This is a genomic window from Kluyvera chengduensis (genome assembly GCF_044197065.1).
Lineage (GTDB): Bacteria > Pseudomonadota > Gammaproteobacteria > Enterobacterales > Enterobacteriaceae > Kluyvera > Kluyvera ascorbata_C.
This window is the reverse complement of the sequence record NZ_JBIQOI010000002.1, coordinates 1-111955: the sequence shown is the minus strand read 5'-3', so window position 1 is coordinate 111955 and position 111955 is coordinate 1. Positions and strand designations below refer to the sequence as shown.

General features: G+C 53.5%; 112 protein-coding genes and 2 pseudogenes (1 of these 114 cut by a window edge). 49 read left to right on the top strand and 65 right to left on the bottom strand.

What is annotated here, in order from left to right; translation table 11 throughout:
- A protein-coding gene (gene sodB, locus ACH1XZ_RS06135) for a superoxide dismutase [Fe] (RefSeq protein ID WP_035896301.1) crosses the window boundary here: on the bottom strand, positions 1-519 show its 5' portion. It extends 63 nt beyond the left edge of the window; the window shows 519 of its 582 coding nt (coding positions 1-519); the start codon lies at positions 517-519; the stop codon falls past the left edge of the window.
- Positions 520-641: 122 nt separating this feature from the next.
- Positions 642-1463, bottom strand: coding sequence for a C40 family peptidase (locus tag ACH1XZ_RS06130; RefSeq protein ID WP_395594807.1), 822 nt, complete (start codon positions 1461-1463; stop codon positions 642-644).
- Between the two features lie 343 nt (positions 1464-1806).
- On the opposite strand from ACH1XZ_RS06130, the gene ACH1XZ_RS06125 reads away from it, so the two are divergent.
- Positions 1807-2151, top strand: coding sequence for a Grx4 family monothiol glutaredoxin (locus tag ACH1XZ_RS06125; RefSeq protein WP_035896299.1), 345 nt, complete (start codon positions 1807-1809; stop codon positions 2149-2151).
- A 66-nt stretch (positions 2152-2217) separates the two neighbouring features.
- Here ACH1XZ_RS06125 and rnt read toward each other — a convergent pair whose 3' ends face one another.
- The 4 genes from rnt to ACH1XZ_RS06105 form a co-directional block, all read right to left on the bottom strand.
- Positions 2218-2865 carry a ribonuclease T gene (rnt, locus tag ACH1XZ_RS06120; protein WP_395594806.1) on the bottom strand — a complete coding sequence of 216 codons (648 nt, stop codon included), beginning with the start codon at positions 2863-2865 and terminating at the stop codon, positions 2218-2220.
- A gap of 103 nt (positions 2866-2968) precedes the next feature.
- Positions 2969-3376, bottom strand: coding sequence for a lactoylglutathione lyase (gene gloA / locus ACH1XZ_RS06115; RefSeq protein WP_333496474.1), 408 nt, complete (start codon positions 3374-3376; stop codon positions 2969-2971).
- Positions 3377-3452: 76 nt separating this feature from the next.
- Positions 3453-4550, bottom strand: coding sequence for an alkene reductase (gene nemA, locus ACH1XZ_RS06110; protein ID WP_395594805.1), 1098 nt, complete (start codon positions 4548-4550; stop codon positions 3453-3455).
- A 55-nt stretch (positions 4551-4605) separates the two neighbouring features.
- Positions 4606-5202: a TetR/AcrR family transcriptional regulator gene (locus ACH1XZ_RS06105; protein WP_395594804.1), complete on the bottom strand. Its 597-nt coding sequence runs from the start codon at positions 5200-5202 to the stop codon at positions 4606-4608.
- Between the two features lie 142 nt (positions 5203-5344).
- Here ACH1XZ_RS06105 and ACH1XZ_RS06100 point away from each other — a divergent pair, with 142 nt between their 5' ends.
- Both ACH1XZ_RS06100 and ACH1XZ_RS06095 read left to right on the top strand, forming a co-directional pair.
- Positions 5345-5584 carry a DUF1289 domain-containing protein gene (locus ACH1XZ_RS06100; RefSeq protein ID WP_395594803.1) on the top strand — a complete coding sequence of 80 codons (240 nt, stop codon included), beginning with the start codon at positions 5345-5347 and terminating at the stop codon, positions 5582-5584.
- 49 nt (positions 5585-5633) lie between these two features.
- Positions 5634-6530, top strand: a complete 897-nt coding sequence (locus tag ACH1XZ_RS06095; RefSeq protein ID WP_395594802.1) for an aldo/keto reductase — start codon at positions 5634-5636, stop codon at positions 6528-6530.
- 41 nt (positions 6531-6571) lie between these two features.
- On the opposite strand, the gene ACH1XZ_RS06090 is transcribed toward ACH1XZ_RS06095, so the two are convergent.
- The 3 genes from ACH1XZ_RS06090 to ACH1XZ_RS06080 are packed head-to-tail and all read right to left on the bottom strand — an operon-like array spanning position 6572 to position 9654.
- Entirely contained in the window at positions 6572-8596 is a 2025-nt protein-coding gene (locus tag ACH1XZ_RS06090; RefSeq protein ID WP_395594801.1) for an FUSC family protein, read from the bottom strand.
- Positions 8593-9453: an efflux RND transporter periplasmic adaptor subunit gene (locus ACH1XZ_RS06085; RefSeq protein ID WP_395594800.1), complete on the bottom strand. Its 861-nt coding sequence runs from the start codon at positions 9451-9453 to the stop codon at positions 8593-8595. Before ACH1XZ_RS06085 ends, ACH1XZ_RS06090 begins: the two co-directional genes overlap by 4 nt.
- A 9-nt stretch (positions 9454-9462) precedes the next feature.
- Positions 9463-9654, bottom strand: coding sequence for a DUF1656 domain-containing protein (locus ACH1XZ_RS06080; RefSeq protein WP_395595558.1), 192 nt, complete (start codon positions 9652-9654; stop codon positions 9463-9465).
- A gap of 240 nt (positions 9655-9894) precedes the next feature.
- On the opposite strand from ACH1XZ_RS06080, the gene slyA reads away from it, so the two are divergent.
- A complete protein-coding gene (gene slyA / locus ACH1XZ_RS06075) occupies positions 9895-10335 on the top strand; it encodes a transcriptional regulator SlyA (RefSeq protein ID WP_395594799.1) in 441 nt (146 codons plus the stop codon).
- Positions 10336-10380: 45 nt separating this feature from the next.
- Here slyA and ACH1XZ_RS06070 read toward each other — a convergent pair whose 3' ends face one another.
- A complete protein-coding gene (locus ACH1XZ_RS06070) occupies positions 10381-11739 on the bottom strand; it encodes an MASE4 domain-containing protein (protein WP_395594798.1) in 1359 nt (452 codons plus the stop codon).
- 227 nt (positions 11740-11966) lie between these two features.
- Positions 11967-12434, bottom strand: coding sequence for an outer membrane lipoprotein SlyB (gene slyB / locus ACH1XZ_RS06065; RefSeq protein WP_035896287.1), 468 nt, complete (start codon positions 12432-12434; stop codon positions 11967-11969).
- Positions 12435-12705: 271 nt separating this feature from the next.
- On the opposite strand from slyB, the gene anmK reads away from it, so the two are divergent.
- The 5 genes from anmK to pdxY all read left to right on the top strand — a co-directional run bounded on the left by anmK (position 12706) and on the right by pdxY (position 17286).
- On the top strand, positions 12706-13830 hold the full coding sequence (gene anmK, locus ACH1XZ_RS06060) for an anhydro-N-acetylmuramic acid kinase (RefSeq protein WP_395594797.1): 1125 nt from the start codon (positions 12706-12708) through the stop codon (positions 13828-13830).
- A 93-nt stretch (positions 13831-13923) separates the two neighbouring features.
- Positions 13924-14247, top strand: a complete 324-nt coding sequence (mliC, locus tag ACH1XZ_RS06055) for a C-type lysozyme inhibitor (RefSeq protein ID WP_395594796.1) — start codon at positions 13924-13926, stop codon at positions 14245-14247.
- 57 nt (positions 14248-14304) lie between these two features.
- The gene (gene pdxH / locus ACH1XZ_RS06050) at positions 14305-14961 is read left to right on the top strand and encodes a pyridoxamine 5'-phosphate oxidase (RefSeq protein ID WP_035897054.1); all 657 of its coding nucleotides are present in this window, start codon (positions 14305-14307) and stop codon (positions 14959-14961) included.
- Between the two features lie 125 nt (positions 14962-15086).
- Complete coding sequence (tyrS, locus tag ACH1XZ_RS06045) at positions 15087-16361, top strand: tyrosine--tRNA ligase (RefSeq protein ID WP_395594795.1); 1275 nt, start codon at positions 15087-15089, stop codon at positions 16359-16361.
- A 64-nt stretch (positions 16362-16425) separates the two neighbouring features.
- On the top strand, positions 16426-17286 hold the full coding sequence (gene pdxY, locus ACH1XZ_RS06040) for a pyridoxal kinase PdxY (RefSeq protein ID WP_123650422.1): 861 nt from the start codon (positions 16426-16428) through the stop codon (positions 17284-17286).
- Positions 17287-17396: 110 nt separating this feature from the next.
- Here pdxY and gstA read toward each other — a convergent pair whose 3' ends face one another.
- From gstA to blr, 13 genes are all read right to left on the bottom strand, one after another.
- Positions 17397-18002: a glutathione transferase GstA gene (gene gstA, locus ACH1XZ_RS06035; RefSeq protein WP_395594794.1), complete on the bottom strand. Its 606-nt coding sequence runs from the start codon at positions 18000-18002 to the stop codon at positions 17397-17399.
- Between the two features lie 148 nt (positions 18003-18150).
- Positions 18151-19656 carry a dipeptide/tripeptide permease DtpA gene (gene dtpA, locus ACH1XZ_RS06030; RefSeq protein ID WP_395594793.1) on the bottom strand — a complete coding sequence of 502 codons (1506 nt, stop codon included), beginning with the start codon at positions 19654-19656 and terminating at the stop codon, positions 18151-18153.
- Positions 19657-20248: 592 nt separating this feature from the next.
- Positions 20249-20884 carry an endonuclease III gene (nth, locus tag ACH1XZ_RS06025; protein ID WP_395594792.1) on the bottom strand — a complete coding sequence of 212 codons (636 nt, stop codon included), beginning with the start codon at positions 20882-20884 and terminating at the stop codon, positions 20249-20251.
- Complete coding sequence (locus tag ACH1XZ_RS06020) at positions 20884-21582, bottom strand: electron transport complex subunit E (protein WP_395594791.1); 699 nt, start codon at positions 21580-21582, stop codon at positions 20884-20886. Before ACH1XZ_RS06020 ends, nth begins: the two co-directional genes overlap by 1 nt.
- Before the next feature lie 3 nt (positions 21583-21585).
- Positions 21586-22206, bottom strand: a complete 621-nt coding sequence (gene rsxG, locus ACH1XZ_RS06015) for an electron transport complex subunit RsxG (protein WP_395594790.1) — start codon at positions 22204-22206, stop codon at positions 21586-21588.
- 8 nt (positions 22207-22214) lie between these two features.
- On the bottom strand, positions 22215-23267 hold the full coding sequence (gene rsxD / locus ACH1XZ_RS06010) for an electron transport complex subunit RsxD (protein WP_395594789.1): 1053 nt from the start codon (positions 23265-23267) through the stop codon (positions 22215-22217).
- Positions 23268-25355, bottom strand: a complete 2088-nt coding sequence (gene rsxC, locus ACH1XZ_RS06005; RefSeq protein WP_395594788.1) for an electron transport complex subunit RsxC — start codon at positions 25353-25355, stop codon at positions 23268-23270.
- A complete protein-coding gene (rsxB, locus tag ACH1XZ_RS06000; protein ID WP_395594787.1) occupies positions 25348-25923 on the bottom strand; it encodes an electron transport complex subunit RsxB in 576 nt (191 codons plus the stop codon). The genes rsxC and rsxB overlap by 8 nt, the downstream gene beginning before the upstream one ends.
- Positions 25923-26504, bottom strand: a complete 582-nt coding sequence (gene rsxA, locus ACH1XZ_RS05995) for an electron transport complex subunit RsxA (protein WP_035896786.1) — start codon at positions 26502-26504, stop codon at positions 25923-25925. Before rsxA ends, rsxB begins: the two co-directional genes overlap by 1 nt.
- Before the next feature lie 76 nt (positions 26505-26580).
- A complete protein-coding gene (locus ACH1XZ_RS05990; RefSeq protein ID WP_395594786.1) occupies positions 26581-27021 on the bottom strand; it encodes a DUF2569 domain-containing protein in 441 nt (146 codons plus the stop codon).
- 83 nt (positions 27022-27104) lie between these two features.
- Positions 27105-27320 carry a transcription modulator YdgT gene (gene ydgT, locus ACH1XZ_RS05985; RefSeq protein ID WP_123650417.1) on the bottom strand — a complete coding sequence of 72 codons (216 nt, stop codon included), beginning with the start codon at positions 27318-27320 and terminating at the stop codon, positions 27105-27107.
- A 289-nt stretch (positions 27321-27609) separates the two neighbouring features.
- The gene (locus ACH1XZ_RS05980; protein ID WP_395594785.1) at positions 27610-28980 is read right to left on the bottom strand and encodes a GH1 family beta-glucosidase; all 1371 of its coding nucleotides are present in this window, start codon (positions 28978-28980) and stop codon (positions 27610-27612) included.
- A 103-nt stretch (positions 28981-29083) separates the two neighbouring features.
- Positions 29084-29239, bottom strand: coding sequence for a division septum protein Blr (blr, locus tag ACH1XZ_RS05975; protein ID WP_395594784.1), 156 nt, complete (start codon positions 29237-29239; stop codon positions 29084-29086).
- Between the two features lie 236 nt (positions 29240-29475).
- Between blr and ACH1XZ_RS05970 the strand changes: the two genes are divergently transcribed.
- A complete protein-coding gene (locus tag ACH1XZ_RS05970) occupies positions 29476-30516 on the top strand; it encodes an oxidoreductase (protein ID WP_395594783.1) in 1041 nt (346 codons plus the stop codon).
- A 45-nt stretch (positions 30517-30561) separates the two neighbouring features.
- On the opposite strand, the gene add is transcribed toward ACH1XZ_RS05970, so the two are convergent.
- Positions 30562-31563, bottom strand: a complete 1002-nt coding sequence (add, locus tag ACH1XZ_RS05965) for an adenosine deaminase (RefSeq protein ID WP_395594782.1) — start codon at positions 31561-31563, stop codon at positions 30562-30564.
- A gap of 284 nt (positions 31564-31847) precedes the next feature.
- Between add and ACH1XZ_RS05960 the strand changes: the two genes are divergently transcribed.
- Complete coding sequence (locus tag ACH1XZ_RS05960; RefSeq protein WP_395595557.1) at positions 31848-32225, top strand: VOC family protein; 378 nt, start codon at positions 31848-31850, stop codon at positions 32223-32225.
- 52 nt (positions 32226-32277) lie between these two features.
- Here the strand turns inward: ACH1XZ_RS05960 and ACH1XZ_RS05955 are convergent, their stop codons facing one another.
- Positions 32278-32748 (bottom strand): nuclear transport factor 2 family protein, encoded by a 471-nt coding sequence (locus ACH1XZ_RS05955; protein ID WP_395594781.1) that lies wholly within the window; start codon positions 32746-32748, stop codon positions 32278-32280.
- Positions 32749-32836: 88 nt separating this feature from the next.
- Between ACH1XZ_RS05955 and ACH1XZ_RS05950 the strand changes: the two genes are divergently transcribed.
- Complete coding sequence (locus ACH1XZ_RS05950) at positions 32837-33421, top strand: TetR/AcrR family transcriptional regulator (protein WP_395594780.1); 585 nt, start codon at positions 32837-32839, stop codon at positions 33419-33421.
- Here ACH1XZ_RS05950 and ACH1XZ_RS05945 read toward each other — a convergent pair.
- The 6 genes from ACH1XZ_RS05945 to malX all read right to left on the bottom strand — a co-directional run bounded on the left by ACH1XZ_RS05945 (position 33405) and on the right by malX (position 40895).
- Positions 33405-34355, bottom strand: a complete 951-nt coding sequence (locus ACH1XZ_RS05945) for a spore coat protein U domain-containing protein (protein ID WP_395594779.1) — start codon at positions 34353-34355, stop codon at positions 33405-33407. The two genes, ACH1XZ_RS05950 and ACH1XZ_RS05945, sit on opposite strands and share 17 nt — an antisense overlap.
- Positions 34334-36688 carry a fimbria/pilus outer membrane usher protein gene (locus tag ACH1XZ_RS05940; protein ID WP_395594778.1) on the bottom strand — a complete coding sequence of 785 codons (2355 nt, stop codon included), beginning with the start codon at positions 36686-36688 and terminating at the stop codon, positions 34334-34336. Before ACH1XZ_RS05940 ends, ACH1XZ_RS05945 begins: the two co-directional genes overlap by 22 nt.
- On the bottom strand, positions 36654-37370 hold the full coding sequence (locus tag ACH1XZ_RS05935) for a fimbrial biogenesis chaperone (protein ID WP_395594777.1): 717 nt from the start codon (positions 37368-37370) through the stop codon (positions 36654-36656). Before ACH1XZ_RS05935 ends, ACH1XZ_RS05940 begins: the two co-directional genes overlap by 35 nt.
- A gap of 20 nt (positions 37371-37390) precedes the next feature.
- Positions 37391-37771: a Csu type fimbrial protein gene (locus ACH1XZ_RS05930; protein WP_395594776.1), complete on the bottom strand. Its 381-nt coding sequence runs from the start codon at positions 37769-37771 to the stop codon at positions 37391-37393.
- Between the two features lie 293 nt (positions 37772-38064).
- Positions 38065-39237, bottom strand: a complete 1173-nt coding sequence (locus tag ACH1XZ_RS05925; RefSeq protein ID WP_395594775.1) for a MalY/PatB family protein — start codon at positions 39235-39237, stop codon at positions 38065-38067.
- A gap of 65 nt (positions 39238-39302) precedes the next feature.
- A complete protein-coding gene (gene malX, locus ACH1XZ_RS05920; RefSeq protein WP_395594774.1) occupies positions 39303-40895 on the bottom strand; it encodes a maltose/glucose-specific PTS transporter subunit IIBC in 1593 nt (530 codons plus the stop codon).
- 177 nt (positions 40896-41072) lie between these two features.
- Here malX and ACH1XZ_RS05915 point away from each other — a divergent pair, with 177 nt between their 5' ends.
- A complete protein-coding gene (locus tag ACH1XZ_RS05915; RefSeq protein WP_395594773.1) occupies positions 41073-42101 on the top strand; it encodes a Mal regulon transcriptional regulator MalI in 1029 nt (342 codons plus the stop codon).
- Between the two features lie 103 nt (positions 42102-42204).
- On the opposite strand, the gene ACH1XZ_RS05910 is transcribed toward ACH1XZ_RS05915, so the two are convergent.
- Positions 42205-43716, bottom strand: coding sequence for a YdgA family protein (locus ACH1XZ_RS05910; protein WP_395594772.1), 1512 nt, complete (start codon positions 43714-43716; stop codon positions 42205-42207).
- A gap of 99 nt (positions 43717-43815) precedes the next feature.
- Positions 43816-44994, bottom strand: a complete 1179-nt coding sequence (gene manA, locus ACH1XZ_RS05905) for a mannose-6-phosphate isomerase (RefSeq protein ID WP_395594771.1) — start codon at positions 44992-44994, stop codon at positions 43816-43818.
- A gap of 199 nt (positions 44995-45193) precedes the next feature.
- Between manA and fumA the strand changes: the two genes are divergently transcribed.
- Positions 45194-46840, top strand: coding sequence for a class I fumarate hydratase FumA (gene fumA, locus ACH1XZ_RS05900; RefSeq protein WP_035897082.1), 1647 nt, complete (start codon positions 45194-45196; stop codon positions 46838-46840).
- Between the two features lie 105 nt (positions 46841-46945).
- On the top strand, positions 46946-48349 hold the full coding sequence (gene fumC, locus ACH1XZ_RS05895; protein ID WP_395594770.1) for a class II fumarate hydratase: 1404 nt from the start codon (positions 46946-46948) through the stop codon (positions 48347-48349).
- On the opposite strand, the gene tus is transcribed toward fumC, so the two are convergent.
- Together tus and rstB are read right to left on the bottom strand one after the other, a co-directional pair.
- A complete protein-coding gene (gene tus / locus ACH1XZ_RS05890) occupies positions 48346-49278 on the bottom strand; it encodes a DNA replication terminus site-binding protein (RefSeq protein ID WP_395594769.1) in 933 nt (310 codons plus the stop codon). The two genes, fumC and tus, sit on opposite strands and share 4 nt — an antisense overlap.
- Before the next feature lie 86 nt (positions 49279-49364).
- Positions 49365-50666 (bottom strand): two-component system sensor histidine kinase RstB, encoded by a 1302-nt coding sequence (gene rstB, locus ACH1XZ_RS05885; protein WP_395594768.1) that lies wholly within the window; start codon positions 50664-50666, stop codon positions 49365-49367.
- Between the two features lie 291 nt (positions 50667-50957).
- Between rstB and ACH1XZ_RS05880 the strand changes: the two genes are divergently transcribed.
- Positions 50958-51821 carry an arginase family protein gene (locus tag ACH1XZ_RS05880; protein WP_395594767.1) on the top strand — a complete coding sequence of 288 codons (864 nt, stop codon included), beginning with the start codon at positions 50958-50960 and terminating at the stop codon, positions 51819-51821.
- 95 nt (positions 51822-51916) lie between these two features.
- The gene (locus ACH1XZ_RS05875; RefSeq protein WP_395594766.1) at positions 51917-52489 is read left to right on the top strand and encodes a TetR/AcrR family transcriptional regulator; all 573 of its coding nucleotides are present in this window, start codon (positions 51917-51919) and stop codon (positions 52487-52489) included.
- Here the strand turns inward: ACH1XZ_RS05875 and ACH1XZ_RS05870 are convergent.
- Positions 52486-53103, bottom strand: a complete 618-nt coding sequence (locus ACH1XZ_RS05870) for an alpha/beta fold hydrolase (RefSeq protein WP_395594765.1) — start codon at positions 53101-53103, stop codon at positions 52486-52488. The genes ACH1XZ_RS05875 and ACH1XZ_RS05870 overlap by 4 nt on opposite strands.
- Before the next feature lie 273 nt (positions 53104-53376).
- On the opposite strand from ACH1XZ_RS05870, the gene ACH1XZ_RS05865 reads away from it, so the two are divergent.
- The gene (locus ACH1XZ_RS05865; RefSeq protein WP_395594764.1) at positions 53377-54168 is read left to right on the top strand and encodes a PhzF family phenazine biosynthesis protein; all 792 of its coding nucleotides are present in this window, start codon (positions 53377-53379) and stop codon (positions 54166-54168) included.
- A 158-nt stretch (positions 54169-54326) separates the two neighbouring features.
- Complete coding sequence (locus tag ACH1XZ_RS05860; protein WP_395594763.1) at positions 54327-54953, top strand: hypothetical protein; 627 nt, start codon at positions 54327-54329, stop codon at positions 54951-54953.
- 44 nt (positions 54954-54997) lie between these two features.
- Here the strand turns inward: ACH1XZ_RS05860 and ACH1XZ_RS05855 are convergent, their stop codons facing one another.
- A complete protein-coding gene (locus tag ACH1XZ_RS05855; protein WP_395594762.1) occupies positions 54998-56341 on the bottom strand; it encodes a cation:dicarboxylate symporter family transporter in 1344 nt (447 codons plus the stop codon).
- Positions 56342-56594: 253 nt separating this feature from the next.
- Between ACH1XZ_RS05855 and ACH1XZ_RS05850 the strand changes: the two genes are divergently transcribed.
- The gene (locus ACH1XZ_RS05850) at positions 56595-57137 is read left to right on the top strand and encodes an isochorismatase family protein (protein ID WP_395594761.1); all 543 of its coding nucleotides are present in this window, start codon (positions 56595-56597) and stop codon (positions 57135-57137) included.
- A gap of 134 nt (positions 57138-57271) precedes the next feature.
- Here ACH1XZ_RS05850 and rstA read toward each other — a convergent pair whose 3' ends face one another.
- Positions 57272-57991 (bottom strand): two-component system response regulator RstA, encoded by a 720-nt coding sequence (gene rstA, locus ACH1XZ_RS05845; RefSeq protein WP_395594760.1) that lies wholly within the window; start codon positions 57989-57991, stop codon positions 57272-57274.
- 154 nt (positions 57992-58145) lie between these two features.
- On the opposite strand from rstA, the gene ACH1XZ_RS05840 reads away from it, so the two are divergent.
- Positions 58146-58481 carry a GlpM family protein gene (locus ACH1XZ_RS05840; RefSeq protein ID WP_035895486.1) on the top strand — a complete coding sequence of 112 codons (336 nt, stop codon included), beginning with the start codon at positions 58146-58148 and terminating at the stop codon, positions 58479-58481.
- 3 nt (positions 58482-58484) lie between these two features.
- On the opposite strand, the gene folM is transcribed toward ACH1XZ_RS05840, so the two are convergent.
- The 3 genes from folM to ydgH form a co-directional block, all read right to left on the bottom strand.
- Positions 58485-59207, bottom strand: a complete 723-nt coding sequence (gene folM, locus ACH1XZ_RS05835) for a dihydromonapterin reductase (protein ID WP_395594759.1) — start codon at positions 59205-59207, stop codon at positions 58485-58487.
- 39 nt (positions 59208-59246) lie between these two features.
- The gene (locus tag ACH1XZ_RS05830; protein ID WP_395594758.1) at positions 59247-60629 is read right to left on the bottom strand and encodes an amino acid permease; all 1383 of its coding nucleotides are present in this window, start codon (positions 60627-60629) and stop codon (positions 59247-59249) included.
- Positions 60630-60890: 261 nt separating this feature from the next.
- A complete protein-coding gene (ydgH, locus tag ACH1XZ_RS05825) occupies positions 60891-61841 on the bottom strand; it encodes a DUF1471 family protein YdgH (protein WP_395594757.1) in 951 nt (316 codons plus the stop codon).
- 523 nt (positions 61842-62364) lie between these two features.
- On the opposite strand from ydgH, the gene pntA reads away from it, so the two are divergent.
- The 3 genes from pntA to ACH1XZ_RS05810 all read left to right on the top strand — a co-directional run bounded on the left by pntA (position 62365) and on the right by ACH1XZ_RS05810 (position 65619).
- Positions 62365-63894: a Re/Si-specific NAD(P)(+) transhydrogenase subunit alpha gene (gene pntA / locus ACH1XZ_RS05820; protein WP_395594756.1), complete on the top strand. Its 1530-nt coding sequence runs from the start codon at positions 62365-62367 to the stop codon at positions 63892-63894.
- 10 nt (positions 63895-63904) lie between these two features.
- Positions 63905-65293: a Re/Si-specific NAD(P)(+) transhydrogenase subunit beta gene (gene pntB, locus ACH1XZ_RS05815; protein WP_395594755.1), complete on the top strand. Its 1389-nt coding sequence runs from the start codon at positions 63905-63907 to the stop codon at positions 65291-65293.
- Between the two features lie 137 nt (positions 65294-65430).
- Positions 65431-65619 (top strand): YdiH family protein, encoded by a 189-nt coding sequence (locus ACH1XZ_RS05810; protein ID WP_035895467.1) that lies wholly within the window; start codon positions 65431-65433, stop codon positions 65617-65619.
- Positions 65620-65725: 106 nt separating this feature from the next.
- On the opposite strand, the gene uspE is transcribed toward ACH1XZ_RS05810, so the two are convergent.
- The 3 genes from uspE to ogt all read right to left on the bottom strand — a co-directional run bounded on the left by uspE (position 65726) and on the right by ogt (position 68370).
- Positions 65726-66676, bottom strand: a complete 951-nt coding sequence (gene uspE / locus ACH1XZ_RS05805) for a universal stress protein UspE (RefSeq protein WP_395594754.1) — start codon at positions 66674-66676, stop codon at positions 65726-65728.
- A 230-nt stretch (positions 66677-66906) separates the two neighbouring features.
- A complete protein-coding gene (gene fnr, locus ACH1XZ_RS05800) occupies positions 66907-67659 on the bottom strand; it encodes a fumarate/nitrate reduction transcriptional regulator Fnr (RefSeq protein ID WP_395594753.1) in 753 nt (250 codons plus the stop codon).
- A gap of 195 nt (positions 67660-67854) precedes the next feature.
- Positions 67855-68370: a methylated-DNA--[protein]-cysteine S-methyltransferase gene (gene ogt, locus ACH1XZ_RS05795; protein WP_395594752.1), complete on the bottom strand. Its 516-nt coding sequence runs from the start codon at positions 68368-68370 to the stop codon at positions 67855-67857.
- Between the two features lie 591 nt (positions 68371-68961).
- Here ogt and smrA point away from each other — a divergent pair.
- Positions 68962-69525 (top strand): DNA endonuclease SmrA, encoded by a 564-nt coding sequence (smrA, locus tag ACH1XZ_RS05790; RefSeq protein WP_395594751.1) that lies wholly within the window; start codon positions 68962-68964, stop codon positions 69523-69525.
- Positions 69526-69575: 50 nt separating this feature from the next.
- Here the strand turns inward: smrA and ACH1XZ_RS05785 are convergent, their stop codons facing one another.
- Positions 69576-70382: an IclR family transcriptional regulator domain-containing protein gene (locus ACH1XZ_RS05785; protein ID WP_395594750.1), complete on the bottom strand. Its 807-nt coding sequence runs from the start codon at positions 70380-70382 to the stop codon at positions 69576-69578.
- 167 nt (positions 70383-70549) lie between these two features.
- On the opposite strand from ACH1XZ_RS05785, the gene ACH1XZ_RS05780 reads away from it, so the two are divergent.
- The 7 genes from ACH1XZ_RS05780 to ACH1XZ_RS05750 all read left to right on the top strand — a co-directional run bounded on the left by ACH1XZ_RS05780 (position 70550) and on the right by ACH1XZ_RS05750 (position 76939).
- Positions 70550-71239, top strand: coding sequence for a 3-oxoacid CoA-transferase subunit A (locus ACH1XZ_RS05780; RefSeq protein ID WP_395594749.1), 690 nt, complete (start codon positions 70550-70552; stop codon positions 71237-71239).
- A gap of 10 nt (positions 71240-71249) precedes the next feature.
- Positions 71250-71906: a 3-oxoacid CoA-transferase subunit B gene (locus tag ACH1XZ_RS05775; protein WP_395594748.1), complete on the top strand. Its 657-nt coding sequence runs from the start codon at positions 71250-71252 to the stop codon at positions 71904-71906.
- A 9-nt stretch (positions 71907-71915) separates the two neighbouring features.
- Positions 71916-73118, top strand: a complete 1203-nt coding sequence (gene pcaF, locus ACH1XZ_RS05770; protein WP_395594747.1) for a 3-oxoadipyl-CoA thiolase — start codon at positions 71916-71918, stop codon at positions 73116-73118.
- A 9-nt stretch (positions 73119-73127) separates the two neighbouring features.
- Positions 73128-74474, top strand: coding sequence for a 3-carboxy-cis,cis-muconate cycloisomerase (locus ACH1XZ_RS05765; RefSeq protein ID WP_395594746.1), 1347 nt, complete (start codon positions 73128-73130; stop codon positions 74472-74474).
- Positions 74471-75235, top strand: a complete 765-nt coding sequence (gene pcaD / locus ACH1XZ_RS05760; RefSeq protein WP_395594745.1) for a 3-oxoadipate enol-lactonase — start codon at positions 74471-74473, stop codon at positions 75233-75235. Before ACH1XZ_RS05765 ends, pcaD begins: the two co-directional genes overlap by 4 nt.
- Positions 75225-75614 carry a 4-carboxymuconolactone decarboxylase gene (gene pcaC, locus ACH1XZ_RS05755; protein WP_395594744.1) on the top strand — a complete coding sequence of 130 codons (390 nt, stop codon included), beginning with the start codon at positions 75225-75227 and terminating at the stop codon, positions 75612-75614. The genes pcaD and pcaC overlap by 11 nt, the downstream gene beginning before the upstream one ends.
- A 77-nt stretch (positions 75615-75691) precedes the next feature.
- Positions 75692-76939, top strand: coding sequence for a putative acyl-CoA thioester hydrolase (locus ACH1XZ_RS05750; protein WP_395594743.1), 1248 nt, complete (start codon positions 75692-75694; stop codon positions 76937-76939).
- Between the two features lie 66 nt (positions 76940-77005).
- Here ACH1XZ_RS05750 and ACH1XZ_RS05745 read toward each other — a convergent pair whose 3' ends face one another.
- Positions 77006-77953, bottom strand: coding sequence for an L-lactate dehydrogenase (locus ACH1XZ_RS05745; RefSeq protein ID WP_395594742.1), 948 nt, complete (start codon positions 77951-77953; stop codon positions 77006-77008).
- 153 nt (positions 77954-78106) lie between these two features.
- Between ACH1XZ_RS05745 and ACH1XZ_RS05740 the strand changes: the two genes are divergently transcribed.
- Positions 78107-78577, top strand: a complete 471-nt coding sequence (locus ACH1XZ_RS05740; protein WP_395594741.1) for a GNAT family N-acetyltransferase — start codon at positions 78107-78109, stop codon at positions 78575-78577.
- Here the strand turns inward: ACH1XZ_RS05740 and ptrR are convergent.
- Entirely contained in the window at positions 78540-79409 is an 870-nt protein-coding gene (ptrR, locus tag ACH1XZ_RS05735; protein ID WP_395594740.1) for a putrescine utilization regulator PtrR, read from the bottom strand. The genes ACH1XZ_RS05740 and ptrR overlap by 38 nt on opposite strands.
- A gap of 105 nt (positions 79410-79514) precedes the next feature.
- On the opposite strand from ptrR, the gene sad reads away from it, so the two are divergent.
- From sad to ACH1XZ_RS05695, 8 genes are all read left to right on the top strand, one after another.
- Positions 79515-80900, top strand: coding sequence for a succinate-semialdehyde dehydrogenase (gene sad, locus ACH1XZ_RS05730; protein ID WP_395594739.1), 1386 nt, complete (start codon positions 79515-79517; stop codon positions 80898-80900).
- A gap of 70 nt (positions 80901-80970) precedes the next feature.
- The gene (gene glsB, locus ACH1XZ_RS05725; RefSeq protein ID WP_395594738.1) at positions 80971-81897 is read left to right on the top strand and encodes a glutaminase B; all 927 of its coding nucleotides are present in this window, start codon (positions 80971-80973) and stop codon (positions 81895-81897) included.
- Positions 81897-82262 (top strand): DUF4186 domain-containing protein, encoded by a 366-nt coding sequence (locus tag ACH1XZ_RS05720; protein WP_395594737.1) that lies wholly within the window; start codon positions 81897-81899, stop codon positions 82260-82262. The genes glsB and ACH1XZ_RS05720 overlap by 1 nt, the downstream gene beginning before the upstream one ends.
- A gap of 165 nt (positions 82263-82427) precedes the next feature.
- Complete coding sequence (locus ACH1XZ_RS05715) at positions 82428-83420, top strand: sensor domain-containing diguanylate cyclase (RefSeq protein ID WP_395595556.1); 993 nt, start codon at positions 82428-82430, stop codon at positions 83418-83420.
- A gap of 85 nt (positions 83421-83505) precedes the next feature.
- Positions 83506-84033, top strand: a complete 528-nt coding sequence (locus tag ACH1XZ_RS05710; RefSeq protein WP_395594736.1) for a GNAT family N-acetyltransferase — start codon at positions 83506-83508, stop codon at positions 84031-84033.
- 114 nt (positions 84034-84147) lie between these two features.
- Positions 84148-85599, top strand: coding sequence for a tagaturonate reductase (locus tag ACH1XZ_RS05705; protein WP_395594735.1), 1452 nt, complete (start codon positions 84148-84150; stop codon positions 85597-85599).
- A 285-nt stretch (positions 85600-85884) separates the two neighbouring features.
- The gene (locus tag ACH1XZ_RS05700) at positions 85885-86799 is read left to right on the top strand and encodes a bestrophin family protein (protein WP_395594734.1); all 915 of its coding nucleotides are present in this window, start codon (positions 85885-85887) and stop codon (positions 86797-86799) included.
- A gap of 11 nt (positions 86800-86810) precedes the next feature.
- Entirely contained in the window at positions 86811-87251 is a 441-nt protein-coding gene (locus tag ACH1XZ_RS05695; RefSeq protein WP_395594733.1) for a GNAT family N-acetyltransferase, read from the top strand.
- Positions 87252-87562: 311 nt separating this feature from the next.
- Here ACH1XZ_RS05695 and ACH1XZ_RS05690 read toward each other — a convergent pair whose 3' ends face one another.
- Together ACH1XZ_RS05690 and ACH1XZ_RS05685 are read right to left on the bottom strand one after the other, a co-directional pair.
- Positions 87563-88525, bottom strand: a complete 963-nt coding sequence (locus ACH1XZ_RS05690) for a GlxA family transcriptional regulator (protein WP_395594732.1) — start codon at positions 88523-88525, stop codon at positions 87563-87565.
- 14 nt (positions 88526-88539) lie between these two features.
- Entirely contained in the window at positions 88540-89316 is a 777-nt protein-coding gene (locus ACH1XZ_RS05685; RefSeq protein ID WP_395594731.1) for an MBL fold metallo-hydrolase, read from the bottom strand.
- Between the two features lie 259 nt (positions 89317-89575).
- Here ACH1XZ_RS05685 and ACH1XZ_RS05680 point away from each other — a divergent pair, with 259 nt between their 5' ends.
- Positions 89576-89926, top strand: coding sequence for a hypothetical protein (locus tag ACH1XZ_RS05680; RefSeq protein ID WP_395594730.1), 351 nt, complete (start codon positions 89576-89578; stop codon positions 89924-89926).
- Here the strand turns inward: ACH1XZ_RS05680 and ACH1XZ_RS05675 are convergent.
- Entirely contained in the window at positions 89923-90729 is an 807-nt protein-coding gene (locus ACH1XZ_RS05675; protein ID WP_395594729.1) for a helix-turn-helix transcriptional regulator, read from the bottom strand. The two genes, ACH1XZ_RS05680 and ACH1XZ_RS05675, sit on opposite strands and share 4 nt — an antisense overlap.
- Before the next feature lie 106 nt (positions 90730-90835).
- Between ACH1XZ_RS05675 and cfa the strand changes: the two genes are divergently transcribed.
- Complete coding sequence (gene cfa / locus ACH1XZ_RS05670) at positions 90836-91990, top strand: cyclopropane fatty acyl phospholipid synthase (RefSeq protein WP_395594728.1); 1155 nt, start codon at positions 90836-90838, stop codon at positions 91988-91990.
- A gap of 48 nt (positions 91991-92038) precedes the next feature.
- Here cfa and ACH1XZ_RS05665 read toward each other — a convergent pair whose 3' ends face one another.
- Together ACH1XZ_RS05665 and ACH1XZ_RS05660 are read right to left on the bottom strand one after the other, a co-directional pair.
- Positions 92039-93307 (bottom strand): amino acid permease, encoded by a 1269-nt coding sequence (locus ACH1XZ_RS05665; RefSeq protein ID WP_395594727.1) that lies wholly within the window; start codon positions 93305-93307, stop codon positions 92039-92041.
- 278 nt (positions 93308-93585) lie between these two features.
- Positions 93586-94872 carry a glycoside hydrolase family 10 protein gene (locus tag ACH1XZ_RS05660; RefSeq protein WP_395594726.1) on the bottom strand — a complete coding sequence of 429 codons (1287 nt, stop codon included), beginning with the start codon at positions 94870-94872 and terminating at the stop codon, positions 93586-93588.
- A gap of 214 nt (positions 94873-95086) precedes the next feature.
- Between ACH1XZ_RS05660 and ACH1XZ_RS05655 the strand changes: the two genes are divergently transcribed.
- A complete protein-coding gene (locus ACH1XZ_RS05655) occupies positions 95087-96091 on the top strand; it encodes a zinc-binding dehydrogenase (RefSeq protein WP_395594725.1) in 1005 nt (334 codons plus the stop codon).
- Here ACH1XZ_RS05655 and ACH1XZ_RS05650 read toward each other — a convergent pair.
- Positions 96081-96365: a VF530 family protein gene (locus ACH1XZ_RS05650; protein WP_395594724.1), complete on the bottom strand. Its 285-nt coding sequence runs from the start codon at positions 96363-96365 to the stop codon at positions 96081-96083. The two genes, ACH1XZ_RS05655 and ACH1XZ_RS05650, sit on opposite strands and share 11 nt — an antisense overlap.
- A gap of 353 nt (positions 96366-96718) precedes the next feature.
- Between ACH1XZ_RS05650 and ACH1XZ_RS05645 the strand changes: the two genes are divergently transcribed.
- Positions 96719-97288 carry a hypothetical protein gene (locus tag ACH1XZ_RS05645; RefSeq protein ID WP_395594723.1) on the top strand — a complete coding sequence of 190 codons (570 nt, stop codon included), beginning with the start codon at positions 96719-96721 and terminating at the stop codon, positions 97286-97288.
- A 2-nt stretch (positions 97289-97290) separates the two neighbouring features.
- Here ACH1XZ_RS05645 and ACH1XZ_RS05640 read toward each other — a convergent pair whose 3' ends face one another.
- The 5 genes from ACH1XZ_RS05640 to ACH1XZ_RS05620 form a co-directional block, all read right to left on the bottom strand.
- Complete coding sequence (locus ACH1XZ_RS05640; protein WP_395594722.1) at positions 97291-98538, bottom strand: MFS transporter; 1248 nt, start codon at positions 98536-98538, stop codon at positions 97291-97293.
- Between the two features lie 15 nt (positions 98539-98553).
- Positions 98554-99315: a siderophore ABC transporter ATP-binding protein EitC gene (eitC, locus tag ACH1XZ_RS05635; RefSeq protein WP_395594721.1), complete on the bottom strand. Its 762-nt coding sequence runs from the start codon at positions 99313-99315 to the stop codon at positions 98554-98556.
- Positions 99315-100352 carry a FecCD family ABC transporter permease gene (locus tag ACH1XZ_RS05630; protein WP_395594720.1) on the bottom strand — a complete coding sequence of 346 codons (1038 nt, stop codon included), beginning with the start codon at positions 100350-100352 and terminating at the stop codon, positions 99315-99317. The genes eitC and ACH1XZ_RS05630 overlap by 1 nt, the downstream gene beginning before the upstream one ends.
- Positions 100352-101350: a siderophore ABC transporter substrate-binding protein EitA gene (gene eitA, locus ACH1XZ_RS05625; protein ID WP_395594719.1), complete on the bottom strand. Its 999-nt coding sequence runs from the start codon at positions 101348-101350 to the stop codon at positions 100352-100354. Before eitA ends, ACH1XZ_RS05630 begins: the two co-directional genes overlap by 1 nt.
- A 256-nt stretch (positions 101351-101606) precedes the next feature.
- Positions 101607-102512 carry a LysR family transcriptional regulator gene (locus ACH1XZ_RS05620; RefSeq protein ID WP_395594718.1) on the bottom strand — a complete coding sequence of 302 codons (906 nt, stop codon included), beginning with the start codon at positions 102510-102512 and terminating at the stop codon, positions 101607-101609.
- Between the two features lie 182 nt (positions 102513-102694).
- Here ACH1XZ_RS05620 and ACH1XZ_RS05615 point away from each other — a divergent pair, with 182 nt between their 5' ends.
- Positions 102695-103444: an SDR family NAD(P)-dependent oxidoreductase gene (locus tag ACH1XZ_RS05615; protein WP_395594717.1), complete on the top strand. Its 750-nt coding sequence runs from the start codon at positions 102695-102697 to the stop codon at positions 103442-103444.
- 83 nt (positions 103445-103527) lie between these two features.
- On the opposite strand, the gene ACH1XZ_RS05610 is transcribed toward ACH1XZ_RS05615, so the two are convergent.
- On the bottom strand, positions 103528-103953 hold the full coding sequence (locus ACH1XZ_RS05610) for an NUDIX hydrolase (protein ID WP_395594716.1): 426 nt from the start codon (positions 103951-103953) through the stop codon (positions 103528-103530).
- 319 nt (positions 103954-104272) lie between these two features.
- Positions 104273-105151, bottom strand: a complete 879-nt coding sequence (locus ACH1XZ_RS05605) for a LysR family transcriptional regulator (RefSeq protein ID WP_395594715.1) — start codon at positions 105149-105151, stop codon at positions 104273-104275.
- Positions 105152-105323: 172 nt separating this feature from the next.
- On the opposite strand from ACH1XZ_RS05605, the gene ACH1XZ_RS05600 reads away from it, so the two are divergent.
- Positions 105324-106421 carry an oxidoreductase gene (locus ACH1XZ_RS05600; protein ID WP_395594714.1) on the top strand — a complete coding sequence of 366 codons (1098 nt, stop codon included), beginning with the start codon at positions 105324-105326 and terminating at the stop codon, positions 106419-106421.
- Between the two features lie 120 nt (positions 106422-106541).
- Here ACH1XZ_RS05600 and ACH1XZ_RS05595 read toward each other — a convergent pair whose 3' ends face one another.
- From ACH1XZ_RS05595 to ACH1XZ_RS05585, 3 genes are all read right to left on the bottom strand, one after another.
- Positions 106542-107714: a M24 family metallopeptidase gene (locus tag ACH1XZ_RS05595; protein ID WP_395594713.1), complete on the bottom strand. Its 1173-nt coding sequence runs from the start codon at positions 107712-107714 to the stop codon at positions 106542-106544.
- Positions 107715-107804: 90 nt separating this feature from the next.
- Complete coding sequence (locus ACH1XZ_RS05590; RefSeq protein WP_395594712.1) at positions 107805-108794, bottom strand: zinc-dependent alcohol dehydrogenase family protein; 990 nt, start codon at positions 108792-108794, stop codon at positions 107805-107807.
- Between the two features lie 59 nt (positions 108795-108853).
- The gene (locus ACH1XZ_RS05585; RefSeq protein WP_395594711.1) at positions 108854-109852 is read right to left on the bottom strand and encodes a zinc-dependent alcohol dehydrogenase family protein; all 999 of its coding nucleotides are present in this window, start codon (positions 109850-109852) and stop codon (positions 108854-108856) included.
- Positions 109853-109987: 135 nt separating this feature from the next.
- On the opposite strand from ACH1XZ_RS05585, the gene ACH1XZ_RS05580 reads away from it, so the two are divergent.
- Both ACH1XZ_RS05580 and ACH1XZ_RS23350 read left to right on the top strand, forming a co-directional pair.
- Complete coding sequence (locus ACH1XZ_RS05580) at positions 109988-110878, top strand: LysR family transcriptional regulator (RefSeq protein WP_395594710.1); 891 nt, start codon at positions 109988-109990, stop codon at positions 110876-110878.
- 131 nt (positions 110879-111009) lie between these two features.
- A pseudogene (locus ACH1XZ_RS23350) lies at positions 111010-111246 on the top strand (S24/S26 family peptidase); the annotation flags it as partial.
- 13 nt (positions 111247-111259) lie between these two features.
- Here ACH1XZ_RS23350 and ACH1XZ_RS05575 read toward each other — a convergent pair.
- Positions 111260-111955: pseudogene (locus tag ACH1XZ_RS05575) on the bottom strand (IS3-like element ISEc14 family transposase); the annotation flags it as partial.

Here is a 111955-nt window from a genome sequence, read left to right as displayed (position 1 = left end):
GTTTGGACGCGCGTTGCGGTAATCGATGTAGTAAGCGTGTTCCCACACGTCAACGGTCAGCAGCGGCGTCGCGTCGGTGGTCAGCGGGGTCGCTGCGTTAGACGTAGAGACGATAGCCAGGGAGCCGTCGGCTTTCTTCACAAGCCAGGTCCAGCCAGCGCCGAAGTTTTTAACCGCGGCATCGGTGAACTGCGCTTTGAATTCAGCGAAGCTGCCGAAGGATTTGGTAATGGCTTCAGCGACTGCACCGGTTGGTTCGCCACCGGCGTTTGGTGCCAGGCAGTTCCAGTAGAAGGTGTGGTTCCAGACCTGCGCGGCGTTGTTGAACACGCCGCCTTCAGAAGAACGCACGATCTCTTCCAGCGTCTTGCCTTCAAACGCGGTGCCTTTGATCAGGTTGTTCAGGTTAGTGACATAGGTCTGGTGGTGTTTGCCATAGTGATACTCAAGCGTTTCCACGGAAATGTGTGGGACCAGAGCGTCTTTGGCATACGGTAATGCAGGTAATTCGAACGACATTGCTTCTCTCCTTATTATATTTGTACACTCAATAACCATGTACTGAGTAGGGATAGAGTAGCAAATTAAAAGGTGAGATAAAAGATAAGCTTACCCCGTTTATTAACAAACGGGGTAAGTGATTAACGAATTGTCTTAGGGGTGACAACGCGGCGGGCACCGACGTAGTGACGTACCCAATAATCTTCGCTCAGCGAGGTTATCTGGATGTCCTGGCCGGTACGCGGAGACTGAATAAATTTGCCGTTACCGACATACACGCCAACGTGATCGGCGGTACCGCGACCCTGAGTGCGGAAGAAAACCAGATCGCCACTTTCTAGCTCGCCACGTTCAACCGGACGCGCATCGCGCAGGTGATACATTTCGTTGGCGGTGCGTGGGATACGAATATTGACCAGATCTTTATAAGCGTAATAGACCAGACCGCTGCAATCGAAACCGGTACGCGGGGAGTTGCCACCCCAGCGGTAAGGCTTACCTAACTGCCCCATCAGCTTATTCATCGCGGTTTTCTGTACTTTCTGCACGCGAATTTTGTGCGCAGCGGCGATGGTCGTTGGTTTGGACTCTACAGGAGTGGTGGTGCAGACCTTCTTATGACCCTTGCGAACCTTGCAGGTCGTGGTGACGCTGGCGGTTTTGACTGCGCTGCTTTTCGCGCGGGTTTTAGCGGAGGCGGTTTTCGATTTGCTGGAGACTGGCGCTGCTTTTTTCGCTACGGCTGGGGTGGTTTTCTTTTTAGCGGCAACCGGAGTCGATTTTTTCTTAGCGTTAGATTTATTGTCCGCGTTCTTTTTCTTACGTTCACTGCTTTTTGCAGGAAGCGACTTTTGCGCCGTTGGGGTTTTGGCATGCCCTGTAGCATGCGCCAACGGCGTGAAGGATAACGATGTAAACAGCAATGCACAGAGCGTGAACGACCATTTTTTTATCTGCGCCACTGAACAACCCTCTGAGTAAGATACAGGCTAAATGTCCTTGCCTAGGTATGGTTTACAAAACCCAACGATTCTAATCCATAAAAACACGAAATGTTAATAGTGTTTTTATGGATAAAACGTTGTTTCGTTAGCAACTGCAAAAAAAAACATCATTTGATACATAATGAGTCAAATAATGAGCAAGCTTTTCACCCACCTGCCGATAAACTCATATTTATAAAGCAACTTACCGCGTCAGACGATAAAATAGTAAAGCGTGAACAAAATGTTATTTTCTGTTCAGGGTCTGAAACGTTACAATGTCAGACTACTGCCGTAAAAAGAAGTTTGAGGAAGCAAGACAATGAGCGAGACAATTGAAAAAATTCAGCGCCAGATCGCTGAAAACCCAATCCTGCTGTACATGAAAGGTTCCCCGAAACTGCCAAGCTGCGGTTTCTCAGCCCAGGCTGTTCAGGCGTTGTCCGCCTGCGGCGAGCGCTTTGCTTACGTCGACATCCTGCAGAACCCAGACATCCGCGCCGAGCTGCCAAAGTATGCAAACTGGCCGACTTTCCCACAGCTGTGGGTTGATGGTGAGCTGGTTGGCGGCTGCGACATCATTATCGAAATGTACCAGCGCGGCGAACTGCAGCCTCTGATTAAAGAGACCGCTGCTAAGTACGCTGAAGAGCCGAAAGCAGAATAATCGGTTCGCCCCAATACCGGGCACAAAAACAAAAAAGCGACCTGAAGGTCGCTTTTTTTTATACTGCTATTCTTCGGACGCTATCGGCAGCGGCCAGCCGCCCAGGCGCTTCCAACGGTTGACGATTTCGCAGAACAGAATCGCGGTCTGTTCGGTGTCGTACAGCGCCGAGTGGGCCTGACTGCTGTCGAAATCCATGCCTGCTGCGGCGCAGGCTTTTGACAGCACGGTTTGCCCCAGCGCCAGCCCGCTAAGTGCGGCGGTGTCGAAGGTTACAAAGGGGTGGAACGGGTTACGTTTAAGCGAAGCGCGTTCAGCGGCGGCCATCATAAAGCTATGGTCGAAGGTCGCGTTGTGCGCCACCATAATGGCGCGGTTACAGTCACTGTCTTTAATGCCTTTACGGACCATTTTAAAGATGGCGTGCAGGGCATCGTACTCGCTAACCGCGCCGCGCAGGGGATTGTTTGGGTCGATACCATTGAACGCCAGCGCTTCCGGCTCGAGGTTCGCGCCCTCAAAAGGTTCAACGTGGAAATGTAACGTGTTGTCCGGCATCAGCCAGCCTTGCTCATCCATTTTCAACGTAATTGCCGCTATTTCGAGCAGGGCATCCGTTTTGGCATTGAATCCAGCAGTTTCTACATCGATAACCACGGGATAAAACCCACGAAAACGGTCGCATAGACCATTAAGTTGCACATTGTCGGACATCAGAATCTCATCACTTAGAAAAAGTAGCGCGCATTATGGCAAATTTTGCCGCGGCTTGGAAAGGCGGGTAAAAAAACGGGCGCATTATGCGCCCGTGGAGGAGTTAGTTGCCGAGACCTTTGCCGGCATCTTTCTCTTCGATCAGTTCGATTTTATAGCCGTCCGGATCTTCAACAAACGCGATCACCGTGGTGCCGCCTTTTACCGGACCGGCTTCGCGAGTCACGTTGCCACCGTTCTGGCGGATACGGTCGCAGGCTTCTGCCGCGTTATCCACACTCAGGGCGATGTGGCCGTAGGCGGTGCCTAGCTCGTATTTATCTACGCCCCAGTTGTAGGTCAGCTCGATCACCGCTTCGTCACTTTCTTCGCCGTAGCCGACGAAAGCCAGAGAGTATTTATATTCGGTGTTTTCGCTGGTACGGAGCAGCTTCATGCCCAGCACTTTGGTGTAGAAATCAATGGAGCGTTGCAGGTCGCCGACGCGCAGCATGGTATGCAGTAAACGCATGTTATCCCTCGTCCTTACTTATGAATAATCTGGCTAGTATAGCGGCGGAAGCCCGCCGCTATCAATCAATGCGGGATTAAAGCGAAGGGTAGTCGGTGTAACCTTCCGCGCCGCCGCCATAGAAGCTTTCCGGGCGCTGCGGGTTCAGCTCGGCTTTATGCTTCAGACGAGCGACCAGATCCGGGTTAGCGATGTAGTCGCGACCAAAGGCCACGGCATCAATTAACCCTTTCTCAATTAGCGCTTCTGCTTTTTCTGGCGTATAGGCGCCCGCACCGATGATTGGGCCGTGGAAACGCGCGCGGACTTTTTCGCGGAACGCGTCGCTGTATGGCTGACCGCCAGCCCAGTCTGGCTCTGACATGTGCAGGTAGGCAATGCCGCGTTTGCCCAGCTCTTCAATTAAGTAGAGCGCATCGGCTTCTTCGTTCGGACCGTTGTCGACGTTCTGGAAGGTGCCAATTGGCGATACGCGGATACCGATACGGTCAGCACCCCATTCTTTAATCCCGGCATCAACTACTTCCAGCACCAGACGCGCGCGGTTTTCTACGCTGCCGCCGTACTGGTCGGTACGATGGTTAGAGGAAGGTGACAGGAACTGGTGCAGCAGGTAACCGTGCGCAGAGTGCAGTTCAACCAGGTCAAAACCGGCTTCACGGGCGTTGGCGATAGCCTGACGGAAATCGTTAACGATGCCTGGGATCTCTTCGGTTTCCAGCGCACGTGGCATAGAAGTATCGACACGAATCGCATGACCGTTCTCATCGCGCAGAGAGGTACGGGTATTGGCGCTCAGCGCTGAAGGCGCAACCGGTGCTTCACCGTTTGGCTGCAGGCTGGAGTGGGAGATACGCCCGGTGTGCCACAGCTGAACGGCGATTCGACCATCTTCAGCGTGAACGCCTGCGGTGATTTTCTGCCACGCGGCAATCTGCTCAGGGCTGTGAAGACCTGGGGCACCCTGGTAGCCTTTTGCCTGGGCAGAAACCTGAGTAGCTTCGGAGATGATCAAACCGGAGCTTGCGCGTTGACGATAGTATTCGGCCATCAGCGGGGTTGGAATGTCACCCGGTACGATGCTGCGCAGACGCGTCAGCGGGGCCATAAATACACGGTTAGGGGCAGTTACCGCACCCACTTTCAGTGGGGTAAACAGTTTTTCTTGCGACATGATGACTCCTGAGTAGACCGGTCGTCTAGTAATTAGCAAAATAAAAACGCCGGGGTTAATCCGGCGCGGCAATCAGATTCCTGACGTGCGTCAGCGCGCTTTCAAGCGGGGTTGAGCTACGGGCCATTTTGGCCTGTAGGTTGGCCCCTAACCACAGTGAGTAGAGCACCTGAGCTGTGGTTTCGGCTTCGCCGTTGAAATTCAGGCAGCCTTCACGGCGGCCATTTTCCAGCGCTTGCGCCAGCAGAGCCATAATCTGGCTGGCACCTTTATTCATTTCCGTGCGCATATCCTCTGAAAGATCGCACACTTCAGCAGAGAGCTTTACAGTCAGACAACCGCTGATAAGACCCTGCTGGCAAAACTGGGTGAGCGTGTGCTGGTAATAATCCAGCAGGCGGTCACGGTAGTTGCCTGCGCCTTGGATAAAGTGCTGCACCAGGCGTTGGTGATAATCGGCAAAATGCCGTTCCAGCATGGCGACGCCAAACGCCTCTTTTGAACGGAAATAGTGATAAAACGATCCCTTCGGCACTTCCGCCGTCTTCAGGAGTTCGCTAAGTCCCATCCCGGTAAACCCCCGGTGCATGCAAAGACGCTCGCCGGTAGCCAGAATGTGTTCACGGGTATCATGTTCAATCGATTTGCTCATGGAATGCACTGTAATAGACCGATTGGTCTAATGCAAATGAATTTTTGAAAATGAAGGTTTGCCCGCACGATGTGGCAGAAAAGTTGCGCCGCAATGATTAAACGTCTTCAATGAGAGTATAGCGAGATAAAAGGGGGCTAACGTGGCGGAGCAACTGGAGTTTTTCCCGGTTCAAAGTCCGTGCCGGGGAATTTGTCAGTCTGATGAGCGCGGATTTTGCCGTGGCTGTTTCCGCAGCCGCGATGAGCGTTTTAACTGGCAAAACATGAACGATGCGCAAAAACAGGAGGTGCTGCGGCTTTGTCGTCAGCGTCTGCTGCGTAAATTCCGCGCGGGTAAAGCGACGAGTTCTGAAGATCCTCAGCAGCCCTCACTGTTTTAAGCGTAAAACCGGGTATACTCAATTCAAATTATTTGTTGAGGAAGTCGTTATGGTTCAACGTATTACCCTGGCACCGCAGGGGCCGGAATTTTCACGTTTCGTCATGGGCTATTGGCGCTTGATGGAGTGGAATATGACGCCACGCCAGCTGGTGAGCTTTATTGAAGAGCATCTGGATCTCGGGGTGACAACCGTTGACCACGCTGATATCTACGGCGGCTACGCGTGCGAAGCCGCGTTTGGTGAAGCGCTGAAGCTGGCACCGCATCTGCGTGAAAGAATGGAGATTGTCACCAAGTGCGGTATCGCCACCACGGCGAAACCAGAACACGCGATTGGGCATTATATTACCGATCGCCATCATATTATTCACAGTGCCGAGCAGTCGCTGCGCAACTTGTCGACCGACGTGCTGGATCTGTTGCTGATCCATCGCCCTGACCCGCTAATGGATGCCGATGAAGTTGCTGAAGCGTTTTCTATGCTGCATCAGAGCGGCAAAGTGCGCCATTTCGGTGTCTCTAACTTTACCCCTGCGCAGTTTACGTTGCTGCAATCACGTCTGCCGTTTACCCTTGCCACCAACCAGGTGGAAATCTCGCCGGTTCATCAGCCGACGATTCTTGACGGTACGCTGGATCAGCTTCAACAGCTACGCATTCGCCCGATGGCCTGGTCCTGCCTCGGCGGCGGTCGTCTGTTTAATGACGATGCGTTCCAGCCGCTGCGCGATGAACTGGCCAAGGTAGCGAACGAGCTGAATGCTGGAAGTATTGAACAGGTGGTCTATGCGTGGGTGATGCGCTTGCCGTCTCAACCGCTGCCGCTGATTGGTTCCGGAAAAATTGAGCGAGTTCGCTCGGCTATCGTCGCGCAGTCACTGGATATGACCCGCCAACAGTGGTTCCGTATTCGTAAAGCGGCGCTGGGTTACGACGTTCCGTAATGTCTCAAATGCAGGCGGATATTCCGCCTGCATCCTTTCACTCACGCCGTCTTTTCGGTCAGCGTACCGGGAGGCGGTGCCGTTTCCAGCTGCGAAAGCGAACAGTATAACCGCCACAGAATGGAGGCCAGCTCGCGTGCTGCCGGCTGATGATGGTGCGCCAGCGTGTCACAAATTCGCTGTAGCTCCTGAAGGGTAGCGGCCAGCGGTCGCTGCTGAACCCCTCGTTCGCTCATGACATCGCGTAGCAGGCTGATACACATATCGCGAACCTGGGAGAGAGGGTCAGAACGGGCTTCCCAGGCGCGTAGCTGCCACACAACATGAGAGCAGTTCAGTAGTACAACACCCCAGCGCAGCAGCCAGCGACGAGCGGGTTCATCCTGGCTGGAGCTAAGCTGACTAACATGATGATAAACCAGCGATTCAAACTCGTGTTCGCGGTTCTCTGGGTGGCGACTTAGCTGGTCAACAAAGTGACGCCGTAACGCACGAATATGACGCCGACTTTTTCGTGCATCTGACCCAGGCGTCAACACGGCAAACGCCAGCCAGGCAAGGCCTACGCCGATGATTTTGGCCAGGTTATCGTTAAGAAAATCACCAAAGTTGTAAACCGGCGGATTTGTTACCGCGATAAACGACCCCATAAAGACAATAAGCGAACCCCAAAGCCTGGCCTGTTTCGGCATTTGCAGCTTGAGTAGCTGCATGGTGAGCAGCAGCGGGAAGAGGAACAGCATGAACTGCCAGAGGTCGCTGATTTGCACCATCAGGCCAAATTTCACGCCAAAGCTGAAAATAGACAGCAAAATAAGCGTGCGCATCAGCAGCGTCAGTGAACTGAACGGTGACGGCACGTTTGAGTAGAGCACGCAGCAGATAGCCGCGAGGGTTAACGCCGCCGCGCCCGATTCCCATTGCGTACTGATGCTCAACGCACCGACGCTGACCAGGGCAAAAAAGGTGCGGATACCGCTCCATGCTGCTTCTGCGTGGTCGGTGTGGCGCATCAATGCCGGGGCGGCTGGCACGGAGAATTCGGTCACCGCCGTGGCGTTCTCCAGCCGTTGTAGCCAGTGGCTGGTGGTGAGATAGAGACGACAGAAATAGCGTAAACGGTGCCAGAACGCGTGGTGGCGATAGTCCTGCGGGTCGCTCGGCGCCAGCGGCGCGATAATTCGCGCCACGGTGTAGGCATCACAGTCGGGTTTTGCCAGCGCTAGCAATAACGCTTCCAGCACCGGGCGGATGGTTTGCGGCGCGTCTGGCCAGTTCAGCATCAGGCGACGGAGGCTTGAGATAACGCTGGTTAAACGCAACTGCTGGTGAAGCAAATAGTTAAGCAGCGTGTTTTGCCGACGCAGACGATAGTGGCTCCAGAATGCCTGAATACGCAGCAGGTTCATGGTCAGGATCTGGCTGATAACGCTTTGGTGTGCGGTGCGGATAGCGTCGGTTGTAACCGGTTGCCACAGCAAACTGGCGTGCTCCAGCAATCGCGCATGCATATTTTTGAGCGCTGTTAGCAGGGCGCTGCCGTCGGATGTGCTGGGCAGAATCATCATCATCAGACCACCGCACAGAATACCGACAATTACCTCACAGACGCGTGCCTGTGCTATCTCCCACAGTTTAGTGGCATCGACCACATTAATAATAGGAAAGGCAATGATGGCGCAGGTATAGCCGGCAAGCTGGAAAGCGTAGGCGACGTTGTTGGTATACATCGCACATGCCCAGGTACAGAACGCCAGCCAGCCTGACATGGCAAAGAGAAATAGCCAGGGGTCAGTCAGGGTGTGACCAGCAATCACCAGCGCAGCGCAGGCGCCGAGCATACTGCCGGCAATACGTCCCAGGCTTTTACTGATAACGCCACCGACAGTCGGGAAACTGACCACTGCGGCAGAAGTCATCGCCCAGTAGGGTTCATCCAGGTTTAACCAATAGGCGATGCTTAGCGCCAGGCACATGGCGATGGCGTTACGCATGGCATAGCGCCACTGCGGTACGGTGGCCTTAACCCAAGGCAGTGACTTCCATGTCAAGGCGGATAGGGTCATTGCTTCCCGCCCGTGATAGAGACGGTGCAGGTAGTACCCGCAACCAATACGATGTCCGTAGGCAGTGCGTCTAATTCAATACGAACCGGTACGCGCTGGGCGAGGCGTACCCATGGAATGGTGGGTTTGATGTCGGCAACCAGCTTGCCGTCCGTTGCCAGGCTTTGGTCATGGATGGCTCGACCGATGCTGGAAACGTGACCCTGTAACTTTTTGTCATCACTGTACAGCACAACATCCGCACGGTCTCCTTCGCGAATATGCCGCAGTTTCGTCTCTTCAAAATAACCAACAACATAGAAGGAGTGGCTATCGATCAGCGCAAAGACCGGATGCCCGACCGTAGCGTAGTTGCCAATACGAGTCGTCAGATTCGTTACCCAACCGTCTACCGGGGCCTTGACCGTCGTTTGCGCAAGCTGCCAGCGGGCATGTTCCAGCTCTGCTTTTGCCGCATCAAAATTAGCTTGCGCCGCTTTCAAGGCGATATTCACGGTGTCGAGGTCTTCGGCGGAGATAAAATTCTGTGATAACCCACGGCGGCGTTCAACTTCATGGCTCGCACGGGAGAGATCTGATTGGGCTTTAGCGAGTTTCGCTTCGACGTTCATCACGGCGATTTTCCACGGCGTTGGGTCTATCTGGAACAGTTCGTCACCCGCTTTGACGAACTGGTTGTCTTTCACGTTAAGCGTGAGGATGCTACCGGAGACCTGCGGTGTAATATCGACCTGTTCAGCACGAATTTTGCCATCGCGCGTCCATGGCGACTGCATGTAGTAGTTCCAGACCAGCCAGCAGGCGATGATAGCCAAGGCAGCAATGAGTAGCGTAGAGAAATATTTTAATTTTTTCATTGGATTACATCACCACCAAACCAGAACCATCAGCGCAGCACAGACCGCGAGGGCAAAGAGAGAAAGATCCATTAACAGTGGATGCCAGATGTCACCGGCATACATCCAGTCGCGCAATAAACGGTGAATAATGAGCCAAAACAGGAAGCCAAGCAGCACAGCTTTAAATACAGGAGGAAAATAAATAGAAGCACCGACCATAAGGTCTTGTAGTGGGACTCCGGGGATGTGGAAAATCGACTTCACAAGCAGAAATCCTTTGCAATTGAAGAGTTATGGCTCGATAGTGTGTCGTGTTTTGACATAAAATCACATTATTTGAAACAGTGTAACTCAAGGATCTGGTTCGCGTGCACGTGGCAATTCATTTGTTTTGCTAATTTAAATACTGCACACTATTCTAAAATCAGTATAATAACTTAGCAAGCTAATTATAAGGAGATGAAATTGGAATCGCCATTAGGTTCTGATCTGGCACGGTTGGTGCGCATTTGGCGTGCTTTGATTGACCATCGCCTCAAACCTCTGGAACTCACGCAGACTCACTGGGTCACGCTGCATAATATTCATCAGCTACCGCCTGAGCAGTCGCAAATCCAACTGGCCAAAGCGATCGGCATCGAGCAGCCATCTTTGGTTCGTACACTCGATCAACTGGAAGAGAAAGGACTTATTTCTCGCCAGACCTGTGCGAACGACCGTCGTGCTAAACGCATTAAGTTAACTGAGAAAGCGGAACCGCTGATCCAGGAGATGGAAGCGGTGATTAGCCACACGCGGGGTGATATCCTGGCCGGGATTTCTGCTGAAGAGCTGGAGATGTTGACCACGCTCATTCGTAAACTCGAGCAGAATATCAACGAGCTACAATCTCGCGATTGATACTCAAAAAACCCGCGAAATTCGCGGGTTTTTCAATTCTTCGACTTATTCCCAGACGACGACCCGGTTTCGTCCCGCGGCTTTTGCGCGATACATCGCTTCATCGGCTCGTCTTACGCACTCCTCAACCGGTACCGATAGATCCACGGCGGTAAAGACCCCCATACTGATAGTAATGGACTCCGGCAACTGAGCATTGCTGCTGTGGATATCATGCTGGCTGATAGCAATACGAATACGTTCCGCAATTGAGCGTGCGACTTCTGGCGTGGTGTTGACCAGCAGTAGGGCAAATTCCTCACCGCCGATACGCGCGGCAACGTCATTTTGCCGCACCGAATCCTGCAGAACTTTCGCCACGAACTGAATCACCTTATCGCCCTGCAGGTGGCCATATTTGTCGTTGATGCGCTTGAAGTAGTCCAGATCGCTGACAATGACCGATACCGGATGTCCGTTGGCAATGGTCGGTCGCAGTGCGGTAAAGGAGTCATAAAAGTAGCTACGGTTGTAAAGCCGGGTTAATGGATCGCGGATGGAGTTTTGGTACGAGTTCTGATACTTCACGTTGGACTGGCGGTAGAGGGTGAAGACATCGCAAAACAGCACAAAGATCAGGAACAGCGTTGAGATGGTCTCAAACAGTCGCGCCTGGTACCAACTGTAACTGGCCGTGTCTTGCCCGGTCATCAGCACAAACATGGTAAAAATATAGCAGGCACAGAAGAAGGCTCCGCTATACCAGAAAATATTGCGCAGCTGTGTAACCAGTAAAATAATTATTAGGGTAATAACCCAAATAACAATAAGTACCCAACTGATGACGTCTTTCCATATCGTGGTATATTTAAATGTTAAATTATCAATAAAATTAACGCTCAGTAATGGGTCGTTGCTGGAATATAACCAGGCAAGCTCCATGATGATAGCGCAAAATATAACAATCCCACTAAGAATGAAAGCGTGAGTTTTACGAGAGTGCATGTCTCGTAGTTTAAACATGTAAAGAATGACAGAACTCATAAAAAGCGCTGCCATTAAAACGTTGCGAAATACATAAAAAATAAGAGCGTCATTATAATTCGTGTCAGTGACGCCGCCGCAGAGAAACCAATCGGGATAGCTCTTCAGCGTCCCTAGCATCAGCAGTGCTGAGCTGGCGAACGCGCAGGCGATAGGCATGAGGTAAAGCCGGCGTTTATCACACAAGTACTTCATGATCATAAACACAGCGATCATCGTGTGGAAAACCATCAGGAACATGGTCAATGTCGGAAACAATATCGGCGCAATGGCTGGGGCGTAGTTAATAATACTGTTGGAGAAATGGTTCAGGACAAGTGTCCCAATCATGGTGATGGTCAGATAAATCAAAAAGCGCTGTAGCGGAAATTTTATCAGCATATATGCATCCTATGTACGCAACGCGTAGTGCGCGCCGGGCATCCGGCCCTTTATGCTAGAAGTGTAATGGATAAACTGTCAGGAAATATTGTCCGCGCGCAAATAATACATAAGCTAAATAGCTTTTATGTATTCATGTGGCGAATTAAATAGGTGGGTGTAATAATGTACAGAGAATCAGTGAATGAAAGGTACGCGGCCAGGTGGCCACGTACCCAGAGTGGGGTTTAGCGCGGAGAAACGGTAACCTGGCTGCCGTTGCTCGCCATCACGACACGCTGGCCTGCGGAGAAGCGGGTATCACCCTGTTTCTGCACAACCATGATCGTGTTACCGTCATCTTTACGAATTTCCAGTTCAACGCCCTGGGTTTTGTTCATCGCACCCTGAACGCCCTGGCCAGCTACGCCACCGGCAACTGCGCCCGCTGCGGTTGCCAGCGAACGACCGGTACCGCCACCAACGGTGTTACCCAGGAAGCCACCCAGAACTGCACCGCCGATCGCACCAATCACGTTGTTTTCGTCGCCGCCCTGAATTTGCACAGGACGTACGTGGACGATGGTACCGTAGGTCACGTTCTGGACCTGTTTCGCTTCGGATGCAGAGTAAACATCGCCTGACAGGCCACTGTTACTGACACATCCAGCCAGGGATAAACCAATCATTGAAACAGCCAATACGCGTAACATCATTTTTGAATCTCCAGTTCAATAAGAATTGCTCTTAAGAGCATCCGTACTAAGCAATTATATGGTATTTGATTCGAGCGGTCATATATTCTGCATTTAATAATAAAAAGAATAATCCATCATGGCTTAACCAAGGTTAAACGCAAGGGAAACTATGCTGTATGCCCAGAGAAGGAACGATGACGTATATTGTTAAAAAGTATTATTAGTTAATAGCATTAAGTGTCACTTTATGATGGAGTGTTGACTTTGCATAGATGACTAAGGATGTCATATGAAATCCGGGCGATATATTGGCGTGATGTCAGGAACCAGCCTTGATGGCGTAGATGTGGTTCTGGCGGCGATTGACGAAAGCAGGGTTGCCCAGCTTGCTAGCCTCACCTGGCCCATTCCTGTTGCACTTAAAGAGGCGGTTCTCGCTATCTGTCAGGGGCAGCCGTTGACGCTTTCACAACTGGGTCAGCTCGACAATCGGTTAGGGAATTTGTTTGCTGATGCTGTTATGGCGCTAATGAATCAGGAGCGGCTTGAGGGTCACGATATTGTTGCGATTGGTTGCCATGGGCAAACGGTGTGGCATGAACCAACGGGCGAAGTGCCGCATACCATGCAGATAGGCGACAACAATATTATCGCTGCGCGCACGGGCGTTAGCGTGGTTGGCGATTTTCGCCGCCGCGATATGGCGCTGGGGGGGCAGGGTGCTCCGCTGGTTCCGGCATTCCATCAGGCTCTGCTGGCGCACCCGGATGAACGTCGCATGATCCTCAATATTGGCGGTATTGCCAATCTCTCGCTACTGGTGCCCGGAATGCCGGTGCGCGGCTTTGATACGGGGCCGGGCAATATGCTGATGGATGCCTGGATCTGGCGCAACCTGGGTAAGCCGTACGATAAAGATGCCCTGTGGGCCAACGAAGGGAAAGTCATTTTGCCGCTGCTGCAGGATATGCTGAGCGACCCGTATTTTGCAGCGCCAGCGCCTAAAAGCACGGGCCGCGAATACTTCAATTATGGCTGGCTGGCGCAGTATCTGGCGCGCTACCCGGGTTTGCGCGCGCAGGATGTCCAGGCGACGCTGACTGAGCTTACCGCTGTCACCATCAGCGAACAGGTGATGTTAAGCGGCGGCTGCGAGCGGCTGCTGGTCTGCGGTGGCGGAAGCCGCAACCCTCTGATTATGGCTCGTCTGGCAGGGCTGCTGGCTGGCACAGAAGTGGCAACGACCGACGAATACGGCATCAGCGGCGACGACATGGAAGCGCTGGCGTTCGCCTGGCTTGCCTGGCGAACCGTTGCCGGGCTCCCGGGAAATTTACCCTCGGTGACCGGCGCATCGCAGGCGACCGTACTCGGGGCGATTTTTCCCGCAAATCCCCAGCATAATCAGAGTTAACTGACATCTTCTTTTACAGTGGGCCGGTAGACTTAAGCTGAACGGGAGTGTGACAATCGCTCCTTGACCAGGAATGTCGAAAGGCCCAAAACAATGAAAAAACTACTTATCGTTGCTCTCCCTTTTATGCTCGCTGGCTGCAGTGCGTACAATCAGTTTATGGAACGCATGCAGACCGACACGCTGGAATACCAGTGTGAGGAAAAACCGCTGACCGTGCAGCTCAACAATCAGCGCCAGCAGGTGAGCTTTATCTATGACAACCAGCAACTGAATCTCCAGCAGGGGATCTCCGCGTCGGGCGCTCGCTATACCGACGGGATCTACGTATTCTGGTCGAAAGGCAACGAAGCGACTGTCTACAAACGCGACCACATCGTGTTGAATAACTGCCAGTTACAAAACCCCAAGCGTTGAGATTTTCAGGCGGGCGGCGCACAATAACGCCACCCGTTGACTACTCTCTTAAACGCCATGTCTGATAACGACGATCTGCAACAAATCGCGCATCTGCGCCGTGAGTATACCCGTGGCGGCTTACGTCGCCACGACCTTCCTGCTGAACCGCTGCCCCTGTTCGAACGCTGGTTACGCCAGGCCTGTGATGCCAGACTTGCCGATCCTACGGCAATGGTGGTTGCCACGGTTGATGAAAACGGTCAGCCGTACCAGCGTATCGTTCTATTGAAGCACTATGACGAAAAAGGGCTGGTTTTCTACACTAACCTTGGAAGCCGTAAGGCGCATCAACTTGAGAACAATCCGCGCATCAGCCTGCTATTCCCGTGGCATATGCTGGAGCGTCAGGTGATGGTTATCGGCAAAGCTGAACGCCTGTCGACGCTGGAAGTGGTGAAATATTTCCATAGCCGCCCACGTGACAGCCAGATTGGCGCCTGGGTATCAAAGCAGTCCAGTCGCATCTCGGCGCGCGGTATCCTCGAAAGCAAGTTTATGGAACTGAAACAGAAATTCCAGCAGGGTGAAGTCCCGCTACCGAGTTTCTGGGGTGGTTTCCGTGTCTCCATTGAGCAGATGGAGTTCTGGCAGGGTGGCGAGCACCGTCTGCACGATCGTTTTTTGTACCAGCGCGACGCGGATGCCTGGAAAATCGACCGTTTGGCACCGTAAACCCCGAAATTTGTTGTTTTAAGCGCTAGCGCTGAATGCGTCAGCGCTTTATTCTATAGAGCTTTCGCGTCTGGCGAAAAGTCGTGTACCGGCAAAGGTGCAGTCGGATATAGATGGAGAATTTGATGGCAAGCAGTAACTTGATTAAACAACTGCAAGAGCGGGGGCTAGTCGCCCAGGTAACGGACGAGGTAGCGTTAGCAGAGCGACTGGCGCAAGGCCCGATCGCGCTCTATTGCGGCTTCGATCCTACCGCTGACAGCTTGCATTTGGGGCATCTTGTTCCTTTGTTATGCCTGAAACGCTTCCAGGAGGCAGGGCATAAGCCTGTTGCACTGGTCGGCGGCGCAACCGGTCTGATTGGCGACCCAAGCTTTAAAGCGGCCGAGCGTAAACTGAATACCGAAGATACCGTGCAGGAGTGGGTGGATAAAATCCGCAAACAGGTGGCACCGTTCCTCGATTTCGACTGCGGCGATAACTCGGCTATCGCGGCCAACAACTATGATTGGTTTGGCGGCATGAACGTGCTGACCTTCCTGCGTGACATCGGCAAACACTTCTCTGTTAACCAGATGATCAACAAAGAAGCGGTGAAACAGCGTCTTAATCGTGACGATCAGGGCATCTCCTTCACCGAGTTTTCCTACAACCTGCTGCAAGGCTATGACTTTGCCTGCCTGAACAAGCTGCACGGCGTGGCGCTGCAAATTGGCGGTTCCGACCAGTGGGGTAACATCACCTCCGGTATCGACCTGACCCGTCGTCTGCATCAGAATCAAGTGTTCGGTCTGACCGTTCCGCTGATCACTAAAGCTGACGGCACTAAGTTCGGTAAGACCGAGGGCGGCGCAGTCTGGCTGGATCCGAAGAAAACCAGCCCGTACAAATTCTACCAGTTCTGGATCAACACCGCGGATGCCGATGTTTATCGCTTCCTGAAGTTCTTCACCTTTATGGACATTGAAGAGATTAATGCCCTGGAAGAAGAAGACAAAAACAGCGGTAAAGCACCTCGCGCCCAGTATGTGCTGGCCGAGCAGGTGACTCGTCTGGTGCACGGCGAAGAAGGTCTGGTAGCTGCAAAACGCATCACCGACAGCCTGTTCAGTGGTTCACTGAGCGCGCTGAGCGAAGCAGACTTCGAACAGCTGGCGCAGGACGGCGTGCCGATGGTTGAGATGGATAAAGGTGCCGACCTGATGCAGGCGCTGGTGGACGCCGAACTGCAGCCGTCTCGCGGCCAGGCGCGTAAAACCATCGCCTCTAACGCGGTCACCATCAACGGTCAAAAACAGGCTGACCCGGAATATTTCTTCCAGGATAGCGATATTCTCTTCGGTCGTTACACCCTGTTACGCCGTGGTAAGAAAAATTACTGTTTGATCTGCTGGAAGTAATATTCCGAAACGAGGGGGCGTGGGAAACTACGCCCCCTTCTTTTTTGTCGTTTGAGTAGAGCTAATGAACAACATCCTCGCCATTCAATCTCACGTCGTTTTTGGGCATGCGGGCAATAGCGCCGCGGAGTTTCCTATGCGCCGCCTTGGTGCAAACGTCTGGCCGCTGAATACGGTACAGTTCTCCAACCATACCCAGTATGGTCAGTGGACGGGCTGTGTGATGCCGCCAGCGCATCTGACAGAGATTGTGCAGGGCATTGCGGCTATCGATCAGCTGAAACGCTGTGACGCGGTGCTGAGCGGCTATCTGGGCTCTGCGGAGCAGGGGGAGCATATTCTTGGCATCGTGCGCCAGGTTAAAGCGGCAAACCCACAGGCGAAGTTTTTCTGTGACCCGGTTATGGGGCACCCGGAAAAAGGCTGTATCGTGGCACCGGGCGTGGCGGAGTTCCATAAGCGCTATGCTATGCCAGCCAGCGATATTATTGCGCCAAACCTGATTGAGCTGGAAATTCTCGCCGGTCGCGACGTGAAGGATGTCGCTGATGCGGTGCTGGCCGCGCGTGAGCTGATTGCCCAGGGGCCGGAAATCGTGCTGGTGAAACATCTGGCGCGCGCAGGCTACAGTCAGGACCGTTTTGAGATGCTGTTGGTGACGGCGGATGAAGCCTGGCATATCAGCCGTCCACTGATCGACTTTGGCGCGCGTCACCCGGTGGGCGTTGGCGATGTGACCAGCGGTCTGCTGCTGGTTAAGCTGCTACAGGGGGCGACGCTTCGCGATGCGCTGGAGCACGTAACTGCGGCGGTGTATGAGATTATGGTGACGACGAAAGAGATGGGTGAGTATGAGTTGCAGGTAGTGGCGGCGCAGGATCGTATTGCGAAGCCAGTGCATTGTTTTAGCGCGACTCAGCTGTAAACTTTTCGTTCGGCGCCGTTCCCGGCGTCGCGAAGCTCGGCCGGGCTACCACTAATTTGTAGCCCGGCCGAGGTGCGAAGCGCCGACTCCGGGGAGCCAGCGCACCGATATTACTTCAGACCTTCAGCCGTCATGGCTGCCGCAACCGCTGGACGCGCCGCAACGCGTTCCATGTAGGCCGCAATATTTTTGTATCCCGCCATTTCCAGCTTCACAGCAAACGCCCAGCGCAGCACGGTAAACAGATAGGCATCGGCAATAGTAAAGCGTGAGCCGCTGATCCACTGTGCATGCGCCAGTGATTCATCGATATAAGCCAGCTTTTTATCCAGCAGTGCGCGCACCGTTGGTTTGTACTCTTCCGGAGTATCAGGACGGAACAGCGGCGTAAAGCCTTTGTGCAGCTCTGTCGCGATGTAGTTCAGCCATTCCAGCGTTCTGTAACGATTGATGCTGCCAACCGGTGCCAGCAGCTGGCGGTCCGCAACGCTATCGGCGATGTACTGCATGATAGCCACGCCTTCCGTCAGCAGAGTGTTATCGTCCAGTAGCAGGGCAGGAACCTGGCCTTTTGGGTTGACCTTCAGGAAATCGTCACCGTTTTCCATGCGTTTTTGCATCAGATCGACGCCGATAAGCGAGAAGTCCTTTCCGCTCTCCCGCAGGGTGATGTGCGATGCAAGGGAACAGGCGCCGGGTTTGTAGAACAATTTCATGGGTAACTCCTTCAGACTTGGTTATTTTTGTTTTCCCGCGGCGGAAGGGCAGCCGAGGGATATGGAGGTATGTTAGTGCCTGAAGCGATAAAAAAAAAGCCGCTAACAGAAGTTAGCGGCCTAAATATTTATCCGTTTCCCGATGACGTTATACGGAAGCGACTTTACCGTCAGCAGCAGGTTTTGCGTCGTCCTGAGTCATACGGTTCAGTTTCGGCGCGGTCAGCAGCATAAGCACGGCGATAACGGCCGTTGCCACACCAATCTGCAGGAATACGTGGCCATAAATGTCCAGGGACATCAGTGGGTCGGTCACGTTTTCTGGAACCGCCATCATGCCTGCAACATAACCACCGATGATGTTTGCACCGGCAGTTGTCAGGAACCAGCTACCCATGATGAAGCCCATCAGACGTTGTGGAACCAGCTGTGCCACCATCGCCAGACCCAGACCAGAAATCATCAGTTCACCGATGCTCTGCAGGCCGTAGCTGATGATCAGCCAGTTAACGGAAACGATACCCGCGTCGGAAGCGAACTTAGCGCCCAGCGGCAGTACCAGGAAGGCACCGGAGCACAGCACCATACCAATCGCGAACTTAGTTGGCATTGGCAGGTTGTCGCCCATCTTGTTATAGATAGCGGCCAGAATTGGGCTACCGATGATGATCCAGAATGGGTTCAGTGCCTGATACTGTTCCGGTTCGAACGCGATACCCAGAATGGAGTGCTCAACGTTACGAATCGCGAAGAAGTTCAGAGAGGTCGGCATCTGGCTGTACAACACGAAGAAGATAATCGCTTCCAGCATCAGAATGAACGCCACGATCATTTTACGACGCGGCGCACCGCTCATTGCGAAGGTTTCTTTACCAAAGATGAACACGATACCCAGTGCAATCACGCCCAGAACCATACGTGCGATGCCCTGGTTGTGCAGCAGCCAGGTCGCTACGGCTACCAGAACCACCACGCCGACAATGGTCAGCAGCAGGTTACGATAGTTAACCGGCTCAAAGTCTGGCTTGGAACCGTACTGTTTAACCCAACGTTGGCAGAATGCGAAGTTCACAACGGTAATCAGCATACCGACAACGCTCAGCGCGAACGCGGTGCTCCAGCCGTATTTAGCAGCCAGCCACGGGGTTGCCAGCATAGAGAAGAACGAACCGATGTTGACGGACATGTAGTACATGGTGAATGCACCGTCCAGACGCGGGTCGTCTTTTGCATAGCAGGTAGAGAGCAGGGAAGACGGGTTAGCTTTAAACAGGCCATTACCCACGGCGATTGCCGCCATACCCATATAAACGATGCCTGCATCGTGACCCGACCACGCGACCAGCGCATAGCCGATAGCCAGTACCACAGCACCCAGCATAATCACGCGTTTCGTACCCAGTACTTTGTCGCCCAGCCAGCCGCCGATAGCAACCAGACCGTAAACTAATGCACTAAAGGAAGAGAACAGAGTGATGGAATCTGCTTCTGACATACCCAGTTGTTTAACCAGGTAAACGGCCATAATGCCTTGCAGGCCGTAGAAACCGAAACGCTCCCATAACTCGATAGAGAAGATGAGATAGAACGCTTTAGGTTGTTTGAAAGCGTTCAAACTTACGCTTTCAGTTGGTTTATTGTTTGCAGTAGACACATATACCTCTTATTTACATCCCATTCTAATGGGGGGTGTACTGGGCGGAGTGCTCATTGGCATCCACCTTATAGTTATTCTGGAGGGAAACGGGAAGTAATGTTCACTATCCTGCGCTTTCAGACAAGGCCTTTGCAATACTCTGTTACAAATAAAAAGAGTGGAATAATTAACCAGACATATAAATGTTATTTAGCGTTAAATTTTACGCTTTAAATTTAAGCGGTTTTTTATTCTGAAGAAGAGGGGAGAAAACCGGAATTTAACGATATCTTCTGCTGATCGCGCTTTCATATAGTGATATAGGCTGGATTCTGAAAAATAACTGGATGATCATATTGTGCGTTACGGAGGATTCATCCTAATGATGTAAGCGAATTGCTGGTAAAGAAACATAAATGCAACATCATGTTGTGGTGATGATCTGGTCAGTTTTTGTATAGAAAATTTTAGCAGTGATGACCTGTTTAATCTGTAAAAGCATTATATAGGCGTGAGAAATGCCAAAAAATGAATAAATAGATAGGATTAAAAGCGGTTTAGTCATTCAGAGGGACGCGGCAGGCAGACTTGCCAAACCGCGAAATAGGGTCTACAGCTCGACTTTCTCTTTAAATTCACAGAGATCTTCAATAATACAAGATCCGCAACGTGGCTTGCGGGCGATGCAGGTGTAGCGTCCATGTAAGATGAGCCAGTGGTGACAGTCGACCTTAAATTCGGCGGGTACGACTTTCAGCAGCTTCTCTTCTACCTGTTCTACGTTCTTTCCTGGGGCAAACTGCGTGCGGTTGCAGACGCGGAAGATGTGGGTATCGACGGCAATGGTCGGCCAGCCAAATGCAGTGTTCAGCACCACGTTAGCGGTTTTACGCCCGACGCCAGGGAGAGCCTCAAGCGCTGCCCGGTCTTCAGGAACCTCACCGTCGTGCAGTTCCAGCAGCATGCGGCAGGTCTTGATAACGTTTTCCGCTTTGCTGTTGAACAGGCCAATCGTCTTGATGTACGCCTTCACGCCATCGACGCCCAAATCGAGCATCGCCTGCGGTGTATTCGCCACCGGGTAGAGTTTGGCGGTCGCTTTGTTCACGCTAACGTCCGTTGCCTGTGCGGAGAGCAAAACCGCAATCAGTAATTCGAACGGCGAAGTGAAGTTGAGTTCGGTGGTCGGGTGCGGGTTGTTGTCCCGAAGCCGGGTTAATATTTCCAGACGTTTGGTTTTGTTCATCAGGCCTTCTCTGCCCCATCCACGTTCACGCTTTCGGCAGTGGCGGCCTGCTGAGCATGACGTTTCTTAGTCCGTTCATCGATAAGATATTTGATAGCCAGTAGCATTCCCAGACCGATAAATGCGCCTGGCGGCAGCATCGCCAGCAAGAAAGGAGTATCGGTATGGAAGACTTCGATTCGTAGCACTTTTGCCCAGTTGCCGAGCAGCCCGTCAGCGCCGTCGAACAGCGTCCCGTTGCCGAGTAGCTCACGAATGGAGCCCAGCACGAACATCGTGCAGGTTGCGCCCATACCGATAGCAAAGCCATCCAGCGCGGAGAGCGCCGGGCCTTTCTTCGCGGCAAAGGCTTCCGCACGTCCTACCACGATACAGTTGGTGACGATAAGCGGAATAAAGATCCCGAGCGACTGATACAGACCAAATGCATAGGCGTTAATCAGCATCTGTACGGCGCTGACCACCGAGGCAATGATCATGACGTAAATAGGAATACGAATTTCCGCTGGCGTCCAGCGACGCAGGCTGGAGATAGCCAGGTTGGTGAGCGTCAATACCAGCGTCGTGGCAAGGCCCAAACCAAGGGCGTTGGTCGCGGTCGAGGTGACCGCCAGCAGCGGGCACATCCCCAAAAGCTGAACCAGTGCGGAGTTATTTTTCCAGAGCCCCTGGACAATAACCTCTTTAACCTCGCTCATCGTTTACTCTCCACAGGCTTGCAGTTGTGACAGTTGATCGGGCAGCGTTTGTGCATACAGCCCCGCGCGTTTTACCGCGTTCACCACCGCACGAGGGGTGATGGTCGCCCCAGTGAACTGGTCGAACTGGCCGCCGTCTTTCTTCACCGCCCACTGGCTATCGTTCGCGCCGTCGATTTTTTTCCCGGCGAAGAAGGTTATCCAGTCAGACAGGCGAAGCTCAATTTTATCGCCGAGCCCCGGGGTTTCATGGTGCTCGGTTACGCGGGTGCCGAGTACGGTACCGTTAAAATCGGCTCCGACCAACAACTGAATGGCGCCAGAATAGCCGTCTGGTGCGGTGGCTTCGAGTACGGCGCCGACCGGCTTATCGTCCTGACGAGCGATATAGACCTTATGTGTGCCTTTGCCAAGCTCCGCGGCTTCGACCACAAAGCAGCTCTTCAGCAGGTCATTATTATAGCTGCTCGGCGGTATGACCTGTTGGAACAGGGCGTTTTGCTGCTTTTCGGCCTGGTCGTCGATGGTGTGCTTGGTCAACTGGTTGATTGCCGCCGTCAGCCCGGTAGAACCGGCTGCGAACAGCGCCAGCGTGACACCGTGTTTACGCATGGTATTTAACATGTGAATCCTCAGCGGTGTCCGTAAACGCGCGGGCGCGTGTAGTAATCAATCAGCGGTACGGTGATGTTGGCTAACAGCACGGCAAACGCCACGCCATCCGGATACCCGCCAAAACTACGGATTAACCACACCAGAAGACCAGCCAGCGCGCCAAAAATCAGACGACCACGGTTGGTGGTTGACGCGGTCACCGGGTCGGTCAGGATAAAGAACGCGCCCAACATGGTGGCACCAGAGAGCAGGTGCATCTGCGGCGAGGCGACGCTTTCCGGGTGGAACAGCCAGCCGAGCGTGGAGCAGACGGCCAGGCTCACCAGGAAACTCACCGGGATATGCCAGCGAATCGCTTTCTGCCACAGCAGGAACAGACCGCCAACCAGGTAGGCGACGTTGACCCATTGCCATCCCGCTCCCGCAAGCGCACCGTGATAAATTGACGATTTCAGGATCTCATCTACCGGATGTCCGGCATGAAGCGATGTTTTGAAGGTATCGAGTGGCGTGGCCTGGCTGATGCCATCAACGCCCATCTTCAAGGCATTCATATCCTGACCCGCCGCCGTATGGCCGCTGAAAATAACGTGGATAGCATCCATAAAGCCAGGCGCCGTGGCGGCGATATCGTGCGGCGGCAACCATGACGTCATCTGCACAGGGAAGGAGATCAGCAGCACAACATAACCAATCATGGCCGGGTTGAACGGGTTCTGCCCCAGCCCACCATAAAGCTGCTTGGCGATAATAACGGCAAACACGGTGCCTAATACCACCATCCACCACGGCGCCAGCGGCGGAATACTGATAGCCAGTAGCAGGCCGGTCAGCAACGCAGAGTTATCGGCAAGCGTCTGGCCGATATTTTGTTTGCGAAGACGAAGCACCAGTGACTCAGCAAGCCAGGCGGCCAGTATAGCCACCACTAGTTGAATGACGGTTCCCCAGCCAAAAAACCAGCTCTGGACCACAATGCCCGGCAGGGCGGCGATAACCACCAGCAGCATAATCCGCGATGTCTGGCGGTGATTGTGGGTATAAGGGGAACTTGCGATTTTGAAAACCATTTAATCCTCGTTAACGGCCTGAGCGGCTTTCCTGGCTTGAACACGGGCAATAGCAGCGGCAACGGCGGCTTTGCGTGGGTCGTCGTTGGCGGCAGGCTCGCTGATATCCTGTTGGGCTGCCTTGCGCGCTTTGGCGCGCGCAATCGCCGCTTCGACGGCTGCCTTACGCGGGTCGATGGCTGCTTCAGCGGCAGCGGGTTCAACCGGGGCTGGCTCGGCTGCCTTACGCGGGTCGATGGCCGCTTCAGCGGCAGTGGGCTCAACCGGAGCTTGCTCGGCTGCCTTGCGTGCTTTGGCGCGGGCAATAGCCGCTTCGACGGCCGCTTTACGCGGGTCGACGGTGGTATCTACGGCAGTTGCTCCCACGCCAGCGGGTTGTTCCGTTTTACGTGCCTTAGCACGTGCAATGGCGGCTTCTACCGCGGCTTTACGCGGGTCAGCGGTTTCTGCCGTTGCCTGCTGTTTTTCGGCCTGTGCCGCGCGCGCCTGCGCTTTACGCGCTTCTCGTGCGGCGGCAACCGCGCTATTGTCTGGCTGTGCCCCAGCCTGAATCACAATAGGCTGAGCGGCCTGCTGCTGTTTTTCACGAACACGAGCAAGCGCGGCGTGAATGGCGTCCTGATCTTTGGCCGCTGGCTGAACGGCAGCTTTTTTATGGCGCTCTTCGCGGGCGGCTTTCTCGCGTTCCAGACGCTGTTGACGAGCTTCAAAGCGCGCTTTGGCTTCTGCCGCTCGCTGCTCTTCCTGGCGGATGGCGCTAATTTCAGCCTTCTCCTGGCGGAAATACTGCACCAGCGGGATGCTGCTTGGGCAGACCCAGGCACAGGCTCCGCACTCGATGCAGTCAGAAAGATTGTGTGCCGTCGCTTTATCGTGCTGCTGGCCTTTGCTGAACCAGTAAAGCTGCTGTGGCAGTAAATCTGCTGGGCAGGCATCGGCACAGGCGCTGCAACGAATGCAGCCTTTCTCTTCTTCTGGCTCACCCATTTCGGCAGCAGAAGGTGCCAGCAGACAGTTGGTGATTTTCACCACCGGCACGTCAAGCCAGGGCAGGGTAAAGCCCATCAGCGGGCCGCCCATAATCACCATTTGATCGCTGGTTGGGCAAAAATCGGCGTGTTTGAGCAGATGCTGAACCGGTGTCCCCAGACGCGCCCAGACGTTGCCCGGCTTGCCGACGGACTCACCGGTTAGCGTAACCACGCGTTCGGTCAGCGGCTCGCCATCAATGACCGCACGTTTTACGGCGTAAGCGGTACCGACGTTTTGCATCAGTACGCCGATGTCTGATGAACGACCACCGTGTGGAACCTGTTTGCCGGTGAGAATTTGCGTCAGCTGTTTCGCGCCGCCAGAAGGGTATTTCGTCGGGATAACGCGAAGATTAATACCATGAGTGTCTGCCAGCACCGCGCGCATCATTGAGATAGCCTGCGGTTTATTATCTTCAATCCCTATCAGTACCTGCTGCGGCTGAAGAATGTGCGCAAGGATCTGAATGCCTTCGACGATCTGCGCAGCGCAATCCTGCATCAATCGGTCGTCGGCGGTGATGTACGGTTCGCACTCGGCGGCGTTGATTATCAGCGTGGTAATTTTGTCACCACCGCCGCGCAGTTTGTTACCCGTCGGGAAACCCGCGCCGCCTAAACCGGCCACGCCAGACTGATGAATACGTTCTATGAGCGCTTCGCGACTGTGATTTTTGTAATCACTCCAGCTGTCACGGTTAATCCAGCGGTCTTCGCCGTCAGCTTCGATAATGACGCTCATTTCCGGCAGGGCGGAAGGATGCGCGGTAGCATGAGGCTCAATCGCAACGATGGTCCCGGAGGTGGGCGCGTGGACCGGCAGCATACGTCCCCAGCCGCGCGTTAACGGCTGACCGCGGAGCACGCGATCGCCTGGCTTCACGCTGAGTTCACCTTCTGCGCCAATATGCTGCTTCAACGGAATAACAAAACGCTGAGCAAGGGGAACCTGGCGCAGCGGCGTGCCGTTAGACTGGGTTTTCATTTCGGGCGGGTGAATACCGCCGTCGAAATCCCAGATTTTGTCTTTTTTGAAGGCGGAGAATAGCTTAAGCATGGTGTTCCACAGGAATAATTCGTACCGGGATGGTGTGCAGATCCCATTTCCAGCTGTCGGTTGTCGTCTCTACGGGACGTAACTCAATACACTGCGTCGGGCAAGGTGCGACGCACAGGTTACAGCCGGTGCACAGGTCGCTGACCACCGTATGCATCGCTCGCGTCGCGCCAATAATGGCGTCTACCGGGCAAGCCTGAATGCATTTGGTACAACCGATACAGTTATTTTCATCGATAATGGCGAGCATACGCGCGGGCTCTGCTGCATTTTCATCGCCGCCAATCGGCTGCGGATCAACGTTGAGCAGCGTGGCGATTTTCAGCATCACGGCTTCGCCGCCGGGTGCGCAGCAGTTAATTTTTTCACCGTTGCTGACCGCTTCCGCATACGGGCGACAGCCCGGGTAGCCGCACTGGCCGCACTGGCTCTGTGGCAGCAGTTCATCAATTTTTTCTACAACCGGGTCATCCTCAACGGCGAAACGTCGTGAGGCGTAACCCAGAATGACGCCAAAAATCAGCCCCAACAGGCTGATTGCAGCGACAGCAATCCAGAAGGTCATCATTACAACTTCACCAGCCCACTAAAGCCCATAAAGGCTAATGACATTAAACCTGCGGTGATCAACGCAATGGCGTTGCCCTTGAAGGGCGCGGGAACGTCGGATACCACCAGACGTTCGCGAATAGAGGCGAACAGCACCATGACCAGCGAAAACCCGACGGCTGCTGAGAAACCGTACAGCGCGGATTGCAGGAAGTTATGGCCGAGGTTGATGTTCAACAGCGCCACGCCGAGTACGGCGCAGTTAGTCGTAATGAGCGGCAGAAAAATACCCAGCAGGCGATAGAGCGCCGGGCTGGTTTTCCGCACCACCATTTCGGTGAACTGGACCACCACGGCAATAACCAGAATAAATGCCAGCGTGCGTAGGTAAACCAAATCCAGCGGGATCAGTATCCAGGTGTCAATCAGCCAGGCGCAGATAGAGGCCAGCGTCATCACGAAGGTGGTTGCCAGGCCCATCCCCATCGCGGTTTCCAGTTTTTTGGAAACCCCCATGAAAGGGCATAGCCCCAGGAACTTCACCAGGACGAAGTTATTTACCAGAACGGTACCGATAAAGAGCAATAAATAGTCAGTCATCTTTCGACCTGTAACAAAAAAGCCACCTATTATCTGATAAAGTGCCGCGGGCGACAACAGGCTAAGTGTGGGGTTATTACGCGTGCGTAAAGGTGCGTTTTACCCGCTGCGAGCGTTTGAAATACGGCACAATCAACGCCGCCGCAAGTAGCGGAAGCAACAGTTGACGTACGGCAAGGTCGTCAGAAATCGGGGAAAAGGCGAAAGCTTTAACCGCCAGCAGCACACCGATCATCAGCCAGATAATGTAGTGTTTCGGTACGTTGTGGCGACGCTTGAAGAAGGCGATAGTCAGCCACAGCGTGTAATAACACATGGCAATAAACGACAGGAAGGACAGGGCGAGCAACGTGATATTCGCAGCCCCCATCTCTTTAACCAGCCCCAGCGTTTGTGGTGTCAGTAGCACATAGCCAAATTTGATAAGCGTCAGGCAGATGCTTATTAACTGAACGATAAGCCAGGCCAGCGGGCCAAGCAGCCATCCGCCAATACGTTCTGCAGAATTATCTGACATTGTGTCTCCTGAAAATCAGCGCCAGTGAAGAGAGAAAAATACAGGCCGAGGAGTATAAGCAACTGGCGCTCTGGAAAAAACTACTATTGCACAAATCGCCAAACGGATTTTGGCACCTGGCCAACATCATACAGCCGACCGCCGGATACCAGCTCTGCTCGACGGTGGTCGGCGGCACGATACATATTGATAAGTTCTTCAGTGTTGGTCAGCGAATAGTTAAGGTGATCGTAGAGTTTTTCAAGGTTATCCAATGAACTGACTTTGCGGAATTTCAATAAATAATCCAAAACGGTCATTTGTAGGTATCCATTTATAATGTTAAGGCTCACCGAACAACGTGTTTAAAGCAGCCAGGAAGGCTGATACGCGAAGCGGTTAATAGAGTTTGTACTGCTAATAGGTGTTTCGACATCCGTTTTTATCGAGCGTTCAGTGCAGATGACTAAACCTCAGCAGGATAGCCTGGATTATTTGGGTTATAGGCGGGAATTACAATAACAGAAAATGTGCTTATTGATTTTGAGCCAGAAAAAGCGATTTTTTATGCAATCAGGGCGCGTTGCCGCACCCTGATTTTAAGGGAAATTAACGATTTTCGCCGCGGCTGGCAATCACGTCTTTATACCAGAAGAAGCTTTTCTTACGTTTGCGCGCCAGATTTTGCTTATGGTCGACGTAGACAAAGCCATACTGTTTTTTGTATCCGTTGAGCCAGCTCAGCAGATCGATAAACGACCACGGATAATAACCTCGAACGTCGGCTCCCAACGCAATGGCTTTTTCCAGCGCTTCTATGTGCACGCGTAAGAAATCGATGCGTGGGGTGTCGACCACTTCGCCATCGACGATAGGATCGACTGCGCCCAGACCGTTCTCGGTAATATAAATAGGAATATCACCGTAGCGTTCTTTGATCATCATAATGCCGTCGGTTAACCCCTGCGGCCAGATTTCCCAGCCCCATTCAGTGTAAACACTCTGCGGATTGCGCACGAAATAGAAGAGCCCTTCAACACCTTGCTCACCGCTGACTTTCTCTACCGGCGGTGTGGCAGAGACGGTTTCACGACGATAGTAGTTCAGGCCGATAAAATCACAGCGGTTGTTACGCAGTAATTCGTCATCACCCGGAGCAAAGCGCGGCACACCCCACAGGGCCTGGGATTGGGCCAGCAGTTCGTCAGGGTAGCGGCCTTTTAGCACCGGGTCGTAGAGCCAGTGAGTATGGATGGCGTCCGCCAGCGCCGTCGCCGCTTTATCTTCTGGGCTATCGGTCAGCGGTGAATGCGGTTGCAGTACGTTAACAAAGCCAATTTCGCCTTTGATTTGCATCCCTCGGAAGGCTTTAACCGCCAGCGCATGGGCAATAAATACGTGGTGACAGGCCTGAATGGCGCGAGCCGGGTTGCGGACTGAAGGCGGGTGGCTACCGGTAATGTAACCGTGACCAATAAAGACGATGGTTTCATTAAACGTCGCCCATTTCTGGACGCGTGAGCCAAAGCGGGCATAGCACAGTCGCGCATATTCTTCGAAGGCTTCTGCCGTTGAGCGGGCTTCCCAGCCGCCTTCATCCTGCAACGCCTGCGGGAGGTCCCAATGATAAAGGGTAATCATTGGCTCAATATTATGTGCTAACAGGTCATCAATCAGATCGCTGTAAAACTTCACGCCCGCTTCATTTATCTCGCCACGGCCGTTTGGCAGCAGACGAGGCCACGAGATAGAGAAACGGTAGCTTTGCAGCCCCATTTCGGCCATGAGCTGGACGTCTTCTTTTACGCGATGGTAGTGATCAACGGCGATATCGCCGTTCGTACCCTGATAGGTTGTCCCTGGCTGGTGGGAGAAAATATCCCAGATAGACGGGCCTTTACCGTCTTCATCGTGTGCACCTTCAACCTGGTACGCTGCGGTAGCAGCACCCCAGAGGAAATTTGGGGGAAAAGCAGACATAAAACACTCCTTACCTGTGTGATATCACGAGTGTAAAGAGTGAGATTAAGCTGTGCAACCGGTTTCAGAAACCGGTTCCATAGATGAGATCCGAATCACTTTTTCAAGAAGAAGGGGTGACGGTTTTTTGCAGCGTGGCAGTAGCCGGTTCAGGTGGCTGATAGTTATCAATGTGGTGGGCCACAATCAACAGCAGAACGGAGAAGCCCAGAATAATCCAACCAATTAATTCAACAATACGAGTCAATACGGAATTCATGAAATTAGCTAACAGTCCATTGAGAAAATAATGCCAGAGCAAGATCTTAGCGTGCTGGCGTCACAACGCAAGTTTTCAGCCGAATCGTTTCGACAGGTGGTGTTTATTTCATCAATTGACGGGTTGATACGCCAGAATGTTATTAAACTGTTGTATGAAACTATCAGATGAGTTCAAATAATGAAATCGATTACAAAATGCAATCAAGCACATCAAATAAAGAAGTGAGGCGACACATGAGTGACCAAATCCGTGTTGGGCTAGTGGGTTATGGCTATGCCAGTAAAACATTTCACGCGCCGCTTATCAGCGGTACGCCGGGTATGGAGCTGTCTGTTGTCTCCAGCAGCGATGCGAGTAAGGTCCATGCCGACTGGCCGACGGTGCAGGTAGTTTCAGACCCCGCCGCGCTGTTTAACAATCCTGATATTGATTTGATTGTTATCCCAACGCCGAACGATACCCATTTCCCGCTGGCGAAAGCAGCGCTGGAAGCGGGCAAAAACGTGGTGGTCGATAAACCTTTCACCGTGACACTGTCACAAGCGCGTGAGCTGGATACCCTCGCCAGGCAGCACGGTAAGCTGCTCTCTGTGTTCCATAACCGCCGCTGGGACAGCGACTTCCTGACGGTAAAAGCGCTGATCAACGAAGGTAAGTTGGGTGAGGTTGCCCATTTCGAATCGCATTTCGACCGCTATCGACCGCAGGTACGCGCCCGCTGGCGTGAACAGGCTGGGCTGGGGAGCGGTATCTGGTACGACTTAGGCCCGCATCTGCTTGATCAGGCCGTCAGCCTGTTTGGCTTACCGCAAAGCCTGTATGTCGATCTTGGTCAACTGCGCCCGGGCGCGCAGTCGACCGATTACTTCCATGCGGTCTTAACGTATCCACAGCGTCGCGTGGTGCTGCATGGCACACTGCTGGCGGCAGCGGAAACGGCGCGCTATATCGTGCACGGTACCGAGGCAAGCTATGTCAAATTTGGTCTTGACCCGCAAGAAGATCGCCTGAAAAACGGCGAGCGTTTACCGCAGTCAGACTGGGGTTACGATATGCGCGACGGTATCTTAACCACGGTTGAAGGTGAAACGCGGGTGGAGACCACGTTGTTGACGCAGCCGGGCAATTATCCTGCCTATTATGCTGCGATTCGCGATGCGCTGAACGGCATTGGTGAGAACCCGGTTCCGGCAAATCAGGCTATCCAGATTATGGAACTGATTGAACTGGGTATTGAGTCTGCGAAGCACAGAGCTGCACTGACGTTAGTGTAAGAATCCAGAAATGGAAAAACCGGCAGGGTGTACCTGCCGGTTTTTTTATGCCTGTTTGACGCGTGCGATAAGCGCCTGTTTTTCGGCTATGGTAAGGAATGCCATTTCCAGACCGTTGATTTGCGCCTGGCGAATCTGCTCTTTGCTCAGACCCGCTGCCGGAGCCGCGGTATGGTATTCGTGCTGAATATCAATCCCCTGGACTGCCGGGTCATCGGTGTTGATGCTCGCCAATACGCCGTGCTCAAGGAACGTTTTCAGCGGATGTTGAGCCAGCGATGGCACAGTGCTGGTCTGAATGTTGGAGGTCAGGCAGGACTCGATGCCGATGCGTTTTTCCGCGAGGAAATCCATCAACGCTGGATCCTGTACCGCCTTCACGCCGTGGCCAATTCGCTCCGCGCCGAGGTCGCGAATCGCTTGCCAGATGCTTTCCGGGCCCGCGGCTTCGCCCGCGTGTACGGTAATACGCCAGCCAGCATCGCGCGCGCGGGTGAAATGGTTAAGGAACAGATGTCCTGGGAAACCCAGCTCATCACCCGCCAGATCGAGCGCGGTAATACCGTCGCGGTGTGCAAGCAGCGCATTCAGCTCTTCTTCACAGGCCGCTTCGCCAAAGGTACGGCTCATAATGCCGATAAGACGTGCGTCGACGTTAAACGCGCGGCAGCCTTCTTTAACCCCGGCGATGACCGCTTCTACCACGCCGTCGACGGGCAGTTGGTGCGTCATAGCCATATAGCGTGGCGAAAATCGCAGCTCAACATAGTGCAGACCATTACGGGCCGCATCTTCAATGTTTTCATAAGCCACCCGGCGTACGGCATCCAGAGAGGCCAGAACCTTTACTCCCCAGTCAAGCTTGCTCAGGAAGCTCACCAGATCGGGTTCATTGCTGGTGACCTGCACGTGTGGCAGTAGGGTTTCAAGCGTAGTAGCAGGGAGCGCGAGATTGTACTGACGGCCAAGATCGAGGATGGTCTGGGCACGAATATTACCGTCAAGGTGGCGGTGGACATCGGTTAAAGGCAGGTTGATATCAATCATGATCGCACTCTTTTTTTAGTTAAAGTGCAAACCATTATACAACAGGTTAGTAACCAGTTAAAAGTGCGGTTCAGGGCGGCTAGCAATAGTTATTTCTGATATGAACACCTGCTTCCTCGGCGGTTTTATTTTTGCGACCGTTGCCATAATAAAACGCAATCAGTCCAGTGATTAGTAGCGCTATAGGCAGATGGCTCTTACCGACAATTGAAATGCGTCATCATGTGTAAACTCGGCAGAATTTCATCCTATCGACAGCAGGAGTTCACACCGTGTTTACCCATATGCGTATTGCCAGACCCGTCACGCATCTCGAACAGACGGCTCTGATGTATTGTCAGGGACTCGAACTGCAGAAAATTGCAGGGTTTAACGATCACGATGGTTTCAACGGCATGATGTTAGGTCGGGAAGATTTAGATTGGCATATTGAATTCACCGTCTGCCATCACCATCCCGTTCAGCCATCGCCGACGGAAGACGATCTGCTGGTGCTGTATTATCCGGAACATGCTGAGTGGGAACGGGCTTGTGCGAGAATGAAAGGCGCAGGCTTCGTCTCAACGCCGTCGTTTAACCCTTACTGGGACGCGAACGGTCAGACATTCGTTGATCCTGACGGTTATCGGGTGGTGTTGCAGAATAAAGCATGGGCTATTTAGGGCATGACTCAAAAGGCCATACCCGTCATTTTACGCGCCAATAACGCGGGCGTTATAGCCCCAGCTCGCTGAGCCCCGGGTGATCATCCGGGCGGCGTCCCTGTGGCCAATGGAACAGACGTTCATCTTCGCGAATGGGCAGGTCGTTGATGCAGGCGAAACGGCGCTGCATCAGACCATCGTCGTTAAATTCCCAGTTTTCATTGCCGTATGAACGATACCAGTTGCCGGAATTATCATGCCACTCATAGGCATAGCGCACGGCAATGCGATTGCCTTCAAACGCCCAAAGCTCTTTGATTAGCCGATACTCAAGCTCCTTTTTCCATTTCCGCGCCAGAAATTCCTGCGCTTCAGCGCGGCCATTGACGAACTCCGCACGATTACGCCATTGCGTATCCAGCGTGTAGGCCAAAGCGACTTTGGCCGGGTCGCGGCTATTCCAGCCATCTTCTGCGAGGCGGACTTTTTCGATCGCGCTTTCACGCGTAAAAGGAGGAAGCGGCGGGCGGCTAGTGCTCATAGGAATCTCCGGTTTTGTGATGTAGACAGGTCTGTCTACTTGATGCTAACGTATTCCGACCGCCTGTGTTTGTCAACGGAGAAAAAAGATGATGAATAGGGAAAACAGCAGCTCGCGTGCGGTGAGTGCTAAAGCGAAAATTCTGACATCCGCGCACACCTTGTTTTATCTCCACGGCATCCGCGCCACGGGAATCGATAAAATCATCGAGCATGCTGGCGTCACCAAAGTGACGTTTTACCGCCACTTTCCCAGTAAAAATTTACTGATCCTCGCCTATCTGGATTACCGTCATACCCTATGGATGGACTGGTTTTCCAATACGTTAAAGCAACATGAAACCTCGATGCCTGACCCAGTGGAAGCGTTGCTTTCCACCCTGTGCCTCTGGTGGGCGCAGCCTGACTTTCGCGGCTGCGCGTTTTTGAATGCGACGGCAGAGATGAGTGAGGCGCTGCCGGAGGTTGAGCAACTGACGCGTGACCATAAAGCCGCCGTGGTCGCCGAGCTGGCGACACGGTGGTCACTTGATGATTCAGCGCTTGCCGCCGTTGTCATGGCGCTGGACGGTGCGATTATGCACGCGCAGATGGGGTATCCCGTCGAACGGGTTACAGGGCAGCTACGCCAGATGTTAACCGCGCTGCTGGCTGCTGCTAGTAGGTCAGCGTAATCACTACTGTGTCGGTATACGCGCCGGGAGAGGGCCATTTCTGCGCGGGGACATTCCCGTAGACCACCAGCTCCTGCGGCTGTCCGCTGCTGGAATACTGTTTCTCCTGGTTATCTTGTGTCCACTCAACAGAATGTGCGGCATCCTGATAGAGACCATAGCTGACGCATTCGCCGTTATGGCACAGCGAACGCGCATTGCCGTCAGGATGCAGGCCATGGCCTATCCCGACGGAATATGAGGTACCCGTTGGGCATTGAATGCTGATGTTGGCCGTTGAGCTTGCCTGCAACGCATTCGCTGCGGCAGGGGTTTTGCTGCCAAATTCCATGTCATCGACGCTGACAATCTCACAACCATTTTTCACTGTCGCCGTGGCGCTGATTTGGTCGGTAACCAGCGTTCCCGAGAGCCCGCTACATGAGGGCAACGACTGCATTGATGATGCTGAAGCGTAGCGAATCTGTACGCTGGTAGCATAATCGTAATAGGTCCCGGCGCTGATATCCTTCTGTCCGGGATTTATCTTGCCGATGAGCGGAATATCATGCTCGACGTTACTTTGACCGCTCACCAGTTCCATATCAATTTGCGCGTAAACATCACTGTTTTGACTCAGCGGATGATGCAGATCGTAAATGGAGTAGAGCGAAAAATAGAGTGGTGTGGTGGATGGTTCATTCTGGCTCATGGGGATAGGGTCATTGGCCATGAGCTTCAGGCAGGCGCGAACATACTCAGCCTGACCATCGTAGTTATTGCAGGTGAACGACAGCTTCGTGCTGGTGGTGCTACTTGCGCCAGGGGTAACGGTGCCAAAATTGAGTCCGGGAGGGCTGCCGTTCCAGCAGTCTGCCGCTTTAGCGGCCGGGCATAATACCACCATCAGCGCCAGAAGCAGGCTGATGAATCCTAATGAGCGAGTGGCTGACATAGTGCGTTGATGGCCTCTACAGAATGGGAATGGCTGAGCTGCTGCGGCAGCGTCACCTGACAGGATGAGGACGCCCACTGAACGCTAACTTTGCCGCTAGCCGGAGGGTCTTCAAGGTATATTTTTCCATCGTAGCCGGCGATGGTTTGTTGCGTACCGTGTGATGGCGCTTCACCTTGCGCCGTACTCACGCTGACCTGTGCCGAGAACGGCACGTTTTTACCGTCGGCGGTTTTCACCGTCATCAACAGCGCATGGGTTTTATAAATGGTGAATTTAGCCAGCGCCCCGCTGGCAGTTTTCGGGATCAAAACCTCACCGGTGTAAGGTGCGCGGTACTCTTCGTCCAACTGCAGCACATCGATATCCAGACGGTTTTCCTGATAAGGATTGAGGTTGTTGAGGAATAACATCCCATTTTTATCGGTACGCCCCACGGGGCGGTGTTCCAGGTAAACCGGTACATCCGGCACGTGTGAAGTATCCACAATGGCAAAGGCGCTACCCAACACGCGGGTGGCGTACAGATGGCCCATAAACAGGCCAAGGGCGCCGGACAGAGAGCCATAATAATCGCTGGCGTTGTCCTGGCGGTTAAAGCCCAATGCCATATCGCTCCAGTGATTACGGTGCTGGACGGTGGCGTGGACGGCGGCGTTGCCCCCACTTTGGGCTGACATGTTCCAACCCCAGCCAGGTTTATTCGCATCGAGCGAGTGGGCCAGACTCGCCTGCATGGCGTTGCCATCGTTATCATGGCTGTCTTGCAGCGAGAGGTAATCTTTGTGCTGGTTCAGCGGCATGCTGAAGTTCAGGAAAACCGTCGTATTACGTTCGTCACCCAGTTCGCGGGTCAGGCTGGTGGCAAGCGTAATGCCATGAACGTAGCTCTTCGACCACGACACGCCAGCATACTGCGATGAGGAGTCCAGGTAGGTTTGGTTCACCCAGCTCACCCCGAAAGTGCCGGTTGCATCAAAGGTCACGCTGGCAAACGCTGAATCTTCACGGGTTGTCAGAGTATTGTCCGCAATGGATGACACGTCCCGATAACCGTTGCTGGCCTGTGAATGGTTTAGCGCGATGTTATAGCGGCGATTATTCCACTGCCAGCCGGAACCCCACTGTGAGCCGCTATTTTCATCATACTGGCTGTCAGAGGCGTTAAGGTGAAATACGCCGAGCGTCGGCGACAGCAGGTAATCCCAGCCCATGCCTTCATTGTGCAACTTTGCGCTTTGTTCGGCATGTAACCCAACCGTCGATTTATTACTGACTCCATAGCGCCAATCGCCGACGCCGACAAATTCGCTGTCATAGCTATTTGATTGGTAGGTGTAATCTTTTCGTACCCAGCCCGCGCTGACACCCCAGGTGTTCAGCCCGGCAGAGAGTAATTGCGTGGCGCCATAGAGATCGAGATTCACCACGCGCTGCTGGCCGTTGATGTCGGTAATCACCACCTGCGCGCCTTCATTGCCGGTGAAAATTGGCGCGGTATTGAGGGTAAATTGTCCGGGGTCAACGCGCTGCGACGACGCTTTCACCCCGCGGACGTACAAATCCACGGTTGATGGCAGAGTGACGCTATCGGTCAGAATATCCTGCGATGAGGTGCTGAAGTTAGGCTGCGTGGCGTAGTTATGAGCAATATTGATGCCGCCAAAACGTACGCTGCTGTTCCAGCTTTGGGTGGTGGTAAAACTGTCGCCCAGCGTCATTGAGAACAGCTTATCGACGTTTTGATAAACCCAACTGCTCATTAACCGATGCGTACCGCGTTCGGCGTCAGTTGGGCTGGTCGAGTCTTTGCTGTTAAACGATGAGCTAAAAAAGCCGGGGCCCAGGCCAAAGGTCCGAAACTCGCTGAACAGCGATGCATCCTGCTCACCGCTTTCGTGACTGGTAAAAACGTTGTAGTTCAGCGCCAGCCCGCGGACTTCAGGCGAAAGCTGAGAGCTATGAACCAGGTGCGAACCATTGCGGTTGGCCAGGCGGCTGTCACGTCCTAGCCAATCTTTGCTGGCCACAATGTTGATGCTCTGGCTCAGATTATCGAAGGTGACGTCCAGACCGTCCTGTGGACTGAGTTCGAGATAGCCCTGTTTTTCGGGTAGAGAGGCCGTTTTGATGTCGAGTTTTTTGGCATCATTGGCGGAAATATAGAGTTTATTATCAATATTTTTGGCTTTCACAAAACCTTTAATGGCCTGCCCGTTAACCGTTGCGGTCAGGTAAAGTGTCGTATTCTCTGCGGCGTAGGCGTGAGTACAGACTAAAAACCAGAGTGGTAGGGTATTACGGAGTAATATTGATGGTCTGTTTTTTCTCATTATCGTTCAGATTTAGTGATAAAGATGACGCATTAGTAATTCCTTTCGGGAGAGGCCATTCCTTTTCACTTTGAGGCAGTACGTAGCCGAGTAACCCTTTACTTATTGGCACGCTCTGCGCACCGGCGTGAAGCGTGATATCGCTTAACTTGAGGTGCTGTGTGCCATTGTTACGGACTTTAAGCATCACCGGATGTGCGAGACGGTCGATGGAGAAGGTCACGCGGTTGAGATCCGGCTGCTGGTCTTTGCAGTTCACAAAAACCGGGATGGAGTAGCGCAGAAGAAAACGCACGCCATCTTTTTCCGTCATGTTGTTACTGCCGGGCAGTTCATCAACCACCAGACGATAAGCCCGCTCGGTATCACCGTCTGGCGGCACCGGAAGGATCACGCGGATAAGCTGCTGGCGAGACGCGGGAATGCTGGTCATCGGCGGGCTGACCAGCAAATCTTCGGTGTCGCTCAGGGTGTCTTTATTGTTTTGCTGATGCCAGGCGTAAACGCGAATCTGCGCGCCAATAGCCGCGCTACCCACGTTTTTCACGTAGATAGCTTGGGCGGTTTCCCCGGCACAAAAACCGACGTTAACCGGATACACCTGCAGCGTGGCTGCATACGAAGGCAGAGCTACTAACGTTCCTAAAGTAGAAAGAATGATGCCAGCCAGTTTGCGTTTCATATGCTAAGCCTGAAATGAAATTAGTAAGTGACGGTGAGGGTTACGGTATCGGTGTAATCGCCCGCGGGCGCTTGCGCCAGCGCATCAGCAGCCACTTTGCCGTAAATTGGGATCATCTGAGCGGAGCCGTTACCGCTGCCAGAAATTGCTGTCGTAGAGAGATCGCTTGTCCTGCCGGAGTCACCGTAGAGGTTGTAGGCCACCGTTTCCGAAGCGTCTTTGTTTTTCATTGCATAAGTGCGACCGCTCTCGCTGATGAGGTTATAACTGGTGCCGTTGGTGCAGGTCACAGAGGCGTCAGCAGAAACGTCAATTTCACCGGAGTCGCTGGCGTGTGAACCAAAATCCATATCGGCAACGCTTATCTGGCAAGATTTCTCGACGGTCAACTTGACGTGCATATTCGCAGATGCCGTCAGGGATGAATCATCTGCAAACGCAGCAGATGAAAATAAAATGCTAATCGCAGTCAGAGTTAACGCAGTGGCTTGACGGTTAATCATTTTAAAACTCGCTAAATATTAATAATTTTCGGGGTGGGATAATAACGGGAGCGGAGAATAGGGGTTAGGAATAGTCTTAGATTGAGCAATCGTGCTATGTCTAGGATATGTGAATGATAAGATCTGATATTAACAATTGAAGACTAGTAGGTAATGCTTGCGCAATGCCTGGCAGCATTGCGCAAAGGCGGCTAACGTAGGGTACGAATAGCCGCGATCAGCCTTTCAACGCCTTGCTCCAGCTTCACACGCGGGCAGCCGGCATTAAGACGAATAAAACCGTTACCTTCTATGCCATAGGTATACCCCGGCATAATGGCGACCTTCTGCTGTTTAATTAACACGTCTTGCAACTCACGATCGTCAATATTCAGCGGACGTAAATCAATCCACGCCAGATAGGTCGCTTGTGGCACCGCCCACTTTAATTCCGGGAAGGCGGCATTCAGCGTCTGCTCGATATAGCGCATATTATCCTGTAAGTAATCGCGCAGCGCATCCAGCCAGGTTTCCCCTTGCTCGTAGGCGGCAATATGGGCGACCAGCGCGGGAACAGAAGGTGAGGAGAGGCCATCGCGGTTTTTCAGCGCGGTAAGATAGGCTTCGCGTGCCGTATCCCCAACAATCATGCCGTATGCGCCGGTGAATGCCGGAATATTGAAGCTCTTTGACCCTGAGGTGAACAGCGCCCACTCGCCGCGAGCCACTTCACTCCACGGAATATGCGCGTGGCCCTGCCAGGTCATATCCATGTGAATTTCATCGCTAATGACGCGAACGTGATGCTTTTCACACAGCGTGGCCATGGTTTCGAGCTCACCACGGGTCCAGACTTTGCCAGTCGGGTTTTGTGGACTACACAGCAGCAGCACGGTGTTCTGTGGTTCGGCAAGCACCGCTTCCAGTTTGTCCATATCGCAGAACCACTGGCCGTTTTGCTTATCCATCGGAACGCCGACCACGCGGCGTTGGTTGCCTTCAATAGTTTTAAAGAATGCGTCATAGGCAGGCGTATGAACCACGACCCCGTCTCCGGGCGCGGACCACTGGCGAATCATCTCGGCCACCATATAGATAACCGATGGGCCGTAAACCAGCGTGTTGGTATCAATCACCGCATGAAAACGATGGGCGTACCAGTGGGCGATAGCCGGAAGGAATTCATCGTTTTTCCAGCGGCTGTAGCCAAATACGCCGTGGGAAAGCCGTTTACTCAGGGCGTCCAGGATGCAGGGCGCGGTGGCGAAGTCCATATCAGAAATGGTAAAGGGCAGCAGGTCGGCATCGCCAAAGCGGTCGGCAACATAGTCCCATTGGGTGCACCAGGTGCCGTGTCGGTCAATCACCGTTGAAAAATCAAACATGTGGAGATCCTAACGAAGAGAAGATAAGACTATTTTGCCCCTGTTGGAGACAGGGGCAAAGGGCTTTACGCTTGCACGGAGTTCATCAGTACCGACATCTCGTCTTTCACCGACTGAACCTGTGGGCCGATGACCACTTGCAGGTTGTGCTGGTTCAGCTTCACCACGCCAATGGCACGGTTGGCTTTCAGCGTATCGACATCCACTTTATCCATGTCGTTTACCGACAGGCGCAGACGAGTAATGCAGTTGTCGAGGGATACGATATTTTCAGCGCCACCCAGCGCCTGAAGGATAACCGGCACGTTGTAGCCCGATTTACCGGTCGCACCGCTGGTGGTGTGCTCTGCCGCAGGAGCGGTATCCACATCGCGACCCGGCGTTTTGATGTTAAAGCGTACGATAGCGAAGCGGAAAATCGCGTAGTAAACCGCGAACCAGACCGCCGCCACGACCGGTACCAGATACCACTTGGTGGACAGGCCGTGCAGAATGCCGAACACCACAAAGTCGATGATGTTGCCATCGGTGTTCCCGATGGTCACGCCCAGCACGGCCATCATGGTGAAGCCCAGACCGGTCAGCAGCGCGTGGATAACGTACAGTACCGGCGCGACGAACAAGAACAGGAATTCCAGCGGTTCGGTGGTGCCGCCAACCACGCAGGCAATCACGCCGGAAATCAGCAGGCCTTTAATTTTATGACGGTTTTCCGGACGAGCACAGTGGTACATCGCCAGCGCCGCGCCCGGCAGGCCGCCGAGGAAGGCCGGCATTTTACCTTGAGACAGGAAACGGGTCGCGCTTTCGGAGAAGCCGTTGGTGGTTGGGCAGCTCAGCTGCGCCTGGAAGATAGTCAGCGCGCCGCTCACGTCGTGGCCGCAGACGTCCATGGTGCCGCCCGCTTCGGTAAAGCGAATCAGCGCCACCAAAATATGGTGTAGGCCGAACGGCAGCAGCAGACGTTCACCGGTACCGAAAATCATCGGACCAAAATCACCGGCGCTGTTGATAACATGGCCCAGCGCGTTAATACCCATGGCAAAAATTGGCCAAACCAGCGGGATAACCAGGCCAACCAGGCCCAGCACAACGGTGGTGATAATTGGTACAAAGCGGGTGCCGCCGAAGAAGGCCAGCGCATCTGGCAGGCGAATAGTGTGGAAACGCTCGTGAAACATCCAAACGATGATCCCGCAGATAACCGCGCCGAGGATCCCGGTGTCGATAGACTGAATACCGATAATATTCTGAATATTATTGGCTTTCAGAATCGCTGCGTCGGTGGTCGGCAGGATACCTTTGGCGGTCAGCCAGAAGTTCACCGCCAGGTTCATCACCGCATAGCCAACGAAACCGGCAAACGCCGCAACGCCTTTGTTATCGCGAGCCAGCCCCAGTGGAATGGCAATACAGAACATCACCGGCAGGAAGCTAAATGCGAAGGAGCCGACTTTGCTCATCCAGATAAAGACGGCTTGCAGGAATGGCGTATCAAGCCACGGCAGCAGCGTGGTGACGTCATGGCTGCTTAGCGAACTGCCGATCCCGAGCATGATCCCGCAGAAGGAAAGCAGGGCAACCGGCAGCATAAAGGTTTTGCCAAGCTGCTGGAAAAATTCCCAGAGGGTGACTTTTGGTGCGGTATTCGCCGTCATGAAACGACTCCTTAATCCTGAAAAAAGGGTTTCTAACAATCACGGGACAGGAAGATAAAACGTTTTACCATTTTTTAGTGAGAAACAAATCACAAAAGCAAGTGATAATAAGGTTTATAAAGTACACCTGTTGATAAAACGTTTTATCTGTTGAGCAAAAGGAGCCCTGCGGGAACCATGGCGATTGCAAAAAAAGTCACCATTAACGATGTAGCACTGGCGGCCGGCGTGTCCGTCAGTACCGTCTCGCTGGTTCTCAGCGGTAAAGGGCGAATCTCTTCCGCGACGGGTGAGCGCGTTTACCAGGCTATCGACCAGCTGGGGTTTGTGCGCAACCGTCAGGCCGTCTCGTTACGCGGCGGGCAGACGGGAGTGATTGGCCTGATTGTCGGCGATCTCTCGTCGCCGTTTTATGCTGAACTGACGGCGGGCATGACCGCTGCTCTCGAATCGCAGGGCAAAATGGTGTTTTTGACCCAGGGTGGCAAGCGGGGCGAGCAGATGCTGCAACGTTTCGACGCGCTGGTGTCGCAGGGCGTTGACGGTGTGGTGATCGCCGGTTCGGTCGACCAAGCCGCCGAACTGCGGGCCAAAGCGGCAGAAACCGAAACGCCATTGGTGTTCGCGTCTCGCGCCAGCTACCTCGATGAAGTCGATATTATTCGCCCGGACAATATGCAGGCGGCGCAACTGGTGACCGAACATCTGATCCGCCGCGGGCATCAGCGCATTGCCTGGCTCGGTGGGCAAAGCTCATCGTTAACCCGTGCTGAGCGGGTCGGCGGCTACTGCTCCACGCTCATTAAGTACGGTCTGCCGTTCCATAGCGAATGGGTGCTGGAGTGTGAAACCAGCCAGAAGCAGGCATCGGAAGCTATTACCGGCCTGCTGCGGCACAACCCGACCATTAGCGCCGTGCTGTGCTACAACAGCGTGATAGCTATGGGCGCGTGGTTTGGCCTGATGCGGGCGGGTAAGCAGAGCGGCGAAGATAGCGTTGAGAGTTATTTTGAGCAGCGCGTGGCGCTGGCGGCGTTTGCTGATGTGCCGGAAAAGGCGCTGGACGATGTGCCGCTGACCTGGGTGACGACACCTGCGCGTGAAATGGGGCAAAGCGTTGCCGAGCGGATTTTACAGCGAATTGATACCGGGCAAGGCGCGGCCAGAAACCTGATTATGCCGCCGCGGCTGGTGGCGCGGAAATAGGGGGGCGGAGCATGTCCCGGCGTCGCTATGCTTGGCCGGGCTACATGATGCTGGTGTGCATTATTGCGGTAATAAAAAAGCGCCTTAAAGGCGCTTTTTTTGATTATGGTGCAGGAAGGGTTACGGGTTCTGCCGGCTGGGCTAAGCCCGCCATGCCGAACATCCCGACAAAGTCTTCCAGCGGCATTTTCTGCCCGTTCAGCGTCACCTGCCCATCAGCGTACTGCAGGCTGCTGCTAATCGCATTGTCCTGAGTGGTGGTGAGACGGAACATCTGACCCATCGCCGCCAGCCCCTGAACCTGCTGAGTGGCTAACTTGGTGGCATCTTCCTGCTGATAACCTTCCAGACGCGCGACCTGAGTCATCAGCTCGGTTGCCATATCCATCGGAATAGACAGTTTGGCATCCAGTGATTTCACACCGCGATCGACCTGCTGCGCCAGCGTGGTTGCTTCACCGGTAGCCTGTGCCGGGTCTTTCAGCGCCAGGGAGAGGTTCAGCGCGCTTTCGCCTTTCGCGTTTTTCCAGCTCAGCGGTGACAGTGTCACAACCGGGTCGCCTTTCAGCAGAATAGGCAGGGTGCTGAACAGCGCGTCGACCGCTTTTTGCTGATACAGCTCAGGGTTTTGCGCCAGATCCGGCTGTGCCATCAGCGCCTGAGTCTGCGCCTGATACTGCTGGCTGAACTGATGCATTGCTACGCCGTCGATACCGTCAACCTTCAGCGTTAGCTGCCCGCTGCCGAAATCCTGATTTTGCAGCTTGAGGTTATTCAGCGTGTAATCGAGCTGACTGTTAATCTTTTTACCGTCAGGCGTCAGGGAGGACTTCCCGGCAATACGCATACCGGTTAACTCAGCCAGATCTTTACCTTCAACAGAGACCGCGAGGCGTTCCAGGGAGAGGGTCTGGTCACCGATGCGCTCATCAAACGTCGTCAGCTTGCTGGAGCCGTCGGTTTTCAGGCCGTTAAAGACGAACTGAACCTTCTGATTGTATTCGTTTACCGCATTGACCTGGCCGCTTTTGGCTTCCCCGGTCAGTGATACCAGGCTACCCTGGCTGTCCGCAGAAAGCACGAAATCGCCGCCGCTGAAGGTGACCTTCTCGGCATCTTTTTCATAATCCAGCGGTTTGAGCGCAATGGCGGATTCGGTGTCGCCGTTGTAGCTGATGCGGGTGTTGATATCGAACGGAGATTGCCCTTTGGCGAGGTCGAACAGCGGCTTGGTCACTTCATTGTTGACCAGCACGGTGTTCACGCTTGCCATCGCCGGGGCAAGGTTGAAGGACTTCAGCGAGGCCAGTGGGATAGGGCCGTGGCTAACGGATTCATCCAGAACCACGCTTTGACCTGCTTTTAACCATGAATTTTCAGCGCCTGCCAGCGGCTTCACCACCATTTTCAGTTGGCTGCTGAAAACACCACGCTGGTAGTCCTGATAGCTAATCTCAAGACCGGCTTCCGGCGCGCTCAGCTTAAGCTGTGCGTTTGCCTGAGACACCATATCCGCAATATGCGATTCCAGTTGTTTGCCCGTGTACCAGGCTCCACCTGTCCAGACCACCCCTAAAGCGACAATAATACCTGCGGCAACCAGCGTTTTTTTCATCGTGTTTTATCCATAAAAATGAAACCAGGCGGGACAGCCGCCTGGTCGAGTCATAAGGCTATGCAAAAGAGTAGCAAGCCTGTCCTGAAACTTCAGTATTTACTTCAACTTATTATATACACGCGCTAAACGACCGTTACCGCTGACCTGAATCGGCGATTCATTCGCCGCGACGAACGCGGATTCACCCGGTTTTAACACCAGACGCTGGTCGTTTTTGCTGAGTACGGATTCGCCGTCAACGCAGAACAGAATGGCGGCACCGTCCTGAGTCAACGTCGCGGCGTTGTCACCCAGAGCGTGCAGGGAGAAAGCAAAATCTTCAACCGGGATCGGGAAGTCCATTTCATCGCCGCGCAGCACGGGCTGGGTCAGCAGCTCGTTTGCCGGTTTAGCAGTGAATTTGACGTTAGCGACCAGTTCCGGAATATCAATATACTTCGGCGTCAGACCCGCGCGCAGCACGTTATCGGAGTTTGCCATCACTTCAAGGCCGGTGCCGCGCAGATAAGCGTGCGGGGTTTCGGCGTACAGGAACATGGCATCACCCGGGTTGAGCTGAACGATGTTTAACAGCAGCGGAGAGAAGAGGCCGCTATCGTCCGGATAGAATTCGGCTATCAGGCGAATGGCATCCCAGGCGAGACCCTGCTGGGTTTCCAGCGCGGTGCGCAGTACCTTCAGCGCCTGTGCTTTTTCATCACCCTGCATATTCAGCAGGCCAGCGAACAGCGCGCTCAAACGTTCGCCGTCTGGCTGGGCGATAAACTTACCGATAAGCGGATTGGCAGCGGCAACCGGTTGAAGTAGGGTCGCGATTTCGGCAAATTCACGGAAAGCGTTCATTGCCAGGAACGGCGTCAGCGCAAACACCAGCTCCGGCTTGTGGTTTGGATCTTTGTAGTTACGTTCTGCGGCATCCAGCGGGATCCCAGCGGCGTTTTCTTTGGCAAAACCCGCTTCCGCTGCTTTTTTGCTCGGGTGGACCTGAATAGAGAGCGGTTGTGCGGCGCAAAGCACCTTGAACAGGTAAGGTAACTCGCCAAAGCGGTTGGCAACGTTAGCGCCCAGCAGCGCGGTTTTATCGGCATCGATAACGTCGCGCAGCGACTGCACGGTGCCGTGGCTGTCGGTAATCTTTGAGCTGCTCTTCGGGTGTGCGCCCATCCAGAGTTCGGCCATTGGCAGACCGTCAGGATTGGCCATTCCGTAGAGTTCCGTTAACGCAGTTTTGCTACCCCAGGCATAGTTTTGCACTGAGTTGATGAGTTTTTGCATTATCAAGCCCTGTTTCAATGTGGATTCTTTGGGTCGTATTAAAGCAAAAAAATGCGCTGCCGTATGCCGTAGAAATAAAAAGTCGTACTTGTCTCAGTTTTTGTTAAAAAATTGTGTACGATAGGGTAACTCGCTTTTAACCTGGGCAAATGGAAAGACTGCCCTTCATAACATCATCAAAGCAGTAAGTGAGAGTACAATGTCGAATAAACCTTTCTATTATCAGGATCCTTTTCCGTTAGAAAAGGATGAGACCGAGTATTACCTGTTAAGCAACGACTACGTTTCCGTCGCAGAATTTGAAGGGCAGGAAGTCCTCAAAGTTGCCCCGCAAGCGTTGACGCTTCTTGCTAAACACGCCTTCCACGATGCTTCCTTCATGCTTCGCCCCGCGCATCAGCAGCAGGTCGCCGACATCCTGAACGACCCGGAAGCCAGCGAAAACGACAAATACGTGGCGCTGCAGTTCCTGCGCAACTCCGATATCGCGGCGAAAGGTATCCTGCCAACCTGTCAGGACACCGGCACCGCGATCATCATGGGTAAAAAAGGCCAGCGCGTCTGGACCGGTGGTGGTGATGAAGCGGCCCTGGCTCGTGGCGTCTACGATACGTTTATCGAAGATAACCTGCGCTACTCGCAAAACGCGCCGCTGGATATGTACAAAGAGGTCAACACTGGGACCAACCTGCCGGCGCAGATTGACCTCTACAGCGTTGATGGCGATGAATATAAGTTCTTGTGCATCGCCAAAGGCGGTGGCTCAGCGAACAAAACCTACCTCTATCAGGAAACCAAAGCGTTAATTACCCCAGCCAAGCTGAAAAATTATCTGGTTGAGAAGATGCGTACTCTCGGCACTGCGGCTTGCCCGCCGTACCATATTGCCTTTGTGATTGGCGGTACCTCGGCGGAAGCGACGCTGAAAACCGTGAAGCTGGCGTCGACCAAATACTACGACGGTCTGCCAACCGAAGGTAACGAACACGGCCAGGCATTCCGCGACGTTGAGCTTGAAAAAGAGCTGCTGGTTGAAGCGCAGAACCTGGGCCTCGGCGCACAGTTCGGCGGTAAATACTTCGCTCACGATATCCGTGTGGTGCGTCTGCCGCGTCACGGCGCGTCCTGCCCGGTTGGGATGGGCGTTTCCTGCTCCGCGGATCGTAACATCAAAGCCAAAATCAACCGCCACGGCATTTGGATTGAGAAACTGGAAAACAACCCAGGTAAATACATTCCGGAATCGCTGCGTAAAGCGGGTGAAGGCGAAGCGGTGAAAGTTGACCTGAACCGTCCGATGAGCGACATCCTCAAGCAACTCTCTCAGTACCCGGTCTCTACGCGTCTGTCGCTGAGCGGCACTATCATCGTGGGTCGCGATATTGCACACGCTAAGCTGAAAGAGCGCATGGACAAAGGCGAAGGGCTGCCGCAGTACATTAAAGATCACCCGATCTACTATGCGGGCCCGGCAAAAACCCCTGAAGGCTATGCTTCTGGTTCCCTTGGCCCAACCACCGCAGGGCGTATGGACTCCTACGTCGATCAGCTACAGGCGGAAGGCGGCAGTATGATCATGCTGGCAAAAGGTAACCGTAGCCAGCAGGTGACCGACGCCTGCCACAAGCACGGCGGCTTCTACCTCGGTAGCATCGGCGGCCCGGCGGCGGTGCTGGCGCAAAGCAGTATTAAGAGTCTGGAATGCGTGGAGTACCCGGAGCTGGGTATGGAAGCCATCTGGAAAATTGAAGTGGAAGACTTCCCGGCGTTTATCCTGGTGGATGACAAAGGCAACGACTTCTTCCAGCAGATTCAGGCGTCGCAGTGCGCCCGCTGCGTGAAGTAATCTCTTTTACCGCCCTTCGGGGCGGTTTTTGTTTCTCCGTCCATACTTATCTTTTTCGCAAGAGCAATGTCACTTCACAATCACTTTGAATTCAAGGAGAAGGTAATGACAACGTCACGCCGCGAAAGCGATTCGATGGGGCCGATTGAGGTTCCTGCTGACAAACTGTGGGGCGCGCAAACCCAGCGCTCACTGGAGCATTTTCGGATCTCCACCGAGAAAATGCCGCTTTCGCTGATTTATGCCCTGGCGCTGACCAAGCGCGCGGCGGCTAAGGTTAACCTGGATTTGGGCCTGTTAGCGGCGGATAAGGCTGAAGCCATTATGGCGGCCGCCGATGAAGTCCTGAAAGATCGGCACCCCGATGAGTTCCCGCTGGCTATCTGGCAGACCGGCTCCGGCACCCAAAGTAATATGAACATGAACGAGGTGCTGGCTAACCGCGCCAGTGAACTGCTGGGCGGCGAGCGCGGTATGTCGCGTAAGGTTCACCCGAATGATGACGTGAACAAAAGCCAGAGCTCGAACGACGTCTTCCCAACGGCGATGCACGTGGCGGCGCTGATTGCGCTTCGCGAGCATCTGCTACCGCAGCTCGCGGTGTTGCAGGAGACGCTGCGCCAGAAATCCGAAAGCTTCCGTGACATCGTCAAAATTGGCCGTACTCATTTACAGGACGCCACGCCGCTGACGCTGGGCCAGGAGTTTTCCGGCTGGGTGGCGATGCTCGAGCACAATCGCCGCCACCTTGAACACAGCCTGCCACACCTCAGCGAGTTAGCCTTAGGCGGCACCGCGGTGGGGACCGGTTTAAATACCCACCCGGAATATGCGGTGCGCGTGGCAAAAGAGCTGGCATCGTTAACCGGGCAGCCATTTATCACGGCACCGAATAAATTTGAAGCATTAGCCACCTGCGATGCGCTGGTGCATACGCATGGGGCACTGAAAGGTCTGGCGGCATCGCTGATGAAAATTGCCAACGACGTGCGCTGGCTGGCCTCTGGCCCGCGCTGCGGCATCGGCGAACTTTCTATTCCGGAAAACGAACCGGGTTCCTCGATCATGCCGGGGAAAGTGAACCCGACTCAGTGTGAAGCGATGACCATGCTGTGCTGCCAGGTGATGGGCAATGATGTGGCGGTCAATATCGGCGGTGCGTCCGGCAACTTCGAGCTTAACGTTTATCGCCCGATGATCATCCACAATGTACTGCAATCCGTGCGCCTGTTGGCTGACGGTATGGAGAGCTTTAACGAGCACTGCGCGGTGGGGATTGAGCCTAACCGCGAACGTATCGACCAGTTGCTTAACGAGTCGTTAATGCTGGTGACGGCGCTGAACACCCACATCGGCTATGACAAAGCGGCGGAGATTGCCAAGAAAGCGCACAAAGAGGGGCTGACGTTGAAGAACGCGGCGCTGGCGTTAGGTTACCTCAGCGCCGAGGAGTTTGACCGCTGGGTGCGGCCAGAAGAGATGGTCGGCAGTCAGGTCAGCGGAGGTTAATCCGGCGCTAACCACAGGTGCAGCCGCTCAATCATCAACTTAAGCGGCTGCGCTTCTGGCTTGTGCCGGTGTTGTACGTTATCGGCATCGTAGTTCAGCAGTTCGCCAAGATCCGGCACGCTGACACCATTGCGCCCGGAAATCACCGCAATTAACGGGCCAGGGCAGGCGTACTGCACCTGCTTTTGCTCACCGGCGTACCACACGCGAGCAATAGGCTGTACCTTCACCGGGCGCTTGATTTTCAACTTTGCCTGCTGCGGCAGCGCGGCAATGTCCTGATATTCTCGCTCCAGCCTCGACTGCCATTGTTCCCGCGTCCACGGTGGGACTGCGCGCGGAGATTTCAGGCTTTTTTCTAACTGCGCCAGTACTTCATCGCGAGTTAAATTCTTAATGATATGTTTGTTCGCCCAGCCAAAGCGAATGGTGCTTGGGTCGGAGAGCAGGGTGAGCGAGCGGTAGGCGTTGAGGGTGATCAAACCGGGAATATAGCGGTGTACCCACTCGAAACGCGCCACCGGCGGCAGGCCGGAATCCACGGTGATTATCTGCTCCAGCGCTGCCTTTAACGCATTGATGTGCTGTACGCGAGCAATGAGCGCTTCATGCTGTTCGGTCGTTGTCTGTAGGCAGATAGCGCCGGGAAGGCGCACCGCAGCTTTGCTACTGAGGTTCTCAGACTGCTGCTGAATAAACAGATGATTAAAATGCTTCAGCGCCATTTCAAAGGCGGTTTGCCCCAGATGTTGAACGACCTGAATCTGGGATAGCGGGGCGTGCTCGGCGTTTTTTTTGACTTCCGGTAGCTCAAATATTCGCGCAGTGAGCAGGCGACAGTCAGAGAGTTCGTCGCGCAGTGCCAGCAGGTTGCGCTCTATCTGACGAAAGGTGTCGGTTAAACGCTCAACGAGGTCGTAGCTGGCCATGATTCGCTCTCCGTAAGGAAATTAGTTACAACATACTGTCAGTGCCGCTAACTATAAGCCAGAATCTGGCACCGTGCAAACCGCGGTCAGCTAGCCGCGGGCAGGGAAATGTGGTGGTAAATAGGCCAGGTCAGGCTGAACCGTGCGCCGCCCAATGGACTAACGTCGCAGTGCGACTGTCCGCCCATCGCCACGGCGATAGAGTGAACGATAGCCAGCCCTAAGCCGCAGCCGCCGGTGGCCCGGTCGCGGCTTGGGTCGAGGCGGACGAACGGCTCAAATACGCGCTCGCGCTCGCCTTCAGCAATGCCGGGGCCGTCATCGTCGACCTGAAGACACGCCTGGCTGCCGTGCAGCGTCAGGCTGACCTGAATCTGCGACTGGCTGTAACGCATGGCGTTATTAATCAGGTTATCCAGCACGCGCTCCATCAGGCGCATATCCAGCGCGCCGTAATCCCCAGGCGTTATCTGGTTGACGGTCACTTCACGCTGCGGATTGACGGCCTGAACATCTTCAACGTGTGCGGTAATCCATTGTGGCAGGTTAGGCGATGTCAGAGAGAGTTCGGTCTGTGGACGGTCGAGGCGCGCGTAGGTCAGCAGCTCTTCAATCAATGCTTCAAGCTGACCGATATCACGGTTGAGCGCCAGCAACTCAGCTTCGGTGAGGTTTTCGCTCATCTCAAGGCGATAGCGCAGGCGCACCAGCGGCGTTCGCAGTTCGTGGGCGATACCGTCAATCAGCTGCTTTTTGCTGGCAATCAGCGCATTGATGTTATCTGCCATCTGGTTAAAGGCAACGCCAAGACGCTCGAAGCTGGACATACTGTCAAAGTGAATGCGTTCGGTCAGATGACCTTCGCCGAAGCGCTGCGCGGCGCTTTCCAGTCGCAGCATGTCCTGCCAGTGGGGTCGCATCCAGATAAAGACCGGAAAGGCGAGGGAAATCGCGATAAATGCCATCAGCGCAATATCAAGCAGCCGCATCTCATGCATAAAATACAGATAGGGTATTGGCCCGACGGCCAGCACGTAGTGGCTGCGTGGAATGCGTTGAATAAAGGTGTACTGGTCGTCCAGCGCCACAATATCGCCCGCCCGCAGATGCTTCATGGAACTTTCGCCCAGTTGGAATTTGCTTAGCGGCTCAATACGCAGGTCAAACGACAGGTTAAGATCAAGCTCGTTGAGCGTTTTGCTCCAGTTGCGCGGCGGGATTTCACGTAGCTCGCTACGCATCAGATATAGGGAGCTTTTCATCAGATCGTCAAGCGACTGACGACCGGCCCGTTCGGCGGTGAACTTATAAACCAACCCGACCAGCATGGTCATGACCAGAAAGCAGACAAACAGTAAAAGGTAAAACTGCACAAACAGTTTTTTCATGGAAAATCACCGAACGTTCAATGTGTTAGCTTTGCACTCGCTTAACGAGAGGATGTCTGACCGCGGGAACCCTGCTGTCTGACACCGATCATCGCGCTTATCCAGGCAGAGTACACTGTATAACGCATTTCTGCATACCCATGGACGCAATCGCAAACTGATTTCTGTTTCATTCGAGAAGTGACCTGGCTTGCATCTCTTTCTTACTCAATAGATAATGAATGAACGTTCATTCATTTGGTGGTGCCAATATCACCAGACGCCACCCTCGATTCCAACGGTAGGTTAACAATGTCCAGAAAAACGCTTCGACTTTTATTCCCACAATGGCAGGGAGGGAACAACCCGCCATATCATCTTGGCTCGCTGCTGCTCTCCTTCCTTGCCCCTAAACCCACAGGCCCGGTTGACGAAGTCCCCGTGGCTTTGTCGGATGACACCCCATTGGCTGAAGTCGATGGTATCAGAGGGAAAACGCAGATACTCCGCCAACTGAATGACGCCGCCAGGCTTATTGAGAAACATAATCCTGAGTCCATTGTGGTGTTAGGCGGCGATTGTTTAGTATCGCTCGCGCCGTTTGCGCATTTGCTCAATAAATATGGCAATAAGCTGGGTGTGCTTTGGATTGACTCTCATCCTGACGTCCAGACGGCGGTGCAGTATCCGAATGCGCATGCACATGTGTTGGGAGCGCTACTGGGGACGGGCGATAATGACTTAGTGGCTCATGTCACCAATACACTTTCTCCTGAAAAAGTGATGATTGCCGGTATCCATGACCCTCTGGCTTACGAAAGTGAATATCTGACACACCGTAATATCGCGACATCAAGCCCGGAAGCCGTCAGAGCGGGGGCTCAGGAGGTGCTGGAGTGGATAGACCGGGAGAAAATCGAATATCTGGCGATTCACATCGACCTGGACGTTCTGGATCCCGCATTTTTCCGATCCGTTTTGTTTGCTCAACCGGGGCGTGGCGAGCATGACTTTGGCGATGTAGCTGAAGGTAAGCTGACCATTGAGGAGGTACTTATGCTGGTTAATCTGGCGACGTCAAAAGCAGAGGCTGTCGGGCTTACGCTCGCCGAACATTTGCCGTGGGATATGCTGAACCTCAAAAACATGCTTAACGGCTTACCGTTACTCAAATAATGGCCGAATTGAGGGCCAGCGCGTGGCGCTAAACGCTGGCTCCAACCTTTAAAGGACGGTAAAGTCAGGGCCATTAATGATGGGAAAGGTTATATATGTCAAAGGATACCGAAACGTACCATAAGCTGATTACCGCGGCCGCAGCCTGTTTTGCCGAAAAAGGATTCAGCGCGACCAGCGTGCGCGAGATTTCTACCCGAGCCGGTATCAGCCAGGGCGCAATGTACACTTACTTTAAAGGCAAAGATGAGCTGATAAGGGCTATCGTGCTGGAAGAACAAAACACCGCGCTGGCTAGCCATAAAGAAGCCGCAACGGGAACCTATTTTGACCGCCTCTGTCATCAGGTCGCGTCCTGCATCAGCGATGTAGGTTATCCAGTGACGCATCGTCTGTGGGTTGAAATTATGGCGGAATCTTCACGGAACCCTGAACTGCAGGACACCTTTATCGCCAGCGACACCATCATGCGGCAAAGCCTCGCGACAATCATCGAGCACGGTATTGCCGCAGGCGAGTTCCGCCGGGATCTTAACCCGCAAGAAATGACCATTATTCTGTTTGCGTTTATTGATGGTTTAATTGCCCGTAAGGCGATTAATCCGGCGTTTTCGCTGGGCGTCGATGTGCCGATATTCCCTGATTTAATGGCAAAATTGCTGCGCTAACCCGCTTGACCGGATAAGCATTTCTCAAATGCCAGGCACACTTTTTCATACTGTTCGGGCGAAAGCATGAGGCTTTGCCAGATAGTGTTATGGTCAGCCCCGGGAATCGTAATACGTTCGCGGGCTGCAGCGTTCACGGTACTTGATACTAGTCTTTCTGGGATATCGGCAGGGATCACGCTGTCATTTTCTGCGGCGATAACCAGTAAACGTCCGCTAAATTCAGCCGCTAAGCGCCAGGCATCGGTTTGTGCCCAGCTTCGCGGCTGGCGAATAATATTCGAAAAGTCAGGACCAAAATTGATGTTATAGGCTGTGGGCGTATAGACGCCGGGCACCATCAGAATTAACGACCTGAACAGCACCTCCCGACTCAGTTGCAGCGCATTGTACGCGCCCATACTCACGCCAATGCAACCTGTCACCTCGGGTTCGAGATAATCAATCACTGCTTTCGCCTGCATTGTGCGGCTCAAAAGCGATGAGTCGTGCATATCGCCACCGGTCTCCCCATGGCCTAAAAAATCAAATATGGTGGTGCCAAAACCTAGCGCATCCAGCAGCGCACGGTATTTATAGAAAACCGTACGGTCTTTTCCTCCCCCGTGGAGCATGAGGAGATGACCGTTTGCCCCCAGCGGCTCTCTGCGTAAAGGCGTTTATCCTGAAACGGTATCTGGAAAGCGTGGCTTAAAATCATCGGCGTGAGCCTTTATCGTTGGAGGAAGTCCTGGTGCTATCAAATCAGATAACTTACTGAAAGGCGAGAAAGTCTGGAGCGACAACAATGCGATCTGATAGGGTGGTGAGTGCATAAAAAAAAGAAATTGGGTCGTTCCTCGCCTGGATAAGAGGCAAATATCCGCGCTACATTTGAGGTAAATGCTATGCAACAAATTGATTTTTATATGGTAGATGCTTTTGCTACCGCAACGTTTGAGGGCAATGCCGCTGCGGTTTGCCCGCTGACCGAATGGTTGCCGGATGAGACATTATTAAACATGGCAAAGCAGCATAACCAGTCGGAAACCGCCTATTTTGTCACCAATGATAATGGTTTTGAGCTGCGTTGGTTTACGACTCAGGGGGAGATTAACCTCTGCGGCCATGCAACCCTGGCTGCCGCTCACGTTATCTTTGAATATCTTGATTACCCCGAGGCGACGATTCATTTCGATACTCGATTCGTCGGGCCGCTCACGGTGACCCGCAACGGTGAGTGGTTAACGCTTGATTTTCCCGCCTGGAAAACAGAACCCGTGGTTCCCCCAGCGTTATTGCTGGAAGCATTGGGGATAACAGAATACAAAGAAGCTCGCGTCGCGCGTGACTATCTGATTGTGCTGGAAAATCAGCAACAGGTAGAGGCGCTGCGCCCGGATATTCATGCCATGATCCCGCTGGGGAAAATGGTCTGCGTGACCGCCAAAGGCGAGGGAACATACGATTTTGTCAGCCGTTTCTTCTGTCCTGGCGAAGCCGTTGCGGAAGACCCTGTTACGGGGTCAGCCCATAGCATGCTGATCCCTTATTGGGCGGAAAAACTCAGCAAAACGAACATGCTGGCGCATCAAGGCGTTGAGCGTGGCGGGGAGTTACGCTGTCAGTTTACGGGGGATCGCGTGCACATCGGTGGGCAGGCCACTACGTACCTGATAGGTAAAGTGCTATTACGGTAGGTATCGTGCAAGCGCGCATGGGGCGGTTGTGTTCAACCGCTTTTTTTCGCGTTTTATGCGAACATTAAGATAACCTTAAGAAGATCGCATCCAATGCTAATGAGGGGCAAAAATTTATTATTAGTATCAGGTTTACATTGTTTTCATGAATACTAGTTATGAAATTTGATACTCGTTTGACGGCTTCCGTCGTATTGCTTGCTGGTTTATCGGTGCTATTTCCTTTTGCTGCGGACTGGCACGTTCCGCTGCTGGGTGGCGTCGTGGTGGCCTGGATTGAGAATGGCCAGGCGCTCTGGTTGTTGTGTGGTGCGCTGTTTACCGTCTGGTATATCAGACCGCTCTCGCGCCCCGAAGGTGCAAAGCAGTTCTGGCTGTGGGCCGCGCTGTGGTGGGTGGTTTTACTGGGACGAAGCACCAGTTGGGGACGCGTCTATTTTCCGCAGGTACCGCATATTGTTTTCAAAATTATCTCGGTCATATTGATTGGCGCACTGCTGCTGTCGCTGCTGTCGCGTAACTTGCGTAGCGAAATTAAGCGACGGATGAAGGAACAACCAATACCGCTTTGGTTGCTGGTGGTCACGGTGGCCACGTTCTTAATCTCGGATACTGTAGAACATCATCGTTTGCTGGCACCGCTGTTTGTTCGCGATCTGCATTATGCCGATATGATGGAAGAGCTGTATGAAACGCCGTTCATGATAGGGCTGCTAATGATGACGCACTATTTTATGCGTGCGGATAAAACTGCAGAAACGAAATTAACGATCGCTTATCAATAGCGATGTAACGCGCCTCAGCGTTCAGGGCACTGAGGCGTGTTTTATCAGTTAACGGAAACCGGTTTTTCTTGTTCCGCTTCGTTTTTATTCAACAGCCGGGTAGCAATAACCCCGGACATCATTGAACCATTCACGTTCAGCGCTGTACGTGCCATATCGACAATCGGTTCAATTGCAATAAAGATACCGACCAACGCGACCGGGAAATTAAGAGTGGAGAGGACAATCAGCGCGGCAAATGTTCCGCCGCCGCCAACGCCTGCCACACCGATGGAACCCAGCGCGATGGCGGGGAGCAAGGTCAACAAAAAATGCACTGAGAACGGATCGATACCCAGGGTTGGCGCAATCATGGCCACCATAATCGCCGGATAAATCCCGGCACAGCCGTTTTGTCCCATGCTGGAGCCAAATGAGGCGGCGATATTGGCAATAGTACCCGGTACGCCGAATTTCTCCTGCGCGGTAATCGCCAGCGGAATGGCCGCCGCGCTGCTGCGGGAAACAAAGGCAAAGGTCAGCACTGGCCAGACGGTTTTATAATAGCGCAGCGGATTATGACCGCTCAGCACCAGCAAAATCGCATGCACAATAAACATCATTGCCACCGCCAGATAGCAGGCAACAATAAAGCCAAGCAGGCTGGTAAATTGCGCCAACTGATAAGTGGAGAAGACTTTTGCCATTAATGCCAGCACGCCATAAGGCGTGAGCGCAATAACGATACGCACCATCTTCATTACCCAGAATTGAATGGCATTAATCCCGACGCTTAATTTTTCACCTTCTTCCGGTGCCTCTTTCTTCACTTTCAGAAGTGCAACGCCCGCCAGCAGGGTAAATATCACAATCCCGATCACCGAAACGCTTCTTGCACCGGTCAGGTCAAGGAAAAGGTTGGTTGGAATTAATGACGTGATGAGCTGTGGCAGTGAAACGGCGGCCGTTTTCGAGACGTCATCAGCCGTTAAGGTGGACTGCATCTGCCCGAAGGTGCTGGCGTTGAGCCCAATAACGTGGGCGGTTGTCAGGCCAATAAATCCGGCGATCATGACCAACACTAGCATACAAGCGACAATAGTCAGGGACAGTTTGCCGATCCCTGCGTTATTTTCGAGCTTATTAATGGCAGACAGAATGGAAATAAAGATCAGCGGAATCGCGACCAATTTTAATAAATTCACATACCCGTTACCAATGACGCTATACCAATCAATAATAGTGGCTTTGCTGCCAGAAGAGATAAAGTGAAGAGAGAGCCCAAGGATCGCACCCATGAAAATGGCGACGAAGACCGAGCGGGAGAGCGATTGACTGCGTTTATCTATTTCGAAAATGCCCCATGAGCAGATCAAAAAAAGCGCAATATACGCGAGCGTAGTGAACATCTTTAAGCCTCTTGCCCCATTCAGCACCTGAAATGCCGGAAAGAGTTGTTTTCAATTAATTAACCTATTATCCCGGATGGATAATAATGACGCGGCGAATTATAAAGAGTAAAACTCTGCAATGTCACACAAAAAGTGTGATTTTATGCGTTTGCTGCCCCCTGATGCTATTTACGGTCTACACCATCATTGGCGGCTTGTTTTCAGCACAGGGATCTCGTAGGTTGTTTTTTTCTCTCCATTCGGGGGCAGTATGCAGGCTTTACTGGTTATTGATATGCAACGGTTTGTCAGCGATAGAATCGCGCGCGGGATAACCTATTTTCCCGCTAACAGCATTGAAAACATGAAATCCGTTATTGCCGCTTTCCGCTCAGCCGGAAAACCGGTGATTCACGTTCGTCACGAAACAACGGAACCGGATTCTGACCTACATAAAAGTTCACCGCATTATCCTCCCGTCGTCGGCTTTGAAGAGCAGGGCGAGGAAACGGTCTGGATTAAACAGACGTCTTCAGCGTTTAGTTCTACCCACCTTCAGGGCTGGCTGCAGCGGGCACAGATAACCGAGCTGACGGTGATTGGCGCCGTGGCCGGTTTTTGCGTGAACTCAACGGTTCGCTCTGGATCCGATTTGGGCTTCAAAATGACGGTGGTGCGCGATGCTGTCCTGAGTTTCCCGCTAGAAAATGCCGGACTGAGCGCAGAGAACATCTTCAACGTCACGCTTGGATTGCTGGAAGCGGGCTTTGCCAGCGGTGTTAACGCGGCTGAACTGGTGTTGCAGAGTCACTGATTTTATAAAATATGGCTGACAGCGTGTTTATTGTTCTCTTAGTAGCATAAACACGCTGTTTTTGAAGGTAGTGGTGTCGCTTCTCTCGAGGGTTATAGTTTTTCACCTAGCATTTTATGCTGCCTGGTGTCTTATTATTCCCAGGCGTGCGGCGCGAAAAGATAGCCTTTATTTCGCACGGTTTTAATGCGGTAAGGTTCGGTCGCGCTGTCGAGCAGCTTCTTACGCAGGCGTGAAATCGCCACATCAACGCTGCGATCCATACCGTCGTAAGTCACGCCGCGCAGATTTTTTAATAGCGCATCACGGTCCATAATTTGCCCCGCGTGGGTAGCGAGCTCCCAAAGAAGATCGAAATCCGCCGTCGACAGTGCAATGTTATCACCGCTTAACAATACCTGGCGATTGACCGGGTCAATGGAGAGCGTGCCGAAGCAAATGGCTTTATGCGGCGTCAGCGTGGGTTGTGCCGGTGCCGTGCTGTTTGCGGAGGCCGGGCGCTGGCGCAGATGCAGACGCAGACGTGCTAGCAGTACCGCCGGGGGCGTCGTTTTGAGTATGTAATCGTTAGCGCCCATTTCCAGCGACAGAATATGGTTCATGTCGCTATCGAGCGAGGTGAGCAGCACAATAGGGCCGGCCCATTGACCGCGCAGGTCGCGGCATAGCGTCATGCCATCTTTGCCTGGCAACATGATATCCAGCAGCACCAGGTCAGGATTTTCCCGGGTAATCGTCGCCTCGGCGTTATCACCACGCGGCTCGACCACCACTTCCATATCATGCTTTCCGAGATACGCGGCGATCAGCGCCCCAACATCCGGATCATCCTCAACATAAACGATCTTATTCATTACTCTACGCACTGGCGGAAAAAAGGCTACGATACACTGAGCGTCCGTTGCTCGCCATCATTCCTTTCTTAATTTCCGCGTATCATTAACCATTCATTAATAAGCAGACTTCCGTTATGCTCGGACAACATGTTGTTTATTGGTGAACAAAAAAATGGGGTTGTTAATTAAAGCGCTGCTGGGAGCGCTAGTGGTGGTGTTGATTGGGGTATTAGCGAAAACTAAAAACTACGCGATCGCCGGTTTGATCCCGCTATTCCCGACCTTTGCACTAATTGCGCACTACATTGTCGCCAGCGAGCGTGGCACCGAGGCGCTGCGTGCCACCATTGTTTTCGGCATGTGGTCGATTATTCCCTATTTTCTCTATCTGCTGTCGCTGTGGTATTTCACCGGCATGATGCGCCTGCCGCTAGCCCTGGCAGGCGCGGTGGCCTGCTGGGGCGTCAGCGCCTGGCTGCTTATCTTTCTGTGGGGACGTTTCCACTAAACGCTAAACCAACGGGCGACCACCATCGACGGCGAAGGTGCGCCCGGTGACGTAACAGCTGCCGAGGATATACTCAACGAGATCGATAATCTCTTTCTCCCCGGCGGCAATCTTCATCAGCGACTTGTTGAGCGCTTTCTGACGATATTCCGCATCATCCCCTTCATTAAACAGCACCAGCGCCGGGGCAATCGCGTTTACTTTGACCTCCGGCGCCAGTTTGCGAGCAAATGAGCGGGTCATATTATCCAGCGCAGCTTTACTGGCGGCATAGGCGATGTGCTTATCGCTGCCGCGCTCTACAACGTAGTCGGTGAAGTGAATAATATCGCCCTCAGCATGACCGTGGCCGCGCAGCATATCTTCCAGCGCATGGTTAAGCAGGTAGGGGGCATGGACGTGAATTTGCATCATGGCGTTCAGCACATGGCTCAGCGATGCGCCCGGAGTCTCTGCCAGCCAGCCGCTGGCGTTATGAATGACCGCGCGCAGGCCGGAACAGTGGCTTCTTACCGCATCCGCAAACGTATAAATGCCTTCATCGGTAGAAAAGTCTGCCTGAATACAAACCGCGCCTGCTCGCTGCATGACATCGATGGCGGGATAGTGAGTCCGGTAGCTTAAAATAACCGGTTGCTGCTGGGTGAGAAAATGGTGGGCAAGGGCGAGGCCAATGCGGCGGCCTCCACCGGTTATCAAAATTGGGCGTGATAGCATGTTTCCCATCGTACTCTCCTTATATTGCAGACGATGGGGCCACGCGCGTCACCCCACCAGCATCCATGTTGCCGGTACGGCGGCAACCAGAAGCAAACCAATTAATGCCAGTTCGCGACGCTTCAACATGACGTTGTCGACATGGGTGCGGCGCGCATAAATAAAGACCAATAGCCCCGGTGCATAGAGTACGACCGACAGCAGCAGGTGCATGGGGCCAGAAGCATACAATAACCATAAGCCATAAACACAAGCGCCGACACCAATTACCTTATGTAACGGACGATTCGCAATTTTTAGCAGGAATGCGCCGACCAGGAAATAGGGAACGAGGATCATTTCAGAGGCGATGGTCAGCAGCGTATTGTAGTCTGAGCTGGTTAGCCAGATCAGCACCAGACTTGCCTGAACGCTAATATTAGTCAACCAGAGCGACGCCGATGGTGCGTTATTCGCATTCTGGCGCGCAAAAATACGCGGGAATGCCTTATGCGTAGCGGCCAGCAGCGGGACTTCCGCCGCCATAATCGTCCAGCTCAGGTACGCGCCGCAGACCGAGACAATCAGCCCGGCAGCAATCACCACTTCGCCCCATGAGCCCATCATGCGCACCATCAGGCCTGCCATCGACGGGTTACGCATTTCCGCGAGTTCTGGGCGCGGGACCACGCCCATCGACAGCAGCGTAACCAGCAAATAGACGCCCAGCGCGGAAATCACGGCCAGCAGCGTCGCGCGGCCGACATCCTTTTTATTACGGGCACGAGCGGAAACCACCACCGCGCCTTCCACGCCGATAAATACCCACAGAGTAATCAGCATGGTATTTTTCACCTGCTCCCAGACCGGCACGCCTAAATCAATGCCGTGGAAATCCAGGGTGAAGGTGTCGCTGTTGAAGGCAATGGCGGCAAGAACGATAAACAGCCCCAGCGGCACCAGCTTCGCGAGCGTTGCCACCAGGTTAATGCCAGCGGCGGTCTGCACGCCGCGGAGCACCAGAAAATGGACCACCCACAGCAGAACCGACGCGCCAACGATGGACTGCCAGGTATTGCCATCGCCGAAAAAGCGCAGTTCGGGCGTATCGGTAAAGAAGCTCAGCGCGGAGAAGACAATGACCAGATACGACACGTTAGCAATTACCGCGCACAGCCAATAACCCCATGCGGAGCAAAAACCGATCAGTTCGCCGAAACCTTCGCGCGCGTAGGTAAAGATGCCGCCGTCGAGATCCGGGCGAATACGGGTCAGCACCAGCATCGCGATAGCCAGGAACAGAATGCCCACGCCAGTAATCGCCCAGCCAATCAGCAGCGCGGCAGGGCTGGCAACTTCCGCCATGTTTTGCGGCAGACTAAAAACGCCCGCCCCGAGCATAGAGCTCAGAACCAGTGCCGTCAGAGCACTAAGCCCTAATTTCTTTTCCATGTGAATCCTGTTGTGGAAGAAGACGAACCAGAATATTTATTTGGCGAAATCGCATAAAAATGGAGGATTGCGCTGAGGCGGCGATTTTACGGAGAGCAGTGCATACATGCAACAATGTATGTCTTAAAAAGTCGCGATAATGGATTTTGGGGAATAAAAATGGAATGTTCGGGCGTTGGTGCTGGTGTAAAAATGGGCGAATGCCAGAACGAGCGTGTGATGATGGAAAAAGCCGGTGATAGATTCACCGGCTTTTTATGATTACTTGTACAGGTCGGCGCTGATGGTGACGTTGCCGCCACGCTCTTGCCACTGACGCGTAATGTGGTAGTACTTCGCGCCTTTCTTGGCAGCACGTTTGGCTACCTGATAGGACACTTCGGTCATGTTGCCGTAGTTGCCGGTGAACTTGACGCTGTCGAACGGCACCATCTGTGCAGCAGCGATTTTGTTCAGCTCTTCAACTTTTGTGCCGTCTGGCAGCGTGACGCTGTAACGTCCACCCTTAGAGGACTGGGTTTCGAAGAACCGGCCTACGCCGGTGCCTGAACCTACGGCAGCGGTGGTAGCAACGCCTGGGATTTCAACCTGTTTAGCGGCTTCACCGCCTGCGGCCAGGGCTTTACGACCTGCGTCGGAGTCAGCAGGAATTGCATCCGGGCTCTGCAGCACACGTTTTTCCGCATCGGCTTTATAAATGTAGGCGGTGACGCGCTGGTTGCCGCCGTCGTTGGCATCAACCTGACGAACGATAAAGAAGGAAGCGGCGCCTTTGGCTTTTGCGGCTTTGGTGATGGCATCGTTCACTTCTGGCTGGCTGCGGTAGAAGCCCTGCACGGTAACGGTGTCGTAAGGCACCAGGGCAACGGCCTGATCTTTTGGCAGTTCTACAATACCGTTGATGACGCGGTTCTTAGGCGCATCCGCTTTGCCTGCATCGGCTTTATAGAAATCGGCCGTTACGCGCCAGTTCCCGCTGCTGGCGAAATCTGAGGTATCGACAACATAAAAGGAGGCCGCGCCTTCTTTGTCCGCTTTACGGGAAACTGCATTGACGGCATCGCCAATGGAGTTAAAACGGCCGGTCACGACAACGCGGTCGTATGGCTTCAGTGCGGACGCTTGCTCCGGGGTCAGCTCGGTAGCTGCATGAGCGGACAAGGCCGCGGCAGACAGCATGGCGGACACGAGGAGGGTGTTCTTAAGCTTCATAAAAATAATCCTTCGCCTTGCGCAAACCAAAATCGGAAATGTTGTAAACGGGAAACGCCTGATTATGGCATTGAAATGACGCTACTGTCTGCGTCATTTTTCACTTCAGATGCGAACTCGATGACGGTTTTGGATAACTTTTCCTGATATGTTGAAAAAACGGGCGCTTGACCAGAAAAACCGGTCAACTATATGACTTTTTTAAGTTAATGGAATGTTAATTCGCATATCCTGTCCGCAAAAAATCATGTTTTCACTCGTCGATGAAGCGAATTATGAGGCTCGCTAAACAAATCGGGGTAAATATCGCTGTTTGTAACCGTCATCACTCGGTGTTTGGCATTTAATGCAAAAATAGTGTTTTCCGGAGCTAGATCACAATCGTGATTTTCAGTAGGTTATAGACAGTTTGTTACTGTTTTATTTATTCAGGTTGCTCGCCTGTTTGTTCGCTTACGGGTCATCCGCAACACACTGACAAAATAGCAAACCATCAAATAAAAACCGATGTAAGGGAATAGTTATGCGTATTGGTGTACCAAAAGAGAGGTGGGCCCAGGAAACGCGAGTCGCAGCAACACCGAAGACGGTGGATCAGCTGCTTAAGCTCGGTTTCAGCGTGGCAATTGAAAGTGGTGCAGGAAAACTGGCAAGTTTTGATGATGAGGCATTTGTTCAGGCTGGGGCAGAAATCGTCACAGGCGACGCAGTCTGGCAGTCAGAGGTTATCCTCAAAGTAAATGCGCCGCTGGATGAAGAAATTACGCTGCTGAATCCGGGCACGACGCTGATTAGCTTTATCTGGCCTGCGCAAAACGCTCCGCTGATGGAGAAGCTGGCCGCCCGTGGCATTAACGTCATGGCGATGGACTCCGTGCCGCGCATTTCCCGCGCGCAGTCCCTCGATGCCTTAAGCTCGATGGCCAATATCGCCGGCTACCGTGCGATTGTTGAAGCGGCTCATGAATTTGGTCGCTTCTTCACCGGCCAGATCACCGCGGCGGGTAAAGTCCCTCCGGCAAAAGTGATGGTGATTGGTGCGGGCGTCGCAGGCCTTGCGGCGATTGGCGCTGCGAACAGCCTCGGTGCGATTGTCCGCGCCTTCGATACGCGTCCAGAAGTTAAAGAACAGGTGCAGAGTATGGGCGCCGAGTTCCTTGAGCTGGACTTCAAAGAAGAAGCGGGCAGCGGTGATGGCTACGCTAAAGTGATGTCCGAAGCGTTTATCGCGGCGGAAATGGCGCTGTTTGCCGCGCAGGCAAAAGAGGTCGACATCATTGTCACCACGGCGTTGATCCCGGGTAAACCGGCACCGAAACTGATCACCCGTGAAATGGTGGACTCCATGACCCCGGGCAGCGTGATTGTTGACCTGGCGGCGCAAAACGGCGGTAACTGCGAATACACCGTGGCGAACCAAATCGTCACCACGCCAAACGGCGTGAAGGTTATTGGTTATACCGACCTTGCTGGTCGTCTGCCAACGCAATCCTCCCAGCTGTACGGTACCAACCTGGTTAACCTGCTGAAGCTGCTGTGCAAAGAGAAAGACGGTAACGTCACCATCGACTTTGACGACGTCGTGGTTCGCGGCGTGACCGTGATCCGCGAAGGCGAAGTCACCTGGCCGGCACCGCCGATTCAGGTTTCTGCGCAGCCTCAGGCGGCGAAAAAAGTGGTTGAAGAGCCAAAAGAAGCGGCTAAACCGGCTTCACCATGGCGCAAGTACGCGCTGATGGCGCTGGTGATTATTCTGTTTGGTTGGCTGGCGAACGTCGCGCCAAAAGAGTTTCTCGGTCACTTTACGGTGTTCGCGCTGTCCTGCGTAGTGGGTTATTACGTGGTGTGGAACGTGTCTCATGCCTTACACACGCCGCTGATGTCGGTCACCAATGCCATCTCTGGCATTATTGTGGTCGGGGCGCTCCTGCAGATTGGCCATGGTGGCTGGGTCAGCTTCCTGAGTTTTATCGCGGTATTGATCGCCAGCATTAATATTTTTGGTGGTTTCACCGTCACTCAGCGCATGCTGAAAATGTTCCGCAAAGGATAAGGGGTAGCACATGTCTGGAGGATTAGTTACAGCTGCATACATTGTTGCCGCTATCCTGTTTATTTTTAGCCTTGCAGGGCTGTCCAAACACGAAACGTCACAGCAGGGCAACTACTACGGTATGGCCGGTATGGCCATTGCGCTGGTGGCAACCATCTTCGGGCCGGATACCAGCAACGTGGCGTGGATCCTGCTGGCGATGATCATCGGTGGCGCGATCGGTATTCGCCTGGCGAAGAAAGTGGAAATGACCGAAATGCCGGAGCTGGTAGCGGTTCTGCACAGCTTCGTCGGCCTGGCGGCGGTGCTGGTGGGCTTTAACAGCTACCTGCAGCACGAAACCGGCATGGAGCAGATTCTGGTCAATATTCACCTGACCGAAGTGTTCCTCGGTATCTTCATCGGTGCGGTGACCTTTACTGGTTCTATCGTGGCGTTCGGCAAGCTGTGCGGCAAAATGTCGTCTAAGCCGCTGATGCTGCCAAACCGTCATAAGCTGAACCTTGCGGCGCTGGTGGTCTCATTCCTGCTGCTGGTGGCGTTCGTTCGTACCGATAGCGTCGGGACTCAGGTGCTGTGTCTGCTGGTGATGACCGTTATCGCGCTGGCCTTTGGCTGGCACCTGGTCGCCTCGATCGGTGGTGCAGATATGCCAGTGGTGGTCTCTATGCTGAACTCCTACTCCGGTTGGGCGGCGGCAGCTGCGGGCTTTATGCTCAGCAACGACCTGCTGATCGTGACCGGTGCGCTGGTAGGTTCTTCAGGTGCCATCCTGTCGTACATCATGTGTAAAGCGATGAACCGTTCGTTCTTTAGTGTTATTGCCGGTGGCTTTGGTACTGATGGTTCCTCTACCGGTAGCGACGAAGAAGTCGGCGAGCACCGTGAAATCACTGCGGAAGAAACCGCTGAAATGCTGAAAAACTCCCACACGGTTATCATCACTCCAGGCTACGGTATGGCGGTGGCGCAGGCGCAGTATCCGGTGGCTGAAATCACCGAGAAGCTGCGCGCACGCGGCATTAAGGTACGTTTCGGTATCCACCCGGTTGCCGGGCGTTTGCCGGGCCATATGAACGTGCTGCTGGCGGAAGCGAAGGTGCCTTACGATATCGTGCTGGAGATGGACGAGATTAACGACGACTTCTCCGATACCGACACGGTGCTGGTTATCGGTGCGAACGACACCGTTAACCCAGCCGCGCAGGACGATCCGAAGAGCCCAATTGCCGGGATGCCGGTTCTGGAAGTGTGGAAGGCGCAGAACGTTATCGTCTTCAAGCGCTCAATGAACACGGGCTATGCTGGCGTGCAGAACCCGCTGTTCTTTAAAGAGAACACCTCTATGCTCTTTGGTGATGCTAAAGCAAGCGTAGATGCGATTCTGAAAGCGCTCTGATTGGTCGTTTAAAAATGAAGCCGTCGGGTCAAAACAGACCGGCGGCTTTTTTATTTGTCTCTTGATTGCTTTTGGTCAAAAATTGCACACTCAACGGTGTTATACTACTTCAAGTCGTCCACACCTAAGAGGAAGTTATGGATACCTTGTTATCGCCTGCACAACTGGCCATCGAATATCTCCGCCGTGAAACCACGCCTTTAACCCCCGCGCAGTACCTGAAACGCGTTAAGCAGCTTGAGCTGGAATTTGCCGACCTGATGTCGCTTTCCGCCATTGAGCTCAAAGAAGAAATCGATTTTGCCTGGCGACTAGGGCTCCACTGATAGGTGTGTGATAGGTAGCCCGGCCGAGAAATGCGATGCCGGGGAACTTACATCAGACATAAAAAAACCGGCTCAGCCGGTTTTTTTAATACCCTCACCAGGACCGTCAATCGTCCTCTTCGTCATCCATTTCAACCGGCGTCTGGTAATCATTTGGCTTAATCGCCAGCAGATCGCAGCGCAGGTGGTCAATGACCTGTTCCGCCGTATTACCAAGGAACGCCGCGGAAATACCGGTACGGCCAACCGTTCCCAGCACAACGATACCCGCATCCAGATGTGCGGCCAGATCCGGGATCACCTCTTCAGGCAACCCTTTCTCAACGTGGGTGAATTTTTCGTCGATACCAAATTTCTGACGCAATGATTTCATCGCCAACAGGTGCTGACCGCGAATCGCATCGTTATACACGCTTGGATCAAAATCAGGCAGTTCAATCGCGATATTGATAGGCGTGACAGGATAGGCACCAATCAGGTGAACCTCGGTATGGTTAACCTGTTCAGCCAGTTCAATCGTTTCTTTTACCAGTTTCTCGTTCAGCGCGTTGTGGTATTCCTCTTCGCTGGCGAGGTTGACGGCCACCAGCGCTTTACCGCCTTCTGGCCATGGCTGGTCTTTCACCATCCACACCGGACAAGGGCATTTGCGCAGCAGGTGCCAGTCGGTTGGGGTGAAGATGACCGACTCCAGCTTGTCATGCTGGTGGGCCATTTTCAGCATCAGGTCGTGGCCACCGCTGATCACCTCCTGAATAATCGCTTCGAATGGGCGATTGTGCCACACCACTTTAATTTCCAGCGGTACACCCGCTTCCAGGTAGAATTTAGCCTGCTCGCGGATCCATGCGGTTCGCTGGCTAATTACGCCCTGGCGCATGGCGGTGCGCTCGTCAGGAGACAAAAGGGTGGTCATTTCATAAGAGAAGTCATAGATGGGCAAAAAGGCTTTGATGCGTCCGCCAATCCGTTGATGCAGATAGACAGCGCGTCGCAGCGCCGGCTGATCGTCCTGGTTCGGATCGATAGCAACGAGCATATTTTGATACTTGGCCATACAGGTCTCCTTACAGCTGTAACCACAGTTTGTCAGTAAAAGATAACTCATATATGAAGAATGAAACAGGGGATAACCTTTGCCAGATCAATAAACAGGATAAATTTGATGCGTATGACAGATACCGCTGAGCACGAGTAGCAGTAGGATAATAGGGTGAGTTTCGGCTAACAGAGCCAATAAAAAACCCCGAGAATTCGGGGTTTTCAGACAGGAAAGGGCTGAAGCTATCAGGCAACGTTACGGGAATGACCCGCCAGCACCGCCAGCGCCTCGCTGTTTTCGATGGTGATGTATTTGCCTTTGACCGCCAGCATGCCGCTTTTCTGGAAACGACCCAGCAGACGGCTGATGGTTTCTACCGTCAGACCGAGGTAGTTACCGATATCGCCACGAGTCATCGTCAGGCGGAATTCACGAGGAGAGAAACCGCGCTGCGCGAAACGGCGAGACAGGTTGTAGATAAAGGCAGCCAGACGTTCTTCCGCATTTTTCTTCGACAGCAACAGGATCATGTCCTGATCGCCTTTGATCTCACCGCTCATCAGACGCATCATCTGCTGGCGCAGGTTTGGCATCTTACCGGATAAATCGTCCAGCGTTTCGAACGGGATCTCACAAACCATTGAGGTTTCCAGTGCCTGAGCAAAGCTTGGGTGATGGCCTGTCCCGATGGCATCAAAGCCCACTAAATCACCGGCCAGATGGAAGCCCGTAATCTGCTCATCGCCCTGTTCGGTGATGGTGTAGCTCTTGATAGTACCAGAGCGAATGGCGTACAGAGACTTCAGTTCATCACCGGCCTTGAAGAGGGTTTGCCCTTTCTGAATGGGCTTTTTGCGCTCGATAATATTATCCAGCTGATCAAGCTCATGCTCATTAAGAGTGAACGGGATGCAAAGCTGGCTGATGCTGCAATCCTGACAATGGATAGCGCAACCGCCAGACTGAATGCGTCGTATAATTCTCTTTTCCGGGATCATAGGTCTGCTCAAGCCGTAATTGATATTAGTCAATTTTAACATCTTTTTATGGAGCAGGTAAGTCTCGGCGTAGGGATTCACCCAATATTAAAAAGGGATAGTTCCCATTGAGATATATCCGATTGATATATCTCATGAATTTTCAGGAGTGATTGTGAAAGCAGATGTCATAACCAGGCTATAAGGCACAGAAAATCAAAGGAGCAGGTAGCCTTCATGGCGTAAAAGCCACTCTTTTCGCTGTACGCCACCCGCATAGCCCGTCATGGTGCCGTTACGTCCAATCACGCGATGGCAAGGAACGACAATGCTGACAGGATTAGACCCGTTTGCCGCCCCCACGGCTCGCGCTGCCCCTGGGCGGCCCAACTGTTCGGCAAGCTGCCCGTAATGCATAACCTGTCCGCATGGGATGGTGCGTAGGGTCTGCCAGACTTCACGCTGGAAGTCGGTACCCCCCGTCGCCGTTGGCAGCGTTTCAATCACGGCCAGGTCGCCTTCAAAGTAATCCGCGAGCTTTTGGCTCAACCCACCGGGATTACGGGAAGCGACACGCGTATAACCTTCATGACGGTAATGAATGTCCAGCAACTGCTCCATACGGTCGCTGTGCTCTTCCCATTCAATCGCCCGCAGGTGAAAATTCTCATCGCACAGGATCCAAAGCGGCCCCACCGGGGTAGCAATTTTGTCTTCGAGCAAAACCAGCATACGTACGCTCTCATTTAAATGAATTATTCCTATACTCCACCATACCATGTGTATACGACGATGCTCTATACCCCAAACGTATAACCATGTAAAATACATGGATTTATATAACCAATCTTGATTGTGTGAATTAAGGGGATATAAAAATTAAATTTTGTGGATGGAGGGGAATATAAAATAATGTATAACGGACTATAAGTAAGCTATTGAATAGCGGGGTAATGAAGGGCGGGAGCATCCCCTGTAATAAAAATCGGGGCCTGTCGACATCGCCAGACCCCGCAGCAACCACACAATTGTGTCCATACTTGTTCCCACTTTTGCTCCGAACAGCGGGTATTACTATTTATAACGGGTTCACGTTAATTTTCCAGATAATTCTTGGTGATTTATTTCACGTATTTGAAATGCGCTTTTAATATTAATTCTCAATATACGATATTTAAGCATGAATTAATTTATACAAATAAATAATGAGTTGCGAATGAAAATATTAGAGTGATGAGGAATTACGCAACCGGATGACAACGCATTGAGCCAATCCGGCGACACGGCTATAGTATGCGCCAGACGTAACGAAGGGGAGCTCTCATGAATCTTGATGACAAATCGCTGTTTCTTGACGCCATGGAGGATGTCCAGCCGCTTAAGCAATGCCACGATGTACACTGGCAGCCCGTTCGTAACGCTCGTACCCGGCAGGAGTTAGACACGCTGCAACTGGATAACTTTCTCACCACCGGCTTTCTCGAGATAGTCCCGCTTGCCACGCCGCTTGAATTTAAGCGTGAAGGGTTACAGAACGGCGTGCTGGATAAACTTCGTCTTGGGAAATATAACCAGCAGGCCAGCCTGAATCTGCTGCATCAGCCGGTTGAAGCTTGTCGTCAGAGCCTGTTTGCCTTTATCCGCCAGGCGCAGAAAGAGAATCTACGCAACGTGCTGATTATTCACGGTAAAGGCAAAGAGGACGGTTCCCACGGCAATATCATTCGCAGCTATCTGGCCCGCTGGTTGAGCGAATTCGACGAAGTACAGGCATTCTGCTGCGCGCTACCGCACCATGGCGGCAGCGGGGCGTGCTACGTTGCGCTGCGGAAATCGGACGCCGCGAAGCAAGAAAACTGGGAGCGACACGCCAAACGTAGCCGCTGAATAATCTCTTTGTAGGCCGGATAAGCGAAACGTCATCCGGCGCCACCGCGCTAACGCAGCAACAAACTCAGTTCAGTCGCTGCTTTATGTAGCTCCGGTAACACCCGCTCTAACAGCTCGGCGGCCGAAACCTGTCCCGCATGAACGCCCACATTTAATGCCGCTTCCACGTGTCCCTGTGGGTTAAACAGCGGCACCGCCAGCGAACGCAGCCCCATTTCCAGCTCCTGATCGTTTAACGCGTACCCCTGCTGACGAATCGTTTTCAGCTCGGTTCGCAATTTGGCAACGGAGGAGATGGTCTGCGGGGTATAGCGAATCATGGTAATGCGCGCCAGCATATCATTCAGCTTCTCTTCCGGCTGGTGGCTTAACAGCACGCGTCCCATCGAGGTTGACCACGCGGGCAGACGGCTGCCAATATCGAGATCGATAGTCATAATGCGTGAACTGGATGCTCGAGCGATGTAGAGAATATCGTCGCCGTCGAGTGTGGCAATTGAGCAGGATTCATTCAGCATATCGCTCAGGTGTTTCAGCACCGGCTGCGCTGAACGCGCCAGCGGCGTTGAGGCAAGCCAGGCGTGCCCAAGGGATAAAATCCGCGGGCGCAGTTGAAAATTTTTTCCATCTTCCGCGTAAACAAACCCGAGCTTGCCCAGCGTATATAGACAGCGACGCACCGCCGCGCGCGGAATACCCGTTTTTTGGCTGATTTGTGAAATCGACAGCACACGACGCTGTGGCGTGAAGGCCTGGATCACATCCAGCCCTCGCGCCAGCGACGCCATAAAATTCGGGTCACCTTTAAACGGATCGCTATCGCCCGTCAAAATATCATCTGGATGTTTCTCCATTTCTCTCTCCGTTTATGCCATCGATCACATTCTTCAGCTAAACATACACGATGTTCGATTATCGCACCATATTTCGATTATCGCCCTTGACCGGCATCGTTAAGCGGGTCACATTTTGTGCGAACAACGAATATAAGTGCGATAGTCGCACATCAAGGAGCAACCTGATGATCGATAAAAGTGTGCCGACGCTGACCGATGCCGTCGCGGGTATCAACGATGGGGCGACGATAATGATTGGCGGCTTCGGGCCTGCCGGACAGCCGACCCAACTGATTGATGCGCTGATTGAGCAGGGAGCGCGCGACCTGACCATCATTAATAACAACGCGGGGAACGGTGAAATTGGTCTTGCCGCGCTGCTGAAAGCGGGCCGGGTACGCAAAATGATTTGTTCATTCCCACGCCAGGTCGATTCGCAGATTTTTGATGACCTCTATCGCCGGGGAAAAGTGGAGCTCGAGCTGGTACCGCAGGGCAACCTGGCGGCGCGTATCCAGGCCGCAGGGGCCGGGCTTGGGGCCATCTTTACCCCAACGGGTTACGGCACGCCGCTGGCGGAGGGTAAAGAGTCGCGGGAAATCGACGGTCGTCACTATGTACTCGAATATCCAATTAAAGCCGATTTTGCGCTGATTAAAGCCCATCAGGGCGACCGCTGGGGCAACTTGGTGTACCGCAAGGCGGCGCGTAACTTCGGTCCTATCATGGCCACCGCGGCAAAAACGACGATTGCCGAAGTCACCAATCTGGTGGCGCTGGGCGACCTCGACCCAGAGAACGTCGTGACGCCAGGCATTTTCGTTCAGCGCATTTTCTCGCTGGAAAACCTCAACCTCCAGGCACTGCGCGCTTAAGGAGCCGATGATGCAAAAACTCTCTCGTGACGATATGGCAAAGCGCGTGGCGCAGGATATTCCGGAAGGGGCTTACGTTAATTTAGGCATTGGTCTGCCGACGCGAATTGCCAACTATCTGCCGACGGATAAAGAAGTGTTCCTGCACAGCGAAAACGGGCTGCTGGGCATGGGGCCAAAACCGGCTCCCGGGGAAGAAGACCCGGAATTGATTAACGCGGGTAAAGAATACGTCACCTTATTGCAGGGCGGCTGCTATTTCCACCACGGCGACTCCTTCGCCATGATGCGCGGCGGGCACCTGGATATCTGCGTATTGGGAGCCTACCAGGTTTCGGCGCAGGGCGACCTCGCCAACTGGAGCACCGGCGCTCCAGATGCGATTCCGGCTGTTGGCGGGGCGATGGACTTAGCCGTCGGCGCGCGTCAGGTCTTCGTCATGATGGACCACCTCACGCGTGACGGGGAGTGCAAGCTGGTTGAACACTGTACCTACCCGCTGACCGGCGTGGGCTGCGTTAGCCGCATCTATACCGACCTGGCCGTTATCGACATTACCCCAAGCGGCCCGGTGGTACGCGAGATATTCAACGGCCTCTCCTTTGAAGAACTGCAGCGCATCACACCGGTCACGCTCTCTTACAACGCCGTAGCGGAAATCGCTTAAGGAACAATGATGAATCAGGCATTTATCTGCGACGCGGTCCGCACTCCGTTCGGTCGTTTTGGTGGTACTCTTTCAGGCGTTCGCGCTGACGATTTGGCTGCGCTGCCGCTGAAAGCGCTGATGGAGCGTCATCCCGGGCTTGATCCGGCGCTGATTGATGATGTGATTTTTGGCTGCGCCAACCAGGCGGGTGAAGATAACCGCAACGTCGCACGTATGGCGCTGCTGCTGGCCGGGCTGCCAGAGACGGTGCCGGGAACCACCATCAACCGCCTTTGTGGTTCGAGTCTTGATGCGATTGGCGTGGCGGCTCGCGCGATTAAAAGCGGTGAAACACAGTTGATGATTGCAGGCGGGGTGGAAAGCATGTCCCGTGCGCCGTTTGTGATGGGCAAAGCGGAAAGCGCGTTTAGCCGTACGATGAAGATGGAAGACACCACGATCGGCTGGCGCTTTATTAACGCGCAGATGAAAGCACGCTATGGCGTGGACTCGATGCCGGAGACGGCGGAAAACGTCGCAACCGATTTTGCTATTGCGCGTGCCGATCAGGACGCTTTTGCGCTGCGGAGCCAGCAGAGAACCGCGTTGGCGCAGGCGAGCGGGGCGTTTAATGATGAGCTGATTTCGGTCCAGATCCCGCAGCGCAAAGGCGAGCCGCTTCTCTTTACTCAGGATGAACATCCGCGCAGCACCTCTTTGGAGTCGCTGGCAAAATTGAAGGGTGTTGTGCGTCCAGACGCAACCGTCACGGCAGGCAATGCTTCTGGGGTAAATGATGGTGCCTGTGCGTTATTATTAGCCAGTGAACAAGCAATGGCGCAAAATGATTTGCAGCCGCTGGCCCGGGTTGTTGGCATTGCCACCGCGGGGGTTGCGCCGCGGATTATGGGCTTTGGCCCGGCTCCTGCCGTCCGCAAAGTGCTGGCGCAAACGGGCTTAACGCTGTCGCAAATGGATGTTATCGAGCTGAACGAAGCCTTTGCTGCACAGGCGCTGGCAGTCCTGCGTGATTTAGGGTTGCCGGATGATGCGGCGCATGTTAATCCAAACGGTGGGGCGATTGCGTTGGGCCATCCGCTCGGCGCGTCAGGTGGACGCCTGGCGATGACCGCGGCCTACCAGTTGCGCCGCACCGGTGGGCGCTATGCGCTGTGCACCATGTGTATTGGTGTAGGCCAGGGGATCGCGCTGATTATTGAACGCGTATAAGGAGCAGGAATGAGTTTGTTAACCCCGCTATTGCGCACGGATGCACTAACGGCTGTTTTCAGCGATGAGCAGCTCGTTCAGGGGATGCTGGATTTTGAAAGCTCGCTGGCAAAAGCGCAGGCTCGCTGCGGGATCATTCCCCACGAGGCGGTTGAGCCTATCGTAGCGGCCTGTCAGGCGCAACGGCTCGACTTCCCGTCTCTCGCCACGGCAGCGGCAAATGCCGGCAATCTGGCGATTCCTCTGGTCAAGCAGCTGACTCAGGTAGTGAAAACGAGCGCGCCGGAGGCGGCCCGCTACGTACACTGGGGGGCAACCAGCCAGGATGCTATTGATACCGGCCTGATGCTTCAGCTTCAGCTGGCGTTACAACAGACGGACTCCCGGCTTCAGCGCCTTATGCAGGTGCTGGCCGAGCAGGTGGCGCGTTATCAACATACGCTGATGGCGGGCCGAACCTGGATGCAGCATGCGCTGCCTATCACCTACGGCTTGAAACTGGCGGGCACGCTGGATGCATTACTGCGCTGGCACGAACGACTCCAGCAACTGCGTCCTCGCGTCCTGGTTGTGCAATTTGGCGGTGCGGCGGGTACGCTTGCTTCGCTAAAAGACAAAGGGCCGCAGGTCGCGCAAGCGCTGGCCGATGAACTGAACCTCGCGCTCCCCGACACCCCCTGGCATAGCCAGCGCGACCGTATTATTGAGCTCGCAAGCTGGTACGCCGGCCTTTGCGCGACCCTTGGCAAATTTGCCAATGATTTCGCGTTAATGATGCAAACGGAAGTCGCTGAAGTGAGTGAACCTATTGCGCAAGGGCGCGGCGGTTCGTCCGCGATGCCGCATAAGCGTAACCCGGTTAGCTGTGCCGCTATCCTGGCGGCGGTCGCCCGTACGCCTGGGTTGATGGCGACGCTGTATGCGAGTCAGATCCAACAGCACGAACGGGCGCTCGGTGGCTGGCAGGCCGAATGGGAAACGCTCCCGCAGCTGGTGATGCTGGCGGGCGGCGTGCTCGAAAACAGTGAATATTTGCTTTCAGGGATGCAGGTTAATACGCAAAAGATGCGCGATAACCTCGATATCACTCATGGCCTGATCATGGCCGAATCCGTCACTCAGGCACTGGCGGCCCATATCGGTAAAGCCGATGCCCACCATCTGATTGAAAAAATTTGCCATCGGGCAATCGCGCTTGATTGTCCGTTACGACCGCTACTGGAAAATGACTCGCTGGTGAGCCAGCATCTTTCTTCAGAGCAACTTACGCAGCTGCTGGAACCGGCAAACGCTGTCGGTAGCGCGGACCACTTTGTGCGCCAGGTATTGGCGCGCTTTCAGGAGTTAGGGACATGAATATCCATTATCGCCTCGACGGACCGGAAAAGGCACCGGTACTGGTATTATCAAACTCACTGGGCACCACGCTCACGATGTGGGACGCGCAAATGCCCGCGCTGACCGAACACTTCCGCGTGCTGCGCTACGACACGCACGGTCATGGTCAAACGACGAAACGCGGAAAAGTGACGTTGTCACAGCTTGGCGAGGACGTGATTACGCTGCTCGATCATCTGAATATCGAGCGCGCCAGTTTCTGCGGTATTTCAATGGGTGGCCTGACCGGACTGTGGCTGGCACGCTTCGCGCCGGAACGTTTCGAGGCGGTTGTTGTGGCTAACACTGCGGCCAAAATTGGCGAGCAGGCGGGCTGGCTATCGCGAGCACGTACCGTGCGCAGCGAAGGCATGGGCGTGGTTGCCGCTGGCTCTGCGGATCGCTGGTTTACCCATGCTTTTCGTGAGCATCAGCCCGCGGTGGTTGAGCAACTGTGTCATCAGTTGGCTGAGTCGCAAGCAGAAGGCTACGCCGAATGCTGCGATGCGCTTGCCGCAGCAGACCTGCGTGCCGAGGTGGCGGCTATTCATGTGCCGATGCTGATTATCGCCGGGGAATATGATCCGGTTACCACCGTGGACGACGCCGATTTTCTGCATCAGCAGATTGACGACGCGTTCCAGGTCTGTCTCCCGGCCTCACATTTATCAAATATTGAAGCCAGCGACGAATTTAATGCCGCGCTGGTGGCTTTTCTACGGAGGAATCATGGCGGATAACCAACGCTATCAGCAGGGTATGGCGGTTCGCCGAAAGGTACTTGGCGATGCCCATGTTGACCGGACGGTGGCGAAACTTTCCCCGCTGAACGAAGAGTTTCAGGACTTTATCACGCGCTACGCCTGGGGGGAGACCTGGACCCGTCCGGGCCTGAGTCACCACACCCGCAGCATGATAACCATCGCCATGCTGATTGCGCTGAACCGCGAAGCGGAACTCAAAATGCATCTGCGCGCGTCGTTTAATAACGGTGTAACCCGCGACGAACTGAAAGAGCTGATTATGCATTCGGCGCTGTACTGCGGTTTACCTGCGGCAAATGCAACGATGCACCTCGCTCAGCAAGTGTTTGATGAAATTGATGCTGAGAATTCGTGATCCTCAGCCTGAAAAATAAAACGTAGTTCCATTACTATCGGTCCTCTTTTCTATTTAACGTTGTTAATGGAGAACCGATGACAAGATTACGTTACCCTGGAATGTCGACGTTGCTCTGTATGCCTCTGGTGCTGCAGGGCTGCGTCGCTGCTTCGTCAACCGGTACGGTAAGCAGACCGCTGTTGACGGCGCAGGAATCCGCCGCCTATACCGCAGAGAATTACTTCGCCCATGGGGGGCCGGTTCATGATTTGCAGGGAGCCTGGCAACCCAAACCCATCGTTCCCGACAACAATACCCCCTGGCGCGTCGCCCCCTCCGGGGCTCCCTATCAGGATATTCAGCAAGCGATTGATGCTGCCATTGCTCAGCATCGCGGAAGCGAACGCCTGTATATCCGTATTGACCCCGGTGTTTACACCGGAACGGTCTATATTCCTGACAATGCGCCGCCAATAACCCTTTTTGGCACCGGCAAACAGCCGCAGGACGTGAGAATCGAATTCGCGCTGGACTCACAGTTTAGCCCAGCCACCTACCGCAAAACCGTCAACGCAGAACGCTACCCGCCGGGGTCACCGGCTTACTATCAGTACGCACTGTGCGCCGGAAAAACCAGCGCGCTGATTGGCACCAACTGTGCCGCCGTGTTCTGGGCGCAAAGCCATGATTTCCAGCTCTATAATCTGACTATCGCCAACAGCCTGCTGGATACGGTGGACGGCGGTACCCATCAGGGCGTGGCGTTGCGCACCGACGGCGACCGTATACAGCTTCAGCGCGTCCGGCTGCTGGGGCGTCAGGATACGCTGTATCTCAATGTCAGCGATCGCCACAATGAGGCGCTGACTGATAGGATATACCGGGTATTGATGCAGGATAGCTACGTCGAGGGCGATGTGGATTACGTGTTTGGCCGCGCCAATGTGGTTTTTGACCGCGTGCATTTTCACACCGTCTCCAGCCGTCGCTCACCGGAAGCATACGTGCTCGCGCCCAATACGCTGCCGGATAACCCGTACGGTTTTCTGGTGACCAACAGCCGCTTTACTACCGATGACGGATACAAAGGCACCTTCAAAGCGAAGCTCGGCCGCGCGTGGGACCAGGGGGCCGGCAAGACGGGCTATCTGCCGGGTAAAACGGCGAACGGTCAGGTTTTGATTGTAGATAGCACCATCGATAGCGGCTACGACGCGCTGTCGCCGTGGGGGGCCGCGGCGACTACCGCAAGGCCGTATAAGGCGAATATCGGCACTTCACGGCAGCTTAATGACATCAACGTCAACCGTCTGTGGGAACGGAATACGCGCTGGGAGAAATAAATACAACGCCTGAAGCGCTCGTCCAGACGCACAGTCCGAGGAGACCTTCGGACTGTGCGACACTATTCACGCTGGTAGCAGCGTAATATTCGACTTAATAATTTCCACCGAGCGGGCAAATTTCTCCCGCTCGTCATCGGCAAGCTGAAGCTCGATTATCTGCTGTACGCCGCTTTGGGCGAGCACCGCCGGGACACCGATAGCCACGCCATCAACGCCGTACTCGCCATCCAGAATGCAGGAAATGGCCAGCGCGCGATGGCTACCGGTAAAGATGTTGCGGCAAATTTCAGCAATCGTTCCCGCAATACCGTACTCCGTGCAGCCTTTCCCGGCGTAAATTTCAAAACCCAGTTTGCGTACGTTTTCCGCCATAGCCTGACGGTCGAGCGCTTTTCCCGTGCGGTGCAGATAAACCTTTTCAATAGGGGAGCCGTAAACCGACGAATGTGACCAGACCGGGAACTGGCTATCGCCATGTTCGCCGAGAATAAACGCATCAATGCTCTGGGCGCCAATCTCCAGATCCTGAGCCAGTTTGCGACGCAGACGCGTGGTATCCAGCCATACGCCGGTACCGATGACCTGGCTGCGCGGCAGTCCGGAGAGCTGCCATACCTGCCAGGTAATGATGTCGCAAGGGTTGGTGGCAATCAGGAAAATACCGTTGAAGCCGCCAGCCATCATCTGCGGGACAATACTGTGAACGATATTCGCGGTGCTTTTCAACTCATCAAGCCGCGTCTGGCCGGGCTTGAGCGCGCCGCCGGAAACGGTAATAACCGCAATATCGACATCCGCGCAGTCGCTGGCATCACGACAGGAAATGGTCATCATCCCCGGCATATAGGCCGCGGCATCGCTGAGGTCCTGGGCATGGGCTTCGGCACGGGTCTTATTCAGATCGACCAGGATTAATTCTTCGCAGATATTCTGATTGAGCAGCGCATAGGCTGCCGATGCGCCGACATTGCCGGCACCAATTATCATGACTTTACGCGCTTTCGTATTCATGGTGATTCCATTGCATGGGCAAACAACAGTGGATAAAACTACTCGTTAACAAGTGATTAGCGCAATAGCCTGCGCGAATTATAAGTTAATGATATGAGACTAAGCGAAGGCGAATGGTAGAGTGGAAAAACAACAATAAAACAGGAACCTGCTATGTACTCGACCGCCATGACTCACGCCGCTGACCCGCATGTCAATGCCCTGATTGCTGAGCTTGACCGCTATCAGGAGGCGCTCTATCCAGAGGAGAGCAATCATCTGCTGGATCTCTCACAGTTGCCGTCCGAACAGCTTATCGTGATGCTTATCCGCAAGGGTGAAGAGGCGGTGGGATGCGGGGCGATTGTGCTGGGAGATGCAGGTCAGGGCGAGATGAAACGGGTCTTTATTAACCCGACGCACCGTGGTCAGCGGCTGGGTGAAAAGCTGCTGGCAGAACTTGAAAGCGCCGCATGGCAGCGCGGTTGCCGCATGCTGCAACTGGAGACGGGAATTCACCAGCATGCGGCTATTTGCCTGTATCAGCGCTGTGGCTATGAAGTGTGTGACGCTTTTGCGCCGTATCAGCCGGACCCGCTCAGCGTCTTTATGATGAAACCGCTGGTTCATCCAGTAATGCAATAAAGGCTTCCAGTTGTCGGCTCATCGCCCCGCGTCGCCACACCAGCCAGGTCGTTAGCCAGCGCCATTTCTCCGCCAACGGCCATGCCGCTACCTGATGATGTCCCGGCATACTTTCCAGCATGCTGCGCGGAATTAACGCTAGCCCGGCCCCGGCAATCACGCAGGCCAGCATACCGTGATAGGACTCCATTTCATGAATACGCCCGGGTGTGGCCTGGTCGGCATGGAACCAGCTTTCGAAATGTCGACGGTAAGAGCAGTTGGCGCGAAACGCATAGATACTCGCGCCATTCACCTGACTGGCGCGAGTAATCGGCGGGTGACCATGGGCGGCGACAATCATCATTTCCTCCGGGTAGACCGGCATACCATCTAATCCCGGATGCATCACTGGCCCATCGACGAACGCGGCGCTGAGGGTGCCTTCCAGTACGCCGTCGGTCATCGTACCTGACGGACCGGTGGCTAAATCAAACTGAATACGCGGATAGCGCTGGTTATAGCGCGCCAGCGTTTCAGGAATGCGTACCGCAGCGGTACTCTCCAGCGCACCGAGAGCAAACAATCCCTGCGGCTCATCACCGGCAACCACCATGCGCGCTTCATCGACCAGCGAGAGGATCTGCCGGCTATAGCGCAGAAAACTATGCCCGGCGGGCGACAGACGCAGCCGCTGATTCTCACGGATAAACAGCTCAACGCCGAGATCCGCTTCCAACTGGCGAATGCGGGTCGTCAGGTTAGAGGGCACGCGATGCACGCGCTGCGCCGCCTGGGTAATGCTGCCTGTCTCGGCAACGGCGTTAAACATCTCAAGCTGGGTTAAATCCATGACATTCTCATATTGTGAATGGTTCGGTTAATATTATTCATTTTTCATAAACATCAGGATAGGCGAAACTGTCATCACTGCGCAATTGATTGAGAGAGAAAAAAGATGACTTCACCTGCAACCCACGCTGTCTCTATTAACCCGGCAAATGGCGACACCATCGCGTCGCTGCCGTGGGCTACCGGCCCGCAAGTGGATATGGCCATTACGCTTGCTGATACCGCATTTCGTCAATGGCGCAAGACGACCATTGAACAGCGCGCCGATGCGCTGCGTGCGATTGGCCGTGTTCTGCGTGAACGTGGCGAAGAGATGGCACAATGTATTACCCGTGAAATGGGGAAACCGATTAACCAGGCGCGTGGCGAAGTGGCGAAATCAGCCCATCTGTGCGACTGGTATGCGGAACACGGCCCGGCGATGCTGGCGACCGAATCGACTCAGGTTGAGAACAACCAGGCGGTGATTGAATACCGTCCGCTTGGCCCGGTCCTGGCGGTGATGCCGTGGAATTTCCCGCTATGGCAGGTGCTGCGCGGGGCGGTGCCGATTATGCTCGCGGGCAACAGCTATCTTCTTAAGCATGCGCCTAACGTGATGGGCTGCGCGGCGCTGATCGGCGATATCGTGGCGCAAGCGGGGGTTCCGGCCGGCGTGTTTAATTGGGTTAACGCGACGAACGATGGCGTGACGCAGATTATCAACGATCCGCGCATTGCGGCGGTCACCGTGACCGGCAGCGTACGTGCCGGGAAAGCGATTGGCGCTCAGGCGGGCGCGGCGCTGAAAAAATGCGTACTGGAGCTTGGCGGCTCCGATCCGTTTATCGTCCTGAACGATGCCGATATCGACATGGCGGTGCAGGCGGCGGTGATTGGGCGTTACCAGAATACCGGGCAGGTCTGCGCGGCGGCGAAACGCTTTATTGTTGAAGCGGGCATTGCTGAACAGTTTACCGAGAAATTCGTTGCGGCGGCGGCGGTGCTCAAAATGGGTGAACCGACCGACGAAGAGAACTATCTGGGGCCAATGGCGCGTTTTGATTTGCGCGATGAGCTGCATAACCAGGTGATGGCGACCGTTAACGAGGGGGCATCTCTGTTGCTCGGCGGCGAACTGTTGAGTACCGAAGGTAACTACTATCCGGCTACCGTTCTGGCAAATGTGGCACCGACTATGACCGCTTTCCGCCAGGAGATGTTTGGCCCGGTGGCGGCGATTACCGTCGCCCGTGATGCGGATCATGCGCTGGCGCTGGCTAATGACAGTGAGTTTGGTCTGTCTGCGACCGTCTTTACCGGCGATACGGCCCAGGCGCAGCGTTTCGCCGATGAGCTGGAATGCGGTGGGGTGTTTATCAATGGTTATAGCGCCAGCGATGCGCGTGTTGCCTTCGGCGGCGTGAAGAAAAGCGGCTTTGGCCGTGAACTGTCGCACTTTGGTCTGCGCGAATTCTGTAATGTGCAGACGGTCTGGAAAGATAGACACTAAGCGAAACGACGTAGCCCTTAGGCTCTGCTATACTCCCAGGCCGAAAATAGCCTGTGGGCAAGGAGTGTAAGTGGCTACGGTTATCAATAATGCCATGCTGGCATCTATTCTTGATGATGTCAGGCCGCTGATTGGGCAGGGGAAGGTGGCGGATTATATTCCGGCGCTGGCCTGCATCAGCGGCAATAAACTGGGGATTGCTATCAGCACCGTCGACGGGCAGCATTTTAGCGCGGGCGACGCCAATGAACGTTTTTCTATCCAGTCGATCTCGAAAGTTCTGAGCTTGGTGGTGGCGATGAATCACTATCCGGCTGAGGAGATCTGGTCCCGCGTCGGTAAAGATCCTTCCGGGCAACCCTTCAATTCCCTTTTGCAGCTTGAAATTGAGCAGGGCATCCCGCGTAACCCGTTTATTAACGCCGGGGCGCTGGTAGTCTGCGACATGTTACAGGGGCGGCTGAGCGCTCCGCGTCAGCGGATGCTTGAAATTGTGCGCAAGCTTAGCGGCGTATCCAGCATAGCCTACGATGCGCAGGTGGCGCGTTCCGAGTTTGAACATTCGGCGCGTAATGCGGCGATTGCCTGGCTGATGAAATCGTTCGGTAATTTCCATCATGATGTCACGACGGTGCTGCAGAACTATTTCCACTACTGCGCGCTGGAAATGAACTGCGTTGAACTGGCGCACACCTTCCTGTTTCTGGCAAATCAGGGGAAGGCGCTGCACCTTGATACGCCGGTTATCTCTCCAATGCAGGCGCGCCAGGTGAACGCGTTAATGGCAACCAGCGGGATGTATCAGAACGCCGGGGAATTTGCCTGGCGCGTGGGGCTACCGGCGAAATCCGGCGTTGGCGGCGGCGTCGTGGCGATTGTGCCACACGAGATGGCGATTGCCGTCTGGAGCCCGGAGCTTGATGAAACGGGTAACTCGCTGGCGGGGGTCGCTGTGCTGGAAAAACTCACGCAACAAATAGGACGTTCGGTTTACTGATGGACGCGTTAGAAAGCCTATTTGCGCGACTGCAACGTTCACCGTTTCGCAGCCGTTTTCATCTGGGCGTAAAAGAACGGCAGTACTGTTATGACAAAGGGGCGGAGACTATCGACCAGCATGCGGCTGATTTCGTCGCAGGTAGACTTGCTCCCGCCTGGCCCAAAAATGATGGTAAGCAAACGCCGATGCGCGGGCATCCTGTGTTCATTGCTCAGCACGCAACCGCAACCTGCTGTCGCGGTTGTCTCGAGAAATGGCACCGTATTCCTCAGGGGCAGCCGCTGACCGCAGCGCAACAGCATTATGTGGTCAGCGTGATCCACCATTGGCTGGTGCTGCAGATGAACCGTCCCGATCGCTAACATTTATAGGTTTATTCTGAAAAGCTATCTATTTTGATAGGTTGATGTGACATCGCTCGTTGAATATGATAGGCCGGGCGACGTATCGGAATAAATTGTGTTATGAATGGATTTGGCAAGCAAATTGCGAATAATGGGGTGACAGGTACCCGGTTTGTCAGACGAATGTATCTGATGCGGATGCTTGGCACCTTTTTGTGCTTCCTGCCGATTGTTTCCGTGCTTATTGAACGTCATCAGCCAGTCTATTTTCAGCTACTGCTGGCGTGTAATGCCTTCATCTGGCCAACGGTGGCCTATCTACGTGCGGTTAAAGCGCCCATTCCCCGCGATGCTGAATTTCAGAATCTGCTGTTTGATGCCGGTGCAGGGGGATTCTGGATAGCCATGATGGCGGTCAATCCGCTGCCTTCGGTGACCATTGCCACGATCCTGCTGGCGGACAGACTCTCTGCCGGGGGGATCCCGCTGATGCGTAAAGCGGCGGCGACGATGCTTAGCGTCTTTGCCGGTCCCTGGGTGCTGACGGGAATGCCGTTTAACGGGTTCGTGACGCAGCAGACCATGCTGGCGACGCTACCGCTTATCTCGCTCTATCTTCTCGCCCTTAGCTTCATGACCGATAGTATTGCGGTGAAGCTGCGGCTGAAAAGCCAGGAGCTGGAACGTATTGCGATGCTCGATCCCCTGCTTGATATCGCGAACCGTCGCCTTCTGGAGCAGCGCATTTCCTGGGAGCTCATTCGTCTCAAGCAACACTGCGGCCATTCGCTGCTGATGTTTATCGATCTTGATAACTTCAAAGAGATTAACGATCGCCATGGTCATAAAGTGGGAGACGTGATGCTGAAAACGGTCTCACAGATCCTGCAAATGGCGACGCGGGGGACAGATACGCCTGCAAGGCTAGGGGGAGACGAATTTGTTATCCTGCTGCCCGATACGTCTCTGGAAGAGGGGCGCGGCATTGCGCAGCGAATTATGGATGCTACTGCGGTAGTGACAGAGCGTCCGGATCATCACCAGACGCTGACGCTAAGCATTGGTATTGCCGATGCGCTTCCTGACATGCACGAAGTTTCTGATTGGCTACAGGCGGCGGATAGCGCGCTATATGAAGCAAAACGTCGCGGTAAAAACCAAATATTCGCCCATTAGGGCATAAGAATATCCGATGATAAAGGTCGTTGTGTTATCAAATTGTTAGCGTGATAGTAGTGCGCATATAAACAAGGAGAACATCATGACCGTGACCTTCACTCTACACACCTTTTCTGAGGCCGACATTCTTACCCACCTGGAACCGCTGTCTGACGTGCTCTGTAACTGCGTCGACGGCGGCGCTTCGGTCAGTTTTATGCAACCTTTCAAGCCAGAAACGGCGCGGGCATTCTGGCAGCGTATGGCGGCGAGCGTCGCGCGTGAAGAGCGCATAGTGCTGGTGGCGAAGAATGCCGAGCAGAATATTGTGGGCACGGTGCAATTAGTTGTCGACCAGCCGGAGAACCAGCCACATCGCGCTGACGTGGCTAAGCTGCTGGTGCATGAAAGCGCGCGTCGTAGCGGCATTGCCCGTGCTCTGATGCAGCGTTTGGAAGAGATTGCTGTGGATGCACAAAAAAGCGTGCTGGTACTGGATACCGCCACGGGTAGCGGCGCAGAGACATTCTATACGCGCTGTGGCTGGCAGAAGGTTGGCGAGGTTCCGCGCTATGCCTATATGCCCGATGGCGAACTCACGGCAACCTCTATATTTTACAAATTTTTATAGATTCACTATTTATTCTCTCACTTTTGATCAAAACAGGGTTTCATAAGCGGAAAATCTGATAAGTTATTAGACCAATTGAGCAGGTTGTATGACTAATCCAGAAAGGAACCCATTGTGAAAACACTGAACCGCCATGATTTCCCCGGTGCCCAATACCCTGAACGTATTATCCAGTTCGGCGAAGGCAACTTCCTGCGCGCCTTCGTTGACTGGCAGATTGACCTGCTGAACGAACATACCGACCTGAATTCTGGTGTGGTGATCGTTCGTCCTATCGCGAGCGATTTCCCGCCATCTCTGAGCACCCAGGATGGTCTGTACACTACGATCATCCGCGGCCTGAATGAGAAGGGCGAAGCCGTCAGCGACGCGCGCCTGATTCGTTCTGTCAACCGTGAAATCAGCGCCTACGCTGACTATGCCGAGTTCCTGAAGCTGGCACACAACCCTGACATGCGCTTCGTGTTCTCTAACACCACCGAAGCGGGCATCAGCTACCATGCGGGTGACAAATTTGATGATGCGCCAGCGGTAAGCTACCCGGCTAAACTGACGCGTCTGCTGTTCGAACGCTTCACCCACTTCAACGGTGCTGCGGATAAAGGCTGGGTGATCATTCCTTGTGAACTGATCGACTATAACGGCGAAGCGCTGCATGAGCTGGTGGTTCGTTATGCGCAAGAGTGGGCGCTGCCGGCAGCATTCATGACCTGGCTTAACGAATCTAACGCCTTCTGCTCTACGCTGGTGGACCGTATTGTTACCGGTTACCCACGTGATGAAGCGGCGAAACTGGAAGCTGAACTCGGCTATAAAGACGGTTTCCTCGATACCGCTGAACACTTCTACCTGTTTGTTATCCAGGGACCAAAATCACTGGCCAGCGAACTGCGTCTGGACAAACTGGCGCTGAACGTGCTGATTGTCGACGACATCAAACCGTATAAAGAACGTAAAGTGGCTATCCTCAACGGTGCGCACACGGCGCTGGTTCCAGTCGCGTTCCAGGCGGGGATTGATACCGTGGGCGAAGCGATGAACGACGCTGAGATCTGCGCGTTTGTTGAGAAAGCTATCTACGAAGAAATTATCCCGGTACTGGATCTGCCAAAAGACGAGCTGGAGTCCTTCGCCAGCGCGGTCACAGGCCGTTTCCGTAACCCATACATCAAACACCAGCTGCTTTCCATCGCGCTGAATGGCATGACCAAGTTCCGCACCCGTATCCTGCCGCAGCTGCTGGCAGGGCAGAAGGCAAGCGGTAAACTGCCAGCGCGTCTGACCTTTGCGCTAGCGGCGCTGATTGCCTTCTACCGCGCAGAGCGTAACGGCGAAGCGTACCCGGTGCAGGACGACGCGCACTGGATTGACCGTTACCAGCAGCTTTGGGCTGCACATCGTGACCAGCAGATTAGCACCACAGATCTGGTGAAAGCGGTACTGTCCGTGAGCGAGCACTGGGAACAAGATCTTACACAAGTTGATGGATTGGTCGAACAGGTTGCAGCTGACCTCGACGCTATTCTGACTCAAGGCATGCGTAAAGCGGTGAAACCGCTCTGCTAATGTGCCCGATGCACGAATCTAACCCGGCTCCGGCCGGGTTTTTTTATATAGGTAGCCCGGACGAGGCAAAGCCGACTCCGGGATCGCACAATACCTTCAATAGCACATTAATTAGTTACAACATACATTTGATATCTTCAATATATACCCACCTTAACCCCGTGCAAACAACGCTAAACAGCACAAAAAGGGCCCCATCAGCATACCATTCCGCCCTCTGTACCGCTTGAATACATGACTAAGATCACGTTTAATACACAACTTATTAACCTGATTGAAAAACTCATGATCGTTCGTCCTCACCAGCATTGGCTGGCACGCATTTTCGTCTGGCATGGTTCTGTACTGCCAAAAATCTTCTCTCGCTTACTGCTCAATTTCCTGTTGTCGATAGTCGTTATCCTCATTCTGCCGTGGTATTCCTCGCTAGGCTTCAAGCTTACCGTCGCGCCATTTAGCATTCTGGGCGTCGCTATCGCGATATTTCTCGGCTTCCGTAACAATGCCTGCTATGCACGTTACGTCGAAGCGCGCCAGCTGTGGGGACAACTGATGATTGCCTCCCGGTCTCTGCTGCGCGAGGTGAAAAACACGCTCCATGACGACCCGCACGTAGGGGAGTTTGTCCGTTTGCAAATTGCCTTTGCCCATTGCCTGCGCCTTACGCTCCGCCGCCAGCCTAATCGCGCCGTGCTGGCTAAATATCTCTCTGAAGCGCACCTGGCGCAGGTGTTGGCCGCCCAGTCTCCGGCTAACCGTATTTTGCTTATCATGGGAGAATGGCTGGCCGAGCGCCGACGCTCCGGGGCACTGTCCGATATTCTGTTCCACAGCCTCAATATTCGTCTCAACGATATGTCTATCGTGCTGGCAGGCTGCGAACGTATTGCCAATACGCCGGTGCCGTTTGCCTATTCGCTGATCCTTCATCGCACCGTTTATCTGTTCTGCATCATGCTGCCGTTCGCGCTGGTTGTTGACCTGCACTACATGACGCCGTTTATTTCGGTGCTGATTTCGTACACCTTTATCTCACTGGATACGCTGGCAGAAGAGCTTGAAGAACCCTTCGGTATGGAAAATAATGACTTACCACTGGACGCTATCTGTAACGCTATCGAGATAGATTTACTGCAAATGAATGATGAGTCGCAGATACCCGCCCGGATCGTCGCTGATAAATACTATCAGCTGAACTAAGAGAGGCATCAATGACCGTCACATTTCGTCCTGTACAGGCAGAAGATAAAGCGCATTGGCTGGCGCTGTGGCAGGGATACTGCGGGTTTTACGCCAGCAACCTGTCTGCAGACGTTACTGAGCACACCTGGCAGCGCATGCTTGACCCGCAGTCGCCCATTTTTTGTCGTGTGGCACTGGTTGAAGGACAACTGGCTGGCTTTGCACTTTGCGTATTGCATGAAGGCACCTGGGTTACAGCGCCTATTTGCTATCTGGAAGACTTGTTCGTTGATCCTGCATTCCGGGGCAAAGGGGTAGCGCGGTCGCTCATACAATTTGTGCTAAACGAGGGGAAAGAGCAGGGATGGTCACGCTTCTATTGGCATACGCGTATTCATAATCCGGCGCGTAAGCTTTATGATGAGTTTGTCGCAGCCGATGATTTCGTACGTTATTCTGTTACGCTTTAACCGTAACGCAGAATAAATCATTAAGGTTTTCCATGTTTAATGGTTGCACCGACATAAGGAGAATCAGAATGGAAAAAAGAATCGAAACTGCCGTGAACATCATTGTGTTCATTTCACTCTTCGCTACCGCCTGGGATTTATCGCTGGTTCGCGCCTTCAACTGGTAGGCCGTTAACCCTCGATAACGCACTCCTGTTCGGGCGCAGACCATGGCTGCGCCCTTAAGCAGGGGGCGAATCTTCAGATAATCAACGGCTTTTAGGCTAATTACCCACAAGGTTGTGCACCGTTTCTGTGGATAACATTTTTGACTAATGCTCGTTTGCCATTCCCCGGAAGGTTTTGCGCCATTCCACCGGACTGACGCCCAGTTTCTCGCGAAATATCTGCCGGAAGGTGATGGATGATTGAAATCCTGACTGCTCCGCCACCTGTTCAACGGTGAGTCCGCTGCTTTCCAGCAGCATCTGGCTGCGACGCAGGCGTTCAGTGGTTATCCATTCACCAATCGACATGCCGGTTGCTTTCTGGAAATGACGGGTCAGCGTTCGGCGGCTCATAGCGACACGCTCGGCCAGCATATCAATCTGGTGTACCTGCTGAAGATTGTCCTGCAGCCAGGTCAAAAGTTGGTTAATGCGTGTATCCCCGGTGCTATGTGGTATCACCTGTTCAATGTACTGAGCCTGCCCGCCTTCACGATAGGGTGGCGTCACCATTCGCCTGGCTATATGGTTAGCCACACGGGCACCAAAACGCTGGCGAATCACATACAGGCAGCAGTCCAGCGCGGCGGCGGTACCGGCGGAAGTGATGATGCCGTCGTCATCGGTATAGAGGACGTTGACGTCAAGCCAGGCCTTGGGGAACCGTTGCTCGAACGCTTTTTCAAATTCCCAGTGCGTAACGGCACGCCGATTGTCGAGCAGCCCGGCATAGGCCAGGGCGAAGGTCCCAAGGCATAGGCCAACCAGCGTGGCGCCATTTGCTCGGGCGGCAATCAGCCCTTCGAGAAGCGCTTTTGATGGTTTTTCACCCACATGTCGCCAGAAGGGAACAATGACGATATCGCAGTGGGCCAGCACCGAAAAATCGCTATCAGCCTGTACCGCAGTTCCTTCTTTTGACCACACCAGCCCCGGCGTTTCCGCGCAGATATAGCGGGTAAAACGAGGCTGCTCGCTCACGCTGTCGCCAAATAAAATGAGCGGCACTGAGAAGTGAAAGGTGCTGAAGCCTTCGCTCGCAACAATCGCAACTGTGGTGGTGGGCATGGGATTTATCTCCGTTATAAAGTGACGGTGTCACCATCTTCCGGGGCATGAACAACATCCGCCATCAGATTATCTTCAGCATAGGTGCGCAGCGCACGGCGCGTGACTAAGCAGTGGTTTACCGCTTCCATATGGGTCGCCACAATCTGCGCTTGCGGCAGAAGATGGTGTGCTTTCAGTACGTCTTCCAGTCCAAAGATAATCGGGCCAAACCCCAGCACATGCGCCCAGCCGGTGTTCATGATAACGACACCTGGCTGATACTGACGCATGTTATCAGCTACGCCATCAATCCAGATAGAGTCTCCCACCAGATACAGCGTTTTCTCTGATGGATGCTGGAAAATTACCCCACAAGCTTCGCCCAGTCGTTCAGCCAGTTCAGGAACCGCGTAGGCTTCATCAGAACCATGTTGGCCGTCCGTTTTAATCAGTGTGATATCGCCGAAGTGACTGGTTGCCGAAAGCTGCTGTAACCGGGTAAAGCCCTGAGCGCGCAGCAGCGCTTCGTCACCGTCATTCTGCACGTAAATGAGCATGGATTTTGGGATGACGCTGGCTGCGGTTTCATCCCAGTGATCGGGGTGAGTGTGGGTTACGATGATTGCATCGACATCCAGTAGTGCGTCAATTTCACACGGTAATTCCACCATTGGGTTACGAATTTCCGCGCGAGCGGTGCCGGAAAATCCGGGATACGTGTCTTTCGGTGCTAGCATCGGGTCAATCAAAAAACGTTTTCCGGCGTAGGTAAGCAGCTGAGTGGCATTGCGGATCTGGGTAATTTTCATCGTGGCATCCTCGTGTTCGGTTTCGATAGACACAGTATGCGCATTACGATCCCACTTCGCCGCTGGCTAAAAGCCAACATTCGATGTGATTGGGCCAATATGACGCTAGTCCATGCCATCAAGGCATAGGAATCATGAAAAATGAGTATGGAATTTGGTCAGATCGGGCGTAGACAGGGTCGTTAAATTGTATTTATCATACAAATGAATTAAGCCATAGCGCATATGCGCTCCACTCATTCACTCGTGGGTTTCGATTATGACCGCCGAAGTTAACGCTCTCATCCTGCTTGCACAATGTAATGAATCTAAGGGATTTTACCGTCGCGCTTTACGTCTCTGGCAGGAAATATCGACACATTTTGATGCCACTAAAGACCAGTGTCGCTTAGCGTGGGAGAAGATAGGCGCGTGTCATCTTCAGTTGCAAATCAATACGCCGCGTGAGGTTGTTGCTCGCGATAGCCGAAAGCAGGACGTTGAGCGCGATAAATTACGCATTCAGCAGCTGCTCTTACAAGGACATAGTATTAAAGAAGTGCAGCATATGACCGGAAGGTCGATAGCCTTTATCTATAAATACAATCCTAGAAATAAAGCCATCCATTAATAGCCTGAAGGCGGTACGCCAAATGCCTGACGAAACGCGTAGCTGAATGCGGCGGTGCTGGAATATCCCACTTCCAGCGCCACGGCGGTGACATTTTTATTTTTCTTCAGATGAACGACCGACTCCAGAAGCCGCATTTTTTGTTTCCATGCGCTGAAAGGCATGCCGGTCTCTTTCTTAAAATGACGGGAAAACGTGCGGGCTGACATGCCAAGATGATGAGCCCAGTCTTCCATCGCATGTTCAAGACTCGGTGACTCCTGAATGGTTCTGCACACCTTAATAAGCGCCGCATCGTGCGGCCAGGGCAGCATCAGTTCAACTTCCGGCAGCTTCAGAATCACATCAAGCAGCACGCTCACTAACTGACCTTCCTTGGCGGCAATGTCATAACGCTCCGGCGTGGTTGTCGTCGCGTAGTGGATGAACTCGCGTACAAAATCGCTGATGGCCACGACCTTACAATCGTCGATCGATTCGGGTAAAAAATCCGGGTCGATATCCAGATTCTCCAGATAGACGTCATCCAGCGCCCATACTGCGTGTTCGATGTTATGCGGGATCCAGATACCATAATGCGCCGGGATCACCCAGCATTTCCCTGCCACATCGATGCGCATACTGCCTTTACGTGCAAAGTGAAATTGCGCGAAGCTATGACTGTGCCTGGCGACGTGATTGCTTGCGGCCAGAATGTAAGAGCGAAAATAGACCGACTGCGGCAGCTCTTTCATTGAGTCATCTTGCGATGAAAACCACTGCTTGGTCTGCTGAAGGGAGAAAGGAGGGTTACCATCCATCATTATGGCATCTGTTCGATAAATATTGTCCTCACATCATAATACATACCATCCGCTTATCCATAATAATCTTCTGCACATCATATTGACTCGTTTATGGATAAGAAACATGGCCACGGTTTGCTCAGACGTAATTAGCATTGATGAATTGAACGATAATTGGTCGCGGATGGGAAATGACCTGCTCAGTCAGGCCGATATTAAAATCAATGGTGCCCGGCCATGGGATATTCAGGTTCACCATGCTGATTTCTTTAAGCGTGTATTTCAGCAGGGTTCGCTGGGGTTAGGCGAAAGCTATATGGAAGGTTGGTGGGACTGCGAGCGTTTAGACATTCTGTTCTGCAAAATCCTGAAAGCAAAACTGGATAAACAGGTTCCCGGCAACCTGAAAGATATTTTACGCGTTGTCAGCGCGCGCCTGTTTAACCTCCAGTCGCGCAGCCGTTCATGGATTGTCGGCAAAGAACACTACGACATTGGCAACGATCTTTTTGCGTTGATGCTTGACCCGCATATGCAGTACTCCTGCGGCTACTGGCGTCACGCACAGTCGCTGGAAGAAGCGCAAAATGCCAAGCTCGAAATGATATGCGAAAAACTGCAGCTCAAACCCGGTATGCGTCTGCTGGACATCGGCTGCGGCTGGGGAGGGCTGGCAGCCTACGCGGCGCGAAACTACGGCGTTAGCGTAGACGGGGTGACCATTTCCCGCGAACAGCAAAAACTAGCGCAGCAGCGTTGTGAAGGGCTGGATGTGAATATCCTGCTGCAGGACTACCGTGACCTCGATACCGACTATGACCGGATTGTATCAGTAGGGATGTTTGAGCACGTTGGGCCAAAAAACTACGATACCTATTTTAGCGTTGTTGACCGTTGCCTTAAGCCTAATGGATTGTTTTTACTACATACCATCGGGAGTAACCAAACCGGGCTCAGCGTAGACACGTGGATCAACAAATATATCTTCCCGAACGGTTGCCTGCCGTCGATTCGCCAGATTGCGAGCGTCAGTGAATCACGTCTGGTAATGGAAGACTGGCATAACTTTGGCAGCGATTACGACAAAACGTTGATGGCATGGCATGAACGCTTTAATCAGGCGTGGTCGGGTTTGTCATCTAACTACACGCCGCGTTTCCGCCGGATGTTCAACTACTATCTGTGCGCCTGCGCCGGTGCGTTCCGCGCCCGTGATATCGAACTCTGGCAGGTGCTGTTCAGTCGCGGTACTGAGGGTGGAATGTACGTTTATCGTTAATGGCTTTGTCACGTCGCTTTTGGGCGACGTGACGCTCATTTCAATTATTCAAAACATCGCATACAGCAGCGCTGAAACGGTCAACACGCCGCTCGCCATCACCATCACCGAGATAAACCCTCGCATCGCTTTCAACGCCGGGCGGGTGAAAATCAACCAGGTTGGGATCACAAACAGGAAGATCGCAATTAACGGCCCGCAGAGCGTTTCAATCATATTAATCACGTCAGGGTTAAGATAAACCACCACTGAGGTGACGATAAACATTAGCACCGAGGTGATTAATTTAACCCGTTTAATATGGCTGGTCCGTTTAATATTGAAGAGATCGGCCGCCAGCACGTTAAAGGTCTCAGCAACCGGCATTGATATCCCTAAAAACGATTTTGTCATGCCCAGAATGGCAATAAATGGCGCCAGATAGAGCAGCGCACCCATGCCGCCGTTGCCGCCAATGACCGACAGCACATTCAGGTTCTGCGCTTTCGCCATCTCAAAGGTTTCACGCGGCGTACTCAAAATGCAGCTCAGCACGAAGAAAATAATGCTGAAGAAAATTAAGCCATACGCGCGGCGGATAACCCTCACGGACTGATCTTCACCGCCGTTACCCGGCTCCCGATACCAGGATGCCAGCGCGGGAATCAGCGGCGCCGAGCACAGTGAGAAGGCGATAAGCGGTAGCGTCAGCCACAAATCTTTCAGCGTGCTGCCAGGGGTTGAGGTATGCGTTTGCTGCCACGCATGGGTGACGTTCCCCAGGTCCCAGGCCGGGATTTGTGAGGCGGCGATAACGATGATAGCAATGGCAAACGGCAGGGCCAGCGCACTCATGGTACTCACGACTTTATCGCGACCTTTGCTCAGCACCAGGTGGAGAATAAGCAGGACCACCAGCGTAAGCGTTGCACGGTTAATACCGGCAATGTGCAGGCGTTCGCTCAGGAAATGGCTCAGCGCATTCACTAATGAAACGGCATACACCAGCGTAACCGGGTAGTGCGCCACGCAGAAAAACAGCTTCATGGCCTGACGGCCTTTTGGGCCAAAGAAAGAGCCGAACAGCGGCAGCGTGTGGTCGTTACCGTCGTCCTTCTGCTGGTCGCGCATAAAGACGCGGCAGATCAGCACGTGCGGCACGAGCGATAGTGGAAATCCCAGAAGGAGTAGCAGAATAAAGACAAGCGGACCGCGGGTACCAATTTCAACCGGTAGGAAAAGCGTGCCCGCACCGACCGTTGCGCCGTAAACACCCATCATCCAGATGGTATCTTTTTTCGTCCATTGAGGACGAGATATCGCTGTTTCTTTATTCATAGTACTCATATATATCGAGAATAACGCGGACGTTAATGGAGGAGCTATTGGGGGTAACCTAAGCGGAAAGCATAAAAGGATGGAAAACTGATTTCTTATTATATGAGGCTATTCTGGTGCCTTCTTTTCGATACTACTGGTTGCGCGATAAACCCCGCAAGTCTTTTTTGGTATTTACTGGAAGTTACAAGAGGATTAATAACACCTTTTACATCACCATAACTTCTTGCCATTTATAGCAAAGGAATCGACGACAGCTCGCCGATTCCTTTATCTATTTAATTACCCCAGCGGCTTTTTAAATAATCCACGGCCTGCTGAGTTTGCGGCTGTTCGAGGTAGCCCTCGCGGAACAATATTGTGCCATTGATATTAGTGGCGGACTCATTCATATCAATTTGCTTTTTCAGCTCTGGCACGCCGCCCTGGACCGTCCAGTCTGGTTCATTTTTCGACGGTTCGCCCACTTTATACAGCGCAATACCGATGTAGAGACGAGTATTGGTAGGTTTGACGACATCCGCCCACCATTTTGCCAGGACGTCATAGCGCGCTGCATCACGAGCAAACGGCCAATAAAGCTGCGGCGCAATATAGTCGAGCAGACCCTGTTGCACCCACTGGCGCGTATCGGCGTAGGATTCATCATAAGCGGCAGCGCCACGCGTGTCTGAACCCGCGGGGTCGTGTGAACGATTTCGCCATACCCCGGCTGGGCTCACGCCAAATTCAACGTTCGGATTGAGCTGCTTAATGGTGTGCGAAACCTGCGAAATTAGCTGCTGGGTGTTGTGGCGTCGCCAGTCGGCTTTTGAGGCAAAACCCTGACCGTACTGGCGATAGGTGGCGTTGTCGTTCAGCGCTGAAGCGGGAGTCTCGGTGTAGAAATAGTCGTCAAACTGCACGCCATCAACCGGGTAACGAGAGACGACTTCCGCCACGATACTGGTTATCCAGTCACGCACTTCCGGAATACCTGGGTCCAGTACGAAACGATCCCCCGCGGTGCGGATCCAATCGCGATGCAGAACGTAAACGCTCGGCGGCATCGTCGACAGCGTATTATTCAGCGCGGTCACGGTTGAAGGTTTGGTATTGGTGGAAACGCGGTACGGGTTGAACCAGGCATGAACCTTCATGCCGCGCTTGTGCGCCTCATCCAGCATAAACTGTAGCGGGTCGTAGCCGGGGTACTGGCCTATGGTGCCCGTGAGCGTTTCCGACCACGGCAAAATATTAGACTGCCATAGTGCGGTACCATCCGGTTTTACCTGGAAGAAAACGGTATTAATGCCGAGGCTTTTCAGCTTATCAAGCTTGTCGCGCATTGCGGCCTGCTGCTCGATAACGCGCTGCATACTGCTGCTGGCGTTAATCGAGCTAATAGGCGGCCAGTCGAGTCGTGAAACCGTGGCGAGCCAGACGCCGCGCATCGGTTCATTATTTTTCTGCTGAGTTTTACCCGTATTGACGCCAGATGACGTTTTAACGGGGGTCTTTGAATCGCAACTGACCAGAAATAGCGCGGCGGCAATCAGCGCGGCGGCTTTTTTCGTTTTTGACATTCGGGAGAAACTAAAAGAACTGAGAGTCATAGGTGCCGTTATTCGGGTTATCGCGAGTGATGAACATTTTCGTACTATTCACGGCGAAGTCAATCGGTTAGCCACAGTGATATCACACGAAATGATAAGGATCATCCCGATATGTCATTTGCCTTATTTCTGCGAATTTCTTAAGGTTGATGGTTATCGATCCTGAAAACAGTAAGGAAGCCCTATGTCTGAATATTCACCGACTGCCGACACGCATCTCGCCTGGACGTGGCAAAACAGCCCCGAGCCAGAAGCGCTTGAGCTGACGCGCATTGCCATCCCACAGCTTGCGGCGGGCGACGTTTTGGTTCGCAACGCGGTTATCGGGCTTAACCCGGTGGACTGGAAGGTATTAAGCCCGGGTTTGGTTGACTGGGAAAAGGGCCATGTCCCCGGCGTTGACGGCGCGGGATCGGTGGTCGCGCTGGGTGAGGGCGTCGATCAAAGCTGGCTGGGCCAGCGCGTCGCATATCACCAGAGCCTCGCGAAGCCCGGCAGCTATGCGGAGCATACGCCCGTTGCAGCTCGCGCTCTGATGCGTTTGCCGGAGTCATTGAGTTTTGAAACGGCGGCAAGCCTTCCTTGTCCGGCGCTGACGGCCTGGCTTGCTATTGAAAAACTGCCGGTGATTAACGGCGCGCCGCTGTTGATAAGCGGTGCCGGTGGCGCCGTAGGCCACTATCTTGTGCAATTCGCAGCGGCGAGGGGATTTGCGGTCACCGCGATGTGCAACCCGCGTCACTGGCAGCGCTTAAAGGCGTTGGGCGCGCAAACCTGCATTGAGGGGCCATTAACTTCCGGCAGCTTGTGGCCAGAGGAAAAAGCGGCATCGTTCTTTGCGGTGATTGATAGCGTTAACGAGGATCATGCTGCTCGTCTGACCCCCGCGCTGAAGGCAAATGGTCACATCATCGCGATTCAGGGGCGGCTGACGCAGTGGCCATGCGCGCCGTTTGGCCGCACGTTGTCGATGCATGAAGTGGCGCTCGGTGCCCTTCACTGGTACGGCGATGACGATGCATGGCACCAGTTGACGGCCGCCGGTGAAAAGATCATGTTGGATCTGGTGGCGAAGCGTTTAGTGGCCGAAGAGACGGTGATCGCGGATTTTGCCGAACTGGCCGTGCTGCTGAATCAGCTTCGTCATCGTCAGTTCAGTGGTAAGCCGTTGATTCGCGTTAACCCTTAGTTCTCCCGCTACCCCACGGATTAAACGCCGGTTCTTCCGGCGTTATTTCCACATCGCCGGTCAACGAGTCCAGATAAAGCGCTTCCACTTCAGCACGCGCCCACGGGGTACGTCGCAAAAATTTAAGGCTGGATTTCACGCTCGGGTCATTCTTAAAGCAGTTGATGTTTATCAGCTTGCTCAACTGTACCCACCCATAACGTGCCACCAGCGCATTGACCTGCATTTCCAGGGTGACGCCGTGCAAAGGATCTTTAGAAATATGTTCTGTCATGGGAGGTCCGTTAAAATTGAGGTGAAAATGATGCGCGGGGGAAGGTTACAAGAAAGCGGAACATCCGGCAATGGCGCAGGTGGGCATGTTGAATTTTCGCTCGATTTTAAGGCAGCTGTACGTGAATTCTGACGTACGATGGCACTGGTAAAATATCAGAATTTACGTAGCGCGCGATAAAACAGAAATTACTCTATAATTCATATAATTAACTTTTATTTGGGATTATGATTATTGATGTGACGTTGTCACTTTAGTTTTTTAAGACGCTACAAGGATCTGGGGGTTACGAATACCGTCGTCCAGGTTCTATGATGTTGTGGATGACAAGATAGCGAACAGGAAAAGAAGACATGTTGAAATATGCATCATTGCTGGTAGCGCTACTGCTGGCCGGTTGCGCCAATACCCCAAACCTACCGCCGACCGAAACAATTGTGGCGATTAAACCGATTGATTCCGGCATTATTGCCAGCTCTGAAAAGCACAGTTATCGCTTCTTCCGTAAGGGGATGCCTCAGGAATATCAACGCTATAACACGTTTTATCAGCGTTTTCATCAGCAGGCATCCGGCGTGCGGGTGAATTTTGCGGTTAAGGATCATGAAGTCACGGCAGAGTACCTGGTAGTTATCGATAAGCGTAATGTCGATGCCAGCCAGCAAACTATTCTGCGCAATGAGTATAAAGCGACCTCAATCGATAACGACCACCTTGGCGTGATGTTTAAAGCCAACGGGTTCTGGTCTAGTTCTGATGCGGAGGAGTTGGCGGCACCTTATCGGCTGGAGCAGCCGATTGTGGTGTCAATCAATGATAAAACCCAGACGCTGACTACCGCGGGTTCCATCGCACTCATCCCATTACTCCCATTATTCCCGCTATTTATGATGTATGGCTGCGCTACTGGGCCATGCATTTAATGTCAGGGTCTTGTTAGCAGGGTGCTTTGCAGCGGGCGGCAAATCCAGATCATGGCCGCCGCGCTGCAAAGCGGAAACAGCGAGAGCAATAGCCAGGGATAACTGGCCTGCGTTGAGGGCACCAGCGCGCCGTCCAGCAGAGGGCCAAGCAACAAATTTCCCGCCAGCACCGCAATACCACCGGCAGTCGCTAACGCACCATAGTGCGCGCCCAGCGTCGATTCTTCCGCAAAGCTGGGGATCAGATCTTTTGCCGCCGGAACTAGCAGCATTTGCCCCAACGTCAACAGCGTCACCAGTGAAACTGAAGGTATAAGCCGGAGCCAACCCGCCAGCGGCGGAGAGGAGGCGAATATCGCCACGCTCGCAAAAGCGGCGGCCAGCAGCATAAAGCCAACCGGTAAGCAGCGCGACGCCCCCACGCGCCTTGCGAAGCGTGCCAGCGGAAGCTGCAGCAGAATAATGAGTAGCGAGGCCAACATAAAAAGCGGGCCAAGGTCTTTCTCACTGCCGCCGGAACGCTGTATCTCCACCGGCAATGCCAGATAAAGTTGGTTATAGCTCAGGAGCCACGAGCTATAGGCAATAATAAAGGCGACGAAGCGCGGCTGACGGAAGGTCGTCCACCACGGAACCACCTTTAGTGCCCGACTATTATGCGCTTCGGTGGGAAGACAAAAATAGAGTATCACCAGTGCCGCAACGAATACCGCGGCACCGGCTAGCGCAACCTGACGAAAGCCCAGCCCCGTCAGCAGCGCGCCTGCCACGGGACCAAGGACGGCACCCAGCTCACCGCATACGGCAAACAGCGCAAACCATTCTGCGCGACTGCGTTTACCGTTCGCCTCACTTTGCGTCCCGGCTTTTGCCAGTAACGCTTCAATTGATGGGGAGAACAACGCGCCGCCAACCCCGGTAAGACAGGCTCCCAGAATGATGGGCGTAAGCGATGTCCCGAAGCCCAGAAGCAGATAGCCCGCCACGCGAATCGCGCAGCCGCACAGAATAATCACGCGCGCACCAAAGCGGTCGGAGAGCGCGCCGCCTATGATAAACATCCCTTGCTGAGAGAAGGTGCGCAGCCCCAGCACCAGGCCAATCAGCCCTCCGGAGAGCATCATATCGTCGCGTAAAAAGATAGCGAGGAACGGTACCACTGCATAAAAGCCGATGTTAAAAACAAACTGGCTGCCCAGTAGAACGGGCGGCCATAGCGTTTTAGCAGGACGAAGCGGGAGGCGAAGCATACGGTCTGGCGAGCCTTAAACGATAAAGTGGATGTGCTTTTTGCCATGAAAACGGGAGACTTCGATACGGGTTTTCACCCGAAATACTTCCCAGAGTAAGGCTTCACTCAGAATATCATCAGGCGTCCCTGTGGCGATGATTTTCCCGTTCTGCATCACAATCAGCGCGTCACAGAACATCGCGGCGTGGTTGAGATCGTGGATCGCCACAATGCTGGTTACTGGGAGCTCGCTTATCAACTGCATTAGCTGCATCTGATGGTGAATATCCAGGTGGTTGGTGGGCTCATCCAGCAAAATTTCCGTCGGCGTCTGGGCCAGCGCGCGGGCAATATGCACGCGCTGTCGTTCACCGCCGGACAGACTCAGCCAGCCCTGATCGCTTTTGTCCAGCATATCCACGCGCTGCAGCGCGGCGGTAACGGTTTCGTCATCGTGCGCGCTCCAGTTAGAAAAGGGCGTGTGGTGGGGAATTCGGCCGAGCTTAACCACGTCACGCACGCGCATATTGGCATCGGTCATACCGTGTTGTTCAACAAACGCGACTCGACGGGCAAGCTGCTTTTTGGCCATTCGGGCGATGTCCTGTCCATCCAGCATTACCTGCCCGGCTTCAGGGCGACGAAGACCGGCCAGAATACGTAACAGAGACGATTTTCCGCAGCCGTTGGGGCCAAGCAGTCCAACCGTTTCACCGCGTGAGACCTGCAGCGAGACGTTATTCACGATGACCTTTTTGCCGACCTTCCAGGTAATGTTATCAGCGGAAATACTCATCACTTATTCCTTGAACGGTAGATAATAACGGCAAAGAAAGGTACCCCCACCAGGGCGGTGACAACACCAACCGGCAGACTTTGCGGTGCTATCAGTAATCGCGATGCGATATCGGCGAGCACCATCAAAATGGCGCCGGCCAGCGCGCTGGCGATAAGCAGCGTGCGGTGCAGTGGGCCAAAGAAAAAGCGCATCATGTGGGGAACCACAAGCCCGACAAAGCCAATTGAACCGGCCATGCTGACGATCGTTGCGGTGATGAGCGCCGTTGTGGTGAAGAGGACCAGCCGTACCCAGGGAACGGAAATCCCCAATGACGCGGCGGCGTCATCGCCGAAGGTAAAGGCGTCCAGCGCGCGCGAGTAGTAGAGACAGACGGCGAGCCCAATCAACACCACCACCAACACGAGCTGAAACTCCGGCCAGCGGACGCCGCTGAAACTGCCCAGCAGCCAGAACATCACATCACGAGCCTGTTGCGCGCTGGCGGAGGTGCTTATGGTGTAGGCGGTAATGGCATTAAAAAGCTGCGATGCCGCCACGCCAGCCAGAATCGTCCGTTCGTTGCCACCGCGTGCGCCGTTGGTCAGAAACGCCACGAAAGCAAAGGCGGCAAAGGCTCCGGCAAAGGCGCCAGCCGAGAGCGAAACGGCGCCAGTGCCGAGACCTAACACCACGACTGAAACGGCACCCGTCGATGCACCGGCGGAAACACCGAGCACGTAAGGCTCCGCTAGGGCGTTCTTCAGCAGGCTTTGTAACACGGCGCCGCAGATGGCGAGCCCAGCGCCACAGCAGGCGGCAACCAGCGCACGGCTCAGGCGAAAGTCCCAGATAACGCTTTCATAAATGCGGTTGAGTGGAACGCTGGTCAGCCCCATTTTGTTTGCGACGGCGTAAAAGACGTTACGCAACGGAATCGACAGCTCACCCACGCTCACACCAACGGCAATCACCAGCAGCAAAAGTATCACTGCCAGCAGGCTGGAGGTGGTTAACAGCAGTTTTTGCCGCGCTTGAAGTACCGCCGTTGTCATTAGTTCAGCCCCAGTTTTCTGAGCTGTTCACCAACCTGTTCAGCGCCGTAGATTGTTCTGATGGTCGGGTTCATCGCCTGGCCATCCATCACCACGATGTGGCCTTTTTTTACAGCGTCAAGCTGGCTCACGGCAGGGTCGGTCTTGAGGAATTTAATTTTCTCTTCCGCGTTATCCAGCGCCCAGCGGTTACGATCCAGGCTCGAGACCACAATGACGTCAGGGTTTGCGGCAATAATGCTTTCCCAGCCGACGGTTGGCCACTCGGTTTCAGAAGTAATGGCGTTATGGCCCCCAAGGACGTTAGCGATAAAGCCCGAGGCGCTGTTTTTACCGCCCACATAGGCATCTGCCGAAGGTGAGGAGCTTGAGAACCAGAATACGAAAGAGAGATCCTTTTTGTTTTTAGTGAATTCTGTGCGCAGGTCGTTTTCACGCTTTTTAAAATCGGCAATTAACGCTTCACCCCGAGGCTGCACGTTAAAGATGGTGGCAAAGTCTTCGATCTCTTTATAGAGATAGGTCATGTCCCAGAGTTTCTGTCTGCTGCCATACATATCGCCGGCCGCTTTTTTCGTGGCGCACATGCCTGGTGATAAATAGCTGTTAACGCCGACCGTGGCTAAATCTTCGCGCTTAGCCACCTTGCTTTCTGGCCCCAGCAGCAGCGGAAGCTGGGCCGGAACAAAGTCTGGGTTCTGCGCGAGGATAGATTCGAGTGTCGGGATCTCCACCGTCAGCGTTTTGATTTTTGCATTTTTTTCAGCCAGCTGCGGCAGAACGTTAGTGGGCCAGAATGCGCTAGCGGTGACGTTATTTTGCAGCCCCAGTAGCAGTAGAATCTCAACCGTATTTTGCCCCAGCGCGACAACGCGCTCAGGCGGCTTGGTGAACGTCTCTTTATATCCACAGTTTTCGATAGTCAGAGGATAGGTGGTTGCCAGCGCCGAACCGGCTGACGCCAACACCATGCCTACTGCGCAGATGACCTTTTTCATTAAACGCTATCCTTCATTAAAATTGTTATTGAGGATGGGAACCTGGGTTGTGTTTTTAATGCAAATGAAACTCATTATTAAGGCGTGGTTTTATACAATGGCCTATATGGGGTGTCAATGGGAGATAATTTCAGCGTGGGATAATTTCTGGGCGGAATAGGGTTATCGGCAATGACCCCTATTAATAATAAGGAAGCGTTAAAAGAGAACGTTGATTTTCACCCGTTAATACCTTGCGATATTAACGGGTATTGAGCTATTCCTTAACGGCCGCTGGAAATGAATTTGCTAGCCATTCCAGGAAGACTCGCAGGCGGGGAGGCACATGGCGATTTTGCGCATAGACAACGTGAAAAGGATAGGGCGCAGGCCGCCATTTAGCGAGTATTTCCACCAGTGCCCCGGCGGCCAGCGCTTTTTTGAGCGAGTAGGTGAACGTCTGCACGATCCCCAACCCGGCTTCCACGGCGGCAATATGCGCATTGCTCTCATTGATGCCGAGATGATGTTCCGCTTTTATCTCTATTTTGTCGCCGTCGTGTTCAAAGCGGAATGGGAACGGTCTTCCGCTGGCGGGAGACAAATAGCTGATAAGGCGGTGCCCATTCCTGAGTTCATCAGGGTAGGCAGGGACGCCGTAGCGTTTCAGGTAGCCGGGCGTGGCGCAGGTAATTAATGCCGCTTCACCGATTTTTCGTGCGATAAGCGAGGAGTCCTCCATCGGACCGCCTCGGATAGCACAGTCAATATTGCCGCTAATCAGATCCGACGGTTTATCCGCAACCTGCAGATCGATACGAATATCCGGGTAGATGGTCATGAAATCTGCCAGCAATGGCACCAGAACGTCACGGGCGGTTGAGCCGCCAATGGCTATCCGCAGGTGACCTTTGGGCTTCGTGCTGGAGGTTTTAAACGACGCATCAATCTCATCCAACTCCGTCAGAATACGCAGCGCTTTCTCATAATATTCCTGCCCCTCCGGCGTGACGGTAATGCGTCGCGTGGTGCGCTGCAGGAGGCGTGTCCCCAGATGCGCTTCAAGCTGTTGAATCGTTTTGCTGATGGTGGCATTGGGCATATCCAGTGAGTCAGCAGCGCGGGTAAAACTGTTCGTTTCGACAACGCGCGTAAACACTTTGAGGGCTGAAAATCGATCCATTATTCACTTTTTCCCGACGGTAAAGCGCCATTATTCACACAGGTGAAGAGTGTTTTTCATTTTCCTGTATTTTTCTGCATAGGTTAACAACGCTAAAGTACCAACCGAACTGAGACGGCTGATTATCTCTGTAAGTCGATGACTCAATTAGCATATTCATACTTTAGTTAAGGAAATGCGTCATGAATAAGAAACTTTCGGAAAAAATTGCTTTAGTAACCGGTGGGACTTCAGGTATTGGTCTGGCGACTGCACAAGTGCTGGTCGAACAGGGGGCGAAAGTGTACATCACCGGTCGTCGCCAGGAAGAGCTGGATGCTGCCGTGGCGTTAATCGGCCCTGCGGCGAAAGGGATTCGCGCGGATGCTTCCGTGTTAAGTGACCTCGATACCGTGTTTTCGACGATTGCGAGTGAAGCGGGGCGTCTCGATGTGCTGTTCGCCAACGCTGGCGGTGGGGACATGATGCCACTCGGCGCCATCACCGAGGAGCATTTCGACCGGATTTTCGGCACCAATGTGCGCGGTGTTCTGTTTACGGTTCAGAAGGCGCTACCGTTGTTAACGCCCGGTGCCTCAGTGATCCTGACCGGCTCGACGGCCGCGGTGAAAGGCACGGCGAATTTCAGCGTTTACAGCGCCAGCAAAGCCGCGCTACGCAGTCTGGTGCGCTCATGGGCGCTTGACCTGAAAGATCGCGATATCCGCATTAACGTCGTGAGTCCAGGCCCAATCCGTACGCCCGGTCTCGGTGGGTTGGTCGATGAAGAACATCGTCAGGGGCTGTTCGATGCACTCGCTGCTGGCGTGCCGTTGGGCCGCTTGGGTGAGCCTGAAGAAGTGGGTAAAACCGTCGCGTTCCTCGCATCTGATGATTCACGCTTTATTAATGCTGCTGAAATCTATGTTGACGGTGGTTTGGCGCAAATTTAGCGTTCAGACGCGTCATAGCTGAAAGCCCGAGGATATCGTCGGGCCTTCAGTATTTTGAACGGTGTGGAGCGGATGTCTATTGTTTAGTGCGATGCCTTTAGGTATAGCGGTTTAACCAGCGGGATCAGATGATTTTCCGTCAACGGCGCTAACAGGAGTGCGGGCTGTTCCTCAGCGGAATACCAGACAACCTCGGCGATTTCAGCCGCGGGTAAAAACTCGGTGATGTCACTCACGCTATGATAAATCTCGGCGACCACCGTCTTTCCGGGCTCGTTTATCGCATTATCAGCAAAACGCCCCACATAGCTGAAATCCTTTTCCTCCAGCTCAAGATGCAACTCTTCGCGGAGTTCCCGCGATAACGCCGCCACGGGTGATTCATCAGGCTCCATCTTGCCACCAGGTTGAATGAAATGTGTCGTTCCATGTTTTCTGACGAGCAGGCAGCGCCCGGAACCATCGGTAATAATAGCGGCGGCGATACGGATAGGTTGGTTGTTATTCATGTTTTATCCCTTCGTTAGTGTCCGTGCAGTATAGGCGCATTTAAGCGAGAGATGTGTGCTTCTGATAAATTGATATCCGCATGGAGCATCCGATTATGTTGAAGAAAACGGGGGATTACAGAAGCGGTTTCAATGTCCGCTTCGTGCCAAAAGCAGACCTCCCGTCGAACTCAACTGCTTTCAATATATAGTGTCTGGTCAACTAAAAAGTACAAATAATCTTTCAAGAGGCTATAACGCCTCAAAAGATGTCTGGCTGTCGATTAACCAGTCTAATTTTGCAATCATGGATGTTTAATACGCTTTACTGTTGTTTCATTTATGTACAGAGCAGTGATGCTTTCAATTTTTCTACAAAAACACTGACCCGCAGAGGTAAATGCCGGTTGGTTGGAAGCAAAGCCCAGACGGAAAGATTCTGCGGCTGAACATCTGAAAGGTTGATTTCCACCAGTTCCCCTTTCGCTATTTCTTTTTTTACATCCCACAAAGTGAGCTGCGCAAGACCTAATCCCTGTATACATAGCTCCCTGACGCCTTCCACATTGCTGGAACTAAACCGACCGTCAACACTCATACTGGTACTCTGTCCCTGGGATTCAAACGTCCACTGCAGAACATTTGTCAGTCGCAGACAGTTGTGAGAGGAAAGGTCATGCAGTACCTGTGGTACGCCGAACTTCCTGAGATAATCCGGGGAGGCGCAAACCACACGCGGATTATCGGAGAGCTTCCGGGCAATCAAACTGGAATCCCGCAAGGGAGCTACACGAATTGCTACATCGACACCCCGCCCAACGATATCAACAACGTCTTCAGTCAGTTGTACGTCAATACGCAGGTCCGGGTTTTCGCTGAGGAGTTCCGGTACAAGAGGCAAGATATTGCGCCGGCCAAAACCCGATGGCGCAGTCACTCTCAGCAACCCCGAGGCACCCTTTGAATCCGGTGAAAACAATGCCCTTGCGCCTTCTTCTGTTTCGATAAGTGCACGGGCGTAAGGCAAAAACTCGGTGCCTTCCTGGGTCAGTGAGACCGAACGCGTGGTTCTCTGCAGTAAACGGGTGCCGAGTTCCTGCTCCAGACTGGCCAGACGCCGTGAGACTGCCATTGGTGAAATATCTAATCGTCGTGCCGCCTGCGTCAGGCTGTTAGTTTCCGTGATAATGAGGAACAGATGAACATCGCTCAGATCCATGTAATCTCCATAGCGTGAAGCAAACGAATAGTGAAATTGCAGGAGCAAATACGTGTCACTGGCTCAATTATAACGAAAAATGATATACCGGCTTATCATATTGACGCATTTATGTTTTATTTTGCTCGCATTATATTCACTCCTGAATTTAATAAATTATCAGGAGGAGCATGTGAGCTCATCATCACTGTTTAACGAATACCGTATTGGCAACATACCGCTTAAGAACCGCCTCGCGGTTGCCCCGATGACGCGTGTGACCGCTTCAGAGGATGGGATTGCCAGTTCGCGAATGAAGGCTTACTACGAAGATTTCACCCGGGGTGGTTTTGCATTAACCATTACTGAAGGTATTTACATCGATAAAGCCTGGTCTCAGACTTACGCCTTCCAGGCAGGTCTGGTCAGTGGCGAACAGGCGGCAGCATGGCGTGTTATTACCGATGCTGTACATCTGCAGGGTGGGCGCATCTTCGCACAACTTCAGCATTCCGGCGCATTGTCCCAGGGCAATTACTACCTGGACGGAACGGTCGGGCCTTCGGCTATTCGCCCGGTCGGGAAACAGTTACCGTTTTATCGCGGTGAAGGGGAATACCGTATTCCGCGCGAACTGACTGAGGACGAAATTCAGGGGGTTATCGCGAGTTTTGCTGACGCAGCTTCCCGTGCTGTATACGATGCCGGATTTGATGGGGTGGAGATACACGGTGCTAATGGTTACCTGCTGGATCAGTTCTTTACCGACTATTCCAATCATCGTACCGATAAATGGGGTGGGGATATTGCTGACCGTCTCGGTCTCAGCCTGGCGGTTATCAAAGCCGTGCGCGAGCGAGTGGGTAAAGATAATCCCGTGGGGATCCGTATCTCTCAGGGTAAAGTGAATGATTTTTATCATAAATGGGCGAATGGCGAAGATGACGCACGAACCGTCTTTACGTTGCTTGCTGAATCCGGCGTGGACTTCATTCACCTGACCGAATATGAGGCCTGGCAACCAGCATTTGAAGGTAACCCGCAGTCTCTGGTCGCTCTTGCCCGTAAATATGCGCCAGAACTGACGATAATCGCCAACGGCAGCCTCCATAACGTGAGTCGTGCTGAAGAAGTTATGCAGGCCGGTGCCGACTTTATCGCACTGGGTCGTGGTGCACTGGCTAACCATGACTGGCCGGAGCGCGTACGCAACGGACTGGACACACGTGAATTTGATAGCGCCATTCTGGGGCCAATAGCTGACATTAAAGATTCAGAAATACCGGCATGAAAAGGTAGTGCTTCGCTGAACAGCTTTTGAAGCAAGTACCATTCATAATGTAAGCATACAGCCAGTTTGAGCATTGAAATAACAGAGAGGTCTGAGCGACCCCTCTGTTTTCCTGACAATTTATACGCGAAGAGGACAGGTCGATATCAGCTCAGTACGGTCTTCATGTACCAGAATATTCTGTTCAAATTTCACATAACCGACATCTTCGCGGCCTGCCATACACTCAACAGCAATCGCCATGCCTGCCTCGATACGTGTTTCGTTACCCGGAACCAGCCATGGGGACTCCCAGCCAATGCCATAAGAATGACCGTGCAGCGGATAGCCACAGTTAATTTCACGCGCATCAAGAACATCTGCGACCGCTTTCCACAACGCTTCCGCCGTCACCCCCGGACGGCAGGCGGCCACTCCTGCGTTTATCGCGTCTATTGCACCGTCATAGACGTCATTTTGGGCAGCCGTCCACTTGCCGCCAGCCACTACAGAGCGCGAGAAGTCCCAGGTGTATCCTTCAACAGCCGCACCGTACATATCACAGTGGAAGATATCCCCTTCATTTAACGTCCGGGTCGTCCACTGAGGTGCCATGCCATAAGCATAGTAAGCGGTATGAGGTCCTGATGCACAGGCGGCATCGATCATCGCCGCTCCACGACGAATAGCGATGTTGTAGGCGGCAGCCACGGCATCAGCTTCTGTAGTCCCTGTGGTGGCCGCACTCTTCATCATCGCTTCCATTGCTGCGTTACCCACTTCTGCGGCTTCTCTCAGCAACTGAAACTCGAGCGGCGACTTATGGGTACGCAGGCTCTCGATCGCTAAATCCATGCTAACAAACTCAACATTTTTGCAGGCCATGAGCAGGCGGTTATAAATGCCGGCGACCAGCCACGGACCGGCAACCAGTCCGATACGCGAATGACTCAGCCCCAGACTGGCCAGTGCATCAGCTACCGCATCCGGAACAAATCCTGACGCCGGGCGGATGTCCTTAACCGCTATCACATCACGTCGTACTGCCGGGGATTCGGTAATCAGAACCGGCTCTCCGCTTGCAGGCACAATTACCGCACCATGAGAAAGGCCTGACCAGCCACCTGGAAGATCGGGAGCATACGGAAAAACAGGGCTGTAATTGGCGAGATAGATAAGGTCATTCGCTGTATCTACGGTTCCACCACCTTTCCCCCACACAACAAGGGCATCCACACCCCGGGCTCTACATAACTCCTGAGCGCGCTTCCAGCGGCCATGGTATTCATCCAGTGGTATACGACTGGTTAACATAGTTCACTCCTTATTGTGTATTCGCCCTGTACAGGGCAGTGAAATCATGCGGGATAAGTTACCGACATGTTTTAATGCTGCTTTTTACGTTCATACTGTGACGATGACTTTCCCCAGACGAGAAGCCTCTTCCATATATTCCTGAGCCTCGCGCATTTGTGAGAAGGGGAAGCTCCGGTCAATAAGCGGGATAAGTTCCCCTGTAACCAGCCCATCCAGGATTTGTTGGCTGGCCTGCGAGCGAAGCGTTTCTGAATTCAGAATTTCAGTAAATAAATAGCCCTGTACTGTCAGGCTTTTACGAATGGCCAGACGCAGAGGAAAGGGAGTGGGTTCAGAACTGAGATAACCATGGATAATAAGGCGTCCTTTTTTCTTCAGGGCCTGCGCAATATCCATAACCTGAGCACCGCCGACAGCATCAAAGGCAGCTGACAGCCCCTCTGGACCGGTGATACTGGTCAGTTCCGTAAGTAAATCTTCTGTATTTGTGGCGATGACATGTGCCGCCCCGTTTTCCCGAAGCGTCTCTTTCCAGCGACTTTCGCGGACAGTGGCGACAGGAATTGCGCCAGCCTGTCTTGCCAACTGAATAGCTGCAATTCCCACGCTGCTGGAAGCCGCAGTAATGAGAACGTAATCCCCCTTTTTGATGCCCGCTGCGTGAATGATTCCGCCCCAGGCTGTCAGGTAGGACATCCACACGGCGCTGGCCTGTTCGAACGACAGGTTAGCGGGTTTATGCACGAAAAACTTCTCGGGGAGTACCAGTTCATCTGCACTGGTGCCCTGGATGGATAAATCATCGGGAGGCAGGACAAATACATCATCACCCGGCCTGAAATGGCGAACATGACTACCACAGGCAATAACTGTACCTGCGGCTTCATAGCCAAAGCGGGCAGGCAGGACAGCTTTCTGAATATACTCATCCTTGCGGAAGTTGAGATCTGAACGATTGAGACCAATAGCACGCACCTTAAGATGGATGTCGTACTCACCGATAAGAGGACGTGCCAGGGCATCCAGTTGCAGAACATCTGGACCACCGAGTTTGTGAAAACGCCAGACTCTGGACATTCTTTTCTCCAGAAGGCCGGGCTAATCCGGCCTTATTGGGTACACGACGAAGGAAATTATCAGGCTACATCAATGACAATTTTGATAGCGGCACTGGCGTCTTCAACGGCTTTATGTGCTTCCAGAGCGGTGTTAAGCGTAAAGTGGCGTGCATCGACCACCGGTTTTACCTTGCCTTCTTCGACAAGGCGGGTGAGAGTGGTCAGAACTTCACCGTGATGGGCGCGCCCTTCACCAGACAACATCCGCAACAGCACAAAGACAGCTGAAAGGGTGGCACTTCTCAGAGACGACGTGGTGATATCGTATTCCCCAAATGCACCGCAACTGGTGATATGACCATAGTGTTTGACGGCTCCCAAAACGGAAGACAGCGCATCTCCGCCAACGGTGTCATAGATAATGTCAAAGCCTTTACCGGCGGTGCAGTCCTGCACATATTGTTCAACGGTCTGTTCACGGTAGTTAATAGGCGTTGCGCCCAGCTGACGAACCAGATCGCACTTCTCTCCTGAAACAGTGGCATAAACCTCAGCCCCCAGCGCGCGGGCAAGCTGAACAACCATATGGCCCACGCCGCCAGCCCCCCCATTGACCAGTACCTTTTCCCCTTCACGAACGCCGGCATGATCAACAAGCCCCTCCCAGGCAGTAAGGAAAACAAGCGGCAATGCAGCAGCTTCGCGCATGGTCAGGTTTGCGGGTTTTATGGCAATCAGTTTCTCGTCAACAGCCGCAAACTGCGTCAGAGAACCCTGAAGGCCTCGCACACCGCCAGTGAGCCCATAGACTTCATCGCCGGGCCTGAATGCCGTAACCCCCTCGCCGGTGCTGACTACAACACCGGCCATATCAGTACCCAGAACCGCCGGAAGTTCCGGCATGGCATAGGGCGCCACAGAGGTTCTGATTTTTGTATCAATTGGATTCACACCACTGGCTTTGATGCTGACAAGCACTTCCCCGGGGCCCGCAACGGGGACTGGCATCTCGACTTTTCTGAACGTCTGGTCTTCATAGCTCTCAAGCATCATCGCCGTCATTTTTTTCTCAGACATAATCATCATCTCGTTGTTTTAAACATACGGCCAGATTAACAACAGATTTATGGGACAAAAATGAAACCATTTGGATTTTAAAATTCCGAAAAATGGAATAATGTTGATTCCACCTCAGCCATGAAGAGATAAGTGATGCTGAATCAGTTTGAATTGATAAAAATATTCTGTGCGGCTGCTGAGTCCCGCAGCTTCAGGGAGGCAGCAGCCCTGCTCGGGAAGTCACCGCAATCCATCACGCGGGCCATTAAAGAACTCGAAGCCCTACGTGGGGAAATACTGTTTTACCGGAGTACACGCAGCATCAGGATCACCCGTGAGGGAGAAGCTCTGGCACAGGAAGCCGGAATGCTGATGAAAAACATAGAGCGTCTTGTGATCCGTCATGATGAATCTGATGACACTCTCCCTTCCGGCCATGTCAACCTGACAATGCCCGCGTCATTCGGACGGCGTTTCGTGGTACCGGCGCTAAACGCTTTTCGTCAGCGTTACCCTGACATCAGCGTGACCTGTATTCTGACGGATACCCACAGTGATGTGGTGGATGAGAAAATTGATATCGGGCTACGGACGGGGTTCCTGAGAGATAATCGATATGTTGCAAGAAAAATTCGGGATGTGCGCTTCTACATCCTCGGTACGCCGGAGTTAATCCGTCGTGTCGGTAAGCCTTCAGAAATGGAACACCTCAACCAGATGCCCGTCGTGGCACTTCTGGATCACTGTACGGGGCGATTCTGGCCGTGGACATTTGATAATGAAAAATCCTTCACGCCAGACACTCCTCGCTTTGTTACTGACGATCTGGATGCATACTGCGATGTGGTTGCACATGGTGCGGGTTTTGGCCAACTGGCTGACTATTTGGCCCACCCTCTGATAGAGAAAGGTCTGGTACTCCCGGTCATGCAGGAAAAGATGCCCTCGACATGGGGACTCTATATCTACCGGCCCCAGATTGGACCAGTCCCTGCACGAATTCGCCTGTTGTTTGATTATCTTGTCGAAAAATTACAGAAATAGCATTCCGGGGACTGAGCTAACAGTGACTGGCGTTAACGTAATGAAGTAAGGATAAACTTTTGAGTCGCTGTCCAAATTTGCATTAAGATCGTCCGCTCCTCGCTCAGAGCGGACCTTAACTATCATGCATCACTTCGCTTTCTCCATTCGATGGCTCACTGCTTGTGTGTGCTATCGAAGGAGAGTTCAGGATAAAGCGCTATCGTTTGCATCCGACTCCACATCTTATCAACCTGGAAAATGGGCGAAGAGAAGAGCTAACTGAATATGAAGGAGGGTATACGGGGTCGCATCCTGTTTTTGGGGTTATTACGTACATCATCAACGATGCCAGAACGGGAGCGTTTGGACTGACCCCACAACAGTAGACATTTCCTGTCCTCACGACGATGCCTGTTCAAAGGCCTCCGGACTGACGCCGCCGAGGTGGCTGTGACGCCTGGCCCGGTTGTAGAAGACTTCAATGTAATCGAAGATATCGGCCCGGGCCAGATCCCGGGTTTTATAGATACGTTTTCTGATCCGTTCTTTTTTCAGCGAACTGAAGAACGATTCGGCCACCGCATTATCCCAGCAGTTGCCACGCCGGCTCATGCTCGGTGCCAGGTTATTGGCCCGGCAGAAGCGCTGCCAGTCGTCACTGCCGTACTGGCTGCCCTGATCGCTATGTACGATAACCTCGCCGTCCGGTTTTCGACGCCACACGGCCATCATCAGAGCATCCAGCGCGAGTTCGCGAGAGAGAGTGGGCTTCATCGACCAGCCAACCACGTTACGGGCGAAGAGATCGATAACCACCGCCAGATACAGCCAGCCCTGCCAGGTGCGGATATAAGTAATATCGGTGACCCAGACCTGATTGGCCCGGACAACGGTAAACTGCCGCTGCACACGATTAGGCGCAACCACTGAAGGTCGGCCAGCGATACGACGCGGAGCTTTATAGCCGCGCACGGCTTTAATCCGGTTCAGTTGCATAATGCGGCCCACCCGGTTTTTGCCGCAGGTTTCACCGATCTCATTCAGATCGCCATGAACCCGACGATAGCCATAGACGCCACCGCTCAGGGAATATGA

What these genes read in the sequence shown, in the direction of transcription:
- ACH1XZ_RS05620 (WP_395594718.1), bottom strand. Translation starts at nt 102,512, where the DNA reads ATGGATCGATTTTCAGCCCTCAAAGTGTTTACGCGCGTTGTCGAAACG.
- ACH1XZ_RS05980 (WP_395594785.1), bottom strand. Translation starts at nt 28,980, where the DNA reads ATGTCTGCTTTTCCCCCAAATTTCCTCTGGGGTGCTGCTACCGCAGCG.
- ACH1XZ_RS05645 (WP_395594723.1), top strand. Translation starts at nt 96,719, where the DNA reads ATGTTGAAATATGCATCATTGCTGGTAGCGCTACTGCTGGCCGGTTGC.
- ACH1XZ_RS05810 (WP_035895467.1), top strand. Translation starts at nt 65,431, where the DNA reads ATGGATACCTTGTTATCGCCTGCACAACTGGCCATCGAATATCTCCGC.
- gloA (WP_333496474.1), bottom strand. Translation starts at nt 3,376, where the DNA reads ATGCGTTTACTGCATACCATGCTGCGCGTCGGCGACCTGCAACGCTCC.
- ACH1XZ_RS05855 (WP_395594762.1), bottom strand. Translation starts at nt 56,341, where the DNA reads ATGTTCACTACGCTCGCGTATATTGCGCTTTTTTTGATCTGCTCATGG.
- ACH1XZ_RS05715 (WP_395595556.1), top strand. Translation starts at nt 82,428, where the DNA reads ATGTATCTGATGCGGATGCTTGGCACCTTTTTGTGCTTCCTGCCGATT.
- ACH1XZ_RS05710 (WP_395594736.1), top strand. Translation starts at nt 83,506, where the DNA reads ATGACCGTGACCTTCACTCTACACACCTTTTCTGAGGCCGACATTCTT.
- fumC (WP_395594770.1), top strand. Translation starts at nt 46,946, where the DNA reads ATGACAACGTCACGCCGCGAAAGCGATTCGATGGGGCCGATTGAGGTT.
- ACH1XZ_RS05870 (WP_395594765.1), bottom strand. Translation starts at nt 53,103, where the DNA reads ATGCTCCACGGGGGAGGAAAAGACCGTACGGTTTTCTATAAATACCGT.
- pcaC (WP_395594744.1), top strand. Translation starts at nt 75,225, where the DNA reads ATGGCGGATAACCAACGCTATCAGCAGGGTATGGCGGTTCGCCGAAAG.
- ogt (WP_395594752.1), bottom strand. Translation starts at nt 68,370, where the DNA reads ATGCTGGTTTTGCTCGAAGACAAAATTGCTACCCCGGTGGGGCCGCTT.
- ACH1XZ_RS05590 (WP_395594712.1), bottom strand. Translation starts at nt 108,794, where the DNA reads ATGTCCAGAGTCTGGCGTTTTCACAAACTCGGTGGTCCAGATGTTCTG.
- ACH1XZ_RS06095 (WP_395594802.1), top strand. Translation starts at nt 5,634, where the DNA reads ATGGTTCAACGTATTACCCTGGCACCGCAGGGGCCGGAATTTTCACGT.
- malX (WP_395594774.1), bottom strand. Translation starts at nt 40,895, where the DNA reads ATGACGGCGAATACCGCACCAAAAGTCACCCTCTGGGAATTTTTCCAG.
- ACH1XZ_RS06125 (WP_035896299.1), top strand. Translation starts at nt 1,807, where the DNA reads ATGAGCGAGACAATTGAAAAAATTCAGCGCCAGATCGCTGAAAACCCA.
- ACH1XZ_RS05585 (WP_395594711.1), bottom strand. Translation starts at nt 109,852, where the DNA reads ATGTCTGAGAAAAAAATGACGGCGATGATGCTTGAGAGCTATGAAGAC.
- ACH1XZ_RS05915 (WP_395594773.1), top strand. Translation starts at nt 41,073, where the DNA reads ATGGCGATTGCAAAAAAAGTCACCATTAACGATGTAGCACTGGCGGCC.
- ACH1XZ_RS06080 (WP_395595558.1), bottom strand. Translation starts at nt 9,654, where the DNA reads ATGGTCGGTGCTTCTATTTATTTTCCTCCTGTATTTAAAGCTGTGCTG.
- ACH1XZ_RS05680 (WP_395594730.1), top strand. Translation starts at nt 89,576, where the DNA reads ATGACCGCCGAAGTTAACGCTCTCATCCTGCTTGCACAATGTAATGAA.
- ACH1XZ_RS05655 (WP_395594725.1), top strand. Translation starts at nt 95,087, where the DNA reads ATGTCTGAATATTCACCGACTGCCGACACGCATCTCGCCTGGACGTGG.
- ACH1XZ_RS05605 (WP_395594715.1), bottom strand. Translation starts at nt 105,151, where the DNA reads ATGGATCTGAGCGATGTTCATCTGTTCCTCATTATCACGGAAACTAAC.
- ACH1XZ_RS06020 (WP_395594791.1), bottom strand. Translation starts at nt 21,582, where the DNA reads ATGAGCGAGGTTAAAGAGGTTATTGTCCAGGGGCTCTGGAAAAATAAC.
- ACH1XZ_RS05700 (WP_395594734.1), top strand. Translation starts at nt 85,885, where the DNA reads ATGATCGTTCGTCCTCACCAGCATTGGCTGGCACGCATTTTCGTCTGG.
- eitC (WP_395594721.1), bottom strand. Translation starts at nt 99,315, where the DNA reads ATGAGTATTTCCGCTGATAACATTACCTGGAAGGTCGGCAAAAAGGTC.
- tus (WP_395594769.1), bottom strand. Translation starts at nt 49,278, where the DNA reads ATGGCCAGCTACGACCTCGTTGAGCGTTTAACCGACACCTTTCGTCAG.
- ACH1XZ_RS05960 (WP_395595557.1), top strand. Translation starts at nt 31,848, where the DNA reads ATGCGTATTGCCAGACCCGTCACGCATCTCGAACAGACGGCTCTGATG.
- ACH1XZ_RS05970 (WP_395594783.1), top strand. Translation starts at nt 29,476, where the DNA reads ATGAGTGACCAAATCCGTGTTGGGCTAGTGGGTTATGGCTATGCCAGT.
- ACH1XZ_RS06105 (WP_395594804.1), bottom strand. Translation starts at nt 5,202, where the DNA reads ATGAGCAAATCGATTGAACATGATACCCGTGAACACATTCTGGCTACC.
- ACH1XZ_RS05765 (WP_395594746.1), top strand. Translation starts at nt 73,128, where the DNA reads ATGAGTTTGTTAACCCCGCTATTGCGCACGGATGCACTAACGGCTGTT.
- ACH1XZ_RS05615 (WP_395594717.1), top strand. Translation starts at nt 102,695, where the DNA reads ATGAATAAGAAACTTTCGGAAAAAATTGCTTTAGTAACCGGTGGGACT.
- ACH1XZ_RS05935 (WP_395594777.1), bottom strand. Translation starts at nt 37,370, where the DNA reads ATGAAACGCAAACTGGCTGGCATCATTCTTTCTACTTTAGGAACGTTA.
- ACH1XZ_RS05880 (WP_395594767.1), top strand. Translation starts at nt 50,958, where the DNA reads ATGTCCAGAAAAACGCTTCGACTTTTATTCCCACAATGGCAGGGAGGG.
- nemA (WP_395594805.1), bottom strand. Translation starts at nt 4,550, where the DNA reads ATGTCGCAAGAAAAACTGTTTACCCCACTGAAAGTGGGTGCGGTAACT.
- uspE (WP_395594754.1), bottom strand. Translation starts at nt 66,676, where the DNA reads ATGGCCAAGTATCAAAATATGCTCGTTGCTATCGATCCGAACCAGGAC.
- ACH1XZ_RS05785 (WP_395594750.1), bottom strand. Translation starts at nt 70,382, where the DNA reads ATGGAGAAACATCCAGATGATATTTTGACGGGCGATAGCGATCCGTTT.
- blr (WP_395594784.1), bottom strand. Translation starts at nt 29,239, where the DNA reads ATGAATTCCGTATTGACTCGTATTGTTGAATTAATTGGTTGGATTATT.
- add (WP_395594782.1), bottom strand. Translation starts at nt 31,563, where the DNA reads ATGATTGATATCAACCTGCCTTTAACCGATGTCCACCGCCACCTTGAC.
- ACH1XZ_RS05610 (WP_395594716.1), bottom strand. Translation starts at nt 103,953, where the DNA reads ATGAATAACAACCAACCTATCCGTATCGCCGCCGCTATTATTACCGAT.
- rsxG (WP_395594790.1), bottom strand. Translation starts at nt 22,206, where the DNA reads ATGTTAAATACCATGCGTAAACACGGTGTCACGCTGGCGCTGTTCGCA.
- mliC (WP_395594796.1), top strand. Translation starts at nt 13,924, where the DNA reads ATGAAAAAACTACTTATCGTTGCTCTCCCTTTTATGCTCGCTGGCTGC.
- ydgH (WP_395594757.1), bottom strand. Translation starts at nt 61,841, where the DNA reads ATGAAGCTTAAGAACACCCTCCTCGTGTCCGCCATGCTGTCTGCCGCG.
- cfa (WP_395594728.1), top strand. Translation starts at nt 90,836, where the DNA reads ATGGCCACGGTTTGCTCAGACGTAATTAGCATTGATGAATTGAACGAT.
- pntB (WP_395594755.1), top strand. Translation starts at nt 63,905, where the DNA reads ATGTCTGGAGGATTAGTTACAGCTGCATACATTGTTGCCGCTATCCTG.
- ACH1XZ_RS05630 (WP_395594720.1), bottom strand. Translation starts at nt 100,352, where the DNA reads ATGACAACGGCGGTACTTCAAGCGCGGCAAAAACTGCTGTTAACCACC.
- ptrR (WP_395594740.1), bottom strand. Translation starts at nt 79,409, where the DNA reads ATGGATTTAACCCAGCTTGAGATGTTTAACGCCGTTGCCGAGACAGGC.
- ACH1XZ_RS05695 (WP_395594733.1), top strand. Translation starts at nt 86,811, where the DNA reads ATGACCGTCACATTTCGTCCTGTACAGGCAGAAGATAAAGCGCATTGG.
- ACH1XZ_RS05865 (WP_395594764.1), top strand. Translation starts at nt 53,377, where the DNA reads ATGCAACAAATTGATTTTTATATGGTAGATGCTTTTGCTACCGCAACG.
- rsxB (WP_395594787.1), bottom strand. Translation starts at nt 25,923, where the DNA reads ATGATGACCTTCTGGATTGCTGTCGCTGCAATCAGCCTGTTGGGGCTG.
- ACH1XZ_RS06085 (WP_395594800.1), bottom strand. Translation starts at nt 9,453, where the DNA reads ATGAAAAAATTAAAATATTTCTCTACGCTACTCATTGCTGCCTTGGCT.
- tyrS (WP_395594795.1), top strand. Translation starts at nt 15,087, where the DNA reads ATGGCAAGCAGTAACTTGATTAAACAACTGCAAGAGCGGGGGCTAGTC.
- ACH1XZ_RS05840 (WP_035895486.1), top strand. Translation starts at nt 58,146, where the DNA reads ATGGGGTTGTTAATTAAAGCGCTGCTGGGAGCGCTAGTGGTGGTGTTG.
- ACH1XZ_RS05745 (WP_395594742.1), bottom strand. Translation starts at nt 77,953, where the DNA reads ATGAATACGAAAGCGCGTAAAGTCATGATAATTGGTGCCGGCAATGTC.
- ACH1XZ_RS05940 (WP_395594778.1), bottom strand. Translation starts at nt 36,688, where the DNA reads ATGAGAAAAAACAGACCATCAATATTACTCCGTAATACCCTACCACTC.
- ACH1XZ_RS05955 (WP_395594781.1), bottom strand. Translation starts at nt 32,748, where the DNA reads ATGAGCACTAGCCGCCCGCCGCTTCCTCCTTTTACGCGTGAAAGCGCG.
- pdxY (WP_123650422.1), top strand. Translation starts at nt 16,426, where the DNA reads ATGAACAACATCCTCGCCATTCAATCTCACGTCGTTTTTGGGCATGCG.
- ACH1XZ_RS05595 (WP_395594713.1), bottom strand. Translation starts at nt 107,714, where the DNA reads ATGTTAACCAGTCGTATACCACTGGATGAATACCATGGCCGCTGGAAG.
- ACH1XZ_RS05930 (WP_395594776.1), bottom strand. Translation starts at nt 37,771, where the DNA reads ATGCACGTCAAGTTGACCGTCGAGAAATCTTGCCAGATAAGCGTTGCC.
- ACH1XZ_RS05740 (WP_395594741.1), top strand. Translation starts at nt 78,107, where the DNA reads ATGTACTCGACCGCCATGACTCACGCCGCTGACCCGCATGTCAATGCC.
- pdxH (WP_035897054.1), top strand. Translation starts at nt 14,305, where the DNA reads ATGTCTGATAACGACGATCTGCAACAAATCGCGCATCTGCGCCGTGAG.
- ACH1XZ_RS05990 (WP_395594786.1), bottom strand. Translation starts at nt 27,021, where the DNA reads ATGTCAGATAATTCTGCAGAACGTATTGGCGGATGGCTGCTTGGCCCG.
- eitA (WP_395594719.1), bottom strand. Translation starts at nt 101,350, where the DNA reads ATGAAAAAGGTCATCTGCGCAGTAGGCATGGTGTTGGCGTCAGCCGGT.
- ACH1XZ_RS05925 (WP_395594775.1), bottom strand. Translation starts at nt 39,237, where the DNA reads ATGTTTGATTTTTCAACGGTGATTGACCGACACGGCACCTGGTGCACC.
- pcaF (WP_395594747.1), top strand. Translation starts at nt 71,916, where the DNA reads ATGAATCAGGCATTTATCTGCGACGCGGTCCGCACTCCGTTCGGTCGT.
- gstA (WP_395594794.1), bottom strand. Translation starts at nt 18,002, where the DNA reads ATGAAATTGTTCTACAAACCCGGCGCCTGTTCCCTTGCATCGCACATC.
- ACH1XZ_RS05780 (WP_395594749.1), top strand. Translation starts at nt 70,550, where the DNA reads ATGATCGATAAAAGTGTGCCGACGCTGACCGATGCCGTCGCGGGTATC.
- ACH1XZ_RS05640 (WP_395594722.1), bottom strand. Translation starts at nt 98,538, where the DNA reads ATGCTTCGCCTCCCGCTTCGTCCTGCTAAAACGCTATGGCCGCCCGTT.
- nth (WP_395594792.1), bottom strand. Translation starts at nt 20,884, where the DNA reads ATGAACAAAACCAAACGTCTGGAAATATTAACCCGGCTTCGGGACAAC.
- ACH1XZ_RS05720 (WP_395594737.1), top strand. Translation starts at nt 81,897, where the DNA reads ATGGACGCGTTAGAAAGCCTATTTGCGCGACTGCAACGTTCACCGTTT.
- rstB (WP_395594768.1), bottom strand. Translation starts at nt 50,666, where the DNA reads ATGAAAAAACTGTTTGTGCAGTTTTACCTTTTACTGTTTGTCTGCTTT.
- ACH1XZ_RS05665 (WP_395594727.1), bottom strand. Translation starts at nt 93,307, where the DNA reads ATGAATAAAGAAACAGCGATATCTCGTCCTCAATGGACGAAAAAAGAT.
- rsxC (WP_395594788.1), bottom strand. Translation starts at nt 25,355, where the DNA reads ATGCTTAAGCTATTCTCCGCCTTCAAAAAAGACAAAATCTGGGATTTC.
- ACH1XZ_RS05950 (WP_395594780.1), top strand. Translation starts at nt 32,837, where the DNA reads ATGATGAATAGGGAAAACAGCAGCTCGCGTGCGGTGAGTGCTAAAGCG.
- ACH1XZ_RS05685 (WP_395594731.1), bottom strand. Translation starts at nt 89,316, where the DNA reads ATGAAAATTACCCAGATCCGCAATGCCACTCAGCTGCTTACCTACGCC.
- manA (WP_395594771.1), bottom strand. Translation starts at nt 44,994, where the DNA reads ATGCAAAAACTCATCAACTCAGTGCAAAACTATGCCTGGGGTAGCAAA.
- ACH1XZ_RS05775 (WP_395594748.1), top strand. Translation starts at nt 71,250, where the DNA reads ATGCAAAAACTCTCTCGTGACGATATGGCAAAGCGCGTGGCGCAGGAT.
- pcaD (WP_395594745.1), top strand. Translation starts at nt 74,471, where the DNA reads ATGAATATCCATTATCGCCTCGACGGACCGGAAAAGGCACCGGTACTG.
- slyB (WP_035896287.1), bottom strand. Translation starts at nt 12,434, where the DNA reads ATGATGTTACGCGTATTGGCTGTTTCAATGATTGGTTTATCCCTGGCT.
- ACH1XZ_RS05690 (WP_395594732.1), bottom strand. Translation starts at nt 88,525, where the DNA reads ATGCCCACCACCACAGTTGCGATTGTTGCGAGCGAAGGCTTCAGCACC.
- ACH1XZ_RS05860 (WP_395594763.1), top strand. Translation starts at nt 54,327, where the DNA reads ATGAAATTTGATACTCGTTTGACGGCTTCCGTCGTATTGCTTGCTGGT.
- fumA (WP_035897082.1), top strand. Translation starts at nt 45,194, where the DNA reads ATGTCGAATAAACCTTTCTATTATCAGGATCCTTTTCCGTTAGAAAAG.
- rstA (WP_395594760.1), bottom strand. Translation starts at nt 57,991, where the DNA reads ATGAATAAGATCGTTTATGTTGAGGATGATCCGGATGTTGGGGCGCTG.
- slyA (WP_395594799.1), top strand. Translation starts at nt 9,895, where the DNA reads ATGAAATTGGAATCGCCATTAGGTTCTGATCTGGCACGGTTGGTGCGC.
- rsxA (WP_035896786.1), bottom strand. Translation starts at nt 26,504, where the DNA reads ATGACTGACTATTTATTGCTCTTTATCGGTACCGTTCTGGTAAATAAC.
- ACH1XZ_RS05660 (WP_395594726.1), bottom strand. Translation starts at nt 94,872, where the DNA reads ATGTCAAAAACGAAAAAAGCCGCCGCGCTGATTGCCGCCGCGCTATTT.
- folM (WP_395594759.1), bottom strand. Translation starts at nt 59,207, where the DNA reads ATGGGAAACATGCTATCACGCCCAATTTTGATAACCGGTGGAGGCCGC.
- ACH1XZ_RS05875 (WP_395594766.1), top strand. Translation starts at nt 51,917, where the DNA reads ATGTCAAAGGATACCGAAACGTACCATAAGCTGATTACCGCGGCCGCA.
- ACH1XZ_RS06090 (WP_395594801.1), bottom strand. Translation starts at nt 8,596, where the DNA reads ATGACCCTATCCGCCTTGACATGGAAGTCACTGCCTTGGGTTAAGGCC.
- ACH1XZ_RS05750 (WP_395594743.1), top strand. Translation starts at nt 75,692, where the DNA reads ATGACAAGATTACGTTACCCTGGAATGTCGACGTTGCTCTGTATGCCT.
- rsxD (WP_395594789.1), bottom strand. Translation starts at nt 23,267, where the DNA reads ATGGTTTTCAAAATCGCAAGTTCCCCTTATACCCACAATCACCGCCAG.
- ACH1XZ_RS05910 (WP_395594772.1), bottom strand. Translation starts at nt 43,716, where the DNA reads ATGAAAAAAACGCTGGTTGCCGCAGGTATTATTGTCGCTTTAGGGGTG.
- pntA (WP_395594756.1), top strand. Translation starts at nt 62,365, where the DNA reads ATGCGTATTGGTGTACCAAAAGAGAGGTGGGCCCAGGAAACGCGAGTC.
- rnt (WP_395594806.1), bottom strand. Translation starts at nt 2,865, where the DNA reads ATGTCCGACAATGTGCAACTTAATGGTCTATGCGACCGTTTTCGTGGG.
- ACH1XZ_RS05580 (WP_395594710.1), top strand. Translation starts at nt 109,988, where the DNA reads ATGCTGAATCAGTTTGAATTGATAAAAATATTCTGTGCGGCTGCTGAG.
- ACH1XZ_RS05675 (WP_395594729.1), bottom strand. Translation starts at nt 90,729, where the DNA reads ATGATGGATGGTAACCCTCCTTTCTCCCTTCAGCAGACCAAGCAGTGG.
- smrA (WP_395594751.1), top strand. Translation starts at nt 68,962, where the DNA reads ATGAATCTTGATGACAAATCGCTGTTTCTTGACGCCATGGAGGATGTC.
- ACH1XZ_RS06070 (WP_395594798.1), bottom strand. Translation starts at nt 11,739, where the DNA reads ATGCTGATAAAATTTCCGCTACAGCGCTTTTTGATTTATCTGACCATC.
- ACH1XZ_RS05850 (WP_395594761.1), top strand. Translation starts at nt 56,595, where the DNA reads ATGCAGGCTTTACTGGTTATTGATATGCAACGGTTTGTCAGCGATAGA.
- anmK (WP_395594797.1), top strand. Translation starts at nt 12,706, where the DNA reads ATGAAATCCGGGCGATATATTGGCGTGATGTCAGGAACCAGCCTTGAT.
- ACH1XZ_RS05650 (WP_395594724.1), bottom strand. Translation starts at nt 96,365, where the DNA reads ATGACAGAACATATTTCTAAAGATCCTTTGCACGGCGTCACCCTGGAA.
- sad (WP_395594739.1), top strand. Translation starts at nt 79,515, where the DNA reads ATGACTTCACCTGCAACCCACGCTGTCTCTATTAACCCGGCAAATGGC.
- ACH1XZ_RS05830 (WP_395594758.1), bottom strand. Translation starts at nt 60,629, where the DNA reads ATGGAAAAGAAATTAGGGCTTAGTGCTCTGACGGCACTGGTTCTGAGC.
- ACH1XZ_RS05945 (WP_395594779.1), bottom strand. Translation starts at nt 34,355, where the DNA reads ATGTCAGCCACTCGCTCATTAGGATTCATCAGCCTGCTTCTGGCGCTG.
- ydgT (WP_123650417.1), bottom strand. Translation starts at nt 27,320, where the DNA reads ATGACCGTTTTGGATTATTTATTGAAATTCCGCAAAGTCAGTTCATTG.
- fnr (WP_395594753.1), bottom strand. Translation starts at nt 67,659, where the DNA reads ATGATCCCGGAAAAGAGAATTATACGACGCATTCAGTCTGGCGGTTGC.